The 111,780-nt window shown below is 64.7% G+C and carries 100 protein-coding genes, 6 tRNA genes and 1 pseudogene (1 of these 107 only partly in view); 55 read left to right on the top strand and 52 right to left on the bottom strand.

Annotation, left to right across the window (positions count from 1 at the left end; all coding sequences use genetic code 11):
• From GTP55_RS15530 to GTP55_RS15515, 4 genes are all read left to right on the top strand, one after another.
• On the top strand, positions 1-722 hold the 3' portion of the coding sequence (locus GTP55_RS15530) for an NAD(P)H-binding protein (protein WP_161045783.1). It extends 178 nt beyond the left edge of the window; only the last 722 of its 900 coding nucleotides appear in the window; the start codon falls outside the window, past its left edge; its stop codon occupies positions 720-722.
• 214 nt (positions 723-936) lie between these two features.
• A complete protein-coding gene (locus GTP55_RS15525) occupies positions 937-2,574 on the top strand; it encodes a methyl-accepting chemotaxis protein (RefSeq protein WP_161045782.1) in 1,638 nt (545 codons plus the stop codon).
• 122 nt (positions 2,575-2,696) lie between these two features.
• Positions 2,697-3,122, top strand: coding sequence for a YeeE/YedE family protein (locus tag GTP55_RS15520; protein WP_161045781.1), 426 nt, complete (start codon positions 2,697-2,699; stop codon positions 3,120-3,122).
• Positions 3,119-3,535, top strand: coding sequence for a DUF6691 family protein (locus tag GTP55_RS15515; protein WP_161045780.1), 417 nt, complete (start codon positions 3,119-3,121; stop codon positions 3,533-3,535). Before GTP55_RS15520 ends, GTP55_RS15515 begins: the two co-directional genes overlap by 4 nt.
• A 125-nt stretch (positions 3,536-3,660) precedes the next feature.
• Here the strand turns inward: GTP55_RS15515 and GTP55_RS15510 are convergent, their stop codons facing one another.
• Positions 3,661-4,110, bottom strand: a complete 450-nt coding sequence (locus tag GTP55_RS15510) for a GNAT family N-acetyltransferase (protein WP_161045779.1) — start codon at positions 4,108-4,110, stop codon at positions 3,661-3,663.
• Positions 4,111-4,217: 107 nt separating this feature from the next.
• Here GTP55_RS15510 and GTP55_RS15505 point away from each other — a divergent pair, with 107 nt between their 5' ends.
• Positions 4,218-4,841 (top strand): flavin reductase family protein, encoded by a 624-nt coding sequence (locus GTP55_RS15505; RefSeq protein ID WP_161045778.1) that lies wholly within the window; start codon positions 4,218-4,220, stop codon positions 4,839-4,841.
• 3 nt (positions 4,842-4,844) lie between these two features.
• On the opposite strand, the gene GTP55_RS15500 is transcribed toward GTP55_RS15505, so the two are convergent.
• Positions 4,845-5,870, bottom strand: a complete 1,026-nt coding sequence (locus GTP55_RS15500; protein WP_371868364.1) for a type II asparaginase — start codon at positions 5,868-5,870, stop codon at positions 4,845-4,847.
• Positions 5,871-6,038: 168 nt separating this feature from the next.
• On the opposite strand from GTP55_RS15500, the gene GTP55_RS15495 reads away from it, so the two are divergent.
• The gene (locus tag GTP55_RS15495) at positions 6,039-6,368 is read left to right on the top strand and encodes a hypothetical protein (RefSeq protein WP_110848377.1); all 330 of its coding nucleotides are present in this window, start codon (positions 6,039-6,041) and stop codon (positions 6,366-6,368) included.
• A gap of 90 nt (positions 6,369-6,458) precedes the next feature.
• A complete protein-coding gene (locus GTP55_RS15490; protein WP_161045776.1) occupies positions 6,459-8,159 on the top strand; it encodes an FAD-dependent oxidoreductase in 1,701 nt (566 codons plus the stop codon).
• Here GTP55_RS15490 and GTP55_RS15485 read toward each other — a convergent pair.
• Positions 8,156-9,262 (bottom strand): patatin-like phospholipase family protein, encoded by a 1,107-nt coding sequence (locus GTP55_RS15485; protein WP_229257948.1) that lies wholly within the window; start codon positions 9,260-9,262, stop codon positions 8,156-8,158. The genes GTP55_RS15490 and GTP55_RS15485 overlap by 4 nt on opposite strands.
• 55 nt (positions 9,263-9,317) lie before the next feature.
• Between GTP55_RS15485 and GTP55_RS15480 the strand changes: the two genes are divergently transcribed.
• Positions 9,318-9,473, top strand: coding sequence for a hypothetical protein (locus GTP55_RS15480; protein ID WP_161045775.1), 156 nt, complete (start codon positions 9,318-9,320; stop codon positions 9,471-9,473).
• Here GTP55_RS15480 and GTP55_RS15475 read toward each other — a convergent pair whose 3' ends face one another.
• Genes GTP55_RS15475 through GTP55_RS15465 form a run of 3 tightly spaced genes read right to left on the bottom strand, consistent with a single transcriptional unit; the run spans position 9,474 to position 13,609 of the window.
• Positions 9,474-11,597 (bottom strand): TonB-dependent receptor plug domain-containing protein, encoded by a 2,124-nt coding sequence (locus GTP55_RS15475; protein ID WP_161045774.1) that lies wholly within the window; start codon positions 11,595-11,597, stop codon positions 9,474-9,476.
• Positions 11,598-11,600: 3 nt separating this feature from the next.
• Positions 11,601-13,229, bottom strand: coding sequence for a M23/M56 family metallopeptidase (locus GTP55_RS15470; RefSeq protein WP_229257947.1), 1,629 nt, complete (start codon positions 13,227-13,229; stop codon positions 11,601-11,603).
• Positions 13,229-13,609 (bottom strand): BlaI/MecI/CopY family transcriptional regulator, encoded by a 381-nt coding sequence (locus tag GTP55_RS15465; protein ID WP_110848372.1) that lies wholly within the window; start codon positions 13,607-13,609, stop codon positions 13,229-13,231. The genes GTP55_RS15470 and GTP55_RS15465 overlap by 1 nt, the downstream gene beginning before the upstream one ends.
• A gap of 288 nt (positions 13,610-13,897) precedes the next feature.
• Here GTP55_RS15465 and trhA point away from each other — a divergent pair, with 288 nt between their 5' ends.
• From trhA to GTP55_RS15435, 7 genes are all read left to right on the top strand, one after another.
• A complete protein-coding gene (trhA, locus tag GTP55_RS15460; protein WP_161045773.1) occupies positions 13,898-14,515 on the top strand; it encodes a PAQR family membrane homeostasis protein TrhA in 618 nt (205 codons plus the stop codon).
• Between the two features lie 13 nt (positions 14,516-14,528).
• On the top strand, positions 14,529-15,410 hold the full coding sequence (locus GTP55_RS15455; protein WP_161045772.1) for a LysR family transcriptional regulator: 882 nt from the start codon (positions 14,529-14,531) through the stop codon (positions 15,408-15,410).
• A gap of 150 nt (positions 15,411-15,560) precedes the next feature.
• Positions 15,561-15,719 carry a hypothetical protein gene (locus GTP55_RS29600; protein WP_202423728.1) on the top strand — a complete coding sequence of 53 codons (159 nt, stop codon included), beginning with the start codon at positions 15,561-15,563 and terminating at the stop codon, positions 15,717-15,719.
• Between the two features lie 132 nt (positions 15,720-15,851).
• Complete coding sequence (locus GTP55_RS15450) at positions 15,852-16,232, top strand: LiaF transmembrane domain-containing protein (protein WP_161045771.1); 381 nt, start codon at positions 15,852-15,854, stop codon at positions 16,230-16,232.
• On the top strand, positions 16,229-16,939 hold the full coding sequence (locus tag GTP55_RS15445; RefSeq protein ID WP_229257946.1) for a LiaI-LiaF-like domain-containing protein: 711 nt from the start codon (positions 16,229-16,231) through the stop codon (positions 16,937-16,939). Before GTP55_RS15450 ends, GTP55_RS15445 begins: the two co-directional genes overlap by 4 nt.
• Positions 16,939-18,018, top strand: coding sequence for a sensor histidine kinase (locus GTP55_RS15440; RefSeq protein WP_161045770.1), 1,080 nt, complete (start codon positions 16,939-16,941; stop codon positions 18,016-18,018). The genes GTP55_RS15445 and GTP55_RS15440 overlap by 1 nt, the downstream gene beginning before the upstream one ends.
• Before the next feature lie 4 nt (positions 18,019-18,022).
• Positions 18,023-18,754, top strand: coding sequence for a LytR/AlgR family response regulator transcription factor (locus GTP55_RS15435; protein WP_161045769.1), 732 nt, complete (start codon positions 18,023-18,025; stop codon positions 18,752-18,754).
• Between the two features lie 26 nt (positions 18,755-18,780).
• Here GTP55_RS15435 and GTP55_RS15430 read toward each other — a convergent pair whose 3' ends face one another.
• From GTP55_RS15430 to GTP55_RS15395, 8 genes are all read right to left on the bottom strand, one after another.
• On the bottom strand, positions 18,781-19,239 hold the full coding sequence (locus GTP55_RS15430) for a nuclear transport factor 2 family protein (RefSeq protein WP_161045768.1): 459 nt from the start codon (positions 19,237-19,239) through the stop codon (positions 18,781-18,783).
• 50 nt (positions 19,240-19,289) lie between these two features.
• Entirely contained in the window at positions 19,290-21,644 is a 2,355-nt protein-coding gene (locus GTP55_RS15425; protein WP_161045767.1) for an ATP-dependent DNA helicase, read from the bottom strand.
• The gene (locus tag GTP55_RS15420; RefSeq protein ID WP_161045766.1) at positions 21,641-23,281 is read right to left on the bottom strand and encodes a VRR-NUC domain-containing protein; all 1,641 of its coding nucleotides are present in this window, start codon (positions 23,279-23,281) and stop codon (positions 21,641-21,643) included. The genes GTP55_RS15425 and GTP55_RS15420 overlap by 4 nt, the downstream gene beginning before the upstream one ends.
• A gap of 82 nt (positions 23,282-23,363) precedes the next feature.
• Complete coding sequence (locus tag GTP55_RS15415) at positions 23,364-23,918, bottom strand: phasin family protein (RefSeq protein ID WP_161045765.1); 555 nt, start codon at positions 23,916-23,918, stop codon at positions 23,364-23,366.
• Between the two features lie 67 nt (positions 23,919-23,985).
• Positions 23,986-24,195 (bottom strand): hypothetical protein, encoded by a 210-nt coding sequence (locus GTP55_RS15410; RefSeq protein ID WP_202423727.1) that lies wholly within the window; start codon positions 24,193-24,195, stop codon positions 23,986-23,988.
• 3 nt (positions 24,196-24,198) lie between these two features.
• On the bottom strand, positions 24,199-25,356 hold the full coding sequence (locus GTP55_RS15405) for a GGDEF domain-containing protein (protein ID WP_161045764.1): 1,158 nt from the start codon (positions 25,354-25,356) through the stop codon (positions 24,199-24,201).
• 95 nt (positions 25,357-25,451) lie between these two features.
• Positions 25,452-27,662 carry an ATP-binding protein gene (locus GTP55_RS15400; RefSeq protein WP_161045763.1) on the bottom strand — a complete coding sequence of 737 codons (2,211 nt, stop codon included), beginning with the start codon at positions 27,660-27,662 and terminating at the stop codon, positions 25,452-25,454.
• A gap of 70 nt (positions 27,663-27,732) precedes the next feature.
• Positions 27,733-28,143, bottom strand: coding sequence for a winged helix-turn-helix transcriptional regulator (locus GTP55_RS15395; RefSeq protein ID WP_161045762.1), 411 nt, complete (start codon positions 28,141-28,143; stop codon positions 27,733-27,735).
• 94 nt (positions 28,144-28,237) lie between these two features.
• Between GTP55_RS15395 and GTP55_RS15390 the strand changes: the two genes are divergently transcribed.
• Positions 28,238-29,086, top strand: coding sequence for an NAD(P)H-binding protein (locus tag GTP55_RS15390; protein WP_161045761.1), 849 nt, complete (start codon positions 28,238-28,240; stop codon positions 29,084-29,086).
• 66 nt (positions 29,087-29,152) lie between these two features.
• On the opposite strand, the gene GTP55_RS15385 is transcribed toward GTP55_RS15390, so the two are convergent.
• The 3 genes from GTP55_RS15385 to GTP55_RS15375 form a co-directional block, all read right to left on the bottom strand.
• Positions 29,153-29,237 (bottom strand) — tRNA-Leu (locus GTP55_RS15385).
• 27 nt (positions 29,238-29,264) lie between these two features.
• Positions 29,265-29,349 (bottom strand) — tRNA-Leu (locus GTP55_RS15380).
• 177 nt (positions 29,350-29,526) lie between these two features.
• A tRNA-Leu gene (locus tag GTP55_RS15375) sits at positions 29,527-29,611 on the bottom strand.
• A 148-nt stretch (positions 29,612-29,759) separates the two neighbouring features.
• On the opposite strand from GTP55_RS15375, the gene GTP55_RS15370 reads away from it, so the two are divergent.
• Positions 29,760-31,355: an ATP-binding protein gene (locus GTP55_RS15370; protein WP_161045760.1), complete on the top strand. Its 1,596-nt coding sequence runs from the start codon at positions 29,760-29,762 to the stop codon at positions 31,353-31,355.
• A gap of 45 nt (positions 31,356-31,400) precedes the next feature.
• Here GTP55_RS15370 and GTP55_RS15365 read toward each other — a convergent pair.
• Positions 31,401-31,485: transfer RNA gene (locus GTP55_RS15365), tRNA-Leu, on the bottom strand.
• Positions 31,486-31,770: 285 nt separating this feature from the next.
• Here GTP55_RS15365 and rnr point away from each other — a divergent pair.
• The 4 genes from rnr to GTP55_RS15345 all read left to right on the top strand — a co-directional run bounded on the left by rnr (position 31,771) and on the right by GTP55_RS15345 (position 36,644).
• Positions 31,771-34,242, top strand: coding sequence for a ribonuclease R (gene rnr / locus GTP55_RS15360; protein ID WP_161045759.1), 2,472 nt, complete (start codon positions 31,771-31,773; stop codon positions 34,240-34,242).
• Positions 34,243-34,989, top strand: coding sequence for a 23S rRNA (guanosine(2251)-2'-O)-methyltransferase RlmB (gene rlmB, locus GTP55_RS15355; protein WP_110848355.1), 747 nt, complete (start codon positions 34,243-34,245; stop codon positions 34,987-34,989).
• Positions 34,990-35,226: 237 nt separating this feature from the next.
• A complete protein-coding gene (gene cysE / locus GTP55_RS15350) occupies positions 35,227-35,964 on the top strand; it encodes a serine O-acetyltransferase (RefSeq protein ID WP_161045758.1) in 738 nt (245 codons plus the stop codon).
• Between the two features lie 11 nt (positions 35,965-35,975).
• Positions 35,976-36,644 (top strand): YceH family protein, encoded by a 669-nt coding sequence (locus GTP55_RS15345; protein ID WP_161045757.1) that lies wholly within the window; start codon positions 35,976-35,978, stop codon positions 36,642-36,644.
• A 13-nt stretch (positions 36,645-36,657) separates the two neighbouring features.
• On the opposite strand, the gene GTP55_RS15340 is transcribed toward GTP55_RS15345, so the two are convergent.
• Both GTP55_RS15340 and GTP55_RS15335 read right to left on the bottom strand, forming a co-directional pair.
• Complete coding sequence (locus GTP55_RS15340; protein WP_161045756.1) at positions 36,658-37,410, bottom strand: SDR family oxidoreductase; 753 nt, start codon at positions 37,408-37,410, stop codon at positions 36,658-36,660.
• The gene (locus tag GTP55_RS15335) at positions 37,407-38,609 is read right to left on the bottom strand and encodes an MFS transporter (protein WP_161045755.1); all 1,203 of its coding nucleotides are present in this window, start codon (positions 38,607-38,609) and stop codon (positions 37,407-37,409) included. The genes GTP55_RS15340 and GTP55_RS15335 overlap by 4 nt, the downstream gene beginning before the upstream one ends.
• Positions 38,610-38,690: 81 nt before the next feature.
• On the opposite strand from GTP55_RS15335, the gene GTP55_RS15330 reads away from it, so the two are divergent.
• Positions 38,691-39,584, top strand: a complete 894-nt coding sequence (locus tag GTP55_RS15330) for a LysR substrate-binding domain-containing protein (RefSeq protein WP_161045754.1) — start codon at positions 38,691-38,693, stop codon at positions 39,582-39,584.
• On the opposite strand, the gene GTP55_RS15325 is transcribed toward GTP55_RS15330, so the two are convergent.
• Genes GTP55_RS15325 through GTP55_RS15310 form a run of 4 tightly spaced genes read right to left on the bottom strand, consistent with a single transcriptional unit; the run spans position 39,577 to position 42,467 of the window.
• Positions 39,577-40,311: a hypothetical protein gene (locus GTP55_RS15325; RefSeq protein WP_202423726.1), complete on the bottom strand. Its 735-nt coding sequence runs from the start codon at positions 40,309-40,311 to the stop codon at positions 39,577-39,579. The genes GTP55_RS15330 and GTP55_RS15325 overlap by 8 nt on opposite strands.
• Positions 40,312-40,315: 4 nt before the next feature.
• Positions 40,316-41,260 (bottom strand): hypothetical protein, encoded by a 945-nt coding sequence (locus GTP55_RS15320; protein WP_161045753.1) that lies wholly within the window; start codon positions 41,258-41,260, stop codon positions 40,316-40,318.
• Entirely contained in the window at positions 41,257-42,114 is an 858-nt protein-coding gene (locus tag GTP55_RS15315) for an ABC transporter ATP-binding protein (RefSeq protein ID WP_161045752.1), read from the bottom strand. Before GTP55_RS15315 ends, GTP55_RS15320 begins: the two co-directional genes overlap by 4 nt.
• On the bottom strand, positions 42,111-42,467 hold the full coding sequence (locus GTP55_RS15310; protein WP_161045751.1) for a GntR family transcriptional regulator: 357 nt from the start codon (positions 42,465-42,467) through the stop codon (positions 42,111-42,113). Before GTP55_RS15310 ends, GTP55_RS15315 begins: the two co-directional genes overlap by 4 nt.
• Before the next feature lie 169 nt (positions 42,468-42,636).
• Here GTP55_RS15310 and GTP55_RS15305 point away from each other — a divergent pair, with 169 nt between their 5' ends.
• Genes GTP55_RS15305 through GTP55_RS15280 form a run of 6 tightly spaced genes read left to right on the top strand, consistent with a single transcriptional unit; the run spans position 42,637 to position 48,564 of the window.
• Positions 42,637-43,488, top strand: coding sequence for an STAS domain-containing protein (locus GTP55_RS15305; RefSeq protein ID WP_161045750.1), 852 nt, complete (start codon positions 42,637-42,639; stop codon positions 43,486-43,488).
• 7 nt (positions 43,489-43,495) lie between these two features.
• Positions 43,496-43,852, top strand: coding sequence for an STAS domain-containing protein (locus GTP55_RS15300; protein WP_161045749.1), 357 nt, complete (start codon positions 43,496-43,498; stop codon positions 43,850-43,852).
• On the top strand, positions 43,852-44,319 hold the full coding sequence (locus GTP55_RS15295; protein ID WP_229257957.1) for an anti-sigma regulatory factor: 468 nt from the start codon (positions 43,852-43,854) through the stop codon (positions 44,317-44,319). Before GTP55_RS15300 ends, GTP55_RS15295 begins: the two co-directional genes overlap by 1 nt.
• Positions 44,307-45,335, top strand: coding sequence for an ATP-binding SpoIIE family protein phosphatase (locus GTP55_RS15290; RefSeq protein WP_161045748.1), 1,029 nt, complete (start codon positions 44,307-44,309; stop codon positions 45,333-45,335). Before GTP55_RS15295 ends, GTP55_RS15290 begins: the two co-directional genes overlap by 13 nt.
• On the top strand, positions 45,335-46,663 hold the full coding sequence (locus tag GTP55_RS15285) for a sensor histidine kinase (RefSeq protein ID WP_161045747.1): 1,329 nt from the start codon (positions 45,335-45,337) through the stop codon (positions 46,661-46,663). Before GTP55_RS15290 ends, GTP55_RS15285 begins: the two co-directional genes overlap by 1 nt.
• A 14-nt stretch (positions 46,664-46,677) precedes the next feature.
• The gene (locus GTP55_RS15280) at positions 46,678-48,564 is read left to right on the top strand and encodes a hybrid sensor histidine kinase/response regulator (RefSeq protein ID WP_229257945.1); all 1,887 of its coding nucleotides are present in this window, start codon (positions 46,678-46,680) and stop codon (positions 48,562-48,564) included.
• Here GTP55_RS15280 and GTP55_RS15275 read toward each other — a convergent pair.
• Complete coding sequence (locus tag GTP55_RS15275) at positions 48,547-49,257, bottom strand: DUF72 domain-containing protein (protein WP_161045745.1); 711 nt, start codon at positions 49,255-49,257, stop codon at positions 48,547-48,549. The genes GTP55_RS15280 and GTP55_RS15275 overlap by 18 nt on opposite strands.
• Positions 49,258-49,294: 37 nt before the next feature.
• Between GTP55_RS15275 and GTP55_RS15270 the strand changes: the two genes are divergently transcribed.
• The 3 genes from GTP55_RS15270 (at position 49,295) to GTP55_RS15260 (ending at position 51,310) form a co-directional block, all read left to right on the top strand.
• Positions 49,295-49,864: a DUF1439 domain-containing protein gene (locus GTP55_RS15270; protein WP_161045744.1), complete on the top strand. Its 570-nt coding sequence runs from the start codon at positions 49,295-49,297 to the stop codon at positions 49,862-49,864.
• 133 nt (positions 49,865-49,997) lie between these two features.
• On the top strand, positions 49,998-50,507 hold the full coding sequence (locus GTP55_RS15265) for a DUF6622 family protein (RefSeq protein WP_202423725.1): 510 nt from the start codon (positions 49,998-50,000) through the stop codon (positions 50,505-50,507).
• A 53-nt stretch (positions 50,508-50,560) separates the two neighbouring features.
• Complete coding sequence (locus tag GTP55_RS15260; RefSeq protein ID WP_161045743.1) at positions 50,561-51,310, top strand: tetratricopeptide repeat protein; 750 nt, start codon at positions 50,561-50,563, stop codon at positions 51,308-51,310.
• On the opposite strand, the gene GTP55_RS15255 is transcribed toward GTP55_RS15260, so the two are convergent.
• The 3 genes from GTP55_RS15255 to GTP55_RS15245 all read right to left on the bottom strand — a co-directional run bounded on the left by GTP55_RS15255 (position 51,311) and on the right by GTP55_RS15245 (position 53,241).
• On the bottom strand, positions 51,311-52,066 hold the full coding sequence (locus tag GTP55_RS15255) for a UDP-2,3-diacylglucosamine diphosphatase (RefSeq protein WP_161045742.1): 756 nt from the start codon (positions 52,064-52,066) through the stop codon (positions 51,311-51,313).
• Positions 52,067-52,068: 2 nt separating this feature from the next.
• Entirely contained in the window at positions 52,069-52,560 is a 492-nt protein-coding gene (locus tag GTP55_RS15250) for a peptidylprolyl isomerase (protein WP_161045741.1), read from the bottom strand.
• A gap of 114 nt (positions 52,561-52,674) precedes the next feature.
• Positions 52,675-53,241, bottom strand: coding sequence for a peptidylprolyl isomerase (locus tag GTP55_RS15245; RefSeq protein ID WP_229257944.1), 567 nt, complete (start codon positions 53,239-53,241; stop codon positions 52,675-52,677).
• Between the two features lie 237 nt (positions 53,242-53,478).
• Here GTP55_RS15245 and cysS point away from each other — a divergent pair, with 237 nt between their 5' ends.
• The 7 genes from cysS to GTP55_RS15210 all read left to right on the top strand — a co-directional run bounded on the left by cysS (position 53,479) and on the right by GTP55_RS15210 (position 60,713).
• Positions 53,479-54,867, top strand: a complete 1,389-nt coding sequence (gene cysS / locus GTP55_RS15240) for a cysteine--tRNA ligase (protein WP_161045739.1) — start codon at positions 53,479-53,481, stop codon at positions 54,865-54,867.
• Between the two features lie 2 nt (positions 54,868-54,869).
• A complete protein-coding gene (locus GTP55_RS15235) occupies positions 54,870-55,529 on the top strand; it encodes a DNA-3-methyladenine glycosylase family protein (protein WP_110848333.1) in 660 nt (219 codons plus the stop codon).
• Positions 55,530-55,613: 84 nt separating this feature from the next.
• Positions 55,614-56,588 (top strand): acetyl-CoA carboxylase carboxyltransferase subunit alpha, encoded by a 975-nt coding sequence (locus GTP55_RS15230; protein WP_072786763.1) that lies wholly within the window; start codon positions 55,614-55,616, stop codon positions 56,586-56,588.
• Between the two features lie 129 nt (positions 56,589-56,717).
• The gene (tilS, locus tag GTP55_RS15225; protein ID WP_161045738.1) at positions 56,718-58,124 is read left to right on the top strand and encodes a tRNA lysidine(34) synthetase TilS; all 1,407 of its coding nucleotides are present in this window, start codon (positions 56,718-56,720) and stop codon (positions 58,122-58,124) included.
• Positions 58,125-58,268: 144 nt separating this feature from the next.
• Positions 58,269-59,516: an aspartate kinase gene (locus GTP55_RS15220; RefSeq protein WP_161045737.1), complete on the top strand. Its 1,248-nt coding sequence runs from the start codon at positions 58,269-58,271 to the stop codon at positions 59,514-59,516.
• 113 nt (positions 59,517-59,629) lie between these two features.
• Positions 59,630-59,722: transfer RNA gene (locus GTP55_RS15215), tRNA-Ser, on the top strand.
• A 202-nt stretch (positions 59,723-59,924) separates the two neighbouring features.
• Complete coding sequence (locus GTP55_RS15210; protein WP_161045736.1) at positions 59,925-60,713, top strand: hypothetical protein; 789 nt, start codon at positions 59,925-59,927, stop codon at positions 60,711-60,713.
• Here the strand turns inward: GTP55_RS15210 and GTP55_RS15205 are convergent.
• Genes GTP55_RS15205 through GTP55_RS29595 form a run of 3 tightly spaced genes read right to left on the bottom strand, consistent with a single transcriptional unit; the run spans position 60,670 to position 65,063 of the window.
• The gene (locus GTP55_RS15205) at positions 60,670-61,047 is read right to left on the bottom strand and encodes a hypothetical protein (protein ID WP_161045735.1); all 378 of its coding nucleotides are present in this window, start codon (positions 61,045-61,047) and stop codon (positions 60,670-60,672) included. The genes GTP55_RS15210 and GTP55_RS15205 overlap by 44 nt on opposite strands.
• Before the next feature lie 8 nt (positions 61,048-61,055).
• Positions 61,056-64,421 (bottom strand): nSTAND1 domain-containing NTPase, encoded by a 3,366-nt coding sequence (locus tag GTP55_RS15200; RefSeq protein WP_161045734.1) that lies wholly within the window; start codon positions 64,419-64,421, stop codon positions 61,056-61,058.
• Between the two features lie 39 nt (positions 64,422-64,460).
• Positions 64,461-65,063 carry an FxDxF family PEP-CTERM protein gene (locus GTP55_RS29595; protein ID WP_202423724.1) on the bottom strand — a complete coding sequence of 201 codons (603 nt, stop codon included), beginning with the start codon at positions 65,061-65,063 and terminating at the stop codon, positions 64,461-64,463.
• A 257-nt stretch (positions 65,064-65,320) separates the two neighbouring features.
• On the opposite strand from GTP55_RS29595, the gene GTP55_RS15190 reads away from it, so the two are divergent.
• Positions 65,321-65,413, top strand: a tRNA-Ser gene (locus GTP55_RS15190).
• A gap of 102 nt (positions 65,414-65,515) precedes the next feature.
• Here GTP55_RS15190 and GTP55_RS15185 read toward each other — a convergent pair.
• A complete protein-coding gene (locus tag GTP55_RS15185; protein WP_202423723.1) occupies positions 65,516-66,460 on the bottom strand; it encodes an AraC family transcriptional regulator in 945 nt (314 codons plus the stop codon).
• A 57-nt stretch (positions 66,461-66,517) separates the two neighbouring features.
• Here GTP55_RS15185 and GTP55_RS15180 point away from each other — a divergent pair, with 57 nt between their 5' ends.
• The 5 genes from GTP55_RS15180 (at position 66,518) to GTP55_RS15160 (ending at position 72,644) form a co-directional block, all read left to right on the top strand.
• The gene (locus GTP55_RS15180; RefSeq protein WP_161045733.1) at positions 66,518-67,642 is read left to right on the top strand and encodes a zinc-binding alcohol dehydrogenase family protein; all 1,125 of its coding nucleotides are present in this window, start codon (positions 66,518-66,520) and stop codon (positions 67,640-67,642) included.
• Between the two features lie 71 nt (positions 67,643-67,713).
• On the top strand, positions 67,714-68,283 hold the full coding sequence (locus tag GTP55_RS15175) for a DUF2306 domain-containing protein (RefSeq protein WP_202423722.1): 570 nt from the start codon (positions 67,714-67,716) through the stop codon (positions 68,281-68,283).
• A complete protein-coding gene (locus GTP55_RS15170) occupies positions 68,280-69,611 on the top strand; it encodes an MBL fold metallo-hydrolase (protein WP_202423721.1) in 1,332 nt (443 codons plus the stop codon). The genes GTP55_RS15175 and GTP55_RS15170 overlap by 4 nt, the downstream gene beginning before the upstream one ends.
• A gap of 70 nt (positions 69,612-69,681) precedes the next feature.
• Positions 69,682-71,625 carry an arylsulfatase gene (locus tag GTP55_RS15165; protein ID WP_161045732.1) on the top strand — a complete coding sequence of 648 codons (1,944 nt, stop codon included), beginning with the start codon at positions 69,682-69,684 and terminating at the stop codon, positions 71,623-71,625.
• Positions 71,625-72,644, top strand: a complete 1,020-nt coding sequence (locus tag GTP55_RS15160) for a formylglycine-generating enzyme family protein (RefSeq protein ID WP_161045731.1) — start codon at positions 71,625-71,627, stop codon at positions 72,642-72,644. The genes GTP55_RS15165 and GTP55_RS15160 overlap by 1 nt, the downstream gene beginning before the upstream one ends.
• A gap of 11 nt (positions 72,645-72,655) precedes the next feature.
• On the opposite strand, the gene GTP55_RS15155 is transcribed toward GTP55_RS15160, so the two are convergent.
• Complete coding sequence (locus tag GTP55_RS15155; RefSeq protein ID WP_161045730.1) at positions 72,656-73,318, bottom strand: DUF2459 domain-containing protein; 663 nt, start codon at positions 73,316-73,318, stop codon at positions 72,656-72,658.
• 107 nt (positions 73,319-73,425) lie between these two features.
• On the opposite strand from GTP55_RS15155, the gene GTP55_RS15150 reads away from it, so the two are divergent.
• Together GTP55_RS15150 and GTP55_RS15145 are read left to right on the top strand one after the other, a co-directional pair.
• A complete protein-coding gene (locus GTP55_RS15150) occupies positions 73,426-74,631 on the top strand; it encodes a DUF2252 family protein (protein WP_161045729.1) in 1,206 nt (401 codons plus the stop codon).
• A gap of 134 nt (positions 74,632-74,765) precedes the next feature.
• Positions 74,766-75,407 (top strand): VTT domain-containing protein, encoded by a 642-nt coding sequence (locus tag GTP55_RS15145; RefSeq protein ID WP_161045728.1) that lies wholly within the window; start codon positions 74,766-74,768, stop codon positions 75,405-75,407.
• 9 nt (positions 75,408-75,416) lie between these two features.
• Here the strand turns inward: GTP55_RS15145 and GTP55_RS15140 are convergent, their stop codons facing one another.
• The 4 genes from GTP55_RS15140 to GTP55_RS15125 form a co-directional block, all read right to left on the bottom strand.
• The gene (locus GTP55_RS15140) at positions 75,417-75,689 is read right to left on the bottom strand and encodes a hypothetical protein (protein WP_161045727.1); all 273 of its coding nucleotides are present in this window, start codon (positions 75,687-75,689) and stop codon (positions 75,417-75,419) included.
• 85 nt (positions 75,690-75,774) lie between these two features.
• Entirely contained in the window at positions 75,775-77,088 is a 1,314-nt protein-coding gene (locus tag GTP55_RS15135) for a c-type cytochrome (protein ID WP_161045726.1), read from the bottom strand.
• Positions 77,085-79,283, bottom strand: a complete 2,199-nt coding sequence (locus GTP55_RS15130) for a xanthine dehydrogenase family protein molybdopterin-binding subunit (protein ID WP_161045725.1) — start codon at positions 79,281-79,283, stop codon at positions 77,085-77,087. Before GTP55_RS15130 ends, GTP55_RS15135 begins: the two co-directional genes overlap by 4 nt.
• A complete protein-coding gene (locus tag GTP55_RS15125; RefSeq protein ID WP_161045724.1) occupies positions 79,280-79,786 on the bottom strand; it encodes a (2Fe-2S)-binding protein in 507 nt (168 codons plus the stop codon). The genes GTP55_RS15130 and GTP55_RS15125 overlap by 4 nt, the downstream gene beginning before the upstream one ends.
• A 201-nt stretch (positions 79,787-79,987) precedes the next feature.
• Here GTP55_RS15125 and GTP55_RS15120 point away from each other — a divergent pair, with 201 nt between their 5' ends.
• On the top strand, positions 79,988-80,923 hold the full coding sequence (locus GTP55_RS15120) for a LysR family transcriptional regulator (protein ID WP_161045723.1): 936 nt from the start codon (positions 79,988-79,990) through the stop codon (positions 80,921-80,923).
• On the opposite strand, the gene GTP55_RS15115 is transcribed toward GTP55_RS15120, so the two are convergent.
• On the bottom strand, positions 80,874-82,103 hold the full coding sequence (locus GTP55_RS15115) for a Bcr/CflA family efflux MFS transporter (RefSeq protein ID WP_161045722.1): 1,230 nt from the start codon (positions 82,101-82,103) through the stop codon (positions 80,874-80,876). The genes GTP55_RS15120 and GTP55_RS15115 overlap by 50 nt on opposite strands.
• 78 nt (positions 82,104-82,181) lie before the next feature.
• Here GTP55_RS15115 and GTP55_RS15110 point away from each other — a divergent pair, with 78 nt between their 5' ends.
• Both GTP55_RS15110 and GTP55_RS15105 read left to right on the top strand, forming a co-directional pair.
• On the top strand, positions 82,182-82,934 hold the full coding sequence (locus tag GTP55_RS15110) for an IclR family transcriptional regulator (protein ID WP_161045721.1): 753 nt from the start codon (positions 82,182-82,184) through the stop codon (positions 82,932-82,934).
• Between the two features lie 57 nt (positions 82,935-82,991).
• Positions 82,992-85,061, top strand: coding sequence for a response regulator (locus GTP55_RS15105; protein WP_443093222.1), 2,070 nt, complete (start codon positions 82,992-82,994; stop codon positions 85,059-85,061).
• A gap of 7 nt (positions 85,062-85,068) precedes the next feature.
• On the opposite strand, the gene GTP55_RS30065 is transcribed toward GTP55_RS15105, so the two are convergent.
• A complete protein-coding gene (locus tag GTP55_RS30065; protein WP_267876857.1) occupies positions 85,069-85,203 on the bottom strand; it encodes a hypothetical protein in 135 nt (44 codons plus the stop codon).
• Between the two features lie 44 nt (positions 85,204-85,247).
• A complete protein-coding gene (locus GTP55_RS15100) occupies positions 85,248-87,185 on the bottom strand; it encodes a CocE/NonD family hydrolase (protein ID WP_161045719.1) in 1,938 nt (645 codons plus the stop codon).
• 94 nt (positions 87,186-87,279) lie between these two features.
• Between GTP55_RS15100 and GTP55_RS15095 the strand changes: the two genes are divergently transcribed.
• The 3 genes from GTP55_RS15095 (at position 87,280) to GTP55_RS15085 (ending at position 92,281) form a co-directional block, all read left to right on the top strand.
• On the top strand, positions 87,280-89,460 hold the full coding sequence (locus GTP55_RS15095) for a formylglycine-generating enzyme family protein (protein ID WP_161045718.1): 2,181 nt from the start codon (positions 87,280-87,282) through the stop codon (positions 89,458-89,460).
• Positions 89,461-89,549: 89 nt separating this feature from the next.
• The gene (locus tag GTP55_RS15090) at positions 89,550-91,286 is read left to right on the top strand and encodes an EAL domain-containing protein (RefSeq protein WP_161045717.1); all 1,737 of its coding nucleotides are present in this window, start codon (positions 89,550-89,552) and stop codon (positions 91,284-91,286) included.
• A gap of 107 nt (positions 91,287-91,393) precedes the next feature.
• Positions 91,394-92,281: an isoaspartyl peptidase/L-asparaginase gene (locus tag GTP55_RS15085; protein ID WP_229257943.1), complete on the top strand. Its 888-nt coding sequence runs from the start codon at positions 91,394-91,396 to the stop codon at positions 92,279-92,281.
• Between the two features lie 7 nt (positions 92,282-92,288).
• Here the strand turns inward: GTP55_RS15085 and GTP55_RS15080 are convergent, their stop codons facing one another.
• Positions 92,289-93,779, bottom strand: coding sequence for an extracellular catalytic domain type 2 short-chain-length polyhydroxyalkanoate depolymerase (locus GTP55_RS15080; protein ID WP_161045715.1), 1,491 nt, complete (start codon positions 93,777-93,779; stop codon positions 92,289-92,291).
• A gap of 207 nt (positions 93,780-93,986) precedes the next feature.
• Between GTP55_RS15080 and GTP55_RS15075 the strand changes: the two genes are divergently transcribed.
• Positions 93,987-96,500 (top strand): excinuclease ABC subunit UvrA, encoded by a 2,514-nt coding sequence (locus tag GTP55_RS15075; protein WP_161045714.1) that lies wholly within the window; start codon positions 93,987-93,989, stop codon positions 96,498-96,500.
• Here GTP55_RS15075 and GTP55_RS15070 read toward each other — a convergent pair.
• Complete coding sequence (locus GTP55_RS15070) at positions 96,497-97,390, bottom strand: LysR family transcriptional regulator (protein ID WP_161045713.1); 894 nt, start codon at positions 97,388-97,390, stop codon at positions 96,497-96,499. The genes GTP55_RS15075 and GTP55_RS15070 overlap by 4 nt on opposite strands.
• Before the next feature lie 121 nt (positions 97,391-97,511).
• Here GTP55_RS15070 and GTP55_RS15065 point away from each other — a divergent pair, with 121 nt between their 5' ends.
• The gene (locus GTP55_RS15065) at positions 97,512-98,531 is read left to right on the top strand and encodes a zinc-dependent alcohol dehydrogenase family protein (RefSeq protein WP_161045712.1); all 1,020 of its coding nucleotides are present in this window, start codon (positions 97,512-97,514) and stop codon (positions 98,529-98,531) included.
• A gap of 7 nt (positions 98,532-98,538) precedes the next feature.
• On the opposite strand, the pseudogene GTP55_RS15060 reads toward GTP55_RS15065, so the two are convergent.
• Positions 98,539-98,826: pseudogene (locus GTP55_RS15060) on the bottom strand (histidine kinase); the annotation flags it as partial.
• 55 nt (positions 98,827-98,881) lie between these two features.
• On the opposite strand from GTP55_RS15060, the gene GTP55_RS15055 reads away from it, so the two are divergent.
• Positions 98,882-101,164 carry an FdhF/YdeP family oxidoreductase gene (locus GTP55_RS15055; protein ID WP_161045711.1) on the top strand — a complete coding sequence of 761 codons (2,283 nt, stop codon included), beginning with the start codon at positions 98,882-98,884 and terminating at the stop codon, positions 101,162-101,164.
• On the opposite strand, the gene GTP55_RS15050 is transcribed toward GTP55_RS15055, so the two are convergent.
• From GTP55_RS15050 to GTP55_RS15015, 9 genes are all read right to left on the bottom strand, one after another.
• Positions 101,161-101,946, bottom strand: a complete 786-nt coding sequence (locus tag GTP55_RS15050) for a c-type cytochrome (protein ID WP_161045710.1) — start codon at positions 101,944-101,946, stop codon at positions 101,161-101,163. The two genes, GTP55_RS15055 and GTP55_RS15050, sit on opposite strands and share 4 nt — an antisense overlap.
• A 4-nt stretch (positions 101,947-101,950) precedes the next feature.
• Positions 101,951-103,573 carry a cbb3-type cytochrome c oxidase subunit I gene (locus tag GTP55_RS15045; RefSeq protein WP_161045709.1) on the bottom strand — a complete coding sequence of 541 codons (1,623 nt, stop codon included), beginning with the start codon at positions 103,571-103,573 and terminating at the stop codon, positions 101,951-101,953.
• Positions 103,557-104,108 carry a cupredoxin domain-containing protein gene (locus GTP55_RS15040; protein WP_161045708.1) on the bottom strand — a complete coding sequence of 184 codons (552 nt, stop codon included), beginning with the start codon at positions 104,106-104,108 and terminating at the stop codon, positions 103,557-103,559. Before GTP55_RS15040 ends, GTP55_RS15045 begins: the two co-directional genes overlap by 17 nt.
• A complete protein-coding gene (locus GTP55_RS29590) occupies positions 104,109-104,285 on the bottom strand; it encodes a hypothetical protein (protein WP_202423719.1) in 177 nt (58 codons plus the stop codon). It lies immediately after the preceding gene.
• A gap of 9 nt (positions 104,286-104,294) precedes the next feature.
• On the bottom strand, positions 104,295-105,560 hold the full coding sequence (locus GTP55_RS15035) for a c-type cytochrome (RefSeq protein ID WP_161045707.1): 1,266 nt from the start codon (positions 105,558-105,560) through the stop codon (positions 104,295-104,297).
• Positions 105,557-106,300, bottom strand: coding sequence for a c-type cytochrome (locus GTP55_RS15030; protein ID WP_371868358.1), 744 nt, complete (start codon positions 106,298-106,300; stop codon positions 105,557-105,559). The genes GTP55_RS15035 and GTP55_RS15030 overlap by 4 nt, the downstream gene beginning before the upstream one ends.
• A gap of 112 nt (positions 106,301-106,412) precedes the next feature.
• Positions 106,413-108,077, bottom strand: a complete 1,665-nt coding sequence (locus GTP55_RS15025; protein WP_229257942.1) for an efflux transporter outer membrane subunit — start codon at positions 108,075-108,077, stop codon at positions 106,413-106,415.
• A complete protein-coding gene (locus GTP55_RS15020) occupies positions 108,074-111,178 on the bottom strand; it encodes an efflux RND transporter permease subunit (protein ID WP_161045706.1) in 3,105 nt (1,034 codons plus the stop codon). The genes GTP55_RS15025 and GTP55_RS15020 overlap by 4 nt, the downstream gene beginning before the upstream one ends.
• On the bottom strand, positions 111,171-111,780 hold a 610-nt coding region (locus GTP55_RS15015), incomplete at its 5' end, for an efflux RND transporter periplasmic adaptor subunit (protein ID WP_161045705.1). The genes GTP55_RS15015 and GTP55_RS15020, both read right to left, overlap by 8 nt.

The raw sequence follows: 111,780 nt of genomic DNA, 5'->3' as shown, positions 1-111,780 counted from the left end.
TTGATTTCGATGTGTCTGCCTCGCTGCCGGCCGCGTTGGAGGGCGTGGATCGCCTGTTCCTGGCGCACGGTAGTTCGCCCCGTCAGGTCGAGAACGAAATCGCGCTGATTGATGCCGCAGTCGCTGCGGGCGTCGGCCACATCGTCAAGCTGTCGGCCATCGGCATTCCGCTGCAGCTGCATCCGTTCGACTGGCATGAGCGCATCGAGGCGCATCTGGCCACTTGCGATGTCGGTTACACGATGCTGCGGCCGACCACCTTCATGAGCGTTCTGGCGCGCTCAGGAAAACCAGTGGCCAACGGTAACTGGGGCGGGGCGGCTGGCGAAGGCAAGGTCAACCTGATCGATGTGCGCGACGTGGCAGATGCCGCGAAGACGGTGCTGCTGGAAGAGGCAAGCACCACTTGGCAGCGCGCCTTCCATCTGACCGGCACGCGTGCTTGGAGCATGCCGGAAGTGGCTGCCGAGCTATCGCGCCTGCTGGGCCGGACAGTGACGTATCGGCAGCGCAGCTTTGCCGAGCAACGGGAGTGGCTGATCGCGTCCGGATTGACTGAGTTCATGGCAGGTGTGGCGGTCGGCCTGGACCGGGCGTTTTACCAGTCGGCGCTACGCGAGGATACTTCCACCATCGAGTTCCTCACCGGCCATACACCGAGGACGTTGACGGATTGGCTAAGCGAAAATTTATCCCTGTTCCGGGGCGAAGCGGTCGCCTGACGCTCGACAGCATTGCGTTCTGGCGACAGCTACGATGTCGCTAGTTCCATATTTGTTGATTTGCGGAATCTTTTAAGGCATAGTATCCGGCATAGACCTATTTCCGATGCGCGGCCTAGCCCTAGCCGCCGCCTCCGCCACATCCCCGTTGTCCATCGCCCTGATCCCGCGAGTTCGGTTGTCACACCAACTTTGCTACTTTCAGGAGCGCCCCATGAATTCGTTCAAAAAATTAAAAATCGGTACCCAGTTGTCGCTGGGATTCGGCATGTTGACAGCGCTGATGCTGGTGCTGGCTGTGTTCTCAGTGATGCGCGTGTCGTCGCTGTCCAAGGCTTTCCACGAGGACAACCGTCTCACAGCCGAGCGGCTGGAACCGCTTTATGTGGCGCGCGAAGCGCTGGCGCAGACCGGGCTGGCGGCGCGCAACGCCTACATCTTTATCGATGATGCGCAAGCCACCAAGGAACTGGCTATCGTTGATGAGCAAAAAGCCATTTATCTGGCCGCCGTCGAGAAGCTGACGCCGGCCTATGCCAGCGATCCGCAATTTGCCAAGGTCAAGGAAGGCCTGCTGGCGATGGCGGAGGAACTAAAACGCCCGCGCAAGTACCGCGAGGCGGGCAAGATGGAGGAATACGGCCGCTTCCTGGTCAACGAGTGCAGCCCGCTGCGCCGCCGCATCGTGCAGGACATCGCCGTTCTGGTGACTTCCGCCCAGAAAGAGTCCGCGGGCGCCGCCGACGCGGTGGAAGACTATGCCACCGGGGCCCAGCGCCTGGTAACGGTGCTGGCGGTCGTGGCGTTCATCCTGAGTGTGGTGATTGCCGGCCTGATCAAGCGCCTGCTGCTGAAACAATTGGGCGGGGAACCGGTCTATGCCGCCGAGATCGCCAGCCGTATCGCCCAGGGCGACCTGGCCGTCAGCGTTCATCTGGCGCCGGAAGACAAGGATAGTTTGCTGTTCGCCATCAAAGGCATGCGCGACAGTCTGTCTGGCATTGTCAGCGAAGTGCGCCACGGCACGGAGGCGATTACCCATGCATCGACCGAGATTGCGACCGGCAATCTGGACCTGTCACAGCGTACCGAGCAGCAGGCGCAATCACTGGAGCGGGTGGCCACGGCCATGGAAGAATTGACCTCGACCGTCAAGCAAAACGCCAGTAACGCGCAGCAGGCCAATCAGTTGTCGCAGTCGGCTTCGAATGTCTCGGAGCAGGGCGGCGAGGTAATGCGCCAGGTGACCGATACCATGGAATCAATTAATGATTCCTCTAAAAAGATCGTCGATATTATTTCCGTGATTGATGGCATTGCGTTCCAGACCAATATTCTCGCATTGAATGCGGCGGTGGAAGCGGCGCGCGCCGGGGAACAAGGCCGTGGTTTTGCCGTAGTGGCCAGTGAGGTCAGGGTATTAGCACAGCGTGCAGCACAGGCAGCCAAAGAAATCAAAGTATTAATTGATGATTCGGTAGTGAAAGTCGGCAGCGGTTCGGAGTTGGTACAAAAAGCCGGCGTTACCATGCACGAAGTGGTAGATAGTGTCCGTCGTGTTACTGCAATTATGTCCGAGATTAGTCACGCCAGCCAGGAACAGAGTATTGGTATTCAAGAAGTCAGCCAGGCGCTGGGTCAAATGGATGGTATGACCCAGCAGAATACTGCATTGGTTGAAGAGGCCAGCGCAGCAGCGGAAGAATTAAAAGAGCAGGCTGGGCATTTAAATGAAATCGTCGGCCAGTTTAAATTGGATGCGGCGGTTGCTTCGGTTTCTCATTTAGCCGTACAACCCGATTCCCTTTCGTCTGCGCGCACCCGTTCTCACCTGCGGTTGGCCAGGGGGTGATTACAGACGGTGCGGCAAAGCGACCCGTCGCATGCCTTGTTGCCGTGCCTCCATGCTAAAAATTGGCGCGAAGAAGCCCGTTTCTGGCATACTCCGATGGACTTGTCCCAGAGGAGTACCTGATGAACATCGATACCATGGCCTTCACCCCCGGCGCCGCGCTGGCCGGAGGGGCGCTGATTGGTCTTGCCGCTGCCGTATTTGTCTTATTCAATGGCCGCATTGCCGGTATTAGCGGCATACTCGGCGGCCTGCTCAAACCACGGCGAGGCGATATTGGCTGGCGCCTGGCGTTTATTGGCGGCCTGATAGGCGCGCCTATGATCTACAGTGTGGTCTGGCGATTGCCGGATATTCATATTGAAGCCAGCCCCTTGACGCTGATTATTGCCGGCTTAATTGTCGGCTTTGGAACGCGAATTGGTTCAGGCTGTACCAGCGGCCATGGCGTATGCGGCATATCCAGATTATCGCCGCGATCGATTGTAGCGACGTTGACGTTTATGGCGATGGGTTTTATTACCGTGTTTTTGGTGCGCCATTTATGATTATTATTTCTTTCGTCGCAGGCTTGATCTTCGGTATTGGCCTGATTATTTCCGGCATGGCGGACCCGGCCAAGGTACTGGCGTTTCTGGATTTGGCTGGATTATGGAATCCATCCTTGATATTCGTAATGGCCGGCGCAATCGGCATTGGTTTCTTTGCTTTTCTATGGGCGAAGTCGCGCAAAACCACGCTGTTGGGTGGGGAAATGAAATTACCTTCCGCTACCAAGATTGATCGCCGGCTGATTATCGGCGCGGTGATGTTTGGAATAGGTTGGGGCATTGCCGGATTCTGTCCCGGCCCGGCCTTGGTCGGTCTCGGCATGGGCTTGCCGAAGGCGCTGATTTTCGTCGCCGCCATGCTGGCAGGCATGGCGCTGTACGAATTGCTCGATCGACCGCGCGGTGGATAACTTTTACTGCGGAAAAATTACGCAGCAAACATTTGTCCTTTTAAAACAAGCACTTGTTTGTACCGCTTGTGGCTTGTTAACAGGCTTATCCACAGAATTTGTTAACAACCGCTGGCGACAATACCTTAGCCAAACATCGGCGTGAACATTCTGCGCTGCAAGGGACTGATTTCCTTGCGCCACAAGCGCGGCAGCAGGGGATCGGGCACGAAAGCCTGTGACTTGTAGAAATCGTCGGTGCCTTCTGCGGCCTCCAGGACAAGTCGCTGGATACCGGTGCCCAGGCAGTATTGCTCGATGCGCTTGACCAGCCAGTGGCCAACGCCTCGGCCTCGATACTGGCTCAAGATCATCAGTTCCGACACAAAGCAGAACATCGGCGGCGCCAGTTCCAGCCGGGCGATGCCGATTTGCTTGTTCTTCATTTCGACCGCTACCCATTGGATGGTGCCGCGCGGGTCCGCTGCCTTCTGAGGCGGCACACCGCCTTTGAAGCCGGCATCCTTGCGGAATGACAGCAAGACCTTGTCAGTCGGGGGCGCCTTCATTGGGCGAAATTGTACGTCGAGTTCCATGTATGCGGCTTTAACTAAGTAATACACTTAGCGTAAGGCGCGCACTGTAGGAGCGCAAGCCCCGATTTGTATAAATTGTTGTAAAGAAACGTATGCGACAATACGGTATGAGCGACCAATACTTCTACGAACCGGCGCAAGGCCACGGCCTGCCGCATGATCCCTTCAACGCCATCGTCGGCCCGCGCCCGATCGGCTGGATTTCCACCCGCGCCGCCAACGGCAATCTCAACCTGGCGCCGTACAGCTTCTTCAACGCCTTCAATTACACGCCGCCGCTGATCGGTTTTGCCAGCCTGGGCCGCAAGGACACGCTGCGCAATATCGAGGAAACCGGGGAATTTGTATGGAACCTGGCCACCCGGCCGCTGGCCGACGCCATGAACGCCAGTTGCGCCGCCGCGCCGCCGGAGGTCGACGAATTCCAGCTGGCCGGCCTGACGCCGCACGCATCCAAGGTCGTCAGCGTGCCGCGGGTGGCGGAAAGTCCGGTGTCGTTCGAGTGCAGGTGCAGCCAGATCATCCGTCTGCAAGGCGCGTCCGGCGCGGAAACCAATAGCTGGCTGATACTCGGGGAAGTGGTGGGCGTGCATATCGCGCGCGAACTGCTGCGCGACGGCGTTTATGATACGGCCGGCTCGCGCACCATCCTGCGTGGCGGCGGCCCGGCCGATTACTTCGAAATCACGCCGGAGCAGCTGTTCCGCATGACGCGGCCCAGCTACCCGTAACGCTTAGTAGGTGTAGAACATGCGCTGGATCTGCTTGCTGTCGCTGGTCCTGGTCAGCGCCAGCATCAGCAGAATGCGGGCTTTCTGCGGGTTCAGCGTATCGGACGCGACGAAGTCCAGCTCGTCATCATTGGCTTCGCCGTTGCGCGCCACGATGCCCTGGCCGACGCGGCTGGAGCGCACGATGAGCACGCCTTGCTTGCGGGCCGCCACCAGGCCGGCCTTGACCGGCGTGGCCAGGCTGCCGTCGCCGACGCCGGCGTGGATGATGCCCTTGGCGCCCGCCGCCACCAGCGCGTTCAGCGCCACTGGGCTAACATTCGCATAGCCGTAGACGATGTCGACCTGCGGCAGCGCGTCCAGCTTGCTGACGTCGAACTCGGTGTCGGCCGTGTGCTTGCGCGCCGACACATGGTAGAAGTACGGCTTGTTGCCCTGGATGTAGCCCAGCATGCCCAGTTCCGGCGTCTTGAAGCTGTCCGGGGTCGAGGTGTTGGTCTTGGTGACGTCGCGGGCGGCGTGGATCTGGTCATTCATCGCCACCAGCACGCCTTTGCCGATGGCTTCCTTGCTGGCCGCCAGCAGCACGGCGTTGTACAGGTTGATCGGGCCGTCGGCCGACAGTGCGGTGCCTGGACGCATGGCGCCGACCAGCACCACCGGCTTGTGGCTCTTGACGGTCAGGTCCAGGAAGTAGGCGGTTTCTTCCAGCGTGTCGGTGCCGTGCGTAATGACGATACCGTCAACCGCCGGATCGGCCAAAAGGGTATTGACGCGCTTGGCCAGTTTGAGCCAATGTTCATTGCTCATGTTTTCGCTGGCGATCTGGAACACTTGCTCGCCCTTGACGTCGGCGACCTTGGCCAGTTCCGGCACGGCGGCGATCAGACTGTCGACGCCGACCGTGGCGGCGGTATAGCCGACCGTGGTGGTGCTGGTGGCGCCGCTGCCGGCAATGGTGCCACCGGTGGCCAGAATGGTCACGTGGGCCAGTTTGTCAGCTGCCCCGGCATAGGAGCTGAGCAACATTGCACAGGTCAGCAGGGCGGTGTACCAGCGGGCGGTTTGAGGGTAAGACATGCGATCTCCTGATCGGGCAGTAAAGCTTGGGATAGTAACAAAAGCGCCGCGTGTCAACAATGCGCGGTGTTGCTGCGTTAAGTCAGGATCGCGGGACAAATATAATAGAGAAAATATATGAGATTGGCTATCACGATGGCATTAATGCTGGCGCTGGCCGCTTGCGGTAAGACGGCGGCACAGAAACAGCAAGAGGAAGCAGCAACGCTGACCCAGCTGGGCGAAAAATATGTGAAGGAAAAGATCCTGGAGCCGAACAAGGCGCAGTTTCGCAACCAGTTCGTCGGCAAGGGCGGCGCGCCGTGCGGCGAGGTCAACGCCAAGGATGCGTTTGGCGGCTACATCGGCTTCCAGCGCTATATTTCGGTGGCGCGCGACCTGACCTTGCTGGCGCAGGACGTCTCGCCGGCCGAGTTTGAGGCGCAGTGGCAGCAGCTCTGCCGGTAAAAATGGCGGCCGCGGCGGCCTGCCGGAAGGGAGGCTGCCGGCATGGGCAATTAGCGCTATCATGACCGTATCACATCGCGAGGATACGGTATGGAAAAGCAATCCGGGACTGGCAACAACATCGCTCCCCATCTGGCGTCGTCCGACATCGGCAACCGCCGCCATCAGATTTTCCCCACCCTGAGCGAAGACCAGTTCGACGTGCTGTTGCGCTACGGCGAGCGCCAGCGCTTTGCTGCCGGCACGGTGCTGTTCCGCCAGGGCGAACGCCATAATTCGATGTACGTGATTATCTCCGGCGCGATCGAGATCGAGCGTGGCTCGGTGCTCGGATCGACCGTGCTGGGTATCCATGGCCCCGGCATGTTTACCGGCGAGATGGGGGCGCTGGCGGGCCTTGCGGCCGTGGCCACCGCGCGCGTGGTGGAGGACAGTGAGCTGATCGTCATCAGCGAAGACTCGCTGCGCACGCTGGTCATTTCCGAGGCGGCATTGAGCGAAACCATCATGCGCGCCTTTATCCTGCGGCGCGTGGCCTACATGCAGGACCAGACCGGCGGTGTGGTGTTGTTCGGCGCCCGCGATTCGCAGGAAACGCTGTTGCTGCGCCAGTTCCTCAACCGCAACGGCCAGCCGACCGCCTATTTCGATTCCGAATACGACGCCGATGAAGAGGCGCACAAACTGATGGCGCGCTTTGAAGTGCAGCCCGAAGACATCCCTGCGGTAGTGCTGCTCAACGGCCAGGTGCTGCGCCGGCCGACGCTGCGCCAGCTGGCCGACGGCCTGGGCATCAGTCCGGACAATCTCGAGGGCCGCCTGTTCGATGTGGTGGTGGTCGGCGCCGGGCCAGCGGGACTGGCGGCCGCGGTGTATGCAGCGTCCGAAGGCCTGACGGTGGCGGTGCTGGATGCCAAGGCGCCCGGCGGCCAGGCCGGTTCCAGCTCCAAGATCGAAAACTATTTCGGCTTCCCGACCGGCGTCACCGGTCAGGCGCTGGCTGGCCGCGGGCTGTCGCAGGCGCGCAAGTTCGGCGCCGAGGTGGCGGTGCCGGTCAAGGTCAGCGGGGTCGATTGCACCAGCGCGGAATACGGCATCCAGGTCGACAGCGGCGAGAAGCTGCGCGCGCGCTCGATCGTCATCGCCAGCGGCGCGCGCTATCGCAAGCCGGCCTTGCCGGAGCTGGAGCGCTTTGAAGGACGCGGCGTGTATTACAGCGCCTCGTTCATGGAGGCCAACTTCTGCACCGACGAGGAAGTGGTGATCGTCGGCGGCGGCAACTCGGCCGGGCAGGCGGCGGTGTTCCTGTCCGGGCACGCCAAGCATGTGCACATCGTGGTGCGCTCGGGCGGGCTGGCGGCCAGCATGTCGCGTTATCTGATTCAGCGGATCGAGGCGTCGCCGAAGATCACGCTGCACGTCCACAAGCAGATCGTCGAGCTGCGTGGCGCCGAGCGGCTGGAGAGCATCCTGTGGCAAAGCGAAGGCCACGAGCCGCGCGAGGCGCCGGCGCGCCATCTGTTTCTGTTCCTCGGCGCCGACCCCAGCACGGCATGGCTGGGCGATTGCGTGACGCTGGACGATAAGGGCTTTGTGCTCACCGGGCCGGATGTGCCGGCGGCCAGCTGGCCGCTTGACCGTCCGCGCCATTTGCTGGAGACCAGCCGCCCACGCATCTTCGCGGTGGGCGACGTGCGCAGCGGTTCGGTCAAGCGGGTGGCCGCGGCGGTGGGCGAGGGCTCGGCAGCAGTGGCCTCGCTGCACCAGGCGCTGGCCTCGGACCTGCTCTAAGGTTCGATGCTGCGCAGCGGTTTGCTGTGGCGGTTGGCGCGGCGCACCGGCGGCTGTTGCAGCGCCGGCCGCGCCAGCGCTTCCCGCGCGCGGTCGTAGCCGTACTGCCACTGGTCGTTCATGTGCTGCACGAAGATCTCGTAGGACGGCGGCATGTGCAGCTCGATGCGGTTGCGCCGCCAGTCCAGCTTTTGCTGCAGCTGCTGCTTTTCCAGCACCACCGACACATCCGACGAATCGATGCGCATGTCGGCCAGGTGGCTGTTGGCGTAGCGCAGGCGCGCATTGCCGTCCACCCCCAGCACCGCGCGCCATGCCGGAATCGAGAACACCTGGTCGAACGCCTCCTTGAATTCCATGATTATCTCGCGGCCCAGGCGGCGCGCGATTTCGACCGGGAACAGATCCAGCACGCCGCCGATGTATTCGTCGCTGCGGTACCGCGCAGAGCGGAAGTAGATCATGTCGGCGATGGAAATGCGGGCCGCTTCGGTGACTGGCACGCTGTCGTCGGTCAGCAGTTCGCGGGCGATGGCGTGCTCGCCCCAGCGCGCGTCGGCCAGCGGCGAATCCATGCCTTGGAGCGCAGCGGCGGCGCGCTGGTTGCAGAAGATGGTCTCCGCATACAGCTTGCGCTGGCCGCGTGGCTGGCCGACGTCTTCGGGACCGAACAGCAGCTTGCCGCCGATGATGGCCACGTCCACCTGCGGCGCGCCGGCGGCGGGCGGGAAGGGTAGCTGCGGCGGAATCTCGAACAGGTAGTCGTGGAACAGGTCCGGTATGACCGGCGCGCGGGCGCTGGATAGTTTGCGTTTTGCGGCGCGCAGCAAGGTGCCGCGCAGCGCGGCGTGTTCGGTGGAGCGCAGGCCGCACCAGAACTGGTACATGGTCTCGGAAGACAGCCACGCGCGCTGGGCGTCGGGATCGGGCAGGTTGTGGATGATGGCGGCGGCGATGGCGCCACCGCAGCTGGCCAGCAGCACATCCGGCGCCTTGCCGGCCTGGCGCAGCGCGGCGTACATGCCGATATAAATCCCGAAACGGAATCCGCCCCCACCCAGCACCATGCAACGTTGATACGGTTTATACAATTCTTGCGTCATAGACCACAACGATATCACACCGAAGTTTCATCGATTCGATATTCCATCGCTACGGATGAACCATTACGCCACAAAGGCCGAGGTCGAGTCCGTTCGCTCCGAGCTCTACAAGGCGCTGGAGGCGCAGACCTGGCATTTGCTGGTCTGGCTGACCGCCGTGTGCTCCGGGCTTACCGGCGCCGTGTATTACATCGCCCGCAACGTGCACTGATCACAGCTGCTGCTCCAGCATGATCCGCAAGGTCGGCTGCGTTGGCGTCAGGCGCAGGCTGCGGGTGCTGCCGCTGGCGTCGGTGTAATTGTAGGTCTCCGTGGCCTGCTGATGCAGCAGATTGCTGGCCGCAACGCGCAACTGCGTCTTCGCGCGCCACTTCCACACCGCGTACACATCCAGCTCCCGCTTGGCGCTGGTGCCGCTCAGCGTTTGCATCGATTCCCGCGCGCGCTCACCGGCCTGATAGTTCAGATTCCCGCCCACCGTCAGCTGCGACCAGCGATAGTCCATCCCAAGGTTGGCCGTGGCCGGGGTCTGCGATTCCAGCCGATTGTAAGGCCCCGGCACATTGTCCACGCGCGACCAGTTGCGCGCCAAGTTGGCCCGCAGATCCCACGCCTTGGACAACGGCAGCTTGGCCTCCAGCTCCAAGCCGTGCGCATTGGCGTTACCGTCATTGAACGGCGCCGTCACCCACACGCCATCCTGCTGGAACAGGCGCGATTGCGTCACATCGCGAATGCGGCGCGCATAGACGCTGGCGCTGACCAGCGCACCATCGCCGAGATAATGTTCATACGCCGCATCCATCCCCCACGTCAGCTCAGGCTTAAGCAACGGATTGCCTTGCTCGTCCGGATTGGTCGGATTATTGTTATTGTCCTTGGTGTAGCGGCGCGGCACCAGCTTGACCAGTTCCGGCGCCTTGTAGGTGCGGCTGATCGCCAGCCGCAGCACGTCCTTGTTGGCCAGTTCGTAGCGCGATTGCAGCGAAGGACTCCACACCGCAGCGCTGCTATCCAGCGCATCGGGTGCATTGGCCGCAATCGCCCGGCTGGCCGTGTCCAGCCGCTCATGGCGCAGGCCGAGGTATAGCGAATAGCGCCTGGTCACCTGCCATTCGTCCTGCGCAAACAGCGCCAGGCGATTGACGTTGGCCGTGTAGTCCGCGTTGTTGGCGCTGGTGGGCAGGCCGTTGGCATCGAACAGCGTCTCGTTGCGGTCTTCACTACGGCGCGCATGGCTGGCATCCCAGCCCACTGCCAGTGCGTGGCTGTCGCCGATCGGATGGCGATAAGTGCCGGTGCTGGTGATGCTGTTCTCCACCGGCCCGGAATCCACATGGTGGCGTCCCAGCGGCCGGCCGTCCGCATCCATGCCGTGGAAGTCAAAGGTGCCGGTGCGGCGGTTGGTGCTGGCGCCCAGTTTCATCTCCAGCTTGTCGCCGTTGGATAGCTGATGCGTCCAATTGACATCGCTGCGCAGCATCACGAAGTTGGCGACGAAATTGGCCGTGTTGCGTGGATATTCGCTATGGTCGCCGACCAGCACCGTCTCGTCGGCGCGGGCCAGGTTGTCCATGCGGCGCAGGTAAGCGAAGCTTTGCCAGCTAAGGGTGTCGCCGCCGTCCAGCTTCCAGTTGAGGCGCGGCGTCAGCGTCAGCGCGTCCGTGCGGCCGGATTCGGTTTGCGGTGTGCGGCGCAGCAGCGTGAGGACACCATTGGGATCGCGCTGCTCCTGCCAATCGGTGAAAGGCTTTTCGCTGCGCTTGCGCGTCAAGGTGGCGGCGAGGCTGTAGGAATAAGCACCGTTTTGATCCGACAGCTGTGCGCTCAGCGCCGGCGTATTGACGCCATGCTGGCGCGCGATGCTGGCGGTGGCCGAGCGCTGGCCGCGTGTCGCCGCTTTTTTCAGGATAATGTTGATGGCGCCGGCCACCGCCTGGTTGCTCAACTCCGCCGTGGCACTGCGCAGGATTTCGATGCGTTCGATGGTCTCGGGAGCGATGGCGTCCAGTGAAAAGCCGTTAGGTACTGGCTCGCCGTTGAGCAGGATCTGCGTGTAGCCGTTGCCCAGACCGCGCATCTGGATCGCTCCGCCCTGGCCGGGCGCGCCACTGATGCTGACGCCGGGCAGGCGCTTGAGTACATCGGACAGCGCCAGATCGCCCTGGCGCACGATGTCGGCATGGCTGATGACGATGGCGGTGGTGGTCTCGCGCTGGCGCTGGTCGGCGCGAGCGCCGGTGATCACGACTTGCTGCGGGTCGGGGACGTCCGTCGCGCAGGCGCAGGCGGACACCGCCAGCAGCAAGCTGCTGGTGATGCGTGGTACTGGCATGGTTTATCCCTTTGAGGCTTGTTGCTGGCGGCGGACCTTGAGTGCGCGCGGCGTGGCGTAGGCGTCCAGGTTGGCGAACATCGGCGCCGGATCGGCGATCTGGCCATTCTGTCGCATTTCCAGGTGCAGGTGTGGGCCGGTGGCGAAGCCGGTCTGGCCGACGGCCCCGATCAACTGGCCGGCCTGTACCTGTTGGCCGGCTTTGACGTTGACGCTGTTCAGGTGGGCATAGAGCGAGCGTTGCGCGCCATGGTCGATGATGACCGCGTTGCCGTATCGGCCGTCATTCTCGGCGAGGTGGCCGGCGGAGATGATGGTGCCGCCGGCGACGGCGTGCACCGGCGTGCCTTTGGTGGCGGCGAAGTCGATGCCTTTATGCGGCGTTGGCAGCACGCTGCGCATGACGCCATAGAAGCTGGTGACGCGGACTCTATCAAGCGGCGCGCGCCAAGGCTCGGCCGACGTTGCGGCTGGTGTTGCCGTTACCGTTGGCGCGCTGCTGGCGGTCGGTGGAACGCTGAACGCCAGTGCCGGCTGCAACATCGCGCCCACCACCAGCAACGCGGTCAGCGCGCCGCCGGTGAGCCACGCGGCAGCGGTGCTCAACGCTGGCAGGCTGTCCTTCTGCATGTGGCGAATGCGGGCAGCGATGGTGGCGCCGTTGAAGGCGGCCACGCCGATCGGCGTCATCGTCCATTGCTGGAGCAGGGCGGCGGCGTATTGTTTGCGCTGGTATTGTGGGCGGCCGGCCAGCACATGCTGGTCGCAGCTTAATTCCAGCGCCCATGCCATTTGCTTCGCCATCCAGCGTAGCGTGGGATTGAACCAGAAAACGGTCCGCAAGGTCGCTGCAATGGCAAGGCAGAGCGGATCGCGCACGCGCCAGTGATGCAGTTCGTGGGCAATGATCATTTGCTGCTGCGCGGTGCTCAAGGTGTCCAGATGCGCAGGTAGCAGCAGGCACGGACGGCGCACGCCGTGCAGCATTGGCGAGATCGGGACGTCGGTGCGCAGCACGGTCAGTTTGCGCTGGGTGATTTCGCGAAGCTGGGCGGCGGTGAAGGCGCCGTGAGACTGCAGCTCGGCGGGCGACAGGCATTGTGCGCTGGCGAGCAGCTTGCGCCACAGGCGGCGTGCTTGCCACTGGCGTGTCACGGCCCAGGCCAGGCCGGCAGTGTAGATCAGCAGCCAGGCGGCAGCCATCAGCGGCACGGCGCGAGCAATGGCAGACGGTGCTTCACCGGATGGTGCAGGTTCGGACGGTGCCTCTTCCGTCGATGTCGCCGCCGCCACCAATGTCGAGGCATTCGCAGTCGGCGCAGCGTTCGGCCGGGATGCCAGCGAGGATGGCCCGACGTCGGCCGTGGCGATTGTTGCCGGGAGGGTGAAGCTGGTTTGTGCTGGATGCGGCAGGAAGGGCAGCAGCGCGGCTGCGGCCACCACGCCTTGCGCTGCCAGCCACACGCCGCGCCGCGTCCGCAGCGCTGGCCACAGGCGCGTGGCGCCTTGCAGCAGCAGCCACGCGGCCAGCCCGACCGCCACGTTGCCGGCACACGCCAGCAGCCACTTTGCAGCCATCAGCTCCTGCAGCCCCAGCCGCTGCGGCAACTGCAGCAGATACGCGCCGCTCATCACTCGCTGTCCGCCGGCCAGTCGTTCAGCATTTGTTCCAGTTGCGTCAGCTCTTTCTGGTCGACCAGCTTGCTGCCGGTAAACATCGCTACCGGCAGTGGAGCATCCAGCTCCATGACGCGGCGGCCGAAGTCGCGCGCGAAGGCGGCCAGCGTACCTACCTTTTCCAGTACCGCACTGTAGACATTGATACCGTGCACCGTTTGCATGCCGATCATCTGCTTTTCCAGCATCCGGTCCAGCGTCTTGCGGGTGGACGAGAACGACCAACCCAGCTCATCAGCGGCGGCATCGTGGATTTCGCGCGCGCTCAGTGGTTGCTGTTTCCACAGCACTTTCAGCAACGTCAGCTCGCTGACGGAAGGAATCGTGACAGACATGGTTTACCCCTATGCGACTAATGGGATGATTATGCGACACATGTCGCAACGGAGTCAACCACCAAATAACCAAAGAGGTATAAGATTTTGTAACATTGCTTTGAATAAATTCCAAATATGATACGATGAATTAATTGCTAATTATCAACAACGCACGGTCGTGCGCAGCAGGACCGAAGGTATCGCCAGGCGGGTATTGGCTTGCTGGCGGCGAGAAGCGGCAGGGCGCTATACAATGGTTGTGGCCGCAGCTATCCCAGCCGCAGCCACCTCTGCATTGGAAACATTATGTATTACGGAGAGCGCTTCAACAGCATCACGCACACCGTCGGCGCGGCGCTGGCCGCCATCGGCGGGACGCTGCTGATCATCCAGGCCGCGCACACCGGCGACGTTTGGAAGATCGTCAGCTTCAGCATCTACGCCGCCACCTTGCTGGCGCTGTATTTGACTTCCACGCTGTATCACAGCCTGCGTGGCCGCGCCAAGGACGTGCTGCGGCAGATGGACTATTGCGCCATCTACCTGCTGATCGCCGGCAGCTACACGCCGTTCACGCTGGTCAGCCTGCGCGGACCATGGGGCTGGTCGCTGTTTGGCGTGGTGTGGGGACTGGCGCTGATCGGCATCCTGCAGGAGCTATGGTTTGCCAAGGGCGCGCGCGTGCTGTCGCTGCTGATTTACGTGGCGATGGGCTGGGTGGGCGTGATCGGCGCCAGCCCGCTGATCGACGCGCTGGGCTGGAATGGATTCATGTGGCTGGCCGTCGGCGGCGTGGTGTACACCGTGGGCATCGCCTTCTTCGTCACCGACCATAAATGGCGTTATGGGCACGGCGTCTGGCATTTGTTTGTACTGGGCGGTAGCGCCTGTCATTTCGGCGCTGTCATGCTCTACGTGGCGTAAGGATAGAACACCCGTGGAAATCAATTCGGACGATTTAAAAACCTTTATCACCGTGATCGACAGCGGCACCCTCAGCGCCGCCTCGGTGCACCTGGGGCAAACCACCTCCGGCGTCAGCCGCGCGCTGTCGCGCTTGGAGGACAAGCTGGCCACCTCGCTGCTGACGCGCACCACGCGCCGCATGGAGCTGACCGAGGAAGGCCACCTGTTCCTGGAAAAGGCCCGCGCCATTCTCGGCGCGATGGAGGAGGCCGAAGAAACCATCCGCATCCGCCGCCAGAAGCCGGCCGGCCGTTTGTGCGTGGACGCGGCCTCGCCGTTCATGCTGCATTGCGTGGTGCCGCACGTGGCCGAATTCCGCGCCATGTACCCGGACATCCGCCTCGAACTCAGTAGCAACGACCAGATCGCCGACCTGATCGAGCACCGCACCGACATCGCCATCCGCATCGGCGCGCTGAATGATTCGACGCTGCATGCGCGGCCGCTCACTTCCAGCCCGCTGTACGTGCTGGCCAGTCCGGAATATCTGGCGCAGCACGGCACGCCGCACACACCGGAAGATCTGGCGCAGCATTCGCTGCTGGGTTTTGTGCAGTATGAACTGGGCAACCAGTGGCCGCTGCGCCATGCCACCGGCAACAGCCTGCCGGTGACGCCGTCGATCTCCGCTTCCAGCGGCGAGACGCTGCGCCAGCTGGCGCTGGCCGGCCAGGGCATCGTTTGCCTGGCCGAGTTCATGACCCGCGACGACATCGCCGCCGGCCGCCTGGTCAAGGTGCTGGCATCGAATTACACCGGCTACTGCCAGCAGATTCACGCGGTCTACTACCGCAATACCCAGCTGGCGCAGCGCATCAGCTGCTTCCTCGAATTTTTACAGCAAAAACTCTGAGTTATTTAGTGTGCGGGCCCGTACAGAGGCGCGCACCTTGTCGCGTTACACTGGCCTTGCGTGCTTCGAGCGAAAGTTCAGCAGCAGGTAAGCCGGTAGCCTCGAGTACCGGCACCAGACAAACGATGTTGCCGCCTGATGGAGGTCATCATGACGCAAACTACCCACCCGTCCAAGCACGCCGTGCGTGCCTACCTTGAGCGCCGCACCCACGAGGTGAAGCCGCCGCCAACGCCGGAAGAAATCCGCCGGCAACTGGGCTGGGGCTTGATGGCCTTTGAGCAAAAGGTCGGCAACGGCCGTAGTTGAGCAAGCCGTTGATCGCGCCATTCGCCGATTCTTCGCCGTTCACCGGGCCTTTTCCGCCGTTCGCCGAATAGCAGTTTCCCCGCCAGCAGTTCCCCGGTATTGTTACATTCATACCGACTTGGGGGACTTAACATGAACGCAGCACTCGCTTATCGCTGGCGCACACAACTGGTCTGGGGCTTCGCCCTGATCATCGCCGGCACCGTCATCCTGCTGGCGCAGCTTGACCTACTGGACATCGACCTCAATCCCGCCCATTTCTGGCGCTGGTGGCCGTGGCTGGTGGTCATCAGCGGCGTCACCAAAATCATTCCGCCGACAACCTCGCGCTACTTCACCCAGGGCTGGTGGGAAATCTTCTTCGCCGGCTGGTGGTACGTCTCCTTCAATCACCTGTGGGGCCTGGGCTTTGGCCAGACCTGGCCGGCGCTGATCGTCGCCTGGGGCGTGGGCATGATGCTGCGTCCCCTGCTGGATAACATCTTCCCGCCATCGACCAAGGAGCAAGCATGAGAACCCGTCGCCGCGAGCGCAATCCCGCCACGCAAATGATCATCGGCCTGTTCGTCATCGGCGTCGGCATGCTATTCCTGCTGGATAACCTGGGTTGGCTGGATCTGGACCTGCGCATCCACATCTTCCCGACCATCCTGATCGCTGCCGGCATACTGAAGGTGCTGCAGACCCGCACCCAGTCCGGCGTGGTGGTGGGCGGTGGACTGATAGCGGCGGGTTCGCTGTTCATGCTGAAGGAGATGGGCTATCTGGCGATCGACTGGCGCAACCTGTGGCCGGTGTTCATGATCGCGGCCGGTGTGGCGGTGGTGATCAAGTCCAACCTCAACCGCAGCGCGCCGGCGACAAATGCCCCATCGCTGGACAAGGACGCTGACGAAACCGTCATCAACGCCACCGCCATCATGGGCGGCTTCAAGCGCCGCATCACGACGCAGGATTTTAAAGGCGGCGAAATCACCGCCATCATGGGCGGCTGTGACCTGGACCTGCGCCAGTCCAGCATCAACGGCGACGCCGTGCTGAATGTGTATGCGCTGTTCGGCGGCATTACCGTCAAAGTGCCGATCGACTGGACCGTGATGCTGGAAGGGACGCCGATCATGGGCGGCTTTGAAGAAAAAACCGTGCCGCCTGCCGCCGTCGGCAAGCGCCTGATCGTGCGCGGCTACGTCATCATGGGCGGCCTGGAAGTGCGTAACTGATGCTGGAGATTTCCTCCAGCCGGCGCGGACTGGCGATCTACCTGCTGGTCTGGCTGTTCCTCGGCTGTGCGCTGGCCGGCGTGATCCGCGTCGCCAGCGATACGCCGCTGGTCAACGCGCTGCTGTTCGCAATTCCGCTGAATGTGCTGTACGCCTTCGCTGCGGGCTATTCAGCTTATTACGTGTGCCGCGCCTATCCGCTGGGCGGGCCGCGGCCAGGGCAGCTGGCGCTGGTGCTGACGGTGGCGGGCGTGGTGTCCGGCTTTCTGTGGCTGAGCATTGCCAATCTGTGGAACGGGCTTTGCCTGCTGCTGGGCGCTGCGTGGAGCGGCATCGTCATCACCCCGCAGCTGTCGGTGTTGATGGTGGTGCTGGGCGTGCTGCTGTACGGCTTTGCGGCGGCGCTGCATTATCTGGTGATCGAGTTCGTGCGCGCCAAAAACGCCGAGCAGCGCGAACTGGAATCGCTGCTGATGGCGCAGGAGGCGGAGTTGCGCATGCTGCGCACGCAGATCGATCCGCACTTCCTGTTCAACAGCCTCAATTCCATCAGCGCGCTGACGTCGCAGGATCCCAAGGCGGCGCGCCGCATGACGCTGGAGCTGGCCAGCTTCTTCCGCCAGAGTCTGGGCATGGAGGCGCACAAGAAGGTGACGCTGGGTGAAGAGATGATACTGATCCGTCACTTCCTGGCGATCGAGCAGGTGCGCTTTGGCGCGCGCCTGCAGGTGGAAGAGGTGATGGGCGAAGGCGCGGCGGCATGCCTGGTGCCGCCGATGATCATCCAGCCGCTGGTGGAGAACGCCGTCAAGCACGGCATCTGCAATATGCCGGAAGGCGGCACGGTGCGCATCACCGCGCGGCGGGCCGGTTCGATCCTGCAGATCAGCGTGACCAATCCGGTGGACGAGGATATGTCCTCGATCCGCAGCGAAGGCCACGGCATTGGCCTGACCAACGTGCGCCAGCGTTTGGCCGGCGCCTACAAACACGAAGCCGGCATCCACTGGGGCCGGCATGACAACAGCTTTGGCGTGGACATCACAATGCCCGCGCAAACAAGCGAACAAGGGGAGTAGAGCAATGCGTATCATCATCGTGGACGATGAAATGCTGGCGCGCGGCGTGGTGCGCGAATATCTGTCCGAGCATGCGGACGTGGAGATCGTGGCCGAATGCGCCAACGGTTTCGAGGCGGTGAAGGCGATCACTGAATTGTCGCCGGACCTGGTGTTCCTGGATATTCAGATGCCCAAGCTGGATGGCTTTGAAGTGGCCGAACTGGCGGGCAGCAAAACGCGCTACATCTTCGCCACCGCGTTCGACCAGTATGCGATCAAGGCATTTGAATTCCACGCGCTGGATTATCTGCTCAAGCCATTCAGCCAGCAGCGCTTCGACCAGGCGCTGGCGCATGCGCGCACCAATCTCGGCGCCGGCGGCGACGCGGTGGAGAGGATGGTGCGCGAAGCCGCTGGCCGCAACAAGCCGCTCGGCCGCGTGCTGATACGCGACGGCGCCAAGGTACACGTCATCAATGCTGACAAAATCGAGCACGTCGAAGCGCAGGACGATTACGTGCAGATCCGCTCGGAAGGCAAATCGTATTTAAAGAATCAGCGCATGACGGAACTCGAAGGGCAGCTCGACCCCGAGCAGTTCCTGCGCATCCACCGCTCCTACATCGTCAATATCGCCCACGTGGAGCGAATCGAACAGGCGACCAAGGACAGTTATTCGGCGATCCTCAAGGATGGCAGCAAGCTCCCCATCAGCCGCACCGGCTACCAGAAAATCAAGACCGTGATGCAGTAACCATTTGGCGCTGACGACCTGATAAATTATTTGTTGGCGCGATGCCCGTAGCTCAGTGCGCGGGTGACTTGCCATTCGTCGCCGCGCTGGCGCCAGATGATGGTGAATTCGGCGATGCCTTCGCATTTGCCGCCGCCGAACTGGCAGAAGGTATGCGAGCCGGTGGCGATGGCGCCGAAGTCCTTCACCGGCACGACCTTTAAACTGCCGGGCACCAGTTGGCGCTGGTAGTGGCCGCAGACGTTCTTCCCGGTTTGCGCGATCATGACGTCGCGCGTCCAGGTGACGCCGGCGTTGTCGTGATAGAACTCGACGTTGGGATCGAAGTAGCTGGCGTATTTGTCCAGCTGCCCCGGTTTGTCGCACTGGTTGAAGGCGGTGAACATCTCGCTGTCCAGCCGCGTGATGGTGGCGGTCAGCGCTGCGTTGTCCGCTGCTTGTACGCTGCCGGCGCATAACAGAATGCTGATGGCTAGTTTCTTCATGTCCGTCTCCTCGTGGTTGCGATGAGCGGCCATCTTAATTGAGTTGCCGCCTACGCTTCCGCGTTTTCCGACGAATCGCGGTTTGCGAGGGGCGAATGGCGCTCTATGCTCCACCAGCTGGGCATCAGTTCCTGGATCTCGGGCCGGCCGAAGCGGTCGTCGATCAGGTAGACGGTGCCACGGTCCGACGTGGTGCGGATCACGCGGCCGGCCGCCTGCACCACCTTCTGCATGCCGGGATAGGTGTAGGTGTAGTCGTAGCCGGCGCCGAAAATGGTCTCCATGCGCGCCCGTATCTGCTCGTTGACCGGATTGATTTGCGGTAGGCCGAGCGTGGCGACAAAGGCCCCGATCAGGCGCGCGCCCGGCAGGTCGACGCCTTCGCCGAACGAGCCCCCCAGTACCGCGAAGCCGATGCCTTCGCTATCGAGCGTAAAGCGGTCGAGGAATTGCGCGCGCTCCGCTTCATCCATGCGGCGCGACTGGCGCCACACCGGCACGTCCGGATACAGTTCGCTGAACTGGTTGGCCGCCTTTTCCATGTAATCGAAACTGCTGAAGAAGGCGAGGTAGTTGCCGCGTTGCGCCGCGTACTGCTTGCCCATCAAATCGGCGATGGGACGCAGCGATTGCTGGCGGTGCGCGTAGCGGGTGGAGATATGCGACGCCACCTGCACCGACAGCTGTTCGGCCGCGAACGGCGATTCCACATCCACCCACGCGGTGGTTTCCGGCATGCCGAGCATGTCGCCGAAGTAGTTCCATGGACTCAGCGTGGCCGAGAAAAGGGCCGTGGTGTGCGTGCTGTCAAAGCGCGGCTTCAGGTATGGCGCCGGCACGATGTTGCGGATGCAGAGCACCGAGTTGCTGTTGCTGGCGCGCGCGCCGGGCGACTTTTCAATATCGAACAGCGCGTGGTCGCCAAAACTCTCGGCCAGCTTGGCAAACATCAGCGCGTTGAAGTAGAAGCTTTGCAGGTCCGGCTCCACATAGCCGGGATGGTCGGCCATGTAGTCGGAGATGGCGGTGGCCGCCGTCTGCAAGGCGCCCATGAATTTTTCCGGCAGCGCGGCATAGGACTGGTACTCGGCCGATTGGTCCTTCTCCAGCTGGTTCCATTGCTTGTGCACGCGCTCCAGCGGTTTTTTCAACTCGTCGGGGACGATCTTGCGCAGCAGGCGCACGCCGTCATGCTCCATGTCGGCCGAATACATCTTGCGCGCGCGCGACACCATGTTGTGCGCCTCGTCCACCAGCACGTTGACCTTCCAGTCGTTGAGCTGCGTGAGGCTGTGCAGCATGGCGCTGCTGTCGAAGTAGTAGTTGTAGTCGCCGATGACGATGTCGCACCAGCGCGCCATTTCGCTGCTCAGATAATACGGGCAGACGTTGTGGGCGAGGGCGATGGCGCGCAGCGTGTCGCGGTCCAGCGCCGGCGGCGCGCTGCCGGAACCTTCGCTGCCAGATGGCGCCATCAACGCCAGCGCCGATGCGCGCGCGTCCGGCAAGCGGTCGTAGAAGCCCTTGGCCAGCGGGCAGGAGTCGCCGTGACAGGCCTTGTCCGGATTGACGCAGGCGGTGCTCTTGGCCGCCAGCTCCAGTGTGCGTAGCGGCAGCAGCGGCGCGCCTTCGCGGATCAGGTCCACCGCATCCAGCGCCATCTGCCGGCCGGAGGTTTTCGCAGCCAGGAAGAAGATCTTGTCGACGCCATGGTCGGCGCTGGCCTTGAGCATCGGGAACAGGCTGCCGACACTTTTGCCGATGCCGGTGGGCGCTTGCGCCAGCAGGCATACCTTGCGGTTGCTGGCGCGGTACATGGCTTCCGCCAGCTGGCGCTGGCCGGGACGGAAGTCGCTGTACGGGAAGCGCATCGCCTTCAGTTGCACGTCGCGTTCCGCGCGGTGCGCCATTTCCTGCTCCGCCCATCTGATGAAGAGCCCGCACTGCTGCTCGAACCAGGCTTGCAGATCGGCGGCCGTGTAGTCTTCATGCAGCACGGTTTCCTTCTGGCTGCCGATGTCGAAGTAGACCAGCGCCAGGCGGATTTTTTCCAGTCCGCGATCCTCGCACAGCAGGTGGCCGTAAACTTTGACCTGTGCCCAGTGCAGCGCGCGCTGGTTGTCCGGCAACTTCTTCAAATCGCCACGATAGGTCTTGATTTCTTCCAGGCGGTTGGCGCGCGCGTCATAACCGTCGGCGCGGCCCCGCACGTGCAGCGGGCCGAAGTCGCCGGACAGCGAAATTTCGGTCTCGTAATCGTCATCGCGGCGCGAGGTCACCACGCCATGGCCGGCGATGCCTTCCTGCGCGGTGGGCGAGGGCGTGAAACGCAGATCGAGGTCGCCGGTCTTGGCGGTGAACTCGCACAGCGCGCGCACGGCGACAGTGTAGCGGGCCGGCGTCATGCCGCCCATTGCAGGTAACAGACCGAGACCGGCATCGCATGCGCGGCGCAGTATTCGATCCAGCGCAACTGGTTGTCCTGCAGGCGGTCGCCCGGACCTTTTACTTCGATCATGTTATAGCGGCGTTCGGCCGGCCAGAACTGGATCAGGTCCGGGAAGCCGCTGCGGTTGGATTTGACGTCCAGCAGGATGCGCTCGAAGGCGCGCTTCAGGTGCTGCGGCGGGATGCATTCCAGTGCCAGATCCAGCAGTTCTTCGTCAACCGCTTCCCAGAACACGAACGGCGACTGGATGCCGTACTTGGCGGCGAAGTTGGCGCGGATGGTGGCGCGATACTGGTCGCCATCCAGCTGTGACAGCGCGTCGCCGAATTGCAGCGCGCGGCGACGCTGGAAATCGGCGCTGTGCAAGTCGGCCGGGCCGCGATGATACGGATGGAAGAAGGCGCCGGGAATCGGCGAAAACACCGCGTCCCAGCACAGCAGGCCAAACAGCGAATTGATCAGCGAATTCTCGACGTAGTAGACCGGCGCGTCTTCCTTGCTCAGGTGATCGCGGACGACGAATTCGACGTAGCTGGCTTCTTGCGGCGGCGGCAGGCTCAGGTCGATGCGCTCGGCCTGCGCCAGCACCACCGGCGGCGGCTTGGCGTGGCCCAGTTTGCGGGCCAGACGCGGCGCCATGCGCAGCAGCTGCTGGCGCTCGGCCTCGCTCTCGGGCGCTTGCAATGCGATTTGCAGCAGGTCGAACGCTTCGCGCGGCTGCTCGTTCTTTTCCAGCACGCGGATGGCGCGGGCGCGGGCGCCGGGATAATCGCAATTGGCGTACATCGCGTGCGCGGTGGGCCAGTCGCGCAGCTTTTCCACGTGCTGGGCGATGGCGAACAGCAGCTTGTTGCGGCGGCTGCGCAGCCATTCGTTGTCCGGCGCGCAGGGCGGCAGGTCGGCGATCACGGCTGCCGGGTCTTCGCCCTCGGCAAAGCGCTCGTGGCATTGGTGGATGGCGAGGAAGTCGTCGATGTCGCGGCGGCTGCGGAAACCGCGCGCGGCTGGCGAAAATTCCACTTTTTCGTACTGGTAGATGCCGAGGTCGGACAGCACGAAGTCGGTCCAATCCTGGTGGTAGTTGCCGAAGAAGATCAGGCGCAGGCGGTCGCACAGTTGCTGCGTCAGGTTGCGGTAGGCGTGGTCGCCGGAATGGGCGTACCAGCCGGAAAAGCGGCGTGCGCCATCATACTGTTGGCGCAGCGCTGCCAGCTGATCGGCCTTGCGCAGGTGCTTGACGTGCGCGCCCAGCTGGAACACCTTGACGATTTCCGGCTTTTGCAGCAAGTCGAACAGCGCGTCCAGCTCCAGTTGCGGGTCTTCTTCGATCAGGCCGGCTTGCGCCAGCGGGCGCGCCGCCTCGTGCGTGCTGCCGATTTCCGCGTAGACCAGTTTGCTGGCGCGGAATATCGTGCCCTTGCGCATCACCATGCGCACGAACAGCGCGCGCGACGATTGCGGCAGGGTGGAGAAGGTGGCGAGGAAATGGCGCTCGTCGGCATTCAGCAGATCGTCGTAGCGTTCGCCGATCCACGCCAATACCTGGTGAAAATTCTCCAGGTAGTAGAACGGATTTTCCAGGACTTTGATCATTGCAGCGGGGAGGCGATAAGACGATAAGGCGACGATAACTGTATTTATGTACAGTGTACCGTCTTCCTCCCCGCTTGCCCAGTTATTTCTTGGCGCCGGCCTTGGCTGCTGGCGTGACCATGGCGTTGGCCTTGGCGATTTCCGTTTCCACCGCCTGCACCGCTTGCTTGGTGGCCTTGGTTACCTGCTCGTAGCCGGCAAAGGCGTTGTCGATCGCGGTCTTGACGATCTGCACGGCGTTTTCCGAACCCGGGCGGACGTTCTTGGTGACGTCGTAGATCAGTGCGCTGAGGTTGCTTTTGGCTTCGGCCACGTGGGCGTCGGCGGCGCGGGTGAATTCCTGGCGGATCTCGGCGATGATGTCGCCCAGTTGCTGGTTGTAGGCAGCCGCGCTGGCGACACCGGGCTGGATTTTCTCGGCAGCTGCCTGCATGGCGGCCTTGGCGTCGCCGGCCTGGCTGATTTCCTTGCCGGCGGCGAGGCCATCTGCCAGCTGCGACCTGGCGGTCGACATATTGAGCGCGATGACTTGCTCGACGCCTTGCACGGTTTTGCTGGTCAGCGTGTTGAAGGTTTCAAGCTGGAACTCAAACAACGCTTTGGTGGCGTTGGCAAATTGCTCGGGATTGGTGAACATACAGTCTCCTCATCAAAAGAATGGTGGGATGCAGCGATTCCGGGTGTACCGTGTTGTTCTGATTTTATTATCTAGTAACAATTAATTTTTCGCAACGAGCATCGCGGAACGGGCCGTAGGCTTTTTGCCAGCCTTCCCCCAGCGGCGTCTGTGAACACGCCAGCGTGCCGTCGATCTTGCTGCGCCACTTCCACCACGGCGCTGGCGCCGCCGTCAGCGAGCCGACGCCCAGCAGCAGGGCCAGCAGCAGTGTCGTCCTGATCTTGAATCGGTTCATACCTTACACCAGTTGTTGGGCGCAGACGCGATTGCGGCCGCTGTTTTTCGCAGCGTACAGCAAATCGTCGGCGGCCGCGATCATGTTGACATGGGCGTCGGGCGTGGAGGCGGCGAAATCCACGCTGGCGACGCCAAAGCTGGCGGTCACGCTGATCTGCTGCCCGGCGTGCTCGACCGGCGTGGCGGCCAGCGTCTGGCGCAGCCGTTCGGCCAGCAACTGGCCGCCGGCCAGGTCGGTTTCCGGCAGGATCAGCAGAAATTCCTCGCCGCCGTAGCGCACCACGCTATCGATGCTGTCGCGCGTCATCGATTGCATCAGAGAAGCAAAGCGTTGCAACACGGCGTCGCCGCCGTAGTGGCCGTAGGTGTCGTTGACCGCTTTGAAGTGGTCGAGGTCGCTCATGATGACGGTGAGGCTGAGCTTGTAGCGCTGGGCGCGCGAGATTTCCGTTTCCAGCAGTTGTTCGTGCAGGTGGCGCCGGTTGTAGCAACCGGTCAGCGGGTCACGCACCGACAGGTTTTTCAGCACCATCTGCGCGCTGTATTCCTCGCGCGACAGGATTTCATAGCGCCGCGCCGCCACGTAGCAGAACACGTTGCACAGCGTCAGCAGTGCGCCCATGGTCCCCAGTTGCATGCCGTGCACGTCGCCCAGCCGCCACGCCAGCAGCATGAACAGCGCGGTCGCGGCCGCCGCTATCGCCACCGCGTACAGCAGCCGGTTGGGAATGTAGATGTAGATGACGATGATGACGATCGACATCGAGATGGCGTGCAGCGAGAATTCGTTCGGCCGCAGCGCGGCGATCAGCAGAAAGCCTGCTGCGCCGGCCACTTCGACAATGGTGGCGGCTATCCGCGTGATGGGAATGGCGTCCGGGCGCCGCTTGACCAGCTGCAGGCAGCCCAGCACGGTGGCGGCGACGGCAATCCGCGCGCCGACCAGCAAGCAGGTTTTCAGTTCATAGCCGACCCAGATCAGGTCGGTAACGGCAAAGCACAGGTAGAACAGCGCACAGAACAGAAAGGTCACGCGCAACTGGGCCTGGGTGGTGGCCAAGTGATGGCGCAGGAAATCGTTTTCCGTCGTGATGTCGCAAAATTCGCACTTCAGCGGTGCGACTTTGATTGTCCTGGACGGAACAGGATGTGGGGGCATGGCTGCAGGTCTCCGCTTGCGGCCGGCTGCTTGCCGGTCTGTCACTTCGATTATACGACTGCAACAGTTGCGAGGCGGAAAAATCTTCGTGGCTGCTACAGCGGCGCGCTCTTGGGCAGGCGCAGCATGAAGCTGGCGCCGTGGCCTGACGTGCTGGCGGCGTCGATTCGGCCGCCCAGCACGCCGGTGACGATGTTGTGTGTGATATACAAACCGAGGCCGGAACCGCCGGCGCCCATGCGCGTGGTGAAGAACGGATCGTAGATGCGCGGCAGGTTTTCCGGCGTGATGCCGGCGCCGGTGTCGCTCAGCGTGATGGCAATTTCGCCATTGTTGCTGTCATGCGCGGACAGCGTAATGCTGCCGTGGCCGTTGGCCTGGTGGCGACTGCCGAAACCGTGTATCAGGCTGTTGTCGATCAGGTGGCGCAGGGCCTGCATCAGCAGGCCGGGGTAGCTGTCCATTTCCAGCCAGTGATCGACGTCCTCGACCAGCTCCAGTTGGCGCTGGCTCACCTCGCCCTGTACCGACTGCATCAGCTCGGCCACCACGTCGCCCAGCATGAAGCGGCTGCGCTGGCTGTCGGCGCCGTCCACCGCAATCCGCTTGAAGCTGTCGACCAGCGCGGCGGCGCGGTTCAGGTTGCGCAACACCACTTCGTCGGCGCTGGCGGCCTGGTCCAGGTAGGCGGTCAGCACCGACTTGCGCAGGCCGCTTTCCAGGTCGTGGCGCAGCGCGGCGGTACGCTCGCTCATGCTGCTGGCCATGGTCAGGCTGTTGCCGATCGGGGTGTTCAGTTCGTGGGCGACGCCGGCCACCAGCGCCCCCAGCGCGGCCAGCTTGTCGCGCCGCACCAGTTCTTCCTGGGTCAGGCTGAGATTGTCCAATGCGGTGCTTAGCTCTTCGTTGACGTGTTCGGCGTCATCCTTGGCCTGGCGCAGTTCGGCGGTGCGCACCGCCACCAGTTCTTCCAGATGCTCGCGGTGGCGTTGCAGCTCTTCCTCGTGCCTGGTGCGGGCGATGGCGATGCCGGCCAGGTGGGTGGCAGTGTGGATCAGGCGCCGGTTGTCCTCGGTGGGTTCGCGCACGTCCCGGTAGTACATGGCGAACGAACCGAGCACCGTGTCCTGGTCCAGCAGGATCGGCGTCGACCAGCAGGCGCGCAGGCCGTAGTGGGCTGCGGCGTTGCGGTAGGGCGCCCACAGTGGGTCGTTCAGGATGTCGCTGACGATCACCGTCTGCTTGCGGAACATGGCGGTGCCGCAGGAGCCGGCCGCCGGGCCGATCGGCAGGCCGTTGAGCGCCGCCAGGTAGTCGGGTGGCATGCTGGGGCCGGCGGCGCTGGTCACTGTCACGCCGTCCGGATTGAGCAGCATAACGGTGCAATGGCCGTTGTCCAGCTGGGCTTCGATCAGGCGTACCAGCTTGTCCAGCGTGTCCGGCAGCGGGGCGCCGCGGGCAATCATCTCCAGCAGCGCGTTCTTGCCGTCGCGCAGGGCGTTGGCCAGTTGGCGCGGGGTGACGTCGACGATGCGCACATGCATCAGCCGGTGCTCGGCGGTGGTCAGCGGCACCATCCGCAGTTCGCAGGCGATCGCGCGGCCGGAACTGTGGCGCAGTTCCATCTCGACCATCTGGATCTCGCCCGCCATGATCTGCTCGATGGCGGTGGCGAACACGTGCGCGCTGGGCTGGCCATCGGGTTGCAACGGTGGGAACAGCGCCAGCAGGTCGCTCTGCACCAGTTCGGTCTCGGTCAGGCCGAACAGTTGGCGCGCGCGGCGGTTGACGTCCAGGATCTGGTAGCTGCCGCGTTGCATCAGCACGATGGCGTCGGGCGAACCGGCCAGCATGGTGTGGTAGTTGACTTCCAGCGTGGCCATGGTCGGCATGCCGGCCACGTGCGGCGCCGGGGCGATCAGTTGCAAATGCAGCAGGATTTTCTCGGCCAGCTCATCTGTCTGGAAGCTCAGCGGCAGATAGGCAGCGGCGCCGGCCTCGTCGGCGCGCAGGCGTTCTTCCGGGCTGGTATGGGCCGACAACAGAAACACCGGCAGCGGCGTCTGGCTGGCTTGTTGCAGGCGCGGACACAGTTCCAGGTTGGCGCTGCCGGCCAGCGCCACATCCAGCAGGGCCAGCGCGACATGGCCGCCGCGCACCGCTGCCAGCGCCTCGTCGCCGCGGCTGACGGCCTGCACGGTCAAATGGTGGCGCGCCAGCATGCGTTGCAGCGCGGCCGTGTCATAGGCGGTGCTGGCGGCTATCAGGATGGTCTGCGGCTGATCGGATGAGAACGGCGGCATCATGGGTGGCTGGTGCGGCTCCGCAGGGCGGCGTGCGGCCAGTGTATTACAAGATCGGCTGGCGTGGGCGGCATCATGCGGCTCGCAGGGCAGCAGCTTTTTGCGCCTCGTGGATCAGCGGGAAGTTGTCCTCGATCCAGTCGACCAACACTTCCAGCCGGGTGGCGGCCTCGCGGCCGAGCGGCGTCAGGCTGTATTCCACGTGCGGCGGCACCACTTGCCGGGCGACCCGCAATACCAGGCCGTCGTAGGCGAGAGCGTCCAGCGTCTGCGCCAGCATCTTTTCGCTGACACCGCCAACGGCGCGGCGCAGCTCGCTGAAGCGGTGGGTGCGTTCCAGCAGCATCACCAGCACCAGCACGCCCCAGCGGCTGGTGATATGGCCGAGCACGGCGCGCGACGGGCAGTCGGCCGCCATCACCTGGGCGCGCTGCGGGTTCTGTTGCATTTGCTGAATGGTCTTGCGCAGGGATTTACTGCTCATCGGTAGCTCCTGGGGTACTTACTAAAATGTGCGTACTTACAATTCGTAAGTATAGCCGATATTATGGTCTCATTCACTTTTTAGGAGAGACCTGATGATTATCGTTACTGCTGCAAGCGGCCAACTGGGCCGTCTGGTGATTGCTGAACTGCTCAAGCGCGTGCCGGCCGAGAACATCGTCGCCGCCGTGCGCGACCCGGCCAAGGCGGTCGACCTGGCCGACCAGGGCGTACTGGTGCGTCACGCTGACTACAACGATCCGGCTTCGCTGGATGCGGCGTTTGAAGGCGCCACCAAGGTGCTGCTGATCTCGTCCAACGACCTGGGCAACCGCGTGTCGCAGCACCGCAGCGTGATCGACGCCGCCGCCCGCGCCAAAGTCGGCCTGCTGGCCTACACCAGCGTGCTGCATGCCGACCGCTCCACGCTGGGCCTGGCGGGCGAGCATCGCGCTACCGAAGACGCAGTGCGCGCCTCGGGCCTGCCGTACAGTCTGCTGCGCAATGGCTGGTATGTGGAGAACTATACGGTCAGCCTGGGCGGCGCAATTGCGCACGGTGCGCTGGCTGGCGGCGCCGGCGAAGGCCGCATCTCGGCCGCCGCGCGCGCCGACTACGCCGAAGCTGCAGCCGTGGTGCTGGCCAGCAGCGAAGCGGTGGAGCAGGTCTATGAACTGGCGGGTGACACCGCCTTTACGCTGGCCGAGCTGGCAGCCGAAGTCGCGCGTCAGAGCGGCAAGGAGATCCCGTTCCACAACCTGGCGCAGAAGGATTACGCTGAGTTGCTGACGAATGTCGGCTTGCCGGCCCCGCTGGCCGACCTGATCGCCGACTCCGACGCCCAAGCGGCGAAAGGTGCATTGTTCGACGATAGCCGCACCCTCGGCAAACTGATACGCCGCCCGACCATCTCGCTGGCCGATGCGGTGAAGGCAGCGCTGTAATCGGGAGCTGAAATGAAAAAAGCCTCCATCTGCTTGACGCCGATGGAGGCTTTTTTGCGGAATTTTTGGTGCCCACGGAGGGACTCGAACCCCCACACCTTGCGGCACATGGACCTGAACCATGCGCGTCTACCAATTCCGCCACGTGGGCATTGTAGTCTCAACAGTCATCAGCGCTTGGTGCCCACGGAGGGACTCGAACCCCCACACCTTGCGGCACATGGACCTGAACCATGCGCGTCTACCAATTCCGCCACGTGGGCGCTGACTCTGTTTTCGCTACTTTCTGCTGCGTGCTCTGCAACAGAAGGCATGCATCTTAAGGGGCGACCGCACCCTCGTCAATAGCAATTTGCTGCTTTTGTGAAATTATTTCACTGGCAAAGAAACGCCCCAATGCAAAAAGCCTCCCGAAGGAGGCTTTTTAACACGGAATTCTATGGTGCCCACGGAGGGACTCGAACCCCCACACCTTGCGGCACATGGACCTGAACCATGCGCGTCTACCAATTCCGCCACGTGGGCATTTTGCTGCTTTGCTCTGCCGCGTTGAGCGCGTCAGAGGCCAGTATATTACGGCAACAACTCCTTTTTTGCAAGTGGTTTAGCGCTTGCCAGTTGCCATGCACTTTCGTAAGCTGGCCCTGTCATTGCAACAACACCGGGGAGCGCGATGGAAATGATCAACCGCTGGCTCGACAGCCAGAACTTCATGCCGCACGGGCATTGCTTCCTGTGGATGCCGTCCATTCTGTGGACCAGTGTGATTTCCGACGCCCTGATCGCGCTGGCGTATCTCACCATTCCCATCAGCCTGGTGTATTTCATCCGCAAGCGGCGCGACATGCCGTTCGACTGGATGTTCATCGCCTTTGGCGTGTTCATCCTGGCGTGCGGCGCCACGCACGTCATGGATGTGTGGGTGATCTGGCGGCCGGATTATGTGGTGGCGGTCGGTTTGAAAGCGATCACCGCGGTCGCTTCGGTGGTGACCGCCGTCGCCATGGTGCGCCTGATTCCGATCGCGCTGCGCATTCCGAGTCCGGCGCAGCTGGCGGCGGTCAACGCCGAGCTGCAAAAAGCCAACGACGACCTGCGTACCGCCATGGAGCGCGCCGAGGTCGCCAACCGCGCCAAGAGCGCCTTCCTGACGTCGATGAGCCACGAGTTGCGCACGCCGCTCAATGCGATTCTCGGCTATGCCCAGATCCTCAAGCGCGACAAGGGCCTGAGCGTGCCGCAGCAGACCGGCATCAGCACCATCCAGCAGGGCGGCCAGCACCTGCTGGCGCTGATCAACGATGTGCTCGACCTGTCGCGGGTAGATGCCGGCAAGATGGAATTTCATCCGCGCCCGGTGCGGCTGGGCGATCTGCTGTCAGTGGTGGCCGACATCATGCGCGTGCGCGCCGAGCAGAAGCATCTGCACTTCGAACTGGAGCTGATGGACGCCTTGCCGCTGGCGGTCAGCGTGGACGAGACGCGGCTGCGCCAGGTGCTGCTGAACCTGCTCGGCAACGCCGTCAAATTTACCGATCGCGGCACGGTGCGGCTGCGCGTGTCGCCGTTGCCGGCCGAGCCGGCGCAGGCGCAGGAGGTGGCGCGCCTGCGCTTCGAGGTCGTCGACGAAGGCATTGGCATCGCCGCCGATCAGCAGGAGGCCATCTTCCGGCCGTTCGAACAGGTGGGGGATGCGTCGCGCCGCGCCGGCGGCACTGGCCTCGGGCTGGCGATCAGCCGCCAGCTGGTGCAGTTGATGGGCGGTGCGCTGCAAGTGGAAAGCATGCCCGGCAAAGGCAGCCGCTTCTGGTTTGATGTGGCGCTGAAAGTGGTGGACGCGCCGGGCGTGCTGATGAGTGGCGAGCGCATCGCCACCGGCTACGTCGGCCCGCGCAAGACCATCCTGGTAGTGGACGACGTGGCGACCAATCGCGCACTGCTGCGCGATTGGCTGGGCGGACTGGGTTTTCGTACGTTTGAGGCGGAAAACGGCATGTCGGCGCTGGCGCAGACCCAGTCGGTGCGGCCGGACATGGTGCTGCTCGATATGGTCATGCCCGGCATGGACGGCCTTGAAATCATGCGCCGCCTGCGCGGGGATGCGCGCACCGCCGGTACGCCGGTACTGATGATTTCCGCCAGCGCCACGCCGGAAGAGGAGGAGCGTTCGCTGGCGGTGGGCGCCAACGCCTTCCTGTCCAAGCCGGTCAACGAGCACGACCTGCTGCGCGAGATCGGCGCGCACCTTAAGCTGGAATGGACGGAGTAGAAATGAAAAAAGCCTCCGGAAGGAGGCTTTTAACACGGAATTCTATGGTGCCCACGGAGGGACTCGAACCCCCACACCTTGCGGCACATGGACCTGAACCATGCGCGTCTACCAATTCCGCCACGTGGGCACTGATACTGCTCAACAACTCTGCTATTATATCGACCGGGAGAGTTTTGCGCCAGATGAACTTTTACATTCCTTACTGCACATCAACCCGTCTTGCAGATCCCGCCGCTTGCGCTGCGAGAGACCAGAATTATAGAGCAATCCCCGGCGATGTCAAATACCTCCCAAGAATATTTTTTGAGCAGCCCGCGATCCGGCTTGAATTAGTCAAGCAAGGCGATTCCAAGTACACTACGCCTGTCGTCGTGCCATATATATGCTAACACTGTAAAAAATAAGAAAACTTTTGAGCCAATCTACACACACCATTCCCAGCCGTGAGGAAATTCTCGGCATCTTCCGCAGCGTCGACGGTCCACTGGACCTGCGCGCCTTGTCGAAATCGCTGAAAGTCGGCACCGACGCCCAGGCCATCCTGTCGCGTCGCCTGAACGCCATGCAGCGTGACGGCCAGATCCTGATCGATGACGCCGGCCACTACTCGCTGGCCGCGCAGACCGGCTTCGTCGCCGGCCGCGTCAGCAGCCACCGCGACGGCTTCGGCTTTGTGATCCCGGACGAGCCGGGCGAAGACCTGTTCCTGCCCGAGAAGGAAATGCAGAAAGTGCTGCATGGCGACCGCGTGCTGGCCAAGGTCATCGGCGTTGACCGCCGCGGCCGCCCGGAAGGCACCATTGTCGAAGTCACCCAGCGTGCCAATACCCACATCATCGGCCGCCTGCTCAACGAGAGCGGCGTGTGGGTGGTGGCGCCGGAAGACCAGCGCATTTCGCAGGACGTGCTGGTCGAAGGCTCGATCGGCAAGGCCAAGGCCGGCCAGGTGGTCAGCGTTGAGCTGACCGAGCAGCCGATGCGCTTCAAGCAGCCGGTCGGCAAGATCGTCGAAGTGCTGGGTTCGCTGGACGATCCCGGCATGGAAATCGAAATCGCCGTGCGCAAGTTCGGCGTGCCGCACATCTTCTCGGACGCGGCGCTGAAGCAAGCCGCCAGGCTGCCGGATCATGTGCGCGAAGCCGACTGGGGCGAGCGCGTCGATTTGCGCGACGTGCCGCTGGTCACCATCGACGGCGAAGATGCGCGCGATTTCGACGATGCGGTCTACTGCGAACCGGTCAAGATCGGCCGCAGCAACGGCTACCGCCTGATCGTCGCGATTGCCGACGTCAGCCACTACGTCAAGCCGAACGACGCGCTGGACGCCGACGCGCTGGAACGCAGCACTTCGGTGTACTTCCCGCGCCGCGTGATTCCGATGCTGCCGGAAAAACTCTCCAACGGCCTGTGCTCGCTGAACCCGGCGGTCGACCGTCTGACGCTGGTGTGCGACGCCGTGATCACCGCCAAGGGCGAGATCAAGGCGTACCAGTTCTATCCGGCCGTGATCCACTCGGCCGCGCGCCTGACCTACACCGAAGTGGCCGACATCCTGGGTAACACCAAGGGGCCGGAAGCCGCGCGCCGCCCGGGCATCGTGCCGCATCTGCTGAACCTGTACGACGTGTTCCAGGCGCTGCTCAAAGCGCGCGCGGAACGTGGCGCCATCGATTTCGAGACCACCGAAACCTATATCGTCTGCAATCCGAACGGCAAGATCGAGAAGATCATCCCGCGCACCCGCAATGATGCGCACCGTCTGATTGAAGAGTGCATGCTGACCGCCAACGTCTGCGCGGCCGACCTGCTGATTCGCAACAAGCATCCGGGCACTTACCGGATTCACGCCACGCCGAGCGGTGAAAAGCTCAAGCAGGTGCGCAGCTTCCTCAAGCAGGTCAACCTGAACCTAGGCGGCGGCGACAAGCCGGCGGCCGGCGACTACGCCGCGCTGATGCGCGAGATCAAGGGGCGTCCGGATGCGTCGCTGCTGCAGACCATGCTGTTGCGCTCGATGCAGCAGGCGGTCTACTCGCCGGACAACATCGGCCACTTCGGCCTGGCGTATGAGGCGTATGCCCACTTCACCAGCCCGATTCGCCGCTATCCGGACTTGCTGACGCACCGCGCCATCAAGGCCATCCTGCTGGGTAAAAAATACGAGCCGAAGATCGCCAGCACCAGCGTGCTGAACACCAACGTCTCGAACGCCACCCGCAAGCAGCAGGCCAAGGACAAGGCCGAAGGCAAAGAGAAAAAAGCCGGCGATTTGACCGTGTGGGACGCGCTCGGCGTGCACTGCTCGGCCAACGAGCGCCGCGCCGACGAAGCATCGCGCGATGTCGAGAACTGGCTGAAGTGCTACTTCATGCAGGACAAGCTGGGCGAAGAATACACCGGCGTCATCACCGGCGTGGCCACGTTCGGCATCTTCGTGCAGCTGGACCAGCTGTTCGTCGAAGGCATGGTGCACATCACCGACCTGGGCCAGGATTACTTCCAGTACGACGATGCGCGTCACGAGCTGAAAGGCGAACGCTCCGGCAAGACTTTCCAGCTGACCGACCATGTCAGCGTGCAGGTGGTGCGTGTGGACCTGGAGTCGCGCAAGATCGATCTGCGTCTGGCTGGGGCCGATGCGCCGCCGCCACGTCCGGACAAGGGCGAGCGTCAGGCCAAGGACCGCAAGACCAACATCAAGCCTGCCCCGGCAATCCCGGCGCCGGCGCCGGCCGCCAAGTCCGGCAAGCCTTCGCGCAAACCTGCGGCTTCCGCCAAGCCGGCAGCAGCCCAGCCGGCCGCTGCCCGACCGAAGACCAAGGCTGCACCCGCAGCCAAACCCAGAGCAGCCAAAGCTGCCTCTAATAGTAAGAAGAAGCGATAAATGAGTAAGAACAAAATGATTTTCGGTTTTCACGCGGTGACCTCGCGTTTGCGTCACGAGGCCGCCTCCGTGGAAGAAATTTTCGTCGATGCCGGTCGTGACGACCGCCGCATGAAGGATTTGATCGCCAACGCAAAAGCGGCTGGCGTGCGCGTGATGCCGGTCGATTCGGCACGGCTGGACAAGATTGTCGGCACCCGCCGCCACCAGGGAGTGATCGCGTTTGCGTCGCAGCTGGCGCTGGCGCGCAATCTGGATGAACTGCTGGATGCGATTGATGGTCCGCCGCTGCTGCTGGTGCTGGATGGGATTACCGATCCGCATAACCTGGGCGCTTGCCTGCGCGTGGCCGATGGTGTTGGCGCACATGCGGTGATCGTGCCGAAGGACCGCGCGGTGGGGCTGAATGCGACGGCGGCCAAGGTGGCGTCGGGCGCGGCGGAGACCGTGCCGTACATTACCGTGACCAATCTGGCGCGCACCCTGCGTGACCTGAAGGATCGCGATATCTGGCTGATCGGCACTTCGGATGATGGCGAAAAAGGTCTGTACGAAGCCGACTTCACCGGCCCGACCGCGCTGGTGATGGGTTCGGAAGGCGAGGGCATGCGCCGCCTGACGCGCGAGACCTGCGATATGCTGGTCAGCATTCCGATGTTTGGCTCGGTTGAGAGCCTGAACGTGTCGGTGGCGTCGGGTGTCTGCCTGTACGAAGCGCGCCGTCAACGTATCGCCAAGGAAGGCTGAGTCGACTCAGCATGGATTCCCGCCTGCGCGGGAATGACGCCACGTCCCCGCGCAAGTGGCGGGCGCCACGTCCCTGCGCAAGCGGCGTGCGCCACGTCTCCGCGCAAGTGGCGTGCGCCACGTCGTCCCCGCGCAGGCGGGGACCCATAACCCGGCTCATCGAGCCGAAACTCCCCCTCGGCAACGCCCGCCCGAATGCGCTAACATGGGTGTTCCGCTTGTCATTCCGCACCGACCATGTTCCACCGCCTCCGCCAGGACATTAACAGCATCATCGAACGCGATCCCGCCGCCCGCAACGCCTGGGAGGTTTTGACCTGCTATCCCGGCCTGCAAGCCATTGTGCTGCACCGCTGGGCGCACTGGTGCTGGACCCACCAGCTGAAATGGCTGGGCCGCTTCGTCTCCTACCTGGCCCGCATCCTCACCGGCATCGAAATTCACCCTGGCGCCCGCATCGGCCGCCGCGTGTTCATCGACCACGGCTTCGGCGTGGTGATCGGCGAGACCGCCGAAGTCGGCGACGATTGCACCATCTACCAGGGCGTGACGCTGGGCGGCACTTCGCTGCATACCGGCGCCAAGCGCCATCCTACCTTGGGACGCGGCGTCATCATCGGCGCCGGCGCCAAGGTGCTGGGCGGCTTTACCGTCGGCGACTACGCCAAGGTCGGCTCCAACGCCGTGCTGCTGAAACCGGTACCGCCAGGGGCGACCGCCGTCGGCAATCCGGCCCACATCGTACAAAAGGATTTACTCAACGCCGCCGGCAACCCGTTCGCCGCCTACGGCGTCACGCCCAATGGCGACGATCCGCTGTCGAAAGCGCTGCGCGGACTGATCGAACACGCCGCCAAGCAGGAGCAGCGCATCGAGCAGCTGGCGGCAACCATGCGGGCGGCCGGGCTCGAATGCCAGAGCGTGCCCGAGTGTGATAAATTGAATTCGGACCAACTGAACAAGCTCGTCGAATAAGGAAGCAAGTCATGGAAGATACGCCCGATGGCGCAGAAGTGCTGGACCCGTTTGAAATCCGCGTGCTGGCCGTGCTGGCCGAGAAGGAGGCGCTGACGCCCGATAACTATCCGCTGTCGCTGAACGCGCTGGTCAACGGCTGCAACCAGCTGTCCAGCCGCGATCCGGTGATGGCGCTGTCGGAAGAGGCGGTGTCCGAAGTGTTGCAGCGGCTGATGCAGCGCAAGTACGTCAACGGCATCACCCAGGCCGGCGCGCGCGTCACCAAGTACGAGCACCGCATGCGCATCAAGTGGTCGCTGGAGCAGGACAAGCTGGCGGTGCTGAGCATCCTGATGCTGCGCGGCCTGCAAACCGCCGGCGAGATCCGCACCCGCAGCGGCCGCCTGCACGATTTCAAATCAGTGGCCGATGTTGAGCACGCGCTGCAATTCCTGATCGACAAATACCCGCCGCTGGTGTCCAGGCTGCCGCTGGCGCCGGGCACCAAGGAGCCGCGTTACGGCCAGCTGCTGGGCGGCGAAGAAGCGCTGGCGCGCGAAGAAACCGCCGCCAGCCTGGGCGGTTCGGTGGCGCAGGGCAGCCGCGTCGGCGCGCTGGAGCAGGAAGTGCAGCAGTTGCGCCGCCAGGTGGAAGACCTGACCGCGCAGTTTGCCGAGTTCCGCAAGCAGTTCGAATAAGGTGCCGGCGGGCTCACTTGCCGCCAGTGGCGTCGACGAAGGTGCCCGTGACGAAGGACGCCTCAGCGCTGGCCAGCCAGAGTATCGCGCGCGCGACTTCCTCCGGCTGGCCGCCTCTGCCCATCGGGATCGAGTCTTTCAGCCGGTCCACGCGTCCCGGCTCGCCGCCGCTGGCATGCATCCCGGTATAGATGTGGCCGGGGCGCACGCAGTTCACCCGTATCCCTTCGCGCGCGACTTCCTTTGCCAGGCCGGTGGTGAAGGTCTCCAGCGCGCCTTTCGACGCCGCATAGTCGACGTATTCGTTGGGGCTGCCCAGGCGCGCCGCCGCCGATGATACGTTGATGATCGCGCCGCCCGGCCCGTTGTGCCGATGGGACATGCGCTTCACCGCCTCCTGCGCGCACAGCATGGGGCCGATCGTGTTGACGGCGAAAATGCGCTGCATGCGCTCAAATGGCAGGCTTTCCAGCCTGGACTGGGGCGCGATGATGGCGGCGTTGTTGACCAACACATCGATGCGGCCGAACTGGCGGTCGATCGCGTGGAACAAATCCATCACTTGTTGCGGGGCGGCGCTGTCCGCGCGCCGGACCAGGACCTGCCGGCCCGCTGCTTCAATATCGGACGCGACCGCCAGCGCTGCGGCTTCGTCGGCGGCGAAGCTGATCGCCACGTCGTAGCCTTGGGCGGCGGCCAGGCGCGCGGTGGCGGCGCCGATGCCGCGGCTGCCGCCGGTAATCAGTATCAGGGGGGATGGGTTCATGACGGGGTGCTCCGTTGGTTGATGGCGGGCTGACGCAGGTGCGCGCGCAGCATCAGCGCCAGCGGTACGATCAGGAAGGCGGTGGCCGCCGAGGTCAGCACCCCGACGGTTTTGTTGCTGTGATCGGCAACCATGCCGTACACAACAGGCGCGATGCCGCCGGCGCCGATGACACTGGTGTAAAACACGGCAAAGGCGCGGCCGGTATCGCCGTCGGACAGTTCCGGCACGGTGCCGTATAAAACCGACGAGGTGCCATTCAATACGATGCCCAGCAGCGGCAGCAGGAACAAGGTCGGCGCCAGCGCGGTGGACAGTGTCGCCACGATCAGCAGCGCGGTGGCGGCTTCCGTCGCCATGACGCAGCCGACCACGCCCAGCTGTTCGCCCAGCCAGCCGCAGCTCGCCTTGCCGAACGCGCCGCCGATGAACAGCAGGGCGAGGGCGATGCCCACCGTCGGCGAGCCGCCGCCCTTGTCGTGGATGAGGAAAGGCAGGAACAGCAGATAGCCCATGCGGGTTGCGGTGTCGAGCGCGCCGATGGTCATGAGGATGCGGAAGCCGCCGCGTCCGCGCCGCGCGCCATGCTCCGCCGCGCCGCCCTTGCCGGCAAGGGCGGTGCCGCTGGTGGCCGGCGTCAGCATTGGCAGCGCCGCCGCCAGCGCGATGCCCGGCAGCGCCATCAGCGCCAGCACCGGGCGCCACGCCAGTACCGGCAGCAGCAGGGCAACCAGTGCGGGCAGCGTGGCCTTGCCGATATCGCCGGCAAAATTATATGTTCCCAGTGCGCGCCGCGACGCCTTGCCGTAGGTGTCAGCGACCAGCATCGACCCGCGTGGATGCTGAATGCTTGACCCCATGCCGGCGACCACCAGGCCGACGCACAGCCCGGCAAAGCCCAGTGGTAGCGCCATGATCAGCAGGCCGGCCGCCGCCAGCAGGGTCGACAACACCAGCGCGGCGCGCGGCGACCAGCCGCGCAGCGCCCGGTCGGCCGGAATCTGCAGGCCGCCCATGGTGCCGTAGTACAGCGCGCGGACCGCCGCCAGCGCGGCGTAGGAGAGGCCGAACTGTGCCTGCCAGACCGGCAGAAAGGCATACAGGCCATCGGTATAGCCGTCGTGCAGCGCGTGCGCCAGGCAGGCGCCGAGCAGGCTGCGTCGCTGCGCGGTCCAGCGGCTTTTGAATGTCGTCATCATGGCCACATGATATACACGTGAGCGATACTCGACTAGTAGGGGTAAAATCACGGGTATTGTGCATTTTTCTCACGGATCGTCATGCGGCATCTTCCTCCCTTGAACGCGTTGCGGATTTTTGAAGTAGCTGCCCGCACCAGTAGCTATGCCGAAGCCGGCGTGGAACTGGGGCTTACGCATGGGGCGGTGAGCCGGCAGATCGCCACGCTGGAAAGCTGGCTGGGTCAGCGGCTGTTCACCCGGCAGGGCCGGCGCATGGTGGCGACGCCGGCGGCGCAAGCGTTCGCGGCCGAGGTCGGCCTGTCGTTCGACCGGTTGATGCTGGCGGCGGAAGCGTGCGGCCGCCCGGGCGCGCGGCGCATTCTGCGGGTCAGCGCGCCGACCAGTTTCGCCATGCGCTGGCTGATACCCCGGCTGAGCCGCTACCATGCCGATCATCCCGAGGTGGAGGTGGTGGTCACCACCGTCAGCACGGTGCTGGAGGAGTTGCGCGGCGGCGTCGATGTGGCGATCCGGCGCGGCGTGGCGCATGCGGATGCCTGGCCCCTGCACCATGTGGTGCCGGTGCTGGACGATGTGGATACGCTCATCATGAGTCCGGCGCTGTTCCGGCAGCGGCCGATATTGGCGCCGGCCGACATCGCGGCGCACACGCTGCTGGCGAGCGAAACCCGCGCCGGTGATTGGTCGCGCTGGCTGGACGCGGCCGGGGTGCCGCACCTGGCCGGACTGCCGCGACAGCGGTTCGATCACTTTTTCGTGACGCGCCAGGCGGTGGAGGACGGCCTGGGCATCGGCATCGGCCCGCTGCCGATGCTGGCGCTGGACATCGCGAATAACCGGCTCATGACGCCACTGCCCGCGATCCAGGTGCCGAGAACCGGGTATGTGGCGATCTTCCCGCAGCAGGCCGATGGCGGCAATCTGCTGCATGGTTTCGTCGACTGGCTGGCCGCCCAGCGGGACGTCAGTTGAGTTCGATCAGGGCGTCGTTGGCGTATTGCTTGTTGCCGATCGGGACGGAGTAGCTTTTGCCGTCCTTGCTGACTTGCAGTTCGACGCGGGTGACGCCGTCGATCAGCGTGGCGCTGGTGATGTCGCCGTCGGCGTGCACGCTCAGCTTGAACTCCTTGAACGCGCACCAGTCGGTCGTCAGCGTCAGGGTGTTGATCAAGGCGCGTACGAAGAACGGGATGTAGTTCTTCGCCACGCTTACCAGAACCCGGCATTCGAGCCGGATGTCGCCCAGCCGGCGCATGCCGGCCGGAACGCCGGCGCTGCGCACGTCCGGCATCCAGCTGTAGTAGCTCTTTTTCTGATTCAGCACCACGTCCGCATTGTCGTCTTCCGCCGCGCGATTGCGGGGCAGGGAGAAGCTGTGGTCTTCCGCCAGCGGCAGCGGGATTTCGGTCTGGTCACCCGATAGCCGTACCGTCAGGCTGTCGAACGCGTCGGCCGGCGCCTTGCTGCTTTTGTACAGGCGGAAGCGGACCAGCGATGCGCTCGGCGCCAGCTCGTGGTTGTCGTCGAAGGCGTCCAGCCCGGCCAGCATGTAGCGGTACGGTTGCAGCTCCGGGCTGCGGGTGCCGTTGATGACCACCAGTTGGCCGGCGTCGTCCCCGGCCTGCGCTTGCTGCTGCCACAGCAATGGCAGCAGCAAGGTGGCGATGGCAGCGTAGCGGCTGCACGTCATGGCGCTCATGCTGTCAGACTTCCTCGCGGCGGCGGCGCATGTAAATGGCGACCGCAATCATGGCCACGCCGGCAGCGGCGCCGATCCACACGCTGGCGTTGCCCAGCGTGCTCCACGAAGCGTTGAAGATGAGGGTCGACACCGAGATGCCGGGCGTTTCCGGCGAGAGGCTCAGCGGCGGCCGGTCGAAGCCGATCCACGAGCCCGGCACCACGCCCAGCAGGATGCGGCTGGAGATGTGGCTGGCGAACCAGACCGCATCAACGCTCAAGTGCAGCGCTTTTTGCGCCCACACCAGCAGCAAGGTGGTGATGAGCGGCGTGCCGACCGCCCACAGGAATACCTTGGAGCGCGCCATGCTCGACACCATCAGCAGCCAGCCCACGGTCGGCAACGCCCACAGGATGTACACCGGCAGCAGGGCGATCAGGCGCAGCGGCGTCAGGTAGAACTGCGGTGTCGCCAGCAGCGCGCCGAACAGATTGGTGCCATGCATGGCCACCACCCCGCATAAGGCCAGCGCCATCAGCAACCCGACCGCAATCGCGATGCCCAGCGTGATCAGCGGCGCCACCACCAGCGCCGTCACCAGCTTGGACAGCACGGTCATGCTGTCCGACACCGGCAGCGATTTCCAGAACAGCAGGCTGCGGTCGCGGCGTTCATCGTGCAGCGCGCCGAGGCAGTAGAAGAACACCAGCAGACCCAGTATCATCAGGATCGGCATGCCGGCCGTGACGTACATTTCGCCCATGGCTTCGGCAATGCGGCTGCGCGCCGTGCCTTCGATGGTGACGCTGATCGGCTGGTTGTACAGCCGGATGTTATCGATGTTGCCGAAGATCAGGCCGGTGAGAACCAGGGCGATGACGGCGCCGGCGATGACGATGGGCGTCCACAGCAGCATGCCCTTGTTTTCCCACATCTCGCGCTTGATCAGCCATTTCATGGTTTTCATGCGTAGCTTCCTTTCATGGTCGCAACGAACAGATCGGCCACGCTGGGCGTGCGCAGTTCGCCAAAATTGGATAGTTGCTCGCGGTTGACGCCGTCGAACAGCATCACCGGCTTGCCGAACACGGTGCGCTGGCTGAGCGGTTGCAGCGCATTGGCGGCGGCGATGAATTGCGGCTCGACCATCACCTCGGTAAAGCGTTCGCCCACTTCATCCATCGACGCCGCCAGCGCGATCTTGCCGTTCTCAATGAACAGCAGGTCGGTGAGGATGTGCTCGACTTCCTCGATCTGGTGGGTGGTGATCAGGATGGTCTTGTTTTCGTCGAAGTAGTCTTCCAGCAGGTTCTGGTAGAACTGCTTGCGGTACAGGATGTCCAGCCCCAGCGTCGGTTCGTCCAGCACCAGCAGCCTGGCGTCGATCGCCATCACCAGCGCCAGGTGCAGCTGCACCACCATGCCCTTGGACATGGCCTTGACCTTCATGTTCGGCGTCAGCTTGGTGTTGGCCAGGTATTTCTCGGCCTTGGCGCGGTTGAAGCGCGGATGCACGCCTTCGACGAACGCGATGGCGTCCTTGACCTTGAGCCAGCGCGGCAGGATGGCGACGTCGGCGATGAAGCAGACTTCGTTCATCAGCGCCTCGCGTTGCTGGCGCGGGTCCATGCCCAGCACCGACAGCTGGCCCTCGAACGGGGTCAGGCCGAGGATGGCCTTGAGGGTGGTGGTCTTGCCAGAGCCGTTGGGGCCGATCAGGCCGACGATGCGGCCGGACTCCACCGTGAAGCTGACGTTGTCCAGCGCGGCCTGCTTGCCGTAGCGCTTGTTCAGGCCGGCGGCGGTGATGACGGCGCTCATGCCGCACCTCCGGCCGCCGGTTTCAGCAGCGATTCCAGGTCCAGGCCGAGGCGGCGGATGCGCTCCAGCACCACGGGCCAGTCTTCGCGCAGGAAGCGCTCGCGTTCGGTGGCCAGCAGTTTGTCGCGGGCGCCATCAGTCACATACATACCTATTCCCCTCCGTTTTTCGACCAGCGTCTCGTCCACCAGCTCCTGGTAGGCGCGCGACACCGTGATTGGGTTGAGTTGATATTCGGCGGCGATCTGCCGCACCGAGGGCAGGGCGTCGCCCGGCTTGAGCAAGCCGTCCAGCACCATGCCCACGACTTTGTCCTTGAGCTGCCGATAAATCGGCGCGTTGTCATTCCACATACATGGTTACCCCTTACGTGTGTTAATGAAGTGGTGTTGTAGTGAACTATAACACTACGAATCAAAAACGCAAACATTTTTGCCTGCCGCGCACGATTGAAGGCCGTGATTGTTGCGGCAATGTTATATAGTCTGATAGTTACCTCAATAAACAATCCTAGGGGATTCGATGACTGCAAATAATATCGATCAGCGCCTCGGCGATCTGATTACGCAACAAGAGAGCGATATCCTGGCCATCTGGTCGGCCGAACTGGCGGGCAAAAGCTTCCGCAGCGACGAAGCTACCATGCAGCGCCACACGCGCCAGTTCCTGGCGCTGCTGCCGGCCGCCATCGCCACCGGCGGCACCGCCGACACCAACCTGCGCCAGTGGGACGAAGTGCGCAACCTGCTGGGCGAAGTGTCGACCCAGCGCGCCAAGCTGGGCTCGACGCCGAACGACACCGCGACCTTTGTGTTTTCGCTGAAGCAGCCGCTGTTTACCATGCTGCGGCGCGAGCTGGGCGCCGAATCGGCCGAGCTGGCTGAAGCATCGTGGGCGATCAACACCTTGCTCGATCAATTGGGCCTGTACACGCTGGAAGTGTTCCAGAAAAGCCGCGACCAGATCATCGTGCGCCAGCAGCATGAGCTGATGGAACTGTCGACGCCGGTCGTCAAGCTGTGGCAGGACATCCTGGCGTTGCCGCTGATCGGCACGCTCGACAGCGCGCGCAGCCAGGTGGTGATGGAAAGCCTGCTGGAAAAAATCGTCGAGACCGGCGCCGCCATCGCCATCATCGACATCACCGGCGTGCCGACCGTCGACACGCTGGTGGCGCAGCATCTGATGAAGACGATTGCCGCCGCGCGCCTGATGGGCGCCGACTGCATCATCAGCGGCATCCGTCCGCAGATCGCCCAGACCATCGTGCACCTCGGCGTCAATCTGGAAGACGTGGTGACCAAGGCGACGCTGGCCGACGCCTTTGTGGTGGCCCTGGCGCGCGTGGGCGCGACCATCACTCGCAAGGCGTGAGCGCAGCATGGAACGGATTCCTATTTTGCGCATTGGCGACCTGCTGCTGGTGACCATCCAGGTGGACATGCACGACAGCCTGGCGCTGACCTTGCAGGATGACCTGACCGAACGCATCGTCCGCGACCATGCCAAAGGCGTGCTGATCGACATTTCCGCGCTGGACCTGGTGGACTCGTTCATCGGCCGCATGATCAGCAACACCGCCGCCATGGCGCGCGTGCTGGACGCCCAGACGGTGCTGGTCGGCATGCAGCCGGCGGTGGCGATTACGCTGGTGGAACTCGGCCTGACCTTGCCGGGCGTGAAAACTGCGCTGAATGTCGAAAAGGGCATGCAGCTGCTAGGAAAGAACTACGCGTGATGAGCCTCGCCTCGCCCGATATCAGCCGCTACCACTCGCCGTTGCTGACGCAGTATGCCAGCCAGGCCAGGCTGCACCAGGTGCTGCCGCTGGAAACCGACGAACACGTGGTGGCGGTGCGCAAGGCGGTGCGCGAGCACGCCCTGGAGTTGAAACTGAGCCTGGTCGAGCAGACCAAGCTGGTCACGGCCGCCAGCGAGCTGGCGCGCAATACCATCAAGTACGGCGGCGGCGGCGTGGTGTTGCTGGAACGCCTGGTCGACGGCCTGCGCAACGGGCTGCGGCTGGTGTTTGCCGACACCGGCCCCGGCATCGCCGACATCGACCTGGCGCTGCGCGACGGCTACACCAGCGGTGGCGGCCTCGGTCTTGGACTGGGCGGCACCAAGCGCCTGGTCGATGATTTTCTGATTGATTCACGCCCCAGCGAGGGCACTGCAGTAGCGATTATTAAATGGAAAATCTAAGTAGTTCGCTGGCACCCGCTGAATGGATCACCATCAGCCACGTCAGCGATGTCGGCGCCGCCCGGCGCAGCGGCCAGACCCTGGCCGAGCAACTGGGCATGGGGGAGACGCGCGCCGGCCAGCTGGCGATCGTCATTACCGAGGCCGCCAGCAACATCATCAAGCACGCCGGCGAAGGCCGCCTGCGCGTGACATTGGCCGCGCACGGCGGCCAGCGCTGTATCGAGGTGCTGGCGCTGGACAACGGTCCCGGCATCGGCAATCTGGCGCAATCGATGCAGGACGGCGTCTCCAGCGCCGGCACCGCCGGCACCGGCCTGGGCGCGATGCGCCGCCAGGCCGACCAGCTGGACGTATATGCGCCGTCGGGCAAGGGCACGGCGCTGTTGGCGCGCCTGTGGCTGGACCCGGCGGCGGCCGGGCAGCCGGTCCTCTACGGCGGCGTTTGCCTGCCGCTGGCGGGCGAAACGGCCTGCGGCGACGCCTGGGCGGTGGCGCAGCAGCACGGCCGCCTGGTGCTGCTGATGGCCGACGGCCTCGGTCACGGGCCGGAAGCGGCCAAGGCGGCGGCTGCGGCGGTGCAGGCGCTGATGGACGAACCCGGCCACGCGCCGCAGCGGCTGATGGAAGACTGTCACCAGGCGCTGCGGCCGACACGCGGCGCCGCCATGGCGATTGGCGAGCTGGATCTGGCGGCGCGGCAGTTGCGCTTTGCCGGCGTCGGCAACATCGGCGCCAGTATCATCATCGACGCCGCCGCGCGGCGGCAGCTGATGTCGCATAACGGCATCGTCGGCCACAATATGCGCAAGGTCAATGAGCTGGTGTTTGAGTGTCCGGCCGGCGCGCTGGTGGTGCTGGCCAGCGACGGCATCACCACCCAGTGGGACCTGGCGGCTTATCCCGGCCTGGCCACGCGCGAACCGGCGCTGATTGCCGGCGTGCTGCTGCGCGACCACTGCCGCGGGCGCGACGACGCCAGCGTGCTGGTGGTCAAAACCGTGGAGAACATGTGATGTCGTTCGTGCGCATTTTGCAGGTCAACATCGGCAGCACGCCGGACCTGGTGGCAGTGCGCCAGCGCGCGCGCCAGGTGGCCGCCCTGCTCAATTTCGGCGTGCAGGACCAGGTGCGGATCGCCACGGCGGTGTCGGAAGTGGCGCGCTGCGCCTACGGCCGGCTGGAGGGCGGTCGCGCCACCTTCGCCGTCAATGTGCGGGAACAGCCGGCGCAGCTGAAGGTGATCATCAGTGCCGAAGGCGCCGAGCGGCCGCCAGCCGCCATCGAAGGCGATGCGGCCACGGCGCGGCTGGACGGCGCGCTGCTGACGGCACGGCGCTTGATGGACGAATGCACCATCGTCAGCGCCACGCCGCTGGAGCTGAAGGTGGAGATGAACAAGAGCTTGCCGGCGCAGCCGGGCCGCGTCCCGGTGGACCTGGCGCAGGTCAGCGCGCAGCTGGTGGCGACGCCGATCCAAAGCACCTATTCGGAAATCGAGCAGCAAAACCGTGAGCTGGCGCAGGCGCTGGCCGAACTGCGCGAACGCCAGGACGACTTGCTGGCGCTGACGCGCGAACTGGAAGACACCAACCGCGGCGTGGTGGCGCTGTACGCCGAGATCGAGGAAAAGGCCGAGCGCCTGCGCAAGGCCGATGAAATGAAATCGCGCTTCCTGTCCAACACCAGCCACGAACTGCGCACGCCGCTGAGCTCGATCCGCGCGCTAAGCAAGCTGCTGCTGGACCGCATGGACGGCCCGCTGACCGAGGAGCAGGAGCGCCAGGTGGCGTTTATCGCCAGCGCCGCCGGCGACCTGTCGGAACTGGTCAACGACCTGCTGGACCTGGCCAAGATCGAGGCCGGCAAGGTGGATGTGACGCTGTCGCCGGTCGAGGTCGGCGCGATGTTCAGCGCGCTCAAGGGCATGCTGCGGCCGCTGACGCGCGACGCGCCGGTGGAGCTGGTGTTCGTCGAGCCGCCGCCGCTGACCTTGATGTCGGACGAAGGCAAGGTCACGCAAATCCTGCGCAACTTCATCTCCAATGCGCTCAAGTTTACCGAGGAAGGCCAGGTGGTGGTGCAGCTGCTGGACGAGGGCGAAGACCACGTGACCTTCGCCGTCACCGACAGCGGCATCGGCATCAGTGCCGACAACCAGCAATTGATTTTTGAAGAGTTCAGCCAGATTGCGCACCCGCTGCAACGGCGCGCCAAAGGCACCGGACTGGGCCTGCCGCTGTGCCGCAAGCTGGCCACGCTGCTGGGCGGCACGGTGGATGTGTCCAGTGCCGAGGGCAGCGGTTCGACGTTTTATCTGCGGCTGCCGGCCGCCTCCCCATGAACAAGGATACCGTCATGGACAACAGCTCTATTCTGATACTGAATGTGGACGATAACGACGGCGCGCGTTACGTCAAGACGCGCATCCTGCTGAGCGCCGGCTTCCGCGTGATCGAAGCCGCCAACGGCACCGACGCGCTGGAGATGGCGCGCAAGGAGGCGCCGGCGCTTGTGCTGCTGGACGTTAAGCTGCCCGACATCAGCGGCATCGAAGTGTGCCGCCGCATCAAGTCCGATGTGGCTACCTGCACGGTGCTGGTGCTGCAAACCTCGGCCGCGCTGATCGGCCGCGACGACAAGATCCGCGGCCTGGACGGCGGCGCCGACAATTACCTGGCGGCGCCGATCGAGGCCGACGAGCTGATCGCCAACGTCAACGCCTTGCTGCGGCTGCAACGCACCCAGACGGACCTGCGCAACAGTGAGGAACGTTTCCGCCAGCTGGCCGAGAACATCGAGGACGTGTTCTGGATGTTCAATATCAGCGACCAGCGATTGCTGTACGCCAGCCCGGCCTACGAGCGCCTGTTTGGCCGTCCGCTGGCGCAGCTGCAGCAGACGCCGGACGACTGGCTGGAAGCGGTCCATCCGGACGACCGCCAGGTGGTGCAGGCCGACTGGCAAGCCTTCCTGAGCGCGGGCCATTACGACCAGGAGTTCCGGCTCGGCGAGGAAGGCGCGGTGCGCTGGGTGCGCGACCGCGCCTTCCTGGTGCGCGACGACCAGCAGCAGCCGTACCGCGTGGCCCGCATCAGCAGCGACATCAGCGAACGCAAGAACATGGAGGCGCTGCTGCGCCAGGCGGACGAGCACAAGAACGATTTCCTGGCCACGCTGGCGCACGAGCTGCGCAATCCGCTCAGTCCGATCCGCAACGCGGTCACACTGATGAACACGGTGCCGGCCACGCAGGCCGAGGTGCACCAGCGCGCGCGCGACGTGATCCTGCGCCAGGTCGGCCACCTGACCCATCTGGTGGACGATTTGCTGGACGTGGCGCGCATCTCGCAAGGCAAGCTGACCTTGCGGCAGCAGGACGTGGAGCTGCACGCGGTGATCGAGCCGGCCGTCGAGACGGTCAAGGCGCTGATCGAATCGCGCGGCCACCGGCTGCGCATCGCCGTGCCGCCGCAGCCGGTGTGGCTGCATGGCGATCCGGTGCGGCTGTCGCAGATCCTCGGCAACCTGCTGCACAACGCCGCCAAGTTCACCGACCCCGGCGGCGAGATCACACTGACCGTGACGCTGCCGCAGACCGACCGCATCCGCATCGCGGTGGGCGACAACGGCATCGGCATCACCTCGTACAACCTGGCGCGCATCTTTGGCATGTTCACGCAGGGCGCCTCGACCCGTGACCGCATGCATGACGGCCTCGGCATTGGCTTGTCACTGGTGTCCAAGCTGGTGGACATGCATGGAGGCAAAGTGCAAGCCTACAGCGACGGCATTGGCAAGGGCAGCACGTTTGTGCTGGAGTTCCCGTTGCGGTTGCCGGCGGAGGTGGCGCCTGCGGCTGTGCCGGAACCGGCCGTGCCCGGTAGCCTGCGTCTGCTGCTGGTGGACGATAACGTCGACTCGGTCAGCGTGATGGCGGAACTGCTGAAGATGATGGGCCACGATGTCGTCACCGCCAACAATGCCGAGGAGGCGCTGGTACAGGCACGCGCGCACCAGCCGGAAACCATTGTGCTCGACCTCGGCCTGCCGGGCATCGACGGCTACACGCTGGCGCGTATGCTGCGCGCCGAGCCGGCCTTCGCACACACGCGTCTAATCGCCCACACCGGCTATGGTTCCGACCAGGACCGCGAACGCAGCCGCGCAGCCGGTTTCGACTATCACCTGGTCAAGCCGGCCAGGTTCGATGACCTGGAGCGGGCGCTACAGCCCCAGCGCTGAGCGCAGCTGCAAGGCGTTGAGCATGGCGGCGCCGGACGCGGTATTGTCGAAGATGCACCAGGCATCGCGTTCGGCCAGCCATGTCGCCACGCTGGCCAGATACGCCTCGTCATACGAGGAATAATAGGTGCGCGGACTGCCGTGCAGGCGCACGTAACCATCGTCGGTGGTCGGCACGTACGGCCCCGGCTGGCCGACCGGCGGATCGGCGATCACGCGGGTGATGCGGTGGCGTTGCAGCAGCGCGCTGGCGTCCTCGCTGAACCAGCCCGGGTGGCGCGCCTCGACGGCCAGCATGCGGTCGAACTGGCCGCGCAGGCGTTGCAGGAACTCGTCGGCCACCGCCGCGTCCAGCGCCAGGCTGGGCGGTAGTTGCACCAGCACGCAGCCCAGCTTGTCGCCCAGCGTGCCCGCTTCGGCGATGAACTGGGTCAGCGGGGCGGCGATGTCCTGCAGGCGGCGCTCGTGCGTGATGCTGCGCGGCAGCTTGACCGAGAAACGGAAATCGGCCGGCACGCTGTCGGCCCAGCGGGCGTAAGTCTGCGGCTGGTGCGGACGGTAAAACGAGGAATTGATTTCCACCGCGTTGAACACGGCGGCATAGCGTTCCAGATGGCTGCCGGATCCGGTGAAGGAGGGCGCCGCTTCGCGGCTGATGCTCCAACCGGCACAACCCAATCGCGTGAGAGTCATATAATGCGCAGATTCCGTATTTGTGAAGGATGTCCCGATGGATCTTAAACGCATCGCCAAATCTGGCGCGCCACTGTGGCTGGCCGTACTGCTGGCCGGGCTGGTGACCGCCTGCGCCACCCTGATCGGGCCGCGCGAGGTCGAGTTGCCGCAAGAGCGTCTGCAAACCAGCCTGGATCGTAAATTCCCCATGCATCAGCGCGTGCTGGGCGTGTTCGAGGTGGAACTGAGCCATCCGCGTCTGGCGGTGCTGGCGGAAAACGACCGGGTGTCGCTGTCGGTCGACCTGGGCGTGTCGCCGCTGCTGGCGCGCCAGTCCTGGCATGGCAGCATGCTGATCTCCGGCCGGCTGCGGGTGGATAGCCCGCACAATGCGATTTACATTGCCGACGCCCATGTCGACCGCTTCATTGTCGATAACATGGACGAGGGCAAGCAGGCGCAGCTCGCCAGCGTGGCGAACCTGCTCAGCGACAAGGTCATCCGCGACGTGCCGCTGCATACCTTCCGCCCGGAAGACTTGCGCTATGCCGGCGTGCAGTTCGTGCTGACCGGCATCGATACCCGTCCCGGCGGCCTGGTGGCCCGGCTGCAGCCGGCGCAGTAGGGAATATTTCGCGCCGGCCGGCTGCATTTCGCGCCGGGCCGGCGCATTTCGTCGCATGGCGATCCGTGGCGCTGAGCTTGAGCGCATAGTGGCTACATCAACCCAGCCACTTAACTTACTCACGGAGCACACCATGATTCAGCAAATTATCTCCCACACCCCTGTCTACGTCTGGGCCCTGCTGGCCTTCCTGATCTACCGCGGCTGGCTGGCCAGCCAGGACCGCGAAACCTCGTTGCGCAAAGTGGCGCTGATCCCGCTGGTAATGGTGGGACTGTCGGTGACCAGCATCAACGGTCACGGTCCGCTGGGCGATGGCGTATGGCCGCTGTGGGCCTTGGGCGCCGCAGCCTCGGCAGCGGCGATCTGGCAGTTTTCCCGCCGCGAAATCATGGTTAATCGCGCTGCCGGGACTGTCTTGCAGCGCGGCAGCTGGATGCCGCTGGTGCTGATGATTGCTATTTTTGTCACAAAATACGCCGTGGCTGTGATGTCGGCCATGCATCCTGAACTGCAGCACAGCGTACTGTTTGCCGCCTCCGTCGCTCTGCTGTATGGCGTGTTTAACGGCCTGTTCCTCGGTCGCCTGGCCCGCTACGCCGCAGCCCTGCAACGTCAGCCGGTGGCAGTCGCTGGCTTGTGATGCGGGGCAGATGCCTCTACAATCGGTCGTTCTCAAGTTTGTAGAGGTCGTGTATGACTATTTTTGGTATCGGTTTGCATGTGCTGGTGGCGATCTTCTTCGCCATCCACGCTATTCGCAGCGGGCAGCAGCTGTACTGGGTGATGATTCTGTTCCTGTTCCCCGGCTTGGGCAGTGTGGTGTATTTCTTCGCGATCTACCTGCCGAATTCGAAGTTGCAGCACGGCGCCCGCAAGGCGGTCAGCGCCGCCGCCAAGACGCTGGATCCGGGCCGCGAGCTGCGCGAGGCGCGTGACGCCTACGAGTTCACGCCGACTGCGCAGAATCAGATGCGGCTGGCCAGCGCCCAGCTGGAGGCCGGCAACGCGGAAGAAGCGGCCGCGACCTACGAGGCTTGCCTCAGCGGTCCGTTCTCGGGGGATCTGGAAATTCGCTACGGCGCCGCGCGCGCCACGCTGGCCAGCGGCCGGGCGGCAGCGGCGGTGGCGTATCTGCAAACCATCCGCAGCAGCGATGACAAATTCCGTCCCGAACAAGTGTCCTTGCTGCTGGCGCAGGCGCTGGCCGCAGCCGGCCGCCAGGACGAGGCGCGGGCAGAGTTTGAGTTTGCGCTGAGCCGCTATAACAGCTTTACGGTGCAGGCCGAGTTTGCCATCTGGGCGGCCAGCGTCGGCGATGCCGACAAGGCCAGGCAGCTGAACACGGAATTGCAGCGCACCATGGAGCGCTGGGCACGCCACACGCGCGACCTCAACCAGCAACTGGTGCGCCGCCTGAACGCGGCGATGGGGTCGATCCGCTGATTAGTGGAGAATGACCGCGCCGCTCAGATCGTGGCGCGTGATGACGCCATCGGCGTCGATGGCGATCCAGCCGCCGCGCGGCGGTGTCGCATCCGGCTCCCAGTCCGGCAGCACGTAGCGCAGCTTGTCGCCGACATGGTGCAGGGCAGGGCGGTGGGTATGGCCGTGGATCATGACGCTGGCTCCGGTCTGCGCAAAAACCTCGGCAATCGCCTCGGGTGTCACGTCCATCACTTCATACGATTTGCCGCTTTGTTCCTTGCGGCTGTCGGCGCGCAGGCCTTCGACAATCGCCTTGCGCTGCGCCAGCGGCATGGCGGTGAACTGCTGCTGCCACGCGGGCTGCCGCACCATGGCGCGGAATTCCATATATTTGATGTCCTGCGTGCACTGGGCGTCGCCGTGCAGCACCACCACCTGCCGGCCGCCGATGTCGGCCACCCAGGTTTCCGGCAGCAGGGTCAGGTTGGCGGCCTCGGCAAAGCGGGCGCCGACCAGGAAATCGCGGTTGCCGGCGATCCAGTAGACCGCCACCCCCGCATCGCTGACGGCGCGCAGCGCCGCCACCACCTGCTGGTGGAAGGGATCGGCGATGTCATCATCGCCGGCCCAATACTCGAACAGGTCGCCGAGCAGATACAACTGCTGCGCGTGCCGCGCATGCCGTTCCAGAAAGCCGAAAAACGCCGTACTGGTCGCGGGATGCGCAGGCTGCAAATGCAGATCGGAGACGAACAGCGCGCAGACTTCACTCATGCTCAGGCCAGCGTGACGCTTTCGATGATCACGTCTTCTGCCGGCACGTCGGCGAACATGCCGCTGCGGGTGGTTTTGACTTTCTTGATGGCGTCGACCACGTCGGTGCCTTCAACCACTTTGCCGAACACGGCGTAGCCCCAGCCGTCCTGGCCTGGGTAGTCCAGGAAGGAGTTGTTTTTCACGTTGATGAAGAACTGGGCCGATGCCGAGTGCGGCGCCGAGGTGCGGGCCATGGCCAGCGTGTACGGTTCGTTTTTCAGGCCGTTCTTGGCTTCGTTTTCCACGGTGGTGTCGGCTGGCTTTTGCTTCATGCCTGGCTCAAAACCGCCGCCCTGGACCATGAAACCGTCGATCACGCGGTGGAAGATGGTGTTGTTGTAGTGGCCGGCTTCCATGTAGGCCAGGAAGTTGGCGACGCTTTTCGGCGCTTTTTCCGCGTCCAGTTCGGCGGTCATGGTGCCCAGATTGGTTTTGATGATTACTTTGGTCATTTTGTTATCCTGAATGGTGAAAATATGATCGTCGTTCCCGCGCAAGCGGGAACCCATGGATAGCTGGCTCAGCATGGATTCCCGCTCATGCGGGAATGACGGCAGGCCGCTATTTTACTGTTTTGGCTGGATTGGTGTCTTCAAAATCGTCGCCGACTTGACCACCACCGGTACTACCGGCAGGTTCTGGAACATGCCTTTGTCATCCACCAGTACCGCCTTGATCTTGTCGACGGTCTCCTGGCCCTTGATGACTTTGCCGAAGACGGCATAGCCGCCGCTGCCATCCGGCCCCGGCGCATCCAGTCCTGCGTTGTCTTCGACGTTGATAAACCATTGCGACGTGGCCGAGTTCGGATCGCCCATGCGCGCCATCGCCAGCGAGTATTTGACGTTGTGCAGGCCGTTGCTGGCTTCCAGCGGGATCGGCTTGTTGGTCGGCTTGCCCTTGAGCTTTTCGTCGTAGCCGCCACCCTGGATCATGAAGCCGTCGATCACGCGGTGGAAGATGGTGTTCTTGTAGTAGCCCGACTTGACGTAGGCGAGGAAGTTGTCGACTGATTTGGGCGCCTTGTCGTGGTCCAGTTCCAGCACAATATCGCCCATGGTGGTCTTGAGTTCGACTTGCGGTTCGGCGGCCAGCACGGCGCCGGACAGGGCCAGGCCGACGAGGGCAGTCATCAGTTTTTGGTGCATCGAGCTTCCTCTTATCAATGTTAGACAGGCAAAATCCAATTACAGATGAGGCCTATGCTGTTTTTATCAATGCTATACTTGTTCCATTCTACCCCTTAGAAGGTGGAAACAAGAACATTCCCGAGGTTCCCCCAGGCACACGATGATGACCAGTGCGCGCGGTTTTACCAGTGCGCCGGGCCATCGTATTGCCCGGGACCTCCAGCAAAACGCAAGAGTCCGATGAGCAATTTAAAGATTTACAACACGCTGGCGCGTGACAAGCAGACCTTCGTACCGATCGAGCCGGGCAAAGTCCGCATGTACGTGTGCGGCATGACCATCTACGATTACTGCCACATCGGCCACGCCCGCATGATGATGGCGTTTGACGTCATGTACCGCTGGCTGCTGGCTTCCGGCTACCAGGTCACCTACGCCCGCAACATCACCGACATCGACGACAAGATCATCAAGCGCGCGGTGGAAAACGGCGAGACCATCACCCAGCTGACCACCCGTTTCACCCAGTACATGGACGAAGACACCGCCGCGCTCGGCATTCTGCCGCCGACGCAGGTGCCGCGCGCCACCGAATACGTGCCGCAAATGCTGGCGCTGATCGAGACGCTGGAATCGAAAGACCTGGCCTACCAGGGCGAAGACGGCGACGTCAACTATGCGGTGCGCAACTTCCCGAACTACGGCCGCCTGTCCGGCAAGTCGCTGGACGACCTGCGCGCCGGCGAGCGCGTCGACGTCAACACCGGCAAGCGCGATCCGCTCGACTTCGTGCTGTGGAAAGCCGCCAAGGAATCCGAGCCGGAAGAGGCCAAGTGGAATTCCAAGTGGGGCAAGGGCCGTCCGGGCTGGCACATCGAGTGCTCGGCCATGTGCTCGGCGCTGCTGGGCGAACATTTCGACATCCACGGCGGCGGCGCGGACTTGCAGTTCCCGCACCACGAGAACGAGATTGCGCAGTCGGAAGGCGCGTTCGGCCACCAGATGGTCAACTATTGGGTGCACAACGGTTTCGTGCGCGTGGATAACGAGAAAATGTCCAAGTCGCTGGGCAACTTCTTCACCATCCGCGACGTGCTGAAGAAGTACGACGCCGAAGTGATTCGTTTCTTTATCCTGCGCGCGCACTACCGCAGCCCGCTGAACTATTCGGACGCCCATCTGGACGACGCCCGTGGCGCGCTGACCCGCCTGTACACCGCGCTGGACGGCGTGGCAGGCGACGGCCAGCCGCTCGACTGGCAGGAAGAACATGCAGCCCGCTTCGCCGCAGCGATGGACGACGACTTCAACACGCCGCTGGCGGTGGCGGCGCTGTTCGATCTGGTGACCGAGCTGAACAAGTCGAAATCGCCGATGCTGGCACGCCAGCTGAAAGAACTGGCCGCCGTGATCGGCCTGTTGCAGCGCAGCGCGCAGCAATTCCGCCAGGCCGCAGTGGGTGACGCCGGTGGCGACGATGGCGCCATCGAGGCCGCCATCGTGCAGCGCGCCGAAGCCAAGAAAGCCCGCAACTTCGCCGAATCGGACAAGATCCGCGCCGATCTGCTGGCCCAGGGCGTGATCCTCGAAGACAAGCCTGACGGCACCACCAACTGGCGCCGCGCATAATTATGGTCAACGCCAAGGATAACGAGGGCGCTGCCAGCCCGGTATCGGCCGTTCCGCCGTACTGGGAGCAAGCCAAGATCGAGCTGATGAAGCGGGACCGCATCATGAACAAGCTCATCCCGCAGTTCGGCGACCTGCACCTCGTGGGCCATCACGACCCGTTTACCACCTTGGCGCGCTCCATCGTCGGCCAGCAGGTGACCGCCAAGGTGGCGGATGTCGCCTGGAAAAAGCTGCTGCTGATCAGCCCCAAATGCTCGCCGGCGCAGATCATCAAGGCCGGCGCCGAGCAGCTGAGCGCCTGCGGCCTGTCCAAGCGCAAGACCGAGTACATCCTCGACCTGGCCGACCACTTCAAGAACAAGCGCGTGCATACGGCCCAGTGGGACCAGATGGACGACGAGGCCGTGATCGCCGAGCTGGTGCAGATCCGCGGCATCGGCCGCTGGACAGCCGAGATGTTTTTGATATTTAATCTGCTGCGTCCCAACGTTTTGCCGCTGGACGACCCCGGTCTGATCCAGGGCATCAGCCAGAATTACTTCTCCGGCGAACCGGTCTCGCGCAGCGATGCGCGCGAGGTGTCGGCCAACTGGGAACCCTACCGGACCGTCGCCACATGGTACTTATGGCGTAGTTTGGATCCGGTTGCTGTAGAATAGATACTCTAATCGCTGCGCGAGGCCTTTTTGTGCCCGTCACAAGCGGGCCACGATGCCGCAGCCGAGAATAAACACGGAGGTACAATGACCAAAACGACTTTCCTCAATTTTGAGCAACCGATTGCTGAACTCGACGGCAAGATCGAAGAATTGCGCTTCGTCCAGGACGATTCGGCAGTCGATATCTCTGAGGAGATCGACCGTCTGGCCAAAAAGAGCCAGCAACTGACCAAAGACATCTACGCCAAGCTGACGCCATGGCAGGTATCGCAGATCGCGCGTCACCCGCAACGTCCATACACCATGGACTACGTCAACGAAATCTTCACCGACTTCCACGAACTGCACGGCGACCGCACCTATGCGGACGACCTGTCGGTGGTGGGCGGCCTGGCCCGCTTCAACGGCCAGGCGTGCATGGTGATCGGCCACCAGAAGGGACGCGACACCAAAGAACGCGCCATGCGCAACTTCGGCATGCCGAAGCCGGAAGGCTACCGCAAGGCCATGCGCCTGATGAAGCTGGCCGAGAAGTTCGGCATTCCGGTCTTTACGTTTGTCGATACGCCGGGCGCCTTCCCGGGCATCGACGCGGAAGAACGCGGCCAGTCGGAAGCGATCGGCCACAACCTGTACGTGATGGCGGAACTGAAAGTGCCGCTGATCGCCACCATCATCGGCGAAGGCGGCTCCGGCGGCGCGCTGGCGATTGCCGTGGCCGACCAGGTCATCATGCTGCAATACGCGACCTACTCGGTGATCTCGCCGGAAGGCTGCGCCTCGATCCTGTGGAAGACCTCGGAGCGCGCGGCCGATGCCGCTGAAGCCCTGGGCCTGACCGCACATCGTCTGAAAGCGATTGGCCTGATCGACAAGATCGTCAGCGAACCGCTGGGCGGCGCGCATCGCGATCCGAAACAGATGGCAACGCTGCTGAAACGCGCGCTGGCCGACTCGCTGCGCCAGTTCCACGGCATGAAAACCAAGGACCTGCTGGAAGCTCGTCACGAAAAGCTGATGAGCTACGGCAAGTTCAAAGAGACCACGCCGCAGGAGTAATTTACTCAGCATGGACCCCGGCTTGCGCCGGGGCGACGCCCGCCGTCATCCCGGCGCAAGCCGGGATCCATACACCATCGCCGGGAGCCCGCAATTGCGCGGCTCCCGGTTTGCATTTCGGAGCCACGATTGAAGCAGCAAAAGCCCACCCTCACGTCCACCTTTGAGCAAGCCGTGTCTGCCGCCCGCGCGCACAGCGGCATAGGCGGGGGCGCCACGCCGCGCATCGCCGTCGCCCTCAGCGGCGGCCTGGACTCGTCGGCGCTGCTGCACCTGGCCCGCGCCTACGCCCAGCAGCACGATCTGGCACTGTGCGCCTTCCACATCCATCACGGCCTCAGCCCCAACGCCGACGCCTGGCTGGCCCACTGCGAACAGCAATGCGCCGCGCTCAACATCTCGTTCGAAGCGCGTCGCATCCAGCTGCAAGACGCAAAAAAATCCGGCACCGAAGCCGCCGCCCGCAAAGCCCGCTACGCCGCCCTCGGCGCACTGTGCAAGGAACACGACGTCCAACTGCTGCTGACCGCCCACCATCTGGACGACCAGGCTGAAACCGTGCTGCTGCAACTGCTGCGCGGCTCCGGCCCGGCCGGCCTGTCCGGCATGGACGTCGCCAACACCGCCGCCAGCCTGCTGCACAACGACAACCTCGTCATGGCCCGGCCGCTGCTGCAAGTGTCGCGCAAGCAGCTGGAAGGCTACGTCGCGCAACAGGGCGTAACCCACATCCACGACGAATCCAACGACGACCCGCGCTACGCCCGCAACGCGTTGCGCCACACCGTGATGCCGGCGCTGGAGCAGCATTTCCCCGGCTTTCAGGAACGCTTCGCCCGCAGCGCCCAGCACGCGCAATCGGCGACCCGGCTGCTGACCGAGCTGGCCGAGCAAGACCTGATCGCCACGCAGGACGGCGATCAGCTCGACATCAGCAAGCTGCGCGCGCTGAGCCAGGACCGCGCCTACAACCTGCTGCGTCACTGGTTCGCCACGCGCGGCTACAGCATGCCGAGCACCGCCTGGCTGGCCGAGATGCTGACCCAGCTGCTGGAAGCCAAATACGACGCCCAGCTGCTGGTCACGCATCCCGATTGCCACGTACGCCGCTACCGCGACCGCCTGCACCTGACGCCCAAGCTGGCCGAGCTGGAAGGCCAGCGCGAAGACCAGTTCGACGACAAGCCCGGCACCACCTTCCGCTGGAACGGCGAAACCGAACTGGCGTTTCCGGCTTACGGCGGCATTCTGCACTTCGAAGCGGCCGAGGAGGGGCTCGATCCCGACTGGCTGCGCAGCCAGCCGCTGCTGATCGAATTCCGCCGTGGCGGCGAAAAACTCAAGCCGGCGCACAACCGGCCAACCCGCGCCATCAAATACCACTACCAGGCGCTGGATATTCCAGCGTGGGAGCGCGGCCGCCTGCCGGTTGTCAAAAGTGCCAAAGACCTGCTGTTCGCCGCCGGTATCGGCATGGACTGCCACCATCTGAGCAGTGGCGCGGGACGGATACGCCTGCGCTGGCAAGCTGTATAGACATTGAAGCGCTTTCTGCCGAATTTTGTATGTAGATATGCCTATTGAGTATGAGATTATGAGTTTTTTGACTTGTTATTTTGCACTGCGGCAGGTAGAGTTTAGGGTTCCATTTACCTTTATTTGAGCGGAAAACTCTCTGTTATGGCTTTAATCGTGCACAAATATGGCGGTACGTCGATGGGTTCGACGGATCGTATCAAGAACGTCGCGCGGCGTGTCGCCAAGTGGCATGACGCCGGACACCGCATTGTGGTGGTGCCGTCGGCAATGTCGGGCGAGACCAACCGCCTGATCGGCCTGGCCAAGGAAATCCAGTCGCAGCCGGACCCGCGCGAGCTGGACATGATCGCCGCCACCGGCGAACAGGTCTCGGTCGGCCTGCTGTCGATGGCGCTGCAAGCGATCGGCAAGAAAGCGGTCGGCTACGCCGGCTGGCAAGTCGCGATTAAAACCGATTCCGCCTACACCAAGGCCCGCATCCAGTCGATCGACAACGACAAGGTCAACCGCGACCTGGACGACGGCAAGATCGTCATCATCACCGGCTTCCAGGGCGTGGATGACGAAGACAACATCACCACGCTGGGCCGCGGCGGTTCGGACACCTCGGCCGTGGCGATTGCCGCCGCCATGAAGGCCGACGAATGCCTGATCTTCACCGACGTAGACGGCGTGTACACCACCGATCCGCGCGTGGTGTCGGAAGCGCGCCGCTTGAAGGCGATCACGTTTGAAGAAATGCTGGAACTGGCGTCGCTGGGCTCGAAAGTGCTGCAGACCCGTTCGGTGGAATTCGCCGGCAACTATCGCGTGCCGACGCGCGTGCTGTCGTCGCTGACCGACCCGATGCTGGACCTGGAAGTGGAAGCCAACTCGGGCACCCTGATTTCGTTTGAGGAAGATAAAAACATGGAACAAGCAGTCATCTCCGGTATCGCCTTTAACCGCGATGAAGCCAAAATCACCGTGCTGGGCGTGCCGGACCGTCCGGGCGTGGCTTACCACATCCTGGGCCCGGTGGCCGACGCCAACATTGAAGTCGACATGATCATCCAGAACCAGTCGGTGGATGGCAAGACCGACTTCACCTTCACCGTGCCGCGCAACGACTTCCAGCGCGCGCTGGACGTGCTGAACAACTCGAAGGAATCGCTGGGTGCGGCCAGCATCGCCGGCGACGCCAAAGTATCGAAAATCTCGGTGGTCGGCGTGGGCATGCGTTCGCACGTGGGCGTGGCGTCGAAAATGTTCCGTACCCTGTCGGAAGAGGGCATCAACATCATGATGATTTCGACGTCGGAAATCAAAATTTCGGTGCTGATCGACGAGAAATACATGGAACTGGCCGTACGCGCTCTGCACAAAGCGTTCGAACTGGAAAAGGCATAAATTTTTCAAAAAAATGGTCTGCTGTCCTTGACCAGATCATTTTCGGTCTATACCATGGCGGTCGTCTGCTCTGGTGCGCAAGGACTGGAAAGACATAGTTGAGCAATCGACTGGGAGACGTGGCCGAGTGGCCGAAGGCACATCCCTGCTAAGGATGCATACGGCTTATACCTGTATCGTGGGTTCGAATCCCACCGTCTCCGCCAGAACAAACAAACAAGCCTCCCCTGCGGGAGGCTTTTTTGTTTGGCCGGCCCCTGGCTCGCCGAAGCGCCCAGCTACCGATGTCATCTCCGGCCGCGCCAGGTGGGGCCGTAAGATAGCCGTAAGGCTAAAAGATCAGGCAAATCATACAGTTCAGTCTGCTGGGAATGCGTTGGGGAACGCGTCCCGTTAAAGGAGACTGCCATGAATGCCCATCTTGAACTGATGAACAACGAAGTCTGCCCGACGCCAACTGCCGACCGCATGCGCCGCGCCGCCGCACTGATATTGAGCAGCCCCACCTTTGCCAAAGCGCCGCGCATGCGTCAGCTGCTGTCCTTTCTGATCGATGCCAAACTGTACGGCAGCGCCGACCAGTTGAGTGAGTACGCCATCGGCCTGGCCGTGTTCCGGCGCGATCCGCGCGTCTACGACACCGCGCTCGATCCGGTGGTGCGGGTGCAGACCGGGCGCCTGCGCGAGCGGCTTGCGGATTACTACCGCGCGGTGGGCCAGCCGGACTTGGCGGAAATTTCAATCCCCACCGGCGGCTACGAGCCGCGGGTGGTCGGCCCGGCTGGCCCGGCCGCCAACGGTGGCCTGAGGCTGCATCTGGCGCCACTGCGGGACTTGAGCCGGGTCAGCGGCAGCGATGCTTTCTTATGGGGGCTGGAGGAGGAACTGGGCGCCAGGCTGTACCGGACATTCGGCGCGGCTGTCATGGTGCAAGCCCTGCAGTCTGGCATGCACGGCGGTGCCACCGCCACCTGCTACCGGGTGGAAGGCAGCCTGCGCGTTGAGGCGGGGCGCGCGCGCGCCTGCGTGCGGCTGGTGGAGACGGGGGCCGGGAACATCGCCTGGGTGGCGCAGTTCGATTGCGACGGCGACCTGGACATGGCGCGACAGGAGGCGCTGGCCGGCGACATCTGCGCCGGCTTGTCACGCTACCTTACGGTTTCGGCGGCACGTTGGTCTCCTGCGGATCGTCCTTGAATTGGTCCGTCGTCAAGGTGTTCAAAAACAGCAGGTAGAAACGGTGAATGCTATGGTGGTCATGATGAGGATTGATGGTCATCAGCGACAGCGAAAACGGTCCCGGCACCGTGCTCAGCGCTTGGCCCTCGATCGTTTCGATGCCTGTGATGCACCAGCCGTCCTCGGACGAGCGGAAGTCCAGGGCAAACAGGCACTTGGTGGGACGGTCGATGGGCAGGTTGATGAACGGCTTGGTTACCGGCCCGCCGGTGCTGGCATCGAAGTAGGTGTAGTCGACGCGGCCGGGGTTGATCGAGACCAAGACCGGGAATTGTGCTGGTGCGGTAGACATAATGCTCCTTAGGGGTGGTGGGAAATAAATTGCAGATAGGCCTGATCGGCGTAGCCGATGTCTTGCAGTCTGGCGGCGGCCTGCCGCACGGCGGGCCGATCGCCGAGGCACGCGTTGACCCGGCTCCAGAGTTCCAGGACTTGAAAATTATGCGGGGCCGCAGCTGCGTTCTTGAGCATGTCCCGGATTTGTTGGCACGTGGAAATTGCCAGCGCGGTATGCCCTTGTTTTTGTTGCAAGGACGCAGACCACAACAGTGTCTCCGCCAGGGTCAGGCGCCCGCTCAGATTGTCCGGATTGGCGTCGTAGATCGGCTGCAAGCTCGTCCGTGCGGCCTGCAGCTCCTGGCCGGCGGCCGCGTGCTGCCCCGCTTTGAGCAGGATCGCGGCAAAGTGGGTATGGGCGATGGCGGCGCGGCGCGCCCACAGCACGTTTTTCGGATCGAGCGCCATCATGTCCTGCCAGGTCCGCCGGATCACCGCGAACTGCGACAGCACCTCGGCGGCAGGCGCGGTGCGCGCGAGCAGCCACAGGCGTTCCTGCTCCAGGTTGGCCTTCTCAGCCTGCCAGCCACGGTGTTTGCCGTCGCGCTCGACGATCCGGGCGAACAGGCGCTGCGCCTGGCCATAGTCGCGCAGCGCGTCCCGGTCCAGGCCGAGCGCCATACTGTTGAGTGCCCGATGCTGCAGGGCGACCGCGTGACGGTGCGTCCACAGCGACTCGTCGGGGGCGCTGTCGGCCAGCCGCAGCACCAGCTGCATTTCTTCCGCGTACAGCTGGCGTGCCGCCTGCAGCTTGCCGAGCGACTGGGTGGCTGAGGCCAGCCAGGAATAGCTGTCGGCCAGCTCGACCATGACGGTGCGCGCCGACGGCCTGCGCGCCAGCGCGCGCTGCTTGAGCGCGATCGAGGCGAGAAATTCGGGAATCGCCTGCTCCGGCTGGCCGCGCATCAGCGCCAGATTGCCCAGGTTGTTGTGCGCATATGAGCGTTCCACCCACCATTCGGTATTGTCGGGCTCCAGATCGTACAAGCGGTTGGAAAAGCGCAGGTAGTCACGCCAGGCGTCCTGTGCCTGCTGCCACTGATTGCGGTCCTTGTGCAGCTGGCCGATCCAGTAAGCATTGGCGCCTAGGTTGTTCAACACCTGGATGTCGCGCGGCGCCCGCTCCAGCTGGCGGGTCAAAATAGCGCTGGCCTGGTGCAGCGCATCGATCGCGCCGGCAGAGTCACCGCGCGAGCGCCGCACTTCGCCGATCATCTGCAGGCCTTTGGCGCGCAGCGTCAGCGCGGTCGGGTTGAGCGCGTTGCTGCTGGTGCCGCGCAGGTACTGCAGGGCGCGGCTGCTGACGGTGTCGAGGAAGTCCAGCCGGCCGAGCGGCCGCAGCTTGTCGGTCAGGTCGCCCAGCATGAAATCGATCAGGCCCTCGGCTTCTTCGCGGCGCGTCTCGGCCGACCGTTTGGCGGCCAGCGCGCTCACTCCCAGCAGCGACGCGACCAACGCCAGCAGCACGATCAGCGCCAGCGCCGACAGGCGCAAGCGGTCGCGCTGGCGGACCCGCCGCGCCGACATCTGGATGCATTCCAGTTCGGTCGCGCTCAGCGTCACCACGCCGCCCTGTTGCAGCAGCGTGGCCTCGGTCAACAGCGTTCCCTTGGGCAGCAGCAGATCGCTGGGACAGCCTTCGGCGCGCCAGCGGCGGGCGTGCTGGGTCAGGCGGCTGCGGGCGCGCAGGGCGCCGCGATGGGTATCGATCCAGGCGCTGATGCGCGGCCAGCGCCGCAGGATGGCTTCATGGGCGATGCCGAACACCGGCGTGCCGGCCACCAGGTCGCTGACGAACAGGCGCGCTTCGATCAGCGCGGTGACGGCCTGGCGGGCCGCCTCGTCGGGCAACGCGGTCCACGGCGCGCGCTGGCTGCCAACCTGTTCATCGTCGGTGGACAGCACCACCACTTGCGCCATGATGCGGGGCAGGGCGTCGCGCTGGAGCGGCGTCAGGCCCAGCACCACCTGTTCCGCGCGTTGCCCGATGGCGCCTTCGAGTTCGCCCAACTGGCGGAAGGCGTCGAAGCTCAGTTCGCCGGTGTCGGTGCGCAGCCGGTACAGCTCCTGCAGGCAGTATTGCAGCAGAGGCAGGGCGTCCGGACTGGCGATCGCGCTTTCGCATAAAACATCGTCGAGCCGGGCATGGGTGAGCCGGTCGACACCGAAGCTGAGCCTGGCAGCGGCGGCCGGGGCGCGGATGATTTGCGGGATATCGTTGAAGCCCGGAGGGTCGAGGTCGAAATGGCCGCCCAGGCGCCGGGCCTCGCTCAACAGCGCGCAGCGGGCGATGCTGGGATAGTAATCGTTGCGGCAGGCGATCAGCACGATCAGAGCCGGGCTGCGCGCGAGCAGTTCCAGCATGTCCAGGAAGGCATTGCGGGCGGCTTCGTCGGTTCGCGCGGTGTTGAACAAGGCTTCAAAGCGGTCGATAAAGATGGCAAAGCGCAAGCCCGGTCGAAGGCGGGCCGCAGGCGCCAGTGCCGCCGCCAGCTCGGCCACCACGCCGGCGCTGTCATTGGCGAGCCGCGCGCCCAGCGACATTGCGTTTTCGCCAGGAAACGCCAGTTGATCGTCCCATTCCAGGTCGAGCAGGGCGCAGGCCAGCGACGTCGGCAGCGATTGCTGGCCGAGGTCAATCAGGTCCAGCGTGGTGGCCGCCAGCACCGCCAAGTCCCCGGTGGCGCGCTGCGGCGCCAGACCGGCCAGCAGGCCGGCCTGGATCAGCGAGGTCTTGCCGGCGCCGCTCGGCCCCAGCACCACCGTCAGGGACAGGCCGCTGCGCGCTTGCGCCAGCACGGTAGCGCCCAGATGGCGGGTGACGTCGTCGCGGCCGAAAAACACTGCCGCATGGGCTTGGTCGAAGGCAAGCAGCCCGCGAAACGGCGAGCCGGACTCCCAGTTGCCCGGATGTTTGGCGCGCTCGGCAAAGAACTCCAGTGGCGCCAGGGTGCGGTAACCGCGCTTGCGGATGGTTTCGATATAAGCCGGTGCGCTGGCGCTATCGCCCAAGATGCGGCGCAACTGGGCGATATTCTTGTGCAGCGGGCTGTCGCCAAGCACGAGGCCGCCCCAGCAGCGGGCCAGCAGTTCGTCGCTGCTGACGATCGCGCCGCCGGCCGCACACAGAGCCAGCAGCACATCCATGGTGCGCGGCTCCATCTGGCGCCGTTCGTGCGGATTGGAAATGGTATTCAGCGAGGGCTCCACCATCCAGTCGCCGAAGCGAAACCTGGCCGTCGGCGTCGGCGGCGGCGATGCAGGTGACGACAGGGCGGTGGGCGTGCGCGTTGGCTGCATGGCGGGTTTGGAGTAGACCAATGTTAGCATTTTACTACGCCCCGCCAGTGCAGACCGTTCCTGTCACAATTATTTCACGCCGTCTTCGGTGGCCGCCGTTTTGCGACGGCGCGCGATGGCGCCGCTCAGTGCCAGGCCGGCGAGCAGCATGGCGTAGGTTTCCGGTTCAGGGACGGCGCTGACGCCGGAGGTGAGGCTAAACGAATTGTTGCTGGTATGCAGTTCCCAGCCCGGATAGCCCCAAGCGTCGGTGTACATGCGGATGCTGAGCGGATCGGTGCCACTGACGCCGCGCAGCGCCGTGTTGAGTTGGCCCAGCAAGACGTTGTTGTCTGCGATATCGAAGTTGCGGGTGGCCAGTTCGTGGGACGAGCCGGCAGCCAGGAAGCCGAAGACCTGGGTGGCGCCCTGGAACAGGCCGATGAACACGCCATTGTTCGGATCGGTGTAGCCCCAGCCCTGGTCCACCAGCGTCGATGAGCTGGTCAGCGCGTAAATGGTGTTGGTACCGGCCGCCAGCGTCACGCCGCCGAAGTCAATCCTGCCAGGATTGATCCAGGCATATTGATCGGTGCCGGATTGGGACAGCGTTTGCGTAACCTGCGCCTGGGCAGAGGCGGTCAGCGCGATGGCGAGCGACAGGCCCAGTGCAGTTTTTTTTACGATATTCATTATTAAACCCCTTGGAATGTTGTAAGTACCAAATAAGATTGCGGCGGTAAGATGTTGTCATGCCGCTAACGAACTATGGCCTTCGGTAGCCGAGCCGGCCAGTATCGACCGGTATCTTTCATGTAACATTGCGACGCGTGGGGAGAGGGGCTGGGCGAATTTGGCGGCTTGCCCTTGACCAAGCGGCTAGCGATCTATATCATGGCTCGCGTTCGCTCGTGCAGCATGAAAAGTGGACATAGTTGAGCAATCGACTAGGAGACGTGGCCGAGTGGCCGAAGGCACATCCCTGCTAAGGATGCATACGGCTTATACCTGTATCGTGGGTTCGAATCCCACCGTCTCCGCCAGAACACCTAAAACCCGCTTCGGCGGGTTTTTTCTTATCCGACTTTTTATACAATCTTGAGCGCATTCGGTGGCGGGGCGGTGTATCCCCCGGGCACTCGCGGCTATGATCTCGTGCGGTATTGGCGTGGCGAGGAATTCATCACGCGCTTAAATGCCGCGCCAAAGGCGCTTTCAGAGTCATAGCCGACCGACGCTGCAACATCGGCCAGCGACCGTCCAGACGTGGCAAGTCGGTCCGCAGCCAGGAACATGCGCCAGCGGGTCAGATAGGCAATCGGCGTTTCCCCCGTGACCTGCTCGAAGCGCGCGGCGAAACTTGATCGCGACATGCCGGCGACAGCGGCCAGATCCTGCAAGGTCCAGCGTCGGGCGACGTCAGCGTGCATGGCCGTCAGCGCGCGGCGCAAGGTTGGCACGGAAAGCGCTGCAAGCCAGCTCTGACTGGCGGTCGCATGCTCCAGGTGCGCGCGCAATGCCTCAACCAGCAGTGCCTGGGCGAGATGACTGGCAATCAACTCGCTACCCGGGCGCGGATCCCGCAGTTCGCTCATCAGGCGCTGCACGCCGACGTACAGCGCTGTCTTGCTGGTATCGGAGCGGACGTGAACGACTGACGGAACTGCGGCGAGCAGGCCTCTGCCGTCCATTCCTTCCAGGCTGAAAAAGCCGCCGATTCCTCTGCAGTCGCCACCGCCATTGAGCGTGGCCACTTCGCCGGGCGGCACGCGCGACAGAAACTCGGCGGCATCGCGCAATTCTGCCGTCGCACCGGAATACAGCTGAACCGCGCCACCGCCGGTCAATAACACGACGTCGCCCGCTTCCAGTCGAGTAGGCGCCACGGCATCAACGAGCCGGAGCCAGCAGCCGCCGGTCTCGATCGCGAAACAAAGCACGCCTTCGGCCGCAGTAAATGCGAGCGCCCAGTCGCCGCCGGCGTCCAGACCGCGGAAGCCATAACCGCAGGGTCTCATGAGCCTCAGAATGTCAGAGAGTGGATCCATCAGATTTGGACGATAGCGATAAATATTGCGACCATCGCGCATGGATGGTCCGAAAGTTCGCACTTATAGTAACCGCTAACCTTCAATGATGAAATGATTATGACCACACAGACCCATTTAGCACTTCTGCTCCCGGACAAGCGGGCAAAGCTGACCATCGCGCCGGTCCCGGACGTCAGTCCGGGGGCGGGCGAGATTGCGGTGAGCGTGCGCGCGCTCGCCGTCAACCCGTTCGACCGGTACGTGCAGGCGGTTGGCGATGTCATCACGGCCTACCTTGCCTACCCCGCTGTGCTCGGATCGGATGTGGCCGGCGAGGTGCTGGCCTTGGGGCCGGGCGTGACCCGCTTTCGCGTTGGCGACCGCGTGCTTGGGCATGCTGGCGGGATCGAACGAAGCCGTAACAATGCGGCGGAGGGCGGATTCCAGGAGATCGTGCTGCTGCAGGCGCACATGGCCTCGCCGATTCCGTCGGACCTGCCATTTGAAAATGCGGCGGTTTTGCCGTTAGGTCTCTCCACGGCGGCGTGCGGCCTGTTTCAGAAAGACTTTCTCGCACTCGCACCGCCACGGGTGGAGCCCATCCCGACGGGCGAGGTCTTGCTGGTATGGGGCGGCGCCTCCAGCGTCGGCAGCAACGCGATTCAACTGGCGCGCGCCGCCGGCTACGACGTTGCGACGACCTGCTCGCCCGGTAACTTCGATTATGTCCGCCAGCTCGGTGCGACTTACGTGTTTGACTACCGCCGGCCGTCAGTGCAGGCCGAGATTGTTGACGCCATGCGCGGGCGTCAAGTCGTCGGTGCCATGACGATCGGAAAGGGCGCAGCCGCTGCGTGCATGCGCATTCTTGCACGGTGCGAAGGCAGACGCTTTGTCGCGCAAGTGAGCGCGCCGGCGTCGTTGGATGATGTGCCAGCCGCGCAGGGCCGCTGGCGCAAACTGTTGCCGGCGCTTGCCAGGATGGTGGCCGGCGGTATCTCGTTGCGCCTGATGGCGAAGCGCACCGGGCTCAAGACAAAGATGATCTGGGGCGGCGCGCTGATGGACAACGAAGTGGGGATGATGATTTATGGCGTCTTCTTGCCGGAGGCACTGTCCCGAAAAGCCTATGCGGCCATGCCACCGTCCGAGGTCGTTGGACACGGCCTGCAATATATTCCGGAAGCCATGGCGCGGCAACGCCGAGGTGTGTCGGCACGCAAGCTGGTGGTGACGCTGTGACAGCGCCGACTGCGGTGGCAGCCGGCAGCACGCAGAGGATGCCGGCATGGCGCTGGATCGCCTGGAGCGGCATGGCGCTGATCAGCACCATTATCGCGCTCGTCTCCTTGCGCTACCTGCCTGGCAAAGGGCCGGTTCCCGAAGTGACCGCTTTGAACCGCTACTTCAATCCCTGGATCAAGGTGCATGCGGCAGGTGCGGCGTTGGCGTTGCTGCTGGGCGCTACGCAGTTTCTGCCAGCGATACGTGCACGCTGGCCTGGCTTGCATCGTGTCGGCGGCCGTTTGTATGTGCTCGGTTGCTTGGTCGGCGGCGTGTCGGGGCTGGTGCTGGCGGCAGGCACGTCGGCGGGAGCAATCGCCGGCGCCGGTTTCGGCGCCCTCGGCAGCGCGTGGCTGATGACCACCGGTATCGCGGTGCATCAGATACGAAAAAACCGCGTAACTGCTCACCGTCAATGGATGATCCGCTCCTTTGCACTGACGCTGGCGGCTGTGACTTTGCGGCTGTACCTGCCACTCTCGGGCCTGCTGTCGCTTGACTTCCTGGCTGTCTATCAAGTGGTTGCGTGGCTATGCTGGGTGCCGAATATCCTGTTTGCCGAATGGTACCTTGGCCGCCGCGGGTACGCAGAAAAATGAGCAAACCATACCTCATCGGCCCGTACCTGCAATGCCTCATGAAGCAATCTCCGCTGTTGGTTGTCATAGGATGGGGAAAGTCGTCGATTTTCGTCATTGGGGCGCTTGTGTGGTCGTCGATGCTGTCGGGCTGCCAGGCATGGGAGACGAGATTCAGCGATGACCGGACAGCGGTGATCGAAGGTTCTCCCGAGTGGCGCGACGGCCGCTTCCGCAATGCCGAGCCCAGTCACACCGATCTTCCCAAGGCGCTGCTGCAAGCGCTATCCGGCGCGCCGGAAGACGTGCCTGTTTTACCAGTTGCCGTCGCGTTGACGGATCCAGCCTTGCTGGCAAGGTCGCCCGACAGCGGCTTACGCGTCACCTGGTTCGGTCACTCTTCCACCTTGCTGGAGATTGATGGCGTCCGCATCCTCACTGACCCGATCTGGAGTGAGCGCGCATCGCCTGTCGGCTGGCTTGGCCCGCGTCGCTGGTACGCCCCAACGATCGCACTGTCGCAGTTCCCACGCATCGACGCGGTCCTTATCTCGCATGACCATTATGACCACCTGGACGAGGCCACCATTGTGGCGATGCGGCATTGGTCCAATCTGTTCATCGTGCCGCTGGGCGTCGGAGCGCGATTGGAGCGCTGGGGCATTGCGCCAGCGCGCATCGTGGAACTCGGCTGGTGGCAATCGACCCGGGTCGGCGCGCTCGAGGTGTCGCTCGTCCCTGCGCGGCATTCGTCGGGGCGTCTTAATCCGCGCAGCGACCACACGTTGTGGGGCGGCTACGCATTGCGCGGGCCGCAGCACCGGGTCTACTTTTCCGGCGACACCGGGTTGCAAAACGCGATGACAGAAATCGGAAGGCGCTATGGCCCTTTCGATCTGGCGCTGATCGAGGCCGGTCAATACAGCGACGCCTGGCCTGATGCGCACCTCGGCCCAGAACAGGCGGTGCTGGCTGCGAAGCAAGTCAAGGCGCGTAGGCTGCTGCCGGTACATTGGGGTTTATTCAAATTGGCGCCGCATGGGTGGACCGAACCGGTTGAGCGCGTATTGGCCGCAGCGCGCTGCACCAGCCTGGCGGTGATCACGCCACGGCCCGGCCAATCCGTCGAACCCACTGCGCCAAGGCCTGAAGACGCGCAGCGTTGGTGGCCGACATTGCGCTGGATGTCATCGGAAGAAAGGCCGATCATCGCTACGATCGACGGCGATCCGGCGGATCGATTTGCGCCCATAACTTGCCGTGATGCCAGTGCGCCGTGGCCGGCGGCCTCACACGATGTTGGAGCGATAGGGGCGACCAGTTATATATCCGTTACGCGCATGAGGTAACGCGAAATGCTTCGTTTGTTATCTCGCGCTCAGCAATTATTCTTTGCACAATTCGACTGCAAGGAAATCCATGACACTCGCTCCACGCATACAGCGCACCGTGCAACACGGGATGCTGGGCCTCGCCATCACCAGTGCCCTGATCCTGGCCGGCTGCGGTGATTCCGCTTTGCCGCCGCAGACCGCAGCCGCACCAGCCCCGGTCGTCAAGAAAAAGCCCAACATCCTGTACATCATGGCCGATGACCTCGGCTACTCGGACATCGGCGCCTTCGGTGGCGAGATCGAGACGCCCAATCTGGACGCGCTCGTAAAGCAGGGGCGTTTGCTGACCAATCACCACACCGGTACCGTGTGCGCCATCACGCGCGCCATGCTGGTCTCCGGCACCGACCACCATCTGGTCGGCGAAGGCAATATGGGCGCGCCGAACGACGAGCGCAAAGGCTTGCCCGGCTACGAAGGATTTCTGAACGAGAGTGCGCTGTCGTTCGCCCAGCTGCTGCGCGACGGCGGCTACCATACCTATATGGCCGGCAAGTGGCACCTGGGTTCCGCCATCGCCGGCGGCGCCGTGACCACCGCCGGCAAGACGCCCGACCAGTGGGGCTTCGAGCACAGCTACGCGCTGCTGGCCGGCGCCGCCAGCAATCACTATGCGCACGAAAAAGAAGGCTCCAGCAATTACACGGAGGACGGCAAGTTTGTGCAGCCGGGCCAGCCGGGCCAACCAGGCGGCACGGGGGCTGAACCGTTCTACTCCACCGATTTCTATACCAAGCGCCTGATTTCCTATATCGACCAGCATAAGGCAGACGGCAAGCCGTTCTTCGCTTACGCTGCCTACACCTCGCCGCACTGGCCGCTGCAGGTGTCGGAACCGTGGTTGTCCAAGTACAAGGGCAAATACGATGCCGGTTACGACGCCGTGCGTAATGCCCGCATCGCCCGCCAAAAGCAGCTGGGTCTGGTGCCGGCCGACTTCAAGCCGTACGAGGGCGCGCCGGAAACCCTGGCTGCCACGCCCGCCACCTCGGGCTACGGCAAGGCCGGCGCCAAATACATCAACGCCAACAATGGCGTGGCGCAGGGCTACACGGAATACGGCGCAGGTAAAGTGAACAAGAAGTGGGGCAGCCTGACGCCGCTGGAGAAAAAAGCCCAGGCGCGCTATATGGAAATCTACGCCGGCATGGTCGACAATCTCGACCACAACATCGGCCTGCTGATCCAGCATCTGAAGGATATCGGCGAATACGACAACACCTACGTCATGTTCCAGTCGGATAATGGCGCCGAAGGTTGGCCGATCGACAGCGGCGCTGATCCGAAGGCAACCGATGAAGCCAACGCCACCGAGCCGGTCTATTCCGCGCTGGGCACCGACAATGGCGCGCAAGCGGCCAAGCGGCTGCAATATGGCTTGCGCTGGGCCGAGGTCAGCGCCACGCCGTTCCGTCTGACCAAGGGCTACGCCGGCGAAGGCAGCGTCTCGACGCCATTGATTGTGAAGCTGCCGGGGCAAACCGCGCGCCTGCCTGACCTGAGCGCGTTGACGCACGTGACCGACAACACCGCCACTTTCCTGGCGCTGGCCGGCATCCCCTTGCCGAGCGAGGCCGCGCCTAAAGCTGTCGACGCCGCTGGCGTAGACCACAACCTGGGCAAGGTGGTCTACAGCGGCCGCAATGTCTATCCGGTCACCGGCAAGTCCTTGCTGCCGCTGCTGGAAGGCAGCGCGCAGGCGGTACGCAGTGATCCGCTGGGGCACGAGTCTTACGGTCGCGCTTTCCTGATCAGCGGCGACGGCAAGTGGAAGGCGTTGTGGAATGAGCCGCCTGTCGGCGCGCTCGATGGTCATTGGGAGCTGTACGATTTGACGCATGACCGCGGCGAGACCAGCGACGTGTCGGCGCAAAATCCCACAGTGACCAGCGGCATGGTGCTGCAATGGCAGCAATTCATGACCCGCGTCGGCGGCGTCGAACCGCTGAAACCGCAAGGCTACTACTGATGTCTCTGGTACCTCGTGGCCTGCGCCTGACGCTAGGCGCAGGCGCAGGCGTGGCGGTGCTGCTGGCTGTGCTGGGATGGCTGCTGCTGCCAAGCGTCAGCACGGCGCTGACCGGCACGCCACCGGCCCCGGCACTGGGCAACGAGCAGTCCTGCGCCGCCTACAGCGGCTTGCCGGTTGGCTGGGGCAAGGATGCGCACGCCGGCATGGTGCGCATCGCCGCCGGCAGGTTCGTCTTCGGTAGCGAGCGCGGCTATGCCGACGAGCGGCCGGCGCAGCCCGGCCTGGTGCGCGTCAAGAGTTTCTGGATCGACCGCACCGAAGTCACGCAAGCCCAGTTTGCCGCGTTTGTGGCGGCCACGGGTTATGTGACGGACGCCGAAAAGCAGGACGCCGGCGTGGTGTTCCATACGCCAACCGCCGAGGAGCTCACGCAGCGTCCGTACGCCTGGTGGACGTTGCAGAAAGGCGCGCAATGGCGCGGCGCGCAGCCGGCCGGCGGCCATCTGCCAGTAACGCTGGTTACCCAGGCCGATGCGCTGGCCTACGCGCGCTGGCTGGGCCGGGATCTGCCCACCGAGGCCGAATGGGAGTACGCGGGCAAAGCCGGCCGCAGTGACGACCAGCTCGACACCGCGCCGACCGACGCGCAAGGCAAACCTATCGCCAACTATTGGCAAGGCTCGTTTCCGCTGCTGGACGCCGGCGCAGACGGTCATGCCGGCCTGGCGCCGGTCGGCTGCTACGCCGCCAACGCTTTTGGCTTGTACGACATGATCGGCAATGCCTGGGAGTGGACAGCCGATCCCTACACCGGACCGCGCCAGCCGCATGCCAACGGCGACACTGCTGTCGCTGCCGGAGCGGCGCACGCGTCCGATGCTGCGATGGTGATCAAGGGCGGCTCGTTCCTGTGCGCGCCGGACTACTGCGTGCGCTACCGGGCTTCGGCGCGCGAGTCGCAGGAACGCAATCTGGCGGCGGCCCACATCGGTTTCCGGACGGTGCGCCGGGAGTGACGCGCATCCGTTTATTCCGGCCGGGCGCCGGAGCGATCTGCCTGTTGCAGTTCGGAGATGCGCCGGGCTTGATCGAAAACGCTGCGCGCGGTCAGGTTGAAGCCGGAGACAGGCAGTTCCGCCGCGCGCAGCGCGCCCACCACCCACGAGTTGCAGTTGTTGAGCAGGCTATAGTTGCCGGTGCCTTTGTAAAACAGATTGAGGTTGGCCAGCCGCTTGCCGAGGTAGACGGGCTTGCCATCCGCGCCGGTGGCGATGCTGCGGTCGATGTAGGCGACCAGCTGGTTGTAGCCCCGCTCGGTGATCGCCAGCGGAATGCTGTCGCCCGGCGCCACGCCCAGCGGCGGATTGGTTGCGCGCCCGCCGGCCTGCAAGGCGGGGTAGTCGGACGCCACCAGCGCCTTGACCGCCTGCGACACGCCGGGATCTTCGTCGACAAAATACCCACCATCGCCCCAGCCGATCAGCATGTATTTGTGGTCCTTGAAATCCTGCGCCAGCTTGGTGCTTCGGGCGAGAATGTCTTTGCCGTCAAACAGCAGGGCTGTATGCCAGCCGTACTGCACCACGTGGATGGTGTGGGGCGCGGCTTCCTTCGGCAGGTCGGCGCGACTTGGCGTGCCGGCGCAGGCGGCCAGCAGCAGAAGCGGAGCGAGCAGGGCGATCAATCTCATGGGCGGATACTGGCGTAAAAGTCGGCAATTTTACCGCAGGGCAGTTTTTTTCTGCGGGCGTCAGTAAGCGCACGCTGCTGGTATGCACTTTCAGGCACACTCAAGCCATGGAAAAAGTCACGACGCGCACTGCCAACATTTCATCCCTGCCGCCGCCGGATAACCGCCGCGCCACCTTGATCAAGCGCCGCGACATGAAGATGGCGAGGTCGCCGCATGCCTACGTGCGCGGCAACACCGCGCAGTACTACGACTGGCTGCACTCATTGCCGGGGCAGCGCCTGCCGCGTGGCCCGGCGATCTGGATCTGCGGCGACTGCCATGTCGGCAATCTGGGGCCGGTGGCCGACGCGCAGCGGAAAGTCCAGCTGCGCCTGCGCGACTTTGACCAGGCGACGATCGGCAATCCCACGCACGATCTGATCCGTCTCGGCTTGTCGCTGGCCAGCGCCGCGCGCGGATCGTCGCTGCCTGGCATCGTCACCGCGCACATGCTGCAGCACATGCTGCTGGGCTACCAGCGGGCGTTTTTTCCGGGCCACGAGGAGATTTTCGTCAAGCCGCAGGTGGTCAAGACGGCTTTGCGCCAGGCGCAGCAGCGTTCATGGAAGATCTTGGCGCGCGAGCGCGCCATCGACAGCCGGCAAGCCATCCCTTTGGGCAAAAACTTCTGGCCGATCAGTTCTGCCGAACGGTCTGCGATCGAAGAGATGTTTGCCGATCCGGCCATCCTTTCGCGCGTGACGGGCAGTGAAGCCGGCCAGATAACGCGCCGTCCCGTGGTGGTCGACGCCGCCTATTGGGTCAAAGGCTGCAGCTCGCTGGGTCTGCTGCGTTACGCGGTGCTGGTCGATTTCGGCGGGGCACGGCGTCTGATTGATATCAAGGAAGCGGTGGCGGCGACCAGCCCGCGTTATCGCCGCGTCAGCATGCCGCGCGATAACGCCAAACGCGTGCTGGAAGGCGCCTGCAATCTGACCCCGGCTTTGGGCGAGCGCATGGTGGCGCGGCGATTCATGGAGCGCGGCGTGTTTGTCCGCGAACTGCTGCCGCAAGACCTGAAGCTGGAGATCGAGCAGCTGGGTATCGAGGATGCGGTGCTGACTGCCAGCTATCTGGCGTATGTGGTCGGCAGCGCGCATGCCCGGCAAATGGATGCGGGCACGCGCCATGCCTGGCTCACCGAGCTGATGGGCCAGTCGGCCAAATCGACGGGCGCGCCGCACTGGTTATGGCACAGCGTTGTCCAGCTGGTCGCCAGCCACGAAGCGGGCTACCTTGAACATTGCCGCAAATACGCGATGACCGACTAGCCGCGCGCTGCGCCGTCAATAAAATAATTTCCTCATTCCGCTGACGCTTTTGCCTTCTCGTTGCACAGATACGTTAACCCTCCATTAATATATTTTCCATTACAATTGATGAAACTTGATTAAGGAAGATCGTGATGGAAGAGTTGCTGCTTACCCTGAGTGCATGGTTCATCCACCTGGATGCGCATTTGCTGGAGCTGATCGATGCGCATGGCGACTGGGTCTATCTGATTCTGTTCCTGGTGATCTTTATTGAAACCGGCGTGATCGTCATGCCGTTCCTGCCGGGCGATTCGCTGCTGTTCATCGCCGGCGCGCTGGCAGCCAAGGGATTGCTCGATCCGCTGACGCTGTGCGTGCTGCTGTTCGTCGCCGCCGTGACCGGCGATGCGCTCAACTTCAGCATCGGCGCGTGGTTCAAGCGGCGGGCCTTGGACACCAGCAAGATACCGTTCGTCAAGGCCGAGCACATCCAGCACACACAGCAGTTCTTCACCACGCACGGCGGCAAGACGATCATCCTGGCGCGCTTCGTGCCGATCGTCCGCACGCTGGCGCCGTTCGTGGCCGCGCTGGGTTCGATGCCGCGCAAGGTATTTTTCACCTATAACGTCACCGGCGGGTTCCTGTGGGTTGGCAGTCTGCTGGCGGCCGGCTACCTGTTCGGCAATATCCCGTGGATCAGCCGTAACCTGACGGCAGTGGTGCTGGGTATTGTGGTGCTGTCGATCATGCCGGCGGTGGTAGGCTGGCTGCGCTCGCGCCGTGTGGCGTAACGCTAGCCGCTAGCCGCGAGCTCGGCGAAGGTGGGGGCGGAACAAGACCCGCCCGATGATCCGCAGCGAGATCCCCTGTTCGCACAGAAAATCAACGGCCGCATTGCTGCCTCGAAATAGCAGGTAACGGACGCCTTCATCGATGATGGCGGCTGCGCGGTCGTCTTGCCGGTTCACTACCCGCAACGCAGTCGCCTGCGGCGGTGGAGATGCCGGCGCGTGGAAAGTACGCTGGCGTACCGGCAGGATGTGGGCAACGAGGCAGAAGTCTTTTCGCGTCATGATGACACCGATAACAGGAATACCGCCATGGTACGCCCAACGAGCGCCAGCGGATGTTCGCTAGCGCTCGTTGGGCGTGTGCCGCTTACTCCTTGCGCTGCGCCGCCACCGTCTCGGCCGTCACCTTGCCTTGCTTGCCGCCGAACTGGAACAGCACGTAGTTGCTCAGCTGCGCGATTTCCGCATCGGTTAAGGTGCTGAACTCGGGCATGAACACGTCTTCCGTGCCGATGCGCATTTTGCCGCCGTGCAGAATCATTTGCGTGACGTTGCGGCCGGTCGGGTCGTTCACCGAGCGCGCGCCGAGCAAAGACGCGTACGGCGTTTGCGGTCCCTGGCCGTTCCACTGGTGACAGCTGGCGCAGCTTCCCTCGAACAGGCGCAGTCCGTTCTGCAAGTCGGCCGGCGTGTGGGCGGCCGGCGTGTACGCGGTCGAACTGGCCACAGTATCCGGCTTGGGATTGACCTTGACCGGGTTGTCGCCCGTGCGCGCCGGAATGCTGCGCAGGTAGGTGATCAAGTCCCTGGTGTCCTGCGGGTCCAGGTATTGCAGGCTGTTGTCGACCGCTTCGCCCATCGGCCCGGATGCGGGACCGTGGCCGGCGGCGTGGCCGAAGCGCAGGTACTGGTACAGGTCGGCGTCAGTCCAGTTGCCGATGCCGTGTTCCGGGTCGGAGGTGATGTTCGGCGCCTGCCAGCCGTTGATGATGGCGCCGGCCAGTTCGTTGCGGTGCTCCAGCGCGAAGCCGATGTTGCGCGGCGTGTGGCATTCGGCGCAGTGGGCCAGCCCGATCGCCATGTAAGCGCCGCGATTCCATTCGGCCGATTTGTCGGTGGACGGCTTGAAGCGCTCGCTGCGGAAGAAGGCGGCGTTCCAGAAGCCCATCGCCCAGCGCTGGTTGAACGGGAACGACAGCCCCGGCTCCGGCGTCGGCTGTTCCACTGCGGGCAGGCTGAACAGATAGGCCTTGATGGCCAGCACGTCGTCGCGGCTCAGCAGCGAGTACGAGGTGTACGGGAAGGCTGGATACAGGCGCTGGCCGTCGTGGCGCACGCCCTCATGCAGCGCGCGCACGAAGTCGTCGTCACTCCAGTTGCCGATGCCGGTTTTCTTGTCGGCCGTGATGTTGGACGAGTACAGCGTGCCAAACGGCAGCTTGAACGGCAGCCCGCCGGCAAATGGCTTGCCGCCGGCAACGGTATGGCAAGCCACGCAGTCGGCCGCGCGCGCCAGGTAGGCGCCGCGCGCAATCTGCGGCGCGTTCACCGGCGCGCCGTGCAGCATCGGCGCGGTGCCGGGCGATGGATCGGGGCGGGTTAGCCCGATGTAGGCGGCGACGCCGATGGCAGCCACGCAGGCCGTAATCAGAAGCAGACGGCGGTGTATGGTGAACTTCATGCTGCACCGCCTTTCTGTGCCAGCTGGTCGCGCCGGATCGGCAACTCCCGCAAGCGCACGCCGGTGGCGGCGAAGATGGCGTTGGCCAGCGCCGGCGCGGCAATCGCGGTGCCGACTTCGCCGATGCCGCCGGGCGCTTCGCTGCTGGGGACGATGTGGACTTCGACGTTGGGCGTTTCGTTCATGCGTATCATGCGGTAATCATTGAAGTTGCTTTGTTGGACGGCGCCATGTTCGATGGTGACTTCGTTGTACAGCGCCGCGCTGAGGCCAAACAGCAGGCCGCCCTGGACTTGCGCCTCGATCGAGCCGGTGTTGACCGGCACGCCGCAGTCGACCGCCACCACGGCGCGCCGCAGTCGGACGTCGCCCTGCGCGCTGACCTCCACCTCCACCATGGCGCACACCTTGCTGCCGAACGGTTCGCCCAGCGCCACGCCACGCCCGACGCGCGGCGGCAGCGGACTGCCCCAGCCCATCTTGGCGGCGGCCAGTTCCAGCACCGCCGTGCTGCGTGGATTGTTGCGCAGCAGCGCCTTGCGCCAGGCCACCGGATCGGCCTTGGCGCGGTGCGCCAGTTCGTCGAAGAAGCTCTCGACCACGAACAGGTTGTGCAGCGCGCCGACGCCGCGCCACCAGCCTACCACCAGGCCCGGCGGCATGTCGTGGCGCACCCATTCGACCTTGAGGTTGGGCACCGCATACGGCAGGTCGGCCGCACTTTCCACAGCGTCGCGATCGAGCCCGTCCTTGCGCATCGCAGCCGGGGCCCAGCGGCCCAGCACGGTGCCGCTGCAGATGCGGTCGCCGAACCAGATCGGCTTGCCCTGTGCGTCCACCACGGCGGAAATCACGTCGTGGTACATCGGCCGCACGATGTCGTGGCGGATGTCTTCCTCGCGCGTCCAGATGATTTTCAGCGGGTAAGGCGCCAGCTTGGCGAAGGCAACCGCCTGTTCGATATAGTCGGTTTCCAGCCGGCGGCCGAAACCGCCGCCCAAGTATTGCGGATGCAGGATCACTTTATCGACCGGCAGTCCGGTCAGCTTGGCGGCGCTGGCCACCGCGCGCGTCGGTACCTGGGTGCCAGCCCAGATCTCGCAGCGCTCCGGCGTGACATGGACGGTGGCGTTGAGCGGCTCCATGGTCGCGTGCGCCAGCATCGGCATCTTGTAGGTGGCCTGCACCAGGTCGCCTTGCGGCCTGCTGCCGACTTCGCGTGCGACGACAGCCTTACCGTTGGCCTGGCTGTCGGCCAAGCCGTCGCGCAGTTGCTTGGTGTTGAGGTTGGCGTTGGGGCCGTGATTCCAGGTGATGTCCAGCAATTCCATGCCGCGCTTGGCGGCCCAGAAATGCTGCGCCACCACGGCCACGGCGTTGTCGATGCGCAGCACGTCGATCACGCCGTGCACGGCGCGCGTCTTGCGGTCGTCGAAGCGCACCAGCGTGCCGCCGCGCGTCGGACAGGCCATGACGGTGGCGATGCGCATGGCGGGCACGCTGACGTCGATGCCGAATTTGGTCAGCCCCAGCACTTTGTCGGGTGAGTCGAGGCGCGCCATCGGTTTGCCGATCAGGCGGAATTCGCTGGGCTGCTTGAGTTTGACGTCGCCCGGATCGGGTAACTTGCCGGCCGCTGCCGCCACCTGCGCGTAGCTTAGGCTGCGGCCGGACGGGCGGTGATAGATCACGCCGCGCTCGACTACGCAGGTGTCCGGCGCTACTTTCCATTTGCTGGCGGCCGCGCTCACCAGCAACGCGCGCGCCACCGCGCCGGCCAGGCGTAATTCGGTAAAGGTGCTGCGGGTGCTGGTGGAGCCGCCGGTGATCTGGCCCTTGAGCAGCTTCATGGCATACAGCTCCTCGTTGGGCGGCGCATGTTCGATCTGGATCTGGTCCAGCCCTACATCGAGTTCTTCCGCCAGCAGCATGCTGGAGCCGGTGTAGATCGACTGGCCCATTTCCACCATCGGCATCACCAGTCGGATCGCGCCGCTGGTGTCGATGCGGACGAAGGCGTTGGGGGCGAAGGCCGGTGCGCCATCGGCGGCAGCAGCGGCGGCGTCGCCCGGCTGGCGATGCGCGCTCATCATGGCAACTGCCGCTTTCGGCGTCGCCATGATGGCGAAGGCGACCGACAGGCCGCCGGCTTTCAGCAGGCTGCGGCGTTTGGCGGAGAGGATATCGGCGCTCATTTCCGGCCTCCCACGGCGCTGACCGGAATCGCTTGCGTGACGACGATCTTGCCGGTGGCGGCCTGCTTGATGGCGGCGCGGATGCGCACGTAGGTCGCACATCGGCAAATATTGCCGGACATGGCGGCGTCGATGTCGGCATCGGATGGCGATGGATTACGCTTCAGCAGCGCGGCGGCCGACATGATCTGGCCGGACTGGCAATACCCGCACTGGACCACGTCCACCGCCAGCCAGGCATCCTGGATGCGCTTGCCGCTGTCGGTGGCGCCGACCGCCTCGATGGTGGTGACTTCCCGCGTCCCGACTGCCGAGATCGGCAGCACACAGGAGCGCACCGGCTCGCCGTCGAGGTGCACGGTGCAGGCGCCGCACTGGGCGATGCCGCAGCCGAACTTGGTGCCGGTCATGCCGATCACATCGCGGATGGCCCACAGCAGCGGGGTGTCGCCATCGATGTCCACCACATGCTGGCGGCCGTTGACCTGGATCGTAAATGCCATGAACTGCTCCTGAAAAAGTGGGAAAACTCTTTTTAGGCTAGCAATATTTTGGCGACGTGATAACTAGCTATTAGCCATAAACCGTTGTGCGCCTTTTGCACAAGCGGCTTATCCCTGAGTACGTGTGAACGCCTATCTTTGTGCAGGTAGTCAGGCACGGCCGGGTTTGCTAGCATGGGGGAGGCCACGAAAGGAATACAGATGCAGTCAGAAAAATTCGCGGAATTCCTCGGGGTGTTTGTCGATGTCGCGCGCGAAGGCAGCTTCTCGGGCGCAGGAAGGCGCCGTGGCCGCACGCCGTCGTCGGTTGGACGGCAGATTGATATGCTGGAGCAGCATCTGGATACCGCGCTGTTCCTGCGCTCGACCCGGCTGCTGACGCTGACCGATGCTGGCGAGGCGCTGCTGGTGCGCGCGCGGCAGATCCTCGATGCGCTGGCCGATGCGCAGCAGGAACTGGCGTCAATGAAGGGGGCGGTGACCGGCATCCTGCGGGTGGCGTGCTTTCCCACCTTCGGCAAGCGCTATGTGTTGCCGGTGATCGGCCAGCTGGCGCGCCAGTATCCCGATCTGCGGCTGGAGCTGGATCTGACCGAACGGCTGGCCGACCCGGTGGCCGAGCGGCTGGATCTGGTGATCCGCATCGGCGACATCGCCGACAGCACCCTGATCGGTACCCGCATCGCCACCCAGACCCGCATCCTGTGCGCCAGCCCGGCTTACCTGGCGCAAGCCGGCACGCCCGGCGCCTTCGCCGATTTAAGCGGTCACCGCCTGATCGACAAGCTGCATGGCGCCGACCTGCTGGGCTGGACCGATGTGCTGGGCCAGCCGGCGCGCGCCTTCAGCGCCCAGCCGGTGTTCGCCTGCGATGATTTTGAAGCGATGCGGCTGGCGGCGCAGGAGGGCCTGGGCGTCGCCTATCTGCCGGACTGGGTGGTGGGGCAGGACATACAGGCTGGCCAGTTGCGGCAGTTATTCCCGGAATGGTCGGCGCAGGCGCGCGCCTGCACCGGCATTTACGCCTTGCGGGCCTTGCGCCAGCCGCCGGCACGGGTGACGGCACTGCTGGATGCGCTACGTGCTTTTATCGGGCATCCACCGGGCTGGTCGGTGAACCCGGCCGCGTCTGCCTGACGAAGAGCAGGGCCACGCCGGTCAGCGCGGCGATGGTCATCACAGTGGCCATCACCGTCAACTGGTTGCCGGCCAACACGCCGACCAGCGCGCCGGCAGCGGCGCCGGCCAGCATCTGCATCGAGCGCAACAGCGCCGCCGCGCTGCCGGCCACATTACCGACCGAGGCCAGCGCCTGGTGGGTGGCGTTGGGCATCACGATGCCGGCGCAGATATTACTCAGCACTACGCAGGCGGCGATCAGCGCAATCGAACCGAGGCCCAGCGTGGACGCCAGCAGCAGGAGCAGGCTGATGACGCCGGAGCCGAGCACGCCGCCGATCAGCAGGCGGTCAGGGCTCCACACGCGCGCCAGGCGGCCGCCGGCGGCCGCGCCGATGATGGTGCCGGCCGCCGTCAGCGCAAACAGCATGCCGTAGCCGCCGCTCGACACGCCCAGCATATCGATGAACACCGCCGACGAACCGGTGATGTAGGCGAACATGGTGCCGAACGACGCCGCCAGCAGCGCCGCGTGGATCAGGTAGTGGCGGTTGCGCAGCACCTGGCCGTAGGCGTGCACGGCGTCGCCGAACACATTGCGTTGCGGCGCGCCGGCGTTCTGCGGCCGGCTTTCCTGGTAGCCGCAGGCAGCCAGCAACAGCAGCACCAGGCCGATGCCGCCCAGGCTTTGATAGATCAGCCGCCAGCTGCCCAGTTGCAGCAGCGCAGCGCCCAGCAGCGGCGCCAGCAGCGGCGCCACGGCGTTGACCAGCGCGACATACGATTGGCGGGTGAGGGCGGCATGGCCGCTGAACACATCGCGGATGATCGCCGCCGGCAGCGCCGCCGCGGCGCCGGCCGCCACCCCTTGCAGCAGGCGCACCAGCAGCAGCGTGCCGATCTGGTCGGCGTAGGCGCAGGCGAACGCGGCCAGCGAGAACAGGCCCAGACCGGACAGCAGCACCGGCTTGCGGCCATAGCGGTCGGACAGCGGACCGAACAGGATGGGCCCGACCGAGAAGCCCAGCAGGAACATGGTCAGCGTGCGCGTGGCTTCGCCGATGCTGATGTGGAAGGCGGCCTGGAGCGCTGGAATGGCCGGCAGGCCGATGTCGATGGCGAGCGGCGGCAGCGCTGAGAGCAGTCCCAGCATGACGATGTAGAGCGGCGAGGTGGACCGGATGGCGTAGCGTGACATATGATGGAGGTGTATCGTTAGGCGGTACAGTAGTGTATCACGATGCGGTACAGTTTGCTCAGCTAGGGAAAATCGAAGATGGAAGGTATTCAAGTGATCGCGCGGGCGGCGGCGATTTTGCGCGCAGTCGGCGCGCAGCCGGACGGGCTGAGCCTGGGCAAGCTGGCCCAGGCCACCGGCTTGGCGCGCTCGACGGTGCAGCGCATTGTTGATGCGCTGGAAATGGAGCATCTGGTGCAGGCCGGCGCCGGCGGCGTGCGGCCCGGCTGGGGCTTGCGCCGGCTGGGCGAGTTGCCGGGTTCGGGCATCGCCCAGGAATTGCGGGCGGCGCTGTATGAATTGTTCGAGGCCACGCACGAGACCATCGACCTGTCGACGCTGGCCGGCGGCGAGGTGCTGTTCGTGGACCGCTTCCTGTCCGACCAGGCGGAGCGCGCGGTGCCATCGGTGGGGGCGATTTATCCGGCCTACACCATGGCCAGCGGCAAGGGCTTGCTGGCCTGCCTGTCCAGCCACGAGGTGGAAACGCTGTATGCCGATGCGCCGCTGCAGCAGCTGACGCCGAATACCGTCGCCACCATGCCGGCCCTGTTGCAGCAGCTCGACGGTATCCGCGCCGGCGCTTTCGCCTACGACCAGGAGGAGCATGCACTGGGCCGCAGCGCGATCGGCCTGCCGCTGGGCGTGCACCAGGGCGTGGCGCTGGCGATCTCGGTGGTGCTGCCGACCGGCCGTTTCGAGCGCCAGCGCAACAGCGTGGAGCAGGCCTTGCAGCGCTGCGCCGAACGTTGCCGCGCGCAACTGGGCCAAATGGTGCGCCGGGCGTCGTGAAGCACAGCGGTATAATCGGCGGCACATGGTCCGATCACGAAAGGCGTTACTTTGAACATTGAACCGGCATCGCTCAGCCGCGCCGAGCTGGAGCAGCAACTGGCGTCCAGCAGCGTGCGGCGCCATGCGCTGCTGGAGGCGATTGATGACGGCTTCTGCATCATCCAGTTCATCGACGGGCCGCACGGGCCGCTGAGCGACTACCTCCACATCGAGGCCAACTCCGGCTACGAACGGCATACCGGCATCGGCGGCATCGTCGGCAAGCGCCTGCGCGAGATCGAACCGGACAATGCCCACACCTGGCTCGACCTGTACGGCACGGTGCTGCGCACCGGCGAGACGGCGCGCTTTGAACAGGAGTTCCAGGCCGTCGGCCGGCATATCGAAGTGTCGGCGATGCGGGTCGGTCCGGTGGCGCTGGGGCAGGTGGCGGTGCTGTTCCGCGACATCACGGCGCGCAAGAAGACCGAGGCGGCGCTGCGCGAGAATGTGCAACGGGTCCAGCTGGCGCTGGCGGCCGGCGCCATCATCGGCACCTGGGTGTGGGACGTGCCGGCCGACCACTTCAGCGTCGACGAAGGCTTTGCCGAAGCCTTTGGTTTCGAGGCGGGCACCCGCCGCAGCGGGCTGTCGCTCACCGAGGTGTTGGCCTCCGTGCATCCGGACGACCGCGCCGGCCTGGCGGCGGCGATCGATGACGCGCTGCAGCGCGGCGGCGCCTATGCCCACCAATACCGCACGCGTCGGCGCGACGGCAATTATTACTGGCTGGAAGCGAACGGCCGCGTCGAACTGGACACCGATGGCAAGGTCAGCGCCTTCCCCGGGGTGCTGATCGATATCGAGGGCCGGCGCGCGGTCGAGGCCGAACGCGACCGCGCGCTGGCCGCGCTGCGCGGGTTGAATGACACGCTGGAGCAGCGCGTCGAGCAGCGCACCGCCGCGTTGCTGGACGCCGAGGCGGCGCTGCGCCAGGCGCAGAAAATGGACGCGGTGGGCCAGCTGACCGGCGGTCTGGCGCACGACTTCAACAACATCCTGGCCGGCATTTCCGGCAGCCTGGAGTTGATGAAGATCCGCCTCGGGCAGGGCCTGGTGGCGGACCTGGAGCGGCACGTCAATGCCGCCCAGTCGGCGGTCAAGCGGGCGGCGTCGCTGACGCAGCGCCTGCTGGCGTTCTCGCGCCGGCAGACGCTCGATCCCAAGCCGTCAAACCTGAACCGCATTGTCGCCGGCATGCAGGAGTTGCTGTCGCGCAGCGTCGGCCCGGCCATCGCGCTCGAGACGGTGGCGCCGGACGGCTTGTGGAATAGCTTCGTCGACATCAGCCAGCTGGAAAACGCCTTGCTCAACCTGTGCATCAACGCCCGCGACGCCATGCCGTCCGGCGGCAAGCTGCGAATCGCCAGCGCCAACCAGACGCTGGACCAGGACGCCGCCGCACAGCGCGGGCTGGCGCCCGGCGAGTATGTGGCACTGACCGTCAGCGATACCGGCGTCGGCATGACGCCGGAGGTGCTGGCGCGCGCCTTCGATCCGTTCTTTACCACCAAACCGGCGGGCTCGGGCACGGGACTGGGCTTGTCGATGGTGTACGGCTTTGCCGGCCAGTCCGGCGGCGCGGTCCATGTCGCTTCAGAGCCGGGCCGGGGCACCACGGTGTGCCTGCTGCTGCCGCGTCATGTGGGCGAGGAAGTGTGGGAAGAGACGCCGCCGGAGGGCGCGGCGTCGCCGGCGGTGTTCTGGCGCAAGAAAATCCTGGTGGTCGATGATGAGCCGCTGGTGCGCACGGTGGCGGTCGAGATGCTGCAGCATCTGGGCTATAACGTGCTCGAGGCGGAAGACGGGCCGTCGGCGCTGACGCTGTTCGGCGGCCATACCGACATCGATTTGCTGGTGACCGATGTCGGCATGCCCAACGGCATGAACGGCCGCCAGCTGGCCGACGCCATCCGCGCGCGGCGGCCGGATCTGCCGGTTCTGTTCGTCACCGGCTACGCCGAGCATGCCGTGCTGAATCACGGCCATCTGGAACGCGGTATGCAGATCATCACCAAGCCATTTCCCGCCGAGCTGCTGGCGCGCCGGGTCAGGGCGCTGACCGAAGGCGAGGGCGTGGCGTAAGCTGTGCTTACTCGAACTGGATGCGGGTGACGTAATACGGCTTGTAGCTGTCGGCGCCGCCCTGCAGCAGGATGCCGTCGATGGTCTTGTTGGCGGCGGCCAGTTGCGAGTACGTCAACGGCGGCACAATGCCGAATTTCACCAACCTTCCTAATGAAATCCGCCAGCGCCGCCGTGCCCGGTGACTTATGGTTTTGCCGGCAGCACCTGCACCTCGATGCCCGAATACATCGCCGGCGCATGGTAGACGCGCTGGGTCGCCTTCTGGAAGTCCTCCGGCCTGGCTTTCGGAATATCGACGAAGGTTTGCGGGTTCAGGTCGACCAGCGGGAACCACGAGCTCTGGATCTGCACCATGATGCGGTGACCACGTCGGAAGGTGTGGTTGATGTCGCTCATGCTGTAACTGACGGTTTCCACCTTGCCCGGCGTGAACGGCTGCGTATTGTCGAAACCGTTGCGGAATTTACCACGCAGCGGGTCGCCGCGCACCAGTTGCTGGAAGCCGGCCATGGTCACCTGCGGCTTGGCCGTGTCGCCGCCGCGCGGGCGCTCGTCGCCGTCATCGCCGGCCGGGTATTCCGGCGGGTAGACGTCGATCAGCTTGACCACCCAGTCGGCGTCGGTGCCGGTGGTGGAGACGAACAGCTTGGGCTTGACCGGGCCGGCGAAGGTGACGTCCTGCTCCAGCGGCTCGCTGCGGTAGGTTAGCACGTCCGGACGGGTCGAGGCGAAGCGCTGGTCGCCGACCATGTATTCCTTTGGCGCGCCGTTGGCCGGGTAGGCGGTGAACGGCACCGGCTTGCGCGGGTCGGCCACGTATTCGTCGAAGGCGGCGCCGGCGGCCGGCTGTTTCCAGCTCAGCGTGCCGTTGTCGCCCAGGTACAGGGTACGGGCCTGGGCCTGTTTTGGCGGCCATGCCGCGTAGTTGCGCCAGACGTTGCTGCCGGTTTCAAAGGCCGTGACCTCGGGCAGGCTCTTGCCCTTGGCGTCCTTCAGGTGCTGCTCGAAGAACGGGAACTGGATGTTGGTGCGGAAGTACTCGCTGGTCTTGCTGTCGAAATTGACGTAGCCCAGGCGCTTGCCTTCGCCGCGTGCCCAGCCGCCGTGCACCCACGGGCCCATCACCAATCCGCTGTAGGTGGCCGGGTTGTTTTTCTTGATGCTGGCGTAGGTGGTCAGCGGGCCTTGCAGGTCTTCGGCGTCATACCAGCCGCCGACGGTCAGCACGGCGGCCTTGATGTTCTTCAGGTGAGCAGCGATGTTGCGCGACTTCCAGAATTCATCGTAGCTGCTGTGGTCGATGGTAGGACGCAGCAGCGCTTGCTGTTTCGGCGTCATCGTGCCGAGGATGTTGGACAGCGTCAGGTGCTTGAGGAAAAACTCGTAGCCGTCGGCGGTGCCGTAGTCGAAGCGGTCCCAGGTCTTTGGCAGCGGCGTCGGATTTTCCGCTTCCACGAAGGCCGAGTAAAAGTCGAAATTGGCGGCCAGCATGAAGGCGCCGCCGTGGTAGGAGTCGTCGTTCATGAACAGGTCGGTCACCGGCGCCTGCGGCGAGGCGGCCTTGATGGCCGGGTGCGAATCAATGATGCTGGCCGAGGTGTAGAAGCCCGGATACGAAATGCCCAGGATGCCGACCTTGCCGTTGTTGTTGGCGACGTTCTTCAGCAGCCAGTCGACGGTGTCGTGCATGTCTTCGCTCTCGTTGCCCTGGCCTTTGGCGCGGCTGGGATTGACGTGCGGCGTCATCTCCTGCCACTTGCCTTCCGACATATAGCGGCCGCGCACGTCCTGCTTGACGAAGATGTAGCCGCTGTCCTCGAACTCCTGCGACGGGCCGATGTGTTCGGGGTAGTAGTCTTCACCGTAATGCAGTTCGCCGCCCGACTGCACGCCGGCGCTGTACGGCGTGCGCTGCATCAGGAAGGGGTAGCTCTTGCTGCTGTCCTTGGGCACGTAGACCACGGTGAACAGCTTGACGCCGTCGCGCATGGGAATGTTGAATTCATACTTGGTGTAATGCTCGCGCAGGCTGTACTTCGGCGCATCGGCGGCGAGCACGCTCTGGTGGCACACGCCTCCCAGCAGCAACGACAGGGCAAGGGCGGTAAGACGGGCTTTCATGGAATCCTTATGGATGAGATGGCAAACCCGTCTAGTGTAATCCGGCTCGATGCGTTAAATTGTAAAAATTTATTGTATTCAGGAACTTTGTCGCATGAAACTGCTTTCAATGACGCTATGCGGGGTATTGCTGACGGCCTTGGCGGCGCCGTCCCGGGCGCAGGATACGCGGCATGTGCCGCATGGGTCGTACACGCAGCTGGCGATTCCGGCGCCGGCTTGCCTGACGATGAACCAGCCGTGGGAAGGGCAGTGGAGCCCGTGTTCGGCGGCCGATCATCAGGATTGGCTGCAGGACCTGCGTCACTGGCGCGAGGAGCGCCGCATCCGCGTCGGCTACGATGGCAGCCGCTATGCACGGCCATCGGCGGCGTGGACGCAATCGAGTTTCATGCAGGCGCAGATGATGGTCGAGGACCGCTATTTCTACGATCCGGCCACCCGCCGGTATACTGTGGACCGCTATCTGGACGATCTGGTCCAGCGCTTCGGCGGCATCGATGCGGTGCTGGTGTGGCCGACTTATCCGAATATCGGTCTCGACGACCGCAACACCATCGACATGGTGCATTCGCTGCCGGGCGGCATTCCGGCGGTGAAGCAGATGGTGGCCGACTTCCACCGCCGTGGCGTGCGGGTGATGTTCCCGATGATGTTGTGGGACCAGGGCACGCGCGCGCTGGATCGCTCGTGGCCCGACGCGTTGGCCGCGCTGATGAAGGAGATCGGCGCCGACGGCATCAACGGCGATACGCAGGACGGCGTGCCGCTGGCCTTCACGCTGGCGGCCGACAAGACCGGCCATCCGCTGGTATTCCAGCCCGAGGGCCTGCCGTCCGACGAGGCGCTGGCCTGGAACCTGATGACCTGGGGCCAGTACACCTTTCCGTTCGCGCCGACGGTGGACCGCTACAAGTGGCTGGAGCCGCGCCACATGGTCAACATCTCGGACCGCTGGAACCGCAGCAAGACCGATGACCTGCAATTCGCCTTCTTCAACGGCGTGGGCTGGGAGAGCTGGGAAAACATCTGGGGCATCTGGAACGGCATCACGCCGCGCGACGGCGAAGCCACCCGCCGCGTCGCCACGCTGGAGCGCAGCTATGCGCGCTTCCTGGTCAGCCCGGACTGGGAGCCGCATTATCCGGCGCGCCAGTACGGCGTGTTCACCAGCCGCTGGCCGCTGGCCGACGCCACGCTGTGGACCATCGTCAACCGCAACGAATACGATAGCGACGGCGTGCAGCTGCGGGTGCCGTACCGCGCCGGCGCGCGCTATTTCGATGCCTATCACGGCGTGGAACTGGCGGCCGCGCGTTACGGCGACGGCGTGCTGCTGTCGTTCCCGATTGAAGCGCGCGGCTTTGGCGCGGTGTTGATGACCAACGGCGCGCCGGACGCCGCCACCGTGGCCAGCCTGGACAAGATGAAGGCGATGACCCGGCGTCCCTTGCGCGACTGGTCCGCCGAGTGGGCTGCCTTGCCGCAGACGCAAACACCGGTCGCATCCACCAAACCGGTCAGCAGTGCGCCGGCCGGCATGGTCGAAATTCCGGCCGGGCCGTTCGACTTCAGCGTGCGCGGGTTGGCGATTGAAGGCGGCAACAGCATCGGCGTGGACGTGCAGTATCCATGGGAAGACGGTGCGCGCCGCTTCCACCAGCGCAGCATGCAGATGGCGCGCTTCTTCATCGACCGCTACCCGGTCAGCAACGCCCAGTTCAAGGCGTTTGTCGACGCCACCCATTACCATCCGGCCGACGACGCCAATTTCCTCAGGCATTGGCAGAACGGCAGCTATCCCGCCGGCTGGGGCAACAAACCAGTCACCTGGGTCGGTCTGGAGGACGCCCGCGCCTACGCGGCCTGGGCCGGCAAGCGCCTGCCGCGTGAATGGGAATGGCAATATGCCGCCAGCGGCAGCCAAGGCCGCATCTACCCGTGGGGCGACACCTGGCGCGCCGACGCGGTGCCGCAGCCGGCCACCGGCCGGGCCGTGGCCACGCCGGACGATGTCGACGCCCATCCGCAGGGCGCCAGCCCGTTCGGCGTGCAGGATCTGGTCGGCAACGTCTGGCAGTGGACCGACGAGTACAGCGACGCCCACACCCGCTTCGCCATTCTGCGCGGTGGCAGCTCATACCAGCCGCAAGGGTCGATCTGGTACTTCCCGCCAGCCTACCGCAACGACCAGCACGGCAAGCTGTTGCTGATGGCGCCGGGACGCGACCGTGCGGCCACCGTGGGCTTCCGCTGCGTGGCCGACGCCGAGTAGCGCAATGTTGAGGCGTGTTAAAAGCATTGCTTTTGGTAAGCCTTTATACTGTGGTTTTTCGATTCCAAAGCTGCGTTGCAGGATTTCAAATGAGTACGTTTGACGTATTGACCGGCCTGGCGGACCGCGCCGCCTTCCGCGAAGGTTTGCGTTCCGCCCTCCAGCGCTCCCTGCGTGCCCACGCGCAGGTGGGGTTGGTGCTGATCGACCTGGATGGCTTTCAGACGGTCAATGACCTGCACGGCCAGGACAATGGCGACGCGCTGCTGCGCGAAATCGGCCGCCGCCTGCAGCACCTGGCGCGCGCCGGCGAACTGGTGGCGCGGCTCGGCGCGGACGAATTCGCCATTATCTGCGAGCAGGTGACGGCGCCGGCCACGCTGGCGGCGCTGGCCGAACGCATCCAGCTGGCGGTGCAGGCGCCGCTCGCCATCGGCGGCGATAGCGCCGCAGTCACCGCCAGCATCGGTCTGGCGACGGCTGGCGATGCCGCCGACGAGGACGGCGACCTGCTGCTGCGCTTTGCCGCAGCGGCGGTGCAGGCGGCGCGTGCGGCCGGCGGCAATGGCTGGCAATTCTTCGACCCGCAAATGCATCAACGCGCCTTGCAGCGCATGGATCTGGCGCACCGCCTGCACCTGGCGCTGGAGCGCGACGAGCTGGCGCCGCGCTTCCAGCCGATTGTCGACGCCGGCAGTGGCCGCATCGTCGGCGCCGAGCTGCTGCTGCGCTGGTTCCCGCAGCAGGGCGAGGTGTCGCCGGTGGAATTCATTCCGATTGCCGAGGCCAGCGGCGCCATCATTCCGATCGGCGCGTGGGTGTTCCGCCAGGCCTGCCTGGCCGAGCGCGACTGGTACCGGCGCTGGGGCGCGGCGGCGCCGTATGTGTCGGTCAACGTTTCGGTGCGGCAGCTGGACGATCCGGCGCTGGCGGACGTGTTTGCCGCCATCCTGGCCGATACCGGCGCCGACCCGCGCCGCCTGCTGGTGGAAATCACCGAGAGCATGCTGATGGTCGAGATCGACGCCAAGCTGCGCGTGCTGGGTCGCTTTGCCGAGCTGGGCCTGCGGCTGGCGATGGACGATTTCGGCACCGGCTATTCGTCGCTGGCGCAGCTGGCGCGCCTGCCGGTGGACGTGCTGAAGATCGACCGCTCCTTCATCAAGGATATTGCCGAGAGCGGCGAGAGCCGGGCGGTGGTGGAGGCGGTGGTCGGCCTCGGCCGCGCGCTCGGCCTCAAACTGGTGGCTGAAGGGGTGGAGACGGCGGCCCAGCAGCTGGAGCTGTGCGGCTACGGCTGCGACCTGATCCAGGGCTATTATTTCTACCGGCCGATGCCGGCCGGCGAACTGGTGGCGGCGTTCGAGCGGCAGGCGCTCAATGTCGAGCCGGCCAAGGATACCGGGCTGTACTTCCTGCTGTACGTCAGCGAGGCGGTGGCGCCGCTGTCGACCGCGCAGCTGGATCAGCTGCTCGAGCGCACCCGCGTCAACAACGCCCGCGCCGGCCTGACCGGCTGCCTGCTGTACGAGAACGAACGTTTCATGCAGATGCTGGAAGGCGAGCACGGGAAGGTGATGGAGACCTTCGAGCGCATCCGCACCAGCGGCCTGCACGACAATGTGCGGGTGGTGATCCACCAGCGCGCCAAGCGCCGCGTGTTCACCCACTGGAGCATGCTGCTACCGGACGATGCGGCGGCGCGCCGCCACGGCCCGGATTTTCGCGGCCGCCAGGTGCAGCCGATGCGCTTTGACGCCATCGCCGGCGATGCCCAGGTCTGCTACGCCTTCATCACCGCCTATGTGCCGGATGTAAAACACTAGCCGCGTAAGCCTGGTCTTACGCCGACGCAGCACGCGCCCCGATGCCGGCGGCAGGCTGGACGCCACATAATGCGGTGATTAGCATATCGGGAGCGTTAACGATGAACATGAAGCCAGCAGTCGTGGTGCACGGCGGCGCCGGCGCCGGGGCGGAGCTCAGCGATGGCTGCCAGCGGGCCGCCGACGCGGCCCTGCGCCAGCTGGCGGACGGCGATACCGCGCTGGCGGCGGCGATTGCCGCCGTGCTGGTGCTGGAAGACGACGACCGCTTCAATGCCGGCACCGGCTCCGCGCTAGGGCTGGACGGCGAGACCGTCGAAATGGATGCCGCGCTGATGGACACGCATGGCACGCTGGCCGCCGTGGCGGCGCTGCGTTCGGTCAAAAATCCCATTCTGGTGGCGCGCGACGTGGCGCGCACGCCGCATTATCTGCTGGTGGGCGAAGGCGCGCAGCGCTTTGCCCGGCTGATGGGCCATGGGCCGCACGATGTGATCCCCGATACCGCGCGCCGCAAGCACGCGGCGCTGCTGGCCAAAATGGCGGCCGGACAGCGGCCGATGGCCGGCGTCGACAACGGCGAGTTCGCCCGTTTCTGGAACTACGACAGCGTGCCGACCGTCGCCGGCAGCCAGGGCTGCGACACGGTCGGCGCGGTGGTGCGCGACGCCAACGGCCATTTTGCCGTGGCCGGCTCGACCGGCGGTTCGGCGCCATCGCTGCTGGGGCGGGTGGGCGACACGCCACTGGTCGGCTGCGGCTTCTACGCCGGGCCGGCCGGTGCGGTGGCCGCCACCGGGATTGGCGAGTACATCATTCGCACCATGCTGGCGCTGCGGGTATATCACTGGATCGAAGACGGCATGGACTTGCACGACGCGCTGCGCAAGGGCATCGGGCTGGTGCCGCCCGATGCCAATACCGGCCTGATCGCCGTCAGCCAGACCCAGTCCGGCTGGCATGCCAACGCCAGCACGCCCACCGCCGAACGCTAATCCCGCTTCACGGGCAACTGCCGATCACATAGTAGCCGGCGCTGGTCTGCGCCAGCGTGGTGGTGATGAACACGTTGTACAGCCCCATGTTCTGGTTGGAGCCTTTGGCCAGCGCATAGCCAAGGCTATACACGGCCCGGCCGGCCGTGACGTGCGCGTAGTTGCTGGCGGTAGTGGTGGTGCACGCGTAGCCGGACTGCGTGGTGGTCGCCGTGACGCTGGCCGATGCTGCGCCCGCAGCCCCAGCCGTCGTCAACGCCCTGACGGCGTAGCTGTAGGTCGCGCCGGACGCCAGGCCGCTGTCGGTATATGTGGTCGTGCTGACCGGCGCGGCGTTGACTTTGGCGCCGCCACGGTAGACGTCGTAAGCGGCGGCGCCGGCCGTGCCGTTCCACGCCAGCGTGACGGCGGTGGTGGTCACGCCGGTGACTTGCAGGCCGGTTGGCGCGGGCAGGGCATCGCCGCCGCCACTGGTCCCGGCCGCCACGCGGTCGACCATGGCCTTGATGGCCGCCATCTGACGGCCGCTTTTCTTCGCATAATTGGCATCGTCATAACCCCACCAGTCCCAGCAGCCATTGGGATTGCCGCCGCTGCTGGGTGTCGTCTGCGGATACAGCAATACGATGTTGTTGGTGTCGGCCCAGCGGTTGTAGCCAGTGTTGCGGTAATACTTGTCCTGGATCCTGGTCGGGTCTTGCTGGCAGCCGTGCAGTACCACGTGCACCTTGCACTGCTGGCCGGCGCCGCAACTGGCCGGCACGTAGGCCCATCCGCTGGTCGCCATGCCGTGGCTGGCCGGGCTGGCGATGAACTCGGCCTGGTTAAATTCGATAAAGCTGCCGCCCAGCGTACCGGTGTTGCGGGCATTCAGCGGGCCGTAGATCCATTTCAGGATCTCGCCGGCCAGGTCGAAGTTGCAGTTGTTGATGTAGGGGCTGGCCTTGACGCTGCAGCCGCTGCCGAAATCGTCGGTCACCATGGCGTGTTCTGACGCCAGGTTGTTTTTGTAGAAGATGTTGGCGCTGTTGATGTAGTGCTGGTAGTAGGTCTTGGCCTCGTTCATCACCAGTTGCTTGACGGTGCTGTCGATGCTGCCCGAATACAGGTAGACGCGCGAGGCGGCGAGGTTGCTGGTGGCGTCAATGCTGCCTTGGCTGGCCCAGCTGTCTGTGGTGCTGATCAGCGTGCTGGTGGCCGGCTTGCTGGCGCTGGTGGCGGCCATGCAGGGGCCGGTCGCCGTCAGCACGGAACCTTGCGCACAGTCGAACGGGCCGCCGGCGACAATGCCGGCGCCGGCGCGGAAGGTGGCGGAATACGCGACATGCAATTGCACCGCCATGAAGCCGCCGGACGACAGCCCGGAGACCGAGCTCAGCGCGGGGTCGATATTGTACGAGGGTAGTGACACCGGCGCCGCCGACGCATTGAACGCGGCCCCGGTGAGTATGCAAAGAAGGATCTGTCGGATACGGAACTGCCTGACGAAAGTAGCCATATTGAAGTCTCCTGTTATCGGTTTTGAGCGCGCCGGTGAGCGCGGGAAGGTGATGGTAATAGCAAACTTACGGCGTGGCGCGGGGCTGGTATTTCTACTGTCTCGCCCACGCAAATGGCTGACCCGCCGGGGCACGGTGCGTCCGCGTACAGTGCCTGAACCCGTCCATCGGCTATGCTTCGACTATCACCTTTTAATGGACTGCCCATGTCTTCCGACTTTGACGGCTACGTCCGCGTGCGCGGCGCGCGTGAACATAATTTACAAAATGTGGATGTCGACATCCCGCGCAATGCGCTGGTGGTGTTTACCGGCGTGTCCGGCTCGGGCAAGTCGTCGCTGGCGTTCGGCACGCTGTATGCGGAGGCGCAGCGGCGTTATCTGGAATCGGTGTCGCCGTATGCGCGGCGGCTGTTTCACCAGATGCCGGTGCCGGAAGTGGACGCCATCGACGGCCTGCCGCCGGCAGTAGCCTTGCAGCAGCAGCGCGGCACGCCGACCACGCGCTCGTCGGTGGGCAGCGTCAGCACCTTGTCGAATTCGCTGCGCATGCTGTATTCGCGCGCCGGCGATTATCCGGCCGGGCAGGAGCTGCTGTATGCGGAATCGTTCTCGCCGAACACGCCGCAGGGCGCCTGTCCGCAATGCCATGGCCTGGGCCGCGTCTACGAGGCCACCGAAAAATCGATGGTGCCGGATGATAGCCTGACGATCCGCGAACGCGCCGTCGCCGCGTGGCCGACGGCCTGGCACGGCCAGAACCTGCGCGATATTCTGGTCACGCTGGGCTACGATGTCGACACGCCGTGGCGCGAGTTGCCGAAGAAAGTGCGCGACTGGATTCTGTTCACCGACGAGCAGCCGACCGTGCCGGTGTACGCCGGCCTGACGCCTGCCGAGACCAAACGCGCGCTCAAGCGCAAGGAAACGCCGAGCTATCAGGGCACCTTTACCGGCGCGCGCAAGTATGTGTTGCAGACCTTTGCCGGCACCGAGAGCGCGCTGATGAAGAAGCGTGTGGCGCAGTATCTGGTCAGCATGGCCTGCCCGACCTGCGAGGGCAAGCGGTTGCGACAGGAAGCGCTGTCCGTCACGTTTGCCGGGCACGACATCACGGAGATTTCACGGCTGTCGCTGCGCCAGCTGGCGCAGTTGTTGCAGCCGTACGCGGCCGGCAAGCCACCGGCGCGCAAGAGAAAGCAATCGCCAGAGAAGGTGGTCGTGACGCAGCGCATTTCCGCCGACCTGCTGGCGCGGCTGGAAGTGATGCTGGATCTGGGTCTTGGTTATCTGAATCTGGAACGCGGCACGCCGACCTTGTCGCCGGGCGAATTGCAGCGGTTGCGGCTGGCCACGCAGGTGCGCTCCAGCCTGTTCGGCGTGGTGTATGTGCTGGACGAGCCGTCGGCCGGCCTGCATCCGGCCGATACCGAAGCGCTGCTGCGCGCGCTGGACCGGTTGAAGGCGGCCGGCAATTCGCTGTTCGTGGTCGAGCATGCGCTGGATGTGATCCGCCATGCCGACTGGATTATCGATGTCGGCCCGAAGGCGGGGCAGCACGGCGGCAAGGTGCTGTACAGCGGCAAGCCCGGCGGGCTGAAAGCGGTGAAGGAGTCGCGTACCGCGCATTACCTGTTCGGCGCGGCTGAGCGGACCACTCGTGAGCCGCGCCAGCCGAACGGCTGGCTGCAACTGCGCGGCGTGGTGCGCAACAACCTGCAAGGGCTGGACGCAGATTTCCCGCTGGGCGTGCTGGCGACCGTCAGCGGCGTGTCCGGCTCTGGCAAGTCCAGCCTGGTCAGCCAGGCGCTGATCCAGCTGGTGCAGGCCAAGCTGGGCCAGCCGGTGGCCGCCGAGCCGGTCGAATCGAGCGAGGAACTGCTGGACGCGGCCGAGCCAGGCGAGTTGAGAGGCCATATCGCCGGCGGCATGGAGCAGCTGCGGCGGCTGGTGCAGGTCGACCAGAAACCGATCGGCCGCACGCCGCGCTCCAATCTCGCCACCTATACCGGCTTGTTCGACCACGTGCGCAAGCTGTTCGCCGGCACCCGTGCGGCCAAGGCCAAGCATTATGACGCCGGGCGCTTCTCGTTCAACGTCGCCAAGGGCCGCTGCCCGCATTGCTCCGGCGAGGGCTTTGTGATGGTTGAATTGCTGTTCCTGCCCAGCGTCTATGCGCCGTGCCCGGAATGCGATGGTGCACGCTACAACCCGCAAACGTTGGCGGTGCGCTATCGTGACCACAATATCGCCGAGGTGCTGGCGTTGACGGTGGATGCGGCGTGGGAATTCTTCGAGGATGTGCCGCCGCTGCGCCACGCGCTCGACGTGCTGCGCGCCGTCGGCCTCGGTTATCTGCGGCTGGGGCAGCCCGCCACCGAACTGTCAGGGGGCGAGGCGCAGCGCATCAAGCTGGCGACCGAACTGCAACGCGCCAGCCGGGGCGACACCCTGTACGTGCTGGACGAGCCGACCACCGGCCTGCATCCGTCCGACATCGACCTGTTGCTGGCGCAACTGCACAAGCTGGTGGATGCCGGCAACAGCGTGATCGTGGTCGAACACAATGTGCAGGTGCTGGCCGATAGCGACTGGCTGATCGATGTCGGTCCCGGCGCGGGTGAGGAGGGCGGCCGCATTGTGGCCAGTGGTCCACCGGCCGAGGTGGCGCGCAACAAGGCCAGCCGCACCGCGCCGTATTTGCGCGCGGTGCTCGGTTAAGGCTGCTCCGCGAACAGATTGGCCTGCAGGAAGTCGATGAAGGTGCGCAATTTGGGCACCGGATGTTTGCCGGACGGCCACACCAGGTGGAACGGTCCGGGCTGCTCCACGCAGTTGGGCAGGATGTGCACCAGTCGGCCCTCCAGCAAATGCTGCCGGATCGCGAAGTCGGGCAGGCAGGCGATGCCGACACCGGCCAGCGCAAAGTGAATGCGCGCCTCCAGGTTGTTGCACACCACCGAGCGCGGCAACGCGAAGTCGGGTGCCAGGCCGGCCGCCGCCAGCGGCCAGGTCTGCATCTTGCCGGTGTTGGGATAGCGGAACTGGATGCAGTCGTGGCGTGCCAGGTCGGCGGCGCTGTGCGGCGTTGGATGGCGCGCCAGATAGGCCGGCGCGGCCACCAGCATCATCCGGTACGCGCCGAGATAGCGCGCGGTCAGCCGCGAGTCCGGCGCCTCGCCGCTGCGGATCACGGCGTCGAAGCCCTCATCGATGATGTCGACCTGGCGGTCGGTGAAGTCGAGCTCGAGTTCAATCTCGGGGAACGCCAGCTTGAATCGCGCCAGCGCCGTCAAAAACGGTTCGCCGATCAACGGCAGGCTGATACGCAGTCGGCCGCGCGCGCCCTGCTGGCGTTGCGCCAGCTCGTGGCGGGCCGCTTCCACTTCCGTCAAAATGCGGCGGCTGCGTTCCAGCAGCAGCGCGCCCTCGGAGGTCAGCCGGATGCTGCGCGTGCTGCGGTGGAACAGCCGGGCGCCCAGGTCCGCCTCCAGCGCGCCGATGCGCTTGCCGACCGCCGAGGCCGACACGCCCAGCAGGCGGCCGGCCGCCACCAGACTGCGGGTTTCCGCCACGTGTACGAATACTTGCAAGGCGCTGATGCTGTCCATCGCCGGCCCTCTCCTTGTGATTGCGGAGTTTTGTTTCCGTAAAGGGTGGAACTATACCCTACTTACTCCGGGGCGAGCGCTGGCCTACCATCGCGGTTCTTTCTTCAAACCGAGGTGACAGATGGACACGTTTCAACAATGGGAATTGCCCGGCGCGGGCCTGGCGCGACTGGCGCAGCGCACGCTGCCGTTGCCGGCGCCGCAGGCCGGCGAGATCCTGATCCGCACCGAAGCGGTGGCGCTCAACTACCGGGATGCCGAAATCGCCGAGCACGGCATGGGCTACGCGCTGAGTTATCCGCACACGCCCGCTTCCGACCTGGCCGGCCGGGTGGTGGCGGTGGGGCCGGGCGTGACCCGGTTTGCTGTCGGCCAGCGGGTGCTGTCGGCCTTCATTCCCGGCTGGATCGACGGCGCGCCGCTGCCGTGGTCGCAGGCGCCTAGCCGCGGCGCGCCGTTGCCGGGCGTGCTGGCGCAATATGTGGCCGGCCCGGCGGACGGCTACGTCAGCGCGCCGTCCGCGCTGAGCGCGGTCGAGGCCAGCACGCTGCCGGTGGCGGGCCTGACCGCCTGGATGGCGCTGGTCGAGCAGGGCCGGCTGCACGCCGGGCAGACGGTGGTGGTGCAGGGCACCGGCGGCGTGTCGCTGTTCGCGCTGCAGCTGGCGGTGGCGCACGGCGCCAATGTCATTGTGGTCAGCGGCAGCGATGACAAGCTGGCGCGGGCGCTGGCGCTGGGCGCGCGCCACGGCATCAATCGCCGGCAGATGCCCGACTGGCAGCGGCAGGTGCTGGCGCTGACTGCCGGCCGCGGCGCCGACCACATTCTCGAGATGGCCGGCGGCGACAACGTCGAGCGCTCGTTGCAGGCGGTCGCGCAGGGTGGGCGGATTTCCCTGATCGGCTTGCTGGAAGCCGACCGTTTCACGCTGCCGGTCGTGCCGCTGATCGGCAGTCGCGCCTCGATCACCGGCATCGCCGTCGGTTCGCGCCGGGCACTGGAGGATCTGGTGCGGACGGTCGACCTGCTCGACATCCGGCCGGTGATCGAGGCGGTCTATCCGTTTGAACACGCGCCGCAAGCGTTTGCGCACCTGCAGCGCGGCGCGTTCGGCAAGGTGGTGATCGAGGCCGGCACCTAGGCGCGCTTCAGCGTTCGCTCTGCTGGCTTTGCCAGCCGCCGCCCAACGCCTGGAACAGGGCCACGGTATCGGCGTAGCGGTTGGCCCGGGCCTGGATCATGGCGATGCTCCAGCTGTTGTGGGCGGCCTGTTCGGCGGTGGCGGCGCGCAGCGATTGGGCGTCGGCGTCGATCGCGTGCAGGGTGTCGGCCACGTTCTGGAACGCGGTCAGCACCGTGCTGCGGTACTGGGGAGCGGCCTGGTCGTAGCTGGCTTCGGCGGCGCGTTGCGCGTGAAGGCCGTCTCGGTACGCTGGCGTACAGCTTGCCCGATGGCCGTATCGCACACTGTCTTTTTTGGGAGGATAGTGGATGAAACACGGAGAGCAGGGTCACGCGGCGGGCGGTTGGGGATCGGTCAAGGAAGTCAGCAACGCATTGCTGCACGAGCATGTGCTGGTTGAGGGCAGCAAGCTGCTGCTGCACCAGAACAAGACGGATGGTTTTGCCTGCGTCAGCTGTGCCTGGGCCAAGCCGGCCAATCCGCATCCGTTTGAGTTTTGCGAGAGCGGCGCCAAGGCCACTGCGTGGGAAGTCACCAGCAAGCGTTGCGCGCCGGATTTCTTCGCCAGGCATACGGTCAGCGAATTGCTGGACTGGAGCGACTGCGCGCTGGAGTCGGTCGGCCGCCTGACCACGCCGCTGCGATGGGACGCCGCCAGCGACCGCTATGTGCCGGTCGACTGGGAAACGGCGTTTGCCGAGATCGGCCGCGAGCTGCGCGCGGTGCCGGCGGCGCAGCGCAAGGGCGTGGTGTTTTACGCGTCCGGCCGGGCCTCGCTGGAAACCTCGTATATGTATCAGTTGCTGGCGCGCATGTACGGCAATAACAACCTGCCGGACAGTTCGAATATGTGCCACGAGAGCACTTCGGTGGCGCTGCCCAAGACCATCGGCGTGCCGATCGGCACCGTGTCGCTGGACGATTTCGAGCAAACCGACTGTATTTTCTTCTTCGGCCAGAACGTCGGCACCAACAGCCCGCGCATGCTGCACCAGTTGCAGGAAGCGCGCCGGCGCGGCGTGCCAATCATCACCTTCAATCCGTTGAAGGAAGCAGGGCTGCTGAATTTTTCCAATCCGCAGTCGCCGCTGGAGATGCTGACGCCTGCCGAAACCACCATCAGCACGCAATATCTGCAAGTGCGCGCGGGCGGCGATATCGGCGCGCTGCTGGGCCTGTGCAAGGCGCTGATCGAGGCGGATGACGCGGCGCAAGCGGCCGGTGCGGCGCGCGTGCTGGACGTGGATTTCCTGGCCGAGCACACCGCCGGACTGGACGCCTTTGTGGCGGAGGTGCGAGCCACCAGCTGGCAGCACATCGAAGCCGAGTCCGGACTGGCGCAGGCGGATCTGGTTGCGGCGGCGGCCACCTATGCGGCGGCCGACAAGGTGATCGGCATCTATGGCATGGGCCTGACCCAGCACCGGCACGGCGTGCTGAATGTGCAGATGGTGTCCAATTTCCTGCTGCTGCGCGGGAATATCGGCAAGCCAGGCGCCGGCATCTGCCCGGTGCGTGGGCATTCCAATGTGCAGGGCCAGCGCACAGTCGGCATCACGGAAAAGCCGGAACTGGCGCCGCTGGACAAGCTGAAGGAGCTGTACCATTTCGAGCCGCCGCGCGACAAAGGCCTGAATACGGTGGAAGCCTGCGAAGGCGTACTGGACGGATCGGTCAGCGCCTTCATCGGCCTGGGCGGCAATTTCCTGCGCGCGATCCCCGATACGGTGCGCATGGAGGCGGCCTGGTCGCGGCTGCGGCTGACGGTGCAGGTGTCGACCAAGCTGAATCGCAGTCATCTGGTGCATGGCGCGGTCGCGTATATCCTGCCGTGCCTGGGGCGCATCGAGATCGACCGCCAGGCCGGCGGCGAACAGGCGATGGCGGTGGAGGACAGCACCGGCTGCATGCACGGGTCCAAGGGCCGCGCCGAGCCGGCCGGCGAGTTGCTGCGCTCGGAGGCGGCCATCGTCGCCGGGCTGGCGCGCGCCACGCTGGACGCCAATCCAGCCGTGCCCTGGCAGGACTGGGTGGACGACTACAGCCGCGTACGCGATGCGATTGCGCGGACCTTCCCCGATATCTTCCACGACTTCAACCAGCGCATGTGGACGCCGGGCGGTTTCCGCCGTCCGGTGCCGGCCGCGCACCGGCAATGGAAGACGCCGAACGGCAAGGCGAATTTCATCGTGCCGAAGACGATGGAGGCCGACCCGGATCAGGCTGCGCCGCAGGCTGATGTGCTGCGCCTGTTCACGGTGCGCAGCGACAGCCAGTTCAACACCACGGTCTACAACGAGGATGACCGCTTCCGCGGCATCAAGGGCGGGCGCAAGGTGTTGCTGATGAATGCCGGCGATCTGGCCCGGCTGGGGCTGGCGGAAGACCAACTGGTCCAGGCGCATGCGGTGACGTCGGATGGCATCGCCCGCAGCGTCGATGGCTTGCGGCTGGTGGCCTACGACGTGCCGGCCGGCTGCGTGGCTGGCTATTACCCGGAGTGCAATCCGTTGATGGCGCTGTCGCACCACGCGCTGGAAAGCAAGGTGCCGGCCGCCAAGTCGATCGCGATCCGGCTCACGCCCGCCTAGCGTTGGCCGTAATAGGCAGCCAGCTCGGTGATCTCCGCATCGGTCAGCTGGCGCGCCATATTGCGCATCTGCTGGTTGAGGTCGTTATGCCGGCTGCCGTCGCGGAAGGCGTGCAGCTGGTTGCGGATGTAGACTTCCGGCTCGCCCTCCAGCACCGGCGCCACGTTTTGCTGCGCCATCCCGCCATGGCAACTGGCGCAGGCGCCGATGTTGCGCATCGGTGCGCCATTGCTTACCAGTTGCGGCGCCGCGCGCGTGCTGCTCAGCGGCGTGCGCTCTTGCGGCAGATATGCGTAGTAGGCCGCCAGGTCGCGCATGTCCTGGTCGCTCAGCGGCGCCGCCATCGGCTGCATGATGGCGCTCAGGCGGTGGCCCGCCTTGTAATCGCGCAGCTGCTTGTAGATGGCCGCTTCGATCTGTCCCGCCAGATTGGGCGTGTTGGCCTGGCTGACGCCGCGTATCCCATGGCACATGGTGCAGCGCATGGCCAGCGTGGCGCCGCGCCCGATCGATTCGGCATTCGCCGGCCGCATCATGCTGGCGCTGACGATGACGTCGCTCGGCCGCGCCGCCGCGTCGTTGCCCAGCGCGCCGGCACGCGGGGCGCCCGGCACGCCGGCGGCGCGGCAGATGGCGTCCCACAGCGAGATGGACTGGTCGTTGTTGGCCAGCGGCACCCAGATGAAGCCGGCCGCCGCCGCCAGCACCGCCAGCAACAGCACGGCGCCGACGCTGTAGCGCGTCCAGCGGTTTCCTGGCGAGAGAACAGAAGGTTCGGTCATGGCATCACCTGATCGGAACGGCTGGTACCGCGGTATTGGGGGTGTTGATCAGCTGCGCAATCGGGAAGCCGTAGTTGATGACGCTCAGGCCGATCATCAACGCCAGCCACAGGGTGAAGCCGTTCAGCGCGGCCGGAATGCGCGCTGCCGCCTGCACCGGCGCGCTGAAGCGGAAGGGCGGCAGCGGCTGCACCGCACCTTGATGGCCACGGAACAGAATCCACAGGAACAGCAGTCCGGACGCCAGCAGCAGCAAGCCGCCGCTGAAGGTGATGATGACCGACAGCGACAGCGGCGCCAGGTCGGGATTGCTGTAATCGTAGTACGCCATGCGGCGCGGCATGCCGAGGATGCCGACCCAGTGCCACGGCAAGGTCAGCACCATCATGCCGATAAACCACAGCCACAGCTGGATGCGCATCAGCGGCCAGACGTCCAGCGCGCGGCCGGTCAGGTGCGGCCACAGGTCGTAAGCCAGCGCAAAGTACATGATGACGATGGCGCCGCCGAAGATCAGGTGGAAGTGGCCGGTGATCCATTGGGTGTTGTGGATGGCGAAGTCGAGCTGGTAGCTCATGTTGATCAGGCCGCCTGCGCCACCGAAGCCGAGCATGATGAACGACAGCGCCAACGCCAGCATCAGCGGATTTTTCCACGGCAGCCTGGCGATCCACGCGAACTTGCCGGTGCCGCCGCGCAGCCGGCCGGCGATTTCGACCGAGGCGCAGATGGTAAAGATGGTCAGCAGGGTCGGCACCGACACCATGCCGGTAAACACCGCGTGCAGGAACTTGACGCCGCTGCCGACCTGCGGGTCCTGGAATAAATGGTGGACGCCGATCGGCATCGAAAACACCAGAAACAGGATGAAGGAGATGCGCGCCATGGCGTCGCTGTACAGCCGGCCGCCGATGGCGCGCGGCACCAGCGTGTAGAAGGCGATGTAGGCCGGCATCAGCCAGAAGTAAACGATGGCGTGCAAAGTCCACGAAAAGAACACCCGCGCCAGGCCGGCGTCGATGGTGGTCTTGAAGCCGGCCGCCACCGGCAGGATCAGGAACAGGATTTCGATGGCGGCGCCGACCGAAGTCCAGGCCCACAGGTAGGCGCCGGCGTTGTTGGCGAACATCGCCAGCGGCACGGTTTCGCCCGGATGGGCGCGGCGCCAGGCGCGCAGGTTGATCGCCATCAGCGCCACCCACACCCACGAGCCGACCACCACCAGCACCACGCCGAGGTAGTAGAACACGCTGCCGATCAGTGGCGGGTAGAACGTGTACAGCACCGAGGCCTTGCCCAGCGCCACTGGGACCATCGCCGTCACGGTGCCCAGCACCACCAGCGCGTAGCCGGTCCAGGCCCAGCGCAGGCCGATCAGCGCCTGCTTCAGCGCCAGTTCGACGATGGCGTAGCCGAAGCCCATCGCCACCAGCGTCGGGAACACATAGCCCATGGCCGAGCCGTGCGCGGTCACCGAGCGGTAGTACAGTTCGGGATCGCCGATCCACTGGCTCAGCGGGCTGCGGATGTACATCTGCCACTCGCCCAGGCACAGCGCCAGGAAGAAGGCGAGGAACGCCAGCCAGAAGTGGGCCAGCACCAGCCGCCGGTTAGGAACGTTCAGCACAGCTCAGCCTCCTTTGTTGTTGCGCCAGCCGCGCCCAGGTGGCCTTGTCGACCACCTTGACATGGGCCCACATGGCGGCGTGGCCGACGCCGCAGAATTCGTGGCACGGCATGGTGTGCTCGCCTGGCTGCTGGAAGCGGGCGTGGAAGGTGGAGACGTAGCCCGGCACCAGGTTGACGTTGACGTTGGTGCCGGTGACACTGAAGCCGTGCACCACGTCGGCGCTGGTGGCGCGGATGACGATGGGGGTGTCGGCCGGCACCAGCACGCACTGCGGCGTGAACGAATACTGGCTGCCGATCAGGCGCACGGTGATGCTGCCGTCGGCTTCGCTGGCGCTACCGAGGTTGGCCTCGACGAATTCGCCGGCCAGGTGCAGCGTGCCGGGATTGACGGTTTCCATGCGCTGCGGCGGCATGGTGATCCAGTGCAGGCTCATGTAGGCCATCATGCCGAGCAGCAGGGCGATGATGGCGGCTACGATCCATACCCAGCGCGCTTCGGCGCGTTCGGCGGCATGTTCGGCGGCGCTCATCTAGGCCCCTCCGCGCGCGACGAACACCAGGAAGTAAAAGGCGAACCAGATGGCCAGCACGATGGAGGTCGCCACCCCCGCCAGCGCAAACGCGCCGCCCGGTCCTTGTGCGACGATGGCCTCCACGCGCTGCTGGACGGCGGCGTCGTCGGCGGGCGTACCCGGTTCCTCGATCATGGGCTTCTCCTATTCGAGCAGCGCGCTGCGCAGCTGGTTGACTTGCTGCGGCGTCACCGGTGTGGCGGCGTTGCCCCAGGCGTTGCGGATGTAGGTCGCCACGGCGGCCACTTCGGCGTCGTTCAGTTCCTGCGCGAACGGCGGCATGCCGTACGGCGTCGGGTTCTTGCGGGTGCCGGGCGGGTAGCCGCCGTTGAGAATCATGCGCACCGGGTTGACCGAGGAACTCATCAGGATCGACTGGTTGGCCGCCAGCGGCGGGAAGTGCGGCGGCATGCCACGGCCATCGGCCACGTGGCAAACGGCGCAGCGGGCTTCGTAGATGCGCTGGCCTTCGGCAAACTGCTGCGATACTTCGTTGGTCAGCGGTGGCGGCGCCGGAGCCGGTGGATCGTCGCTCGGCAGGCTTTTCAGGTAGACCGCCATGGCGCGCACGTCGGCGTCGTTCAGGTATTGCAGGCTGTTGAAGGTGACCTCGGCCATCGGACCGTAGACGGTGCCGCGGTGCGAGACGCCGGTTTGCAGCAGATCCATGATGTCCTGCAAGGCCCAGTTGCCGAGGCCGGCCTCGCGGTTGGAGGTCAGCGACGGCGCGTACCAGTTCTGCATCGGGATCAGGCCGCCCTGGAAGGCCTTGGCTTCGGCCGAGCCGCCCAGCGCGTTGATCGGCGAGTGGCACATGGCGCAATGGCCCAAGCCTTGTACCAGATAGGCGCCGCGGTTCCATTCGACCGATTGCTGCGGCTCGGGCTTGTATTCGCCTTGCTGGAAATACAGCGTACGCCAGCCGATCAGCAGGCTGCGGTTGTTGTAGGGGAAGCGCAGCTCGTGCTCGCGGTTGGCGCGCTTGATTGGCGGCACCGACATCAGGTAGGCGAAGATGGCGTCCGAGTCGTCGCGCGTGACCTTGGTGTAGGAGGCGAACGGCATGGCCGGATACAGCAGCTTGCCGTCCGGCGAGCGGCCGGTGTGCAGCATGCTGTAGAAATCGGCCGGGGTCCATTTGCCGATGCCGGTTTCCTGGTCCGGCGTGATGTTGGGCGCATACAGGTTGCCGAACGGCGTGGGCATGGCGCGGTTGCCGGAGAAGATGGCCTGGCCGGGAATGGTGTGGCAGGCGATGCAGTCGCCGGCCTGGGCCAGGTATTTGCCGCGTTCGACCTGCGCGCTGCTGATGGTGGTGGCGGGCGACGACGGCGTGCGTTGCAGTAGCCACCAGACGCCGCCGACGAACAGCACGGCGAGCAGCAGCAGGACCAGCAGAACGCGCTTCATGGATGGCCTCCCGGCGCGGCGGCGGCTTGCTGGCTGCCGCAGGCCAGCGGCAGCTGGGCGGTGTCGGCGGCGACGGGCTTGTCCTGTTGCGGTACCGGCAGCGTGGCCAGGTAGGCGGCGACGGCCGCCACTTCCGGTTCGGACAGGGTGGCGGCGACCATCTGCATGCAATCCGGCGCCACTGCGGTGCGGGTGCCGTAGCGCCAGGCGCCGAGCTGGGCGCTGACGTAGTCGGCGCGCAGGCCGAGCAGACCAGGGATGCCGGGTTCACGCCCGGTCAGCGCGGCGCCGTGACAGGCGGTACAGGCGGGGATTTTTTTATCCGGCAGGCCTTTGGCAACGATCTGCTGTCCCTGGGCGACGGTGGCGGCCGGCGCGTCGGGGGCGGTGACCGGCAGCGGGTCCGGGCTTTGGGCGGCGAAGTAGTCGGCCATCTGCTTCAGGTAGGACGGCGGCAGGTAGGCCAGCAGGTAGTTCATCGGCGCGTAGCGGCGGCGGCCTTCCTGGAAGGCGATCAGCTGGTTGTACAGGTAGCCGGCCGGTTTGCCGGCCAGGCGCGGGAAGTAGACGTTGGCGACGCCCCGGCCCTTGTCGCCGTGGCAGCCGACGCAGGCCAGGGTGCGCGCCTCCATGGTGTCGGGCGCGCGCTGCGTCGGCACGGCCGGCTCGGGCTGGGCATAAACCTGGCCGCCGATCGCGCTGAGTACCAATAAAGCTGTCAAACACCGGGATGGGACCATGCCGTCTCCTCAGGGCTGCTGTACTAGTGGCTTTTTTAGCTAATATCAATGCTACAACTGTTTGCCGGTTGCGTTACATCCTTTCGGTAGCAGCGTTGCGGATTCGTCACAATTATTCGCCTTGCCAACCGCCGCCGAGGGCCTGGTACAGGGCGACGGTGTCGGTGTAGCGGCTGGCCTGGGCCTGGATCAGGGCGATGCTGGCTTGCTGCCAGACCTGGCCGGCCTGTAACACCGGCAAATTGCCGGTCAGGCCGAGTTGCCATTGGCGTTGGGCGATGCTCCAGCTCTTGTGGGCGGCCTGTTCGGCGGCGGCGGCGGCGCGCAGCGATTGGGCGTCGGCGTCGATCGCGTGCAGCGTGTCGGCCACGTTCTGGAACGCGGTCAGCACCGTGCTGCGGTATTGGGCGGCGGCCTGGTCGTAGCTGGCTTCGGCGGCGCGTTGCTGGTGCAGCAGGGCGCCGCCGTGGAACAGCGGTTGCGCCAGGTCGGCGCCGATGCTCCAGAAGCCGCCGCCTGCTTTGAACAGGGTGCCGGCGCTGAGGGCGGAGCTGCCCAGCGTGCCGGTCAGGGCGATGTTGGGCAGGCGCGCGGCGGCGGCGATGCCGATCTGGGCGGAGGCGGCGTGCAGTTGCGCTTCGGCGGCGCGGATGTCGGGGCGCTGTTCGACCAGTTGCGCGGGCAGGCTGAGCGGCAGTTCGGTCGCCAGCGTCAGTTTGCTGAAGTCGAGGCGCTCGGCGCTGCCTTCGCTCGGGTAGCGGCCGGCCAGGGCGGACAGCAGGTTGTGTTGCTGGGCCAGCTGCTTGTGCAGCGGCGGCAGGGTGGCCTCGACTTGCGCCAGTGCGGCTTCCTGGGCGGCGACGTCGGCGGCGCCGAGTTGGCCGGCCTGTTGCTGTTTACGGACTGCGTCCAGTTGCTGGCGCGCCATGGTGGCTTGCTGCTGCATGGCGTCCAGTTGCGCGCGCAGGGCGGCTTCGCCGATGGCGGCGTTGACGATGCTGGTGGTCAGCGTCAGGCGCGCGGCGTCGCGCTGGTAGCGGGCCAGGTCGGTTTGGGCGTCGGCGGCTTCGACCTGGCGGCGGGTGGCGCCGAACACGTCGGGCGTGTAGCCGATGCTCAGTTGCGCGGTGTGCAGCGTGTACAGGTTGGCGCCCGAGGCGGTTGGGCTGGACAGGGTGTCGGCAACGCGCTGGCGGGTTGGTAGCAGGTGCAGGTCGGCGGTCGGCAGGAAAGCGCCGCGTTCGGCGGCGGCCGTTTCGCTGGCGGCGCGCAGGGCGGCGTCGGCGGCTTGCAGGTCGGGATTGGCTTGCAGGGCGGCGGCCACCAGCTGGTTCAGCTGGTCCGAGCCGAAGACAGTCCACCATTGGGCGGAGACGGCCTGGCCTTTGGCGTAGTGCTGCGCCTCGCCACCGGCGACCGGACCCGAGGCGGTGGCGGTTGGCAGCGGCGCGGCGGTATAGCCGGTGACCGTCGGCGCGGCAGGGCGCACGAAGTCCGGACCAGCGGCGCAGCCGGTGGCCAGAACCGCGATCAGCAGGCGCACCGCCACCGCCAGCACGGTCGCGGCTGGGGCGTTAGCGAACGACGCGGCCAGGGCGGTGATGCGCGGCGCTAGCTGCGTACGCGCAATGGCGGCGCGCGCAGCAAGTGCCGCGCCCGCTGCACGGGTGGCAGCGATGGTGCGGGTGGCCACGCGCGCGCGGCTGGCCGCAGGGAACGCGGCCAATGCCGTCGCGGCGATCGCAGCGCCCAGGTGCATGCTCAGGTTTTTCATCATGGTTGCTCTCCTTCTGGCGCGGGCATGGAAGCGATACGGCGCGCTACGCGCTCTTCGATCAGGTAATACAGCGCTGGCAGCAGCACCAGCGTCAGCACGGTGGCGGTGACCAGGCCGCCGACCACCACGGTGGCCAATGGACGCTGGACGTCGCTGCCCAGGCCGTGCGCCAGTGCAGCGGGTACCAGGCCCAGCGCGGCGACGGTGGCGGTGGTCAGCACCGGCCGCACCCGTTCGCGGGCGCCGGTGATGACGGCGCTGCGCAAGTCATCCGGCATCAGATCGCGCCAACGGTTCAGGTTGGCCAGCATCACTACCGCATTCAGCACCGACACGCCAAACAGCGCGATGAAGCCGACCGCCGACGAAACGTTCAAGGTCATGCCGCGCATCTGCAAGGCCACCAGCCCGCCCAGCAGCGACAGCGGCACCGCCAGCAGAATCAGCCCCGGCTGGCGCAAATTGCCGAATTCTGAGAACAGCATCACAAACATCAGCGCCATCACGGCCGGCACGATCACCGCCAGACGCGCCTGTGCACGTTGCTGGTTCTCAAACTGGCCGCCCCAGGTGATCTGGTAGCGCGCGTGGTCGTATGGAATCTCCTTCTGGATACGGCTTTGCGCTTCGGCCAGGAACGACGACAAGTCCCGTCCGCGCAAGTTGGTGCGCACGGTCAGGTGGCGCCGGTTCATCTCGCGCGTGATGGTGGTTTCACCTTCGGCCAGGTGGATGTGCGCCACCTGCGCCAGCGCCACGTGCGCGCCGTTGGCGGCGTTCAGCACCAGGTCGCCGATGGCTTGCGGATCGTTGCGGGTCGGGCCGCTGAAGCGGGCGGCGACGTCGTAGCTGCGGTCGTCCACATACACCTGCGCTACCGGGCTGCCGCCGATGCCGGTCTGGATCAGCGCCATCACGTCGGCCACGTTGATGCCGAGACGGGCCGCAGCGGCGCGGTCGACGTCGATGCGCACCTGCGGCAGCGGCGGTTCCTGGTCGATGATGACGTCGGCCGCGCCGGGCACGGTGCGCAGCAGATGCTCGACCGCACTGGCCAGCTTGCGGGTGGCGTGGAAGTCGTCGCCATACACTTTGACCACCAGGTCGCTGTGGGCGCCGGCCAGCTTGTCCAGCACGCCGTCGATCATCGGCTGCGAGAAGCCGACGTCGGTGCGCGGCAGCTGTTTGTAGCGCGCCGACAGCTTGTCGATCAGGTCCTGCTTGCTCATGCCGGACGGCCACTTGTCGTACGGTTGCAAGGTCACCGCGCATTCGATGTGCGATGGCGTAAACGGGTCGGTGCCTTCGTCGTTGCGGCCCAGTTGCGTGACCACGTGCGCCACCTGCGGTTCCAGCAGCGTGGCGGCGCGCAGCGCGTCGGCCATCTGCGTCGCCTTGGTTAGCGAGATGCCGGGCGGCAGCGTGACTTGCAGCCAGATCGAACCTTCGTCCAGCGACGGCAGGAAGTCGCGGCCGATGGCGCCGCCCACCACGATCACGGCCGCCAGCGTGGCGCCGGCCACCGCCAGCACCAGTTTCGACTTGCCCACCAGCCGGTGCAGCAGCGCCTCGTAGCGCGGCATCAGCCAGCCCAGCACCGGGTTGTGGAAGATCTTGCGCGGCTTGCGGAAGGCCCAGAACGCCAGGCCGGGAATCAGCATCATGGTCATCAGCAGCGCGCCGAGCAGCGCGAAGCCGACCGCGAACGCCATCGGCGAGAACAGCTTGTATTCGATGCGCTGGAAGGCGAAAAGCGGCAGGTAGGCGACCATGATCACCAGCATGCCGAAGCAGGTCGGCTTCATCACTTGCAGCGCGGCTTTCATGGCGTCCTTGGCCGACAGCAGGCCGTCCGGCTGCCGCTCGCGCTGGAGCAGAATGGCTTCCAGCACGAAGATGGCGCCGTCGACGATGATGCCGAAGTCGATCGCGCCCAGCGACAGCAGGTTGGCCGGAATCTTAAAGTGGTGCATCAGGATGAAGGCCACCATCAGCGACACCGGAATCGCCGACGCCGCAATCAGCGCTGCGCGCGGGCTGCCGAGGAACAGCACCATCACCAGCGTCACCAGCACCACCCCTTCGATCAGCGTCTTGCCGACCGTGTGCACGGTGGCGTCGACCAGCGTGCTGCGGTCCATGTACGGCACCACCTTGACGTCTTTTGGCAGCAGGTGGTCGTTCAGGTCCTGCACCGCCTCGTGCACGCCGGCGATCACGCGCGACGGGTTTTCGTTCTTCAGCAGCAGCACGATGCCGGAGACGGTGTCGGAGATTTTGTCCTTGCCCAGCACGCCGTGGCGCTCCTGGTTGCCGAGCGTGACATTGCCGAGGTCCTTGACCAGCACCGGCACGCCGTTCTTCTGCGTGACCACCACATTGCCGAGATCATCCAGGTTGTGGATCAAACCGACGCCGCGCACCACCAGTCCCTGCTGGCCGCGCGTGAGGATGCTGCCGCCGGCGTTGGCGTTGTTGGCGGCGATGGCTTGCGTGATCTGCGCCAGCGACAGGTTGTACTTGGACAGCTTGGCCGGATCGAACTCCAGCAGGAACTGCGTGGTCAGGCCGCCGAAGTTGCCGACATCGACGACGCCGCTGGCCTGTTTCAGGCGCGGGATGACCACCCAGCGCTGCAGTTCGGACAGCGCGCGCAGGTCATGGCTTTTCGATTCCAGCGTGTAGCGGTAGATTTCGCCGATGGGCGAGGTCAGGGCGTCGAGTGACGGCTGCGCGCCATACGGCAGCGTGACGCCGGCGATGCGTTCCTGCAGGCGCTGGCGCGACCAGTAATCCTCGGCGCCGTCCTCGAATACCACGGTGATCAGCGACAGGCCGAAGGTGGACTTGGAGCGCATCACGTGCATGCCGGGCGTACCCATGATTTCGCGTTCCAGCGGAATGGTGATCTGCTGTTCGACCTCCTCGGCAGCCAGGCCGTTGACTTGCGTGACCACTTGCGAGGTGACGTCGGCGATGTCGGGATAGGCTTCCAGCGGCAGCTGGGTCCAGCAGTAGCCGCCGTACAGCGCCACCAGCAGGAAGATCAGTGTGACGATGCCGCGCCGGTTGAAGCACAGGTTAACCAGACGTTCAATCATTGAGCAGCACTCCATCCTTGGTGACGATACGCTCGCCGGTTTTGAGGCCGGCCAGCACTTCGACCTGTTCGCCAATCTGCGCGCCGAGTTTCAGTTCACGCGCTTCAAACTGCCATGGCTTGACTTCGACGAAGGCGCGGCTGGCGAAGCCGCTCTGGATCACGGCCGTCATCGGCACCAGCAGGCCGTTATGCGGACGCGCCAGCAGCGTGGCTTCGGCGAACATGCCGGGCTTCAGGTGGCCGTCGCGGTTGTCGAACGGCAGGCGGACTTTGATGGTGCGGGTGTCGGCGTCCAGCATCTCGCCGATGTAGCGCACCTGGCCGGCCACCGGCTGCGGCCAGGCATCCAGCTTGATGCTGGCCTGCTGGCCGACGTACAGTTGCGGCAGGTCTTTCTCTTGCGCGTTGGCGCTGATAAAGACCTTGGACAGGTCGGCCACGGTCATCAGCGGTGCGGTGGCGTCGTTCCAGAATGCGCCGGCGGCGGCCGACAGCTCGACCACGCGGCCGGCGATCGGCGAGCGCACGACGATGCGGCCGGTGCCGGTGCCAAGGCCGCCGGTGTTGCCACCGGGGACGGCCGAGCCAGCGTGCGCGGCG

Origin of the sequence: Duganella margarita (assembly GCF_009857535.1) — a bacterium.
Lineage (GTDB): Bacteria > Pseudomonadota > Gammaproteobacteria > Burkholderiales > Burkholderiaceae_D > Rugamonas > Rugamonas margarita.
This window is presented reverse-complemented; position numbering and strand designations above follow the sequence as displayed.

What these genes read in the sequence shown, in the direction of transcription:
- GTP55_RS15525 (WP_161045782.1), top strand. Translation starts at nt 937, where the DNA reads ATGAATTCGTTCAAAAAATTAAAAATCGGTACCCAGTTGTCGCTGGGA.
- GTP55_RS15520 (WP_161045781.1), top strand. Translation starts at nt 2,697, where the DNA reads ATGAACATCGATACCATGGCCTTCACCCCCGGCGCCGCGCTGGCCGGA.
- GTP55_RS15515 (WP_161045780.1), top strand. Translation starts at nt 3,119, where the DNA reads ATGATTATTATTTCTTTCGTCGCAGGCTTGATCTTCGGTATTGGCCTG.
- GTP55_RS15510 (WP_161045779.1), bottom strand. Translation starts at nt 4,110, where the DNA reads ATGGAACTCGACGTACAATTTCGCCCAATGAAGGCGCCCCCGACTGAC.
- GTP55_RS15505 (WP_161045778.1), top strand. Translation starts at nt 4,218, where the DNA reads ATGAGCGACCAATACTTCTACGAACCGGCGCAAGGCCACGGCCTGCCG.
- GTP55_RS15500 (WP_371868364.1), bottom strand. Translation starts at nt 5,870, where the DNA reads ATGTTGCTCAGCTCCTATGCCGGGGCAGCTGACAAACTGGCCCACGTG.
- GTP55_RS15495 (WP_110848377.1), top strand. Translation starts at nt 6,039, where the DNA reads ATGAGATTGGCTATCACGATGGCATTAATGCTGGCGCTGGCCGCTTGC.
- GTP55_RS15490 (WP_161045776.1), top strand. Translation starts at nt 6,459, where the DNA reads ATGGAAAAGCAATCCGGGACTGGCAACAACATCGCTCCCCATCTGGCG.
- GTP55_RS15485 (WP_229257948.1), bottom strand. Translation starts at nt 9,262, where the DNA reads ATGACGCAAGAATTGTATAAACCGTATCAACGTTGCATGGTGCTGGGT.
- GTP55_RS15480 (WP_161045775.1), top strand. Translation starts at nt 9,318, where the DNA reads ATGAACCATTACGCCACAAAGGCCGAGGTCGAGTCCGTTCGCTCCGAG.
- GTP55_RS15475 (WP_161045774.1), bottom strand. Translation starts at nt 11,597, where the DNA reads ATGCCAGTACCACGCATCACCAGCAGCTTGCTGCTGGCGGTGTCCGCC.
- GTP55_RS15470 (WP_229257947.1), bottom strand. Translation starts at nt 13,229, where the DNA reads ATGAGCGGCGCGTATCTGCTGCAGTTGCCGCAGCGGCTGGGGCTGCAG.
- GTP55_RS15465 (WP_110848372.1), bottom strand. Translation starts at nt 13,609, where the DNA reads ATGTCTGTCACGATTCCTTCCGTCAGCGAGCTGACGTTGCTGAAAGTG.
- trhA (WP_161045773.1), top strand. Translation starts at nt 13,898, where the DNA reads ATGTATTACGGAGAGCGCTTCAACAGCATCACGCACACCGTCGGCGCG.
- GTP55_RS29600 (WP_202423728.1), top strand. Translation starts at nt 15,561, where the DNA reads ATGACGCAAACTACCCACCCGTCCAAGCACGCCGTGCGTGCCTACCTT.
- GTP55_RS15450 (WP_161045771.1), top strand. Translation starts at nt 15,852, where the DNA reads ATGAACGCAGCACTCGCTTATCGCTGGCGCACACAACTGGTCTGGGGC.
- GTP55_RS15445 (WP_229257946.1), top strand. Translation starts at nt 16,229, where the DNA reads ATGAGAACCCGTCGCCGCGAGCGCAATCCCGCCACGCAAATGATCATC.
- GTP55_RS15440 (WP_161045770.1), top strand. Translation starts at nt 16,939, where the DNA reads ATGCTGGAGATTTCCTCCAGCCGGCGCGGACTGGCGATCTACCTGCTG.
- GTP55_RS15435 (WP_161045769.1), top strand. Translation starts at nt 18,023, where the DNA reads ATGCGTATCATCATCGTGGACGATGAAATGCTGGCGCGCGGCGTGGTG.
- GTP55_RS15430 (WP_161045768.1), bottom strand. Translation starts at nt 19,239, where the DNA reads ATGAAGAAACTAGCCATCAGCATTCTGTTATGCGCCGGCAGCGTACAA.
- GTP55_RS15425 (WP_161045767.1), bottom strand. Translation starts at nt 21,644, where the DNA reads ATGACGCCGGCCCGCTACACTGTCGCCGTGCGCGCGCTGTGCGAGTTC.
- GTP55_RS15420 (WP_161045766.1), bottom strand. Translation starts at nt 23,281, where the DNA reads ATGATCAAAGTCCTGGAAAATCCGTTCTACTACCTGGAGAATTTTCAC.
- GTP55_RS15415 (WP_161045765.1), bottom strand. Translation starts at nt 23,918, where the DNA reads ATGTTCACCAATCCCGAGCAATTTGCCAACGCCACCAAAGCGTTGTTT.
- GTP55_RS15410 (WP_202423727.1), bottom strand. Translation starts at nt 24,195, where the DNA reads ATGAACCGATTCAAGATCAGGACGACACTGCTGCTGGCCCTGCTGCTG.
- GTP55_RS15405 (WP_161045764.1), bottom strand. Translation starts at nt 25,356, where the DNA reads ATGCCCCCACATCCTGTTCCGTCCAGGACAATCAAAGTCGCACCGCTG.
- GTP55_RS15400 (WP_161045763.1), bottom strand. Translation starts at nt 27,662, where the DNA reads ATGATGCCGCCGTTCTCATCCGATCAGCCGCAGACCATCCTGATAGCC.
- GTP55_RS15395 (WP_161045762.1), bottom strand. Translation starts at nt 28,143, where the DNA reads ATGAGCAGTAAATCCCTGCGCAAGACCATTCAGCAAATGCAACAGAAC.
- GTP55_RS15390 (WP_161045761.1), top strand. Translation starts at nt 28,238, where the DNA reads ATGATTATCGTTACTGCTGCAAGCGGCCAACTGGGCCGTCTGGTGATT.
- GTP55_RS15370 (WP_161045760.1), top strand. Translation starts at nt 29,760, where the DNA reads ATGGAAATGATCAACCGCTGGCTCGACAGCCAGAACTTCATGCCGCAC.
- rlmB (WP_110848355.1), top strand. Translation starts at nt 34,243, where the DNA reads ATGAGTAAGAACAAAATGATTTTCGGTTTTCACGCGGTGACCTCGCGT.
- cysE (WP_161045758.1), top strand. Translation starts at nt 35,227, where the DNA reads ATGTTCCACCGCCTCCGCCAGGACATTAACAGCATCATCGAACGCGAT.
- GTP55_RS15345 (WP_161045757.1), top strand. Translation starts at nt 35,976, where the DNA reads ATGGAAGATACGCCCGATGGCGCAGAAGTGCTGGACCCGTTTGAAATC.
- GTP55_RS15340 (WP_161045756.1), bottom strand. Translation starts at nt 37,410, where the DNA reads ATGAACCCATCCCCCCTGATACTGATTACCGGCGGCAGCCGCGGCATC.
- GTP55_RS15335 (WP_161045755.1), bottom strand. Translation starts at nt 38,609, where the DNA reads ATGATGACGACATTCAAAAGCCGCTGGACCGCGCAGCGACGCAGCCTG.
- GTP55_RS15330 (WP_161045754.1), top strand. Translation starts at nt 38,691, where the DNA reads ATGCGGCATCTTCCTCCCTTGAACGCGTTGCGGATTTTTGAAGTAGCT.
- GTP55_RS15325 (WP_202423726.1), bottom strand. Translation starts at nt 40,311, where the DNA reads ATGAGCGCCATGACGTGCAGCCGCTACGCTGCCATCGCCACCTTGCTG.
- GTP55_RS15320 (WP_161045753.1), bottom strand. Translation starts at nt 41,260, where the DNA reads ATGAAAACCATGAAATGGCTGATCAAGCGCGAGATGTGGGAAAACAAG.
- GTP55_RS15315 (WP_161045752.1), bottom strand. Translation starts at nt 42,114, where the DNA reads ATGAGCGCCGTCATCACCGCCGCCGGCCTGAACAAGCGCTACGGCAAG.
- GTP55_RS15310 (WP_161045751.1), bottom strand. Translation starts at nt 42,467, where the DNA reads ATGTGGAATGACAACGCGCCGATTTATCGGCAGCTCAAGGACAAAGTC.
- GTP55_RS15305 (WP_161045750.1), top strand. Translation starts at nt 42,637, where the DNA reads ATGACTGCAAATAATATCGATCAGCGCCTCGGCGATCTGATTACGCAA.
- GTP55_RS15300 (WP_161045749.1), top strand. Translation starts at nt 43,496, where the DNA reads ATGGAACGGATTCCTATTTTGCGCATTGGCGACCTGCTGCTGGTGACC.
- GTP55_RS15295 (WP_229257957.1), top strand. Translation starts at nt 43,852, where the DNA reads ATGAGCCTCGCCTCGCCCGATATCAGCCGCTACCACTCGCCGTTGCTG.
- GTP55_RS15290 (WP_161045748.1), top strand. Translation starts at nt 44,307, where the DNA reads ATGGAAAATCTAAGTAGTTCGCTGGCACCCGCTGAATGGATCACCATC.
- GTP55_RS15285 (WP_161045747.1), top strand. Translation starts at nt 45,335, where the DNA reads ATGTCGTTCGTGCGCATTTTGCAGGTCAACATCGGCAGCACGCCGGAC.
- GTP55_RS15280 (WP_229257945.1), top strand. Translation starts at nt 46,678, where the DNA reads ATGGACAACAGCTCTATTCTGATACTGAATGTGGACGATAACGACGGC.
- GTP55_RS15275 (WP_161045745.1), bottom strand. Translation starts at nt 49,257, where the DNA reads ATGACTCTCACGCGATTGGGTTGTGCCGGTTGGAGCATCAGCCGCGAA.
- GTP55_RS15270 (WP_161045744.1), top strand. Translation starts at nt 49,295, where the DNA reads ATGGATCTTAAACGCATCGCCAAATCTGGCGCGCCACTGTGGCTGGCC.
- GTP55_RS15265 (WP_202423725.1), top strand. Translation starts at nt 49,998, where the DNA reads ATGATTCAGCAAATTATCTCCCACACCCCTGTCTACGTCTGGGCCCTG.
- GTP55_RS15260 (WP_161045743.1), top strand. Translation starts at nt 50,561, where the DNA reads ATGACTATTTTTGGTATCGGTTTGCATGTGCTGGTGGCGATCTTCTTC.
- GTP55_RS15255 (WP_161045742.1), bottom strand. Translation starts at nt 52,066, where the DNA reads ATGAGTGAAGTCTGCGCGCTGTTCGTCTCCGATCTGCATTTGCAGCCT.
- GTP55_RS15250 (WP_161045741.1), bottom strand. Translation starts at nt 52,560, where the DNA reads ATGACCAAAGTAATCATCAAAACCAATCTGGGCACCATGACCGCCGAA.
- GTP55_RS15245 (WP_229257944.1), bottom strand. Translation starts at nt 53,241, where the DNA reads ATGACTGCCCTCGTCGGCCTGGCCCTGTCCGGCGCCGTGCTGGCCGCC.
- cysS (WP_161045739.1), top strand. Translation starts at nt 53,479, where the DNA reads ATGAGCAATTTAAAGATTTACAACACGCTGGCGCGTGACAAGCAGACC.
- GTP55_RS15235 (WP_110848333.1), top strand. Translation starts at nt 54,870, where the DNA reads ATGGTCAACGCCAAGGATAACGAGGGCGCTGCCAGCCCGGTATCGGCC.
- GTP55_RS15230 (WP_072786763.1), top strand. Translation starts at nt 55,614, where the DNA reads ATGACCAAAACGACTTTCCTCAATTTTGAGCAACCGATTGCTGAACTC.
- GTP55_RS15220 (WP_161045737.1), top strand. Translation starts at nt 58,269, where the DNA reads ATGGCTTTAATCGTGCACAAATATGGCGGTACGTCGATGGGTTCGACG.
- GTP55_RS15210 (WP_161045736.1), top strand. Translation starts at nt 59,925, where the DNA reads ATGAATGCCCATCTTGAACTGATGAACAACGAAGTCTGCCCGACGCCA.
- GTP55_RS15205 (WP_161045735.1), bottom strand. Translation starts at nt 61,047, where the DNA reads ATGTCTACCGCACCAGCACAATTCCCGGTCTTGGTCTCGATCAACCCC.
- GTP55_RS15200 (WP_161045734.1), bottom strand. Translation starts at nt 64,421, where the DNA reads ATGCTAACATTGGTCTACTCCAAACCCGCCATGCAGCCAACGCGCACG.
- GTP55_RS29595 (WP_202423724.1), bottom strand. Translation starts at nt 65,063, where the DNA reads ATGAATATCGTAAAAAAAACTGCACTGGGCCTGTCGCTCGCCATCGCG.
- GTP55_RS15185 (WP_202423723.1), bottom strand. Translation starts at nt 66,460, where the DNA reads ATGCGCGATGGTCGCAATATTTATCGCTATCGTCCAAATCTGATGGAT.
- GTP55_RS15180 (WP_161045733.1), top strand. Translation starts at nt 66,518, where the DNA reads ATGACCACACAGACCCATTTAGCACTTCTGCTCCCGGACAAGCGGGCA.
- GTP55_RS15175 (WP_202423722.1), top strand. Translation starts at nt 67,714, where the DNA reads ATGGCGCTGATCAGCACCATTATCGCGCTCGTCTCCTTGCGCTACCTG.
- GTP55_RS15170 (WP_202423721.1), top strand. Translation starts at nt 68,280, where the DNA reads ATGAGCAAACCATACCTCATCGGCCCGTACCTGCAATGCCTCATGAAG.
- GTP55_RS15165 (WP_161045732.1), top strand. Translation starts at nt 69,682, where the DNA reads ATGACACTCGCTCCACGCATACAGCGCACCGTGCAACACGGGATGCTG.
- GTP55_RS15160 (WP_161045731.1), top strand. Translation starts at nt 71,625, where the DNA reads ATGTCTCTGGTACCTCGTGGCCTGCGCCTGACGCTAGGCGCAGGCGCA.
- GTP55_RS15155 (WP_161045730.1), bottom strand. Translation starts at nt 73,318, where the DNA reads ATGAGATTGATCGCCCTGCTCGCTCCGCTTCTGCTGCTGGCCGCCTGC.
- GTP55_RS15150 (WP_161045729.1), top strand. Translation starts at nt 73,426, where the DNA reads ATGGAAAAAGTCACGACGCGCACTGCCAACATTTCATCCCTGCCGCCG.
- GTP55_RS15145 (WP_161045728.1), top strand. Translation starts at nt 74,766, where the DNA reads ATGGAAGAGTTGCTGCTTACCCTGAGTGCATGGTTCATCCACCTGGAT.
- GTP55_RS15140 (WP_161045727.1), bottom strand. Translation starts at nt 75,689, where the DNA reads ATGACGCGAAAAGACTTCTGCCTCGTTGCCCACATCCTGCCGGTACGC.
- GTP55_RS15135 (WP_161045726.1), bottom strand. Translation starts at nt 77,088, where the DNA reads ATGAAGTTCACCATACACCGCCGTCTGCTTCTGATTACGGCCTGCGTG.
- GTP55_RS15130 (WP_161045725.1), bottom strand. Translation starts at nt 79,283, where the DNA reads ATGAGCGCCGATATCCTCTCCGCCAAACGCCGCAGCCTGCTGAAAGCC.
- GTP55_RS15125 (WP_161045724.1), bottom strand. Translation starts at nt 79,786, where the DNA reads ATGGCATTTACGATCCAGGTCAACGGCCGCCAGCATGTGGTGGACATC.
- GTP55_RS15120 (WP_161045723.1), top strand. Translation starts at nt 79,988, where the DNA reads ATGCAGTCAGAAAAATTCGCGGAATTCCTCGGGGTGTTTGTCGATGTC.
- GTP55_RS15115 (WP_161045722.1), bottom strand. Translation starts at nt 82,103, where the DNA reads ATGTCACGCTACGCCATCCGGTCCACCTCGCCGCTCTACATCGTCATG.
- GTP55_RS15110 (WP_161045721.1), top strand. Translation starts at nt 82,182, where the DNA reads ATGGAAGGTATTCAAGTGATCGCGCGGGCGGCGGCGATTTTGCGCGCA.
- GTP55_RS15100 (WP_161045719.1), bottom strand. Translation starts at nt 87,185, where the DNA reads ATGAAAGCCCGTCTTACCGCCCTTGCCCTGTCGTTGCTGCTGGGAGGC.
- GTP55_RS15095 (WP_161045718.1), top strand. Translation starts at nt 87,280, where the DNA reads ATGAAACTGCTTTCAATGACGCTATGCGGGGTATTGCTGACGGCCTTG.
- GTP55_RS15090 (WP_161045717.1), top strand. Translation starts at nt 89,550, where the DNA reads ATGAGTACGTTTGACGTATTGACCGGCCTGGCGGACCGCGCCGCCTTC.
- GTP55_RS15085 (WP_229257943.1), top strand. Translation starts at nt 91,394, where the DNA reads ATGAAGCCAGCAGTCGTGGTGCACGGCGGCGCCGGCGCCGGGGCGGAG.
- GTP55_RS15080 (WP_161045715.1), bottom strand. Translation starts at nt 93,779, where the DNA reads ATGGCTACTTTCGTCAGGCAGTTCCGTATCCGACAGATCCTTCTTTGC.
- GTP55_RS15075 (WP_161045714.1), top strand. Translation starts at nt 93,987, where the DNA reads ATGTCTTCCGACTTTGACGGCTACGTCCGCGTGCGCGGCGCGCGTGAA.
- GTP55_RS15070 (WP_161045713.1), bottom strand. Translation starts at nt 97,390, where the DNA reads ATGGACAGCATCAGCGCCTTGCAAGTATTCGTACACGTGGCGGAAACC.
- GTP55_RS15065 (WP_161045712.1), top strand. Translation starts at nt 97,512, where the DNA reads ATGGACACGTTTCAACAATGGGAATTGCCCGGCGCGGGCCTGGCGCGA.
- GTP55_RS15055 (WP_161045711.1), top strand. Translation starts at nt 98,882, where the DNA reads ATGAAACACGGAGAGCAGGGTCACGCGGCGGGCGGTTGGGGATCGGTC.
- GTP55_RS15050 (WP_161045710.1), bottom strand. Translation starts at nt 101,946, where the DNA reads ATGACCGAACCTTCTGTTCTCTCGCCAGGAAACCGCTGGACGCGCTAC.
- GTP55_RS15040 (WP_161045708.1), bottom strand. Translation starts at nt 104,108, where the DNA reads ATGAGCGCCGCCGAACATGCCGCCGAACGCGCCGAAGCGCGCTGGGTA.
- GTP55_RS29590 (WP_202423719.1), bottom strand. Translation starts at nt 104,285, where the DNA reads ATGATCGAGGAACCGGGTACGCCCGCCGACGACGCCGCCGTCCAGCAG.
- GTP55_RS15035 (WP_161045707.1), bottom strand. Translation starts at nt 105,560, where the DNA reads ATGAAGCGCGTTCTGCTGGTCCTGCTGCTGCTCGCCGTGCTGTTCGTC.
- GTP55_RS15030 (WP_371868358.1), bottom strand. Translation starts at nt 106,300, where the DNA reads ATGGTCCCATCCCGGTGTTTGACAGCTTTATTGGTACTCAGCGCGATC.
- GTP55_RS15025 (WP_229257942.1), bottom strand. Translation starts at nt 108,077, where the DNA reads ATGATGAAAAACCTGAGCATGCACCTGGGCGCTGCGATCGCCGCGACG.
- GTP55_RS15020 (WP_161045706.1), bottom strand. Translation starts at nt 111,178, where the DNA reads ATGATTGAACGTCTGGTTAACCTGTGCTTCAACCGGCGCGGCATCGTC.